This is a genomic window from Brevundimonas aurantiaca (genome assembly GCF_014199955.1).
Classification (GTDB): Bacteria; Pseudomonadota; Alphaproteobacteria; order Caulobacterales; family Caulobacteraceae; genus Brevundimonas; species Brevundimonas aurantiaca.
The window spans coordinates 54971-166095 of sequence record NZ_JACHOQ010000005.1 but is presented as its reverse complement, the minus strand read 5'-3'; the positions used below and the strand labels follow the sequence as shown (position 1 = coordinate 166095).

Annotated in this window: 113 protein-coding genes and 4 tRNA genes (2 of these 117 running past the window's edge); 29 read left to right on the top strand and 88 right to left on the bottom strand. The window is 66.6% G+C overall.

Annotation, left to right across the window (positions count from 1 at the left end; all coding sequences use genetic code 11):
• The 3 genes from plsX to GGQ93_RS11850 all read right to left on the bottom strand — a co-directional run.
• Positions 1–66 carry the 5' portion of a phosphate acyltransferase PlsX gene (plsX, locus tag GGQ93_RS11860; protein ID WP_221233684.1) on the bottom strand. The gene continues 1011 nt to the left of window position 1, outside the view, so the window shows 66 of its 1077 coding nt (coding positions 1–66); its start codon is at positions 64–66; its stop codon lies beyond the left edge, outside the window.
• A gap of 105 nt (positions 67–171) precedes the next feature.
• Positions 172–690 carry a YceD family protein gene (locus GGQ93_RS11855; protein WP_082382706.1) on the bottom strand — a complete coding sequence of 173 codons (519 nt, stop codon included), beginning with the start codon at positions 688–690 and terminating at the stop codon, positions 172–174.
• A gap of 4 nt (positions 691–694) precedes the next feature.
• Positions 695–1219: a ubiquinol-cytochrome C chaperone family protein gene (locus tag GGQ93_RS11850; RefSeq protein WP_182714724.1), complete on the bottom strand. Its 525-nt coding sequence runs from the start codon at positions 1217–1219 to the stop codon at positions 695–697.
• 91 nt (positions 1220–1310) lie between these two features.
• Here GGQ93_RS11850 and GGQ93_RS11845 point away from each other — a divergent pair, with 91 nt between their 5' ends.
• Positions 1311–1790 (top strand): outer membrane protein assembly factor BamE, encoded by a 480-nt coding sequence (locus GGQ93_RS11845; protein ID WP_182714725.1) that lies wholly within the window; start codon positions 1311–1313, stop codon positions 1788–1790.
• Positions 1791–1850: 60 nt separating this feature from the next.
• Here the strand turns inward: GGQ93_RS11845 and GGQ93_RS11840 are convergent, their stop codons facing one another.
• The 14 genes from GGQ93_RS11840 to GGQ93_RS11775 all read right to left on the bottom strand — a co-directional run bounded on the left by GGQ93_RS11840 (position 1851) and on the right by GGQ93_RS11775 (position 13588).
• Positions 1851–3998 carry a sodium-translocating pyrophosphatase gene (locus GGQ93_RS11840; RefSeq protein ID WP_183217197.1) on the bottom strand — a complete coding sequence of 716 codons (2148 nt, stop codon included), beginning with the start codon at positions 3996–3998 and terminating at the stop codon, positions 1851–1853.
• A 177-nt stretch (positions 3999–4175) separates the two neighbouring features.
• On the bottom strand, positions 4176–4607 hold the full coding sequence (locus GGQ93_RS11835; RefSeq protein ID WP_054765968.1) for a hypothetical protein: 432 nt from the start codon (positions 4605–4607) through the stop codon (positions 4176–4178).
• Positions 4608–4652: 45 nt separating this feature from the next.
• The gene (thiL, locus tag GGQ93_RS11830; protein ID WP_183217195.1) at positions 4653–5642 is read right to left on the bottom strand and encodes a thiamine-phosphate kinase; all 990 of its coding nucleotides are present in this window, start codon (positions 5640–5642) and stop codon (positions 4653–4655) included.
• Positions 5642–6166: a transcription antitermination factor NusB gene (gene nusB / locus GGQ93_RS11825; protein WP_152950520.1), complete on the bottom strand. Its 525-nt coding sequence runs from the start codon at positions 6164–6166 to the stop codon at positions 5642–5644. The genes thiL and nusB overlap by 1 nt, the downstream gene beginning before the upstream one ends.
• Positions 6163–6624 carry a 6,7-dimethyl-8-ribityllumazine synthase gene (ribH, locus tag GGQ93_RS11820; RefSeq protein ID WP_054765971.1) on the bottom strand — a complete coding sequence of 154 codons (462 nt, stop codon included), beginning with the start codon at positions 6622–6624 and terminating at the stop codon, positions 6163–6165. The genes nusB and ribH overlap by 4 nt, the downstream gene beginning before the upstream one ends.
• Positions 6621–7769 (bottom strand): 3,4-dihydroxy-2-butanone-4-phosphate synthase, encoded by a 1149-nt coding sequence (gene ribB, locus GGQ93_RS11815; protein WP_224764428.1) that lies wholly within the window; start codon positions 7767–7769, stop codon positions 6621–6623. The genes ribH and ribB overlap by 4 nt, the downstream gene beginning before the upstream one ends.
• Positions 7769–8359 (bottom strand): riboflavin synthase, encoded by a 591-nt coding sequence (locus tag GGQ93_RS11810; protein ID WP_183217193.1) that lies wholly within the window; start codon positions 8357–8359, stop codon positions 7769–7771. The genes ribB and GGQ93_RS11810 overlap by 1 nt, the downstream gene beginning before the upstream one ends.
• 121 nt (positions 8360–8480) lie before the next feature.
• A complete protein-coding gene (locus GGQ93_RS11805) occupies positions 8481–9101 on the bottom strand; it encodes a RibD family protein (protein WP_183217191.1) in 621 nt (206 codons plus the stop codon).
• Positions 9101–9571: a transcriptional regulator NrdR gene (nrdR, locus tag GGQ93_RS11800; protein WP_054765974.1), complete on the bottom strand. Its 471-nt coding sequence runs from the start codon at positions 9569–9571 to the stop codon at positions 9101–9103. Before nrdR ends, GGQ93_RS11805 begins: the two co-directional genes overlap by 1 nt.
• Positions 9572–9579: 8 nt before the next feature.
• Entirely contained in the window at positions 9580–10863 is a 1284-nt protein-coding gene (gene glyA, locus GGQ93_RS11795; RefSeq protein ID WP_311734602.1) for a serine hydroxymethyltransferase, read from the bottom strand.
• A gap of 33 nt (positions 10864–10896) precedes the next feature.
• A complete protein-coding gene (locus GGQ93_RS11790) occupies positions 10897–11460 on the bottom strand; it encodes a GNAT family N-acetyltransferase (RefSeq protein WP_054765976.1) in 564 nt (187 codons plus the stop codon).
• Between the two features lie 32 nt (positions 11461–11492).
• A complete protein-coding gene (locus GGQ93_RS11785) occupies positions 11493–11681 on the bottom strand; it encodes a DUF6898 family protein (RefSeq protein WP_054765977.1) in 189 nt (62 codons plus the stop codon).
• Positions 11678–12904 carry a 5-aminolevulinate synthase gene (gene hemA, locus GGQ93_RS11780; protein WP_054765978.1) on the bottom strand — a complete coding sequence of 409 codons (1227 nt, stop codon included), beginning with the start codon at positions 12902–12904 and terminating at the stop codon, positions 11678–11680. The genes GGQ93_RS11785 and hemA overlap by 4 nt, the downstream gene beginning before the upstream one ends.
• Positions 12905–13066: 162 nt before the next feature.
• Complete coding sequence (locus GGQ93_RS11775; RefSeq protein WP_197273304.1) at positions 13067–13588, bottom strand: DinB family protein; 522 nt, start codon at positions 13586–13588, stop codon at positions 13067–13069.
• Between the two features lie 29 nt (positions 13589–13617).
• Between GGQ93_RS11775 and GGQ93_RS11770 the strand changes: the two genes are divergently transcribed.
• Positions 13618–14298, top strand: a complete 681-nt coding sequence (locus GGQ93_RS11770; protein ID WP_224764429.1) for a TetR/AcrR family transcriptional regulator — start codon at positions 13618–13620, stop codon at positions 14296–14298.
• 258 nt (positions 14299–14556) lie between these two features.
• On the opposite strand, the gene tuf is transcribed toward GGQ93_RS11770, so the two are convergent.
• The 6 genes from tuf to GGQ93_RS11740 form a co-directional block, all read right to left on the bottom strand.
• Entirely contained in the window at positions 14557–15747 is a 1191-nt protein-coding gene (gene tuf, locus GGQ93_RS11765; protein WP_183217189.1) for an elongation factor Tu, read from the bottom strand.
• A 106-nt stretch (positions 15748–15853) separates the two neighbouring features.
• The gene (gene fusA, locus GGQ93_RS11760) at positions 15854–17932 is read right to left on the bottom strand and encodes an elongation factor G (protein WP_183217187.1); all 2079 of its coding nucleotides are present in this window, start codon (positions 17930–17932) and stop codon (positions 15854–15856) included.
• A 149-nt stretch (positions 17933–18081) separates the two neighbouring features.
• The gene (gene rpsG, locus GGQ93_RS11755; RefSeq protein ID WP_054765982.1) at positions 18082–18555 is read right to left on the bottom strand and encodes a 30S ribosomal protein S7; all 474 of its coding nucleotides are present in this window, start codon (positions 18553–18555) and stop codon (positions 18082–18084) included.
• An 81-nt stretch (positions 18556–18636) separates the two neighbouring features.
• On the bottom strand, positions 18637–19011 hold the full coding sequence (rpsL, locus tag GGQ93_RS11750; RefSeq protein WP_008260482.1) for a 30S ribosomal protein S12: 375 nt from the start codon (positions 19009–19011) through the stop codon (positions 18637–18639).
• 275 nt (positions 19012–19286) lie between these two features.
• The gene (locus tag GGQ93_RS11745) at positions 19287–19607 is read right to left on the bottom strand and encodes an energy transducer TonB (RefSeq protein WP_152950526.1); all 321 of its coding nucleotides are present in this window, start codon (positions 19605–19607) and stop codon (positions 19287–19289) included.
• Positions 19608–19637: 30 nt separating this feature from the next.
• Positions 19638–20228 carry a hypothetical protein gene (locus GGQ93_RS11740; protein ID WP_183217185.1) on the bottom strand — a complete coding sequence of 197 codons (591 nt, stop codon included), beginning with the start codon at positions 20226–20228 and terminating at the stop codon, positions 19638–19640.
• A gap of 116 nt (positions 20229–20344) precedes the next feature.
• On the opposite strand from GGQ93_RS11740, the gene GGQ93_RS11735 reads away from it, so the two are divergent.
• Positions 20345–21010: a hypothetical protein gene (locus GGQ93_RS11735; RefSeq protein ID WP_183217182.1), complete on the top strand. Its 666-nt coding sequence runs from the start codon at positions 20345–20347 to the stop codon at positions 21008–21010.
• The gene (locus tag GGQ93_RS11730) at positions 21007–21831 is read left to right on the top strand and encodes a hypothetical protein (RefSeq protein ID WP_183217180.1); all 825 of its coding nucleotides are present in this window, start codon (positions 21007–21009) and stop codon (positions 21829–21831) included. Before GGQ93_RS11735 ends, GGQ93_RS11730 begins: the two co-directional genes overlap by 4 nt.
• 69 nt (positions 21832–21900) lie before the next feature.
• Here the strand turns inward: GGQ93_RS11730 and rpoC are convergent, their stop codons facing one another.
• Both rpoC and rpoB read right to left on the bottom strand, forming a co-directional pair.
• Positions 21901–26097: a DNA-directed RNA polymerase subunit beta' gene (gene rpoC / locus GGQ93_RS11725; protein WP_183217178.1), complete on the bottom strand. Its 4197-nt coding sequence runs from the start codon at positions 26095–26097 to the stop codon at positions 21901–21903.
• 149 nt (positions 26098–26246) lie between these two features.
• Positions 26247–30362, bottom strand: a complete 4116-nt coding sequence (gene rpoB, locus GGQ93_RS11720) for a DNA-directed RNA polymerase subunit beta (RefSeq protein ID WP_183217176.1) — start codon at positions 30360–30362, stop codon at positions 26247–26249.
• Positions 30363–30734: 372 nt separating this feature from the next.
• On the opposite strand from rpoB, the gene GGQ93_RS11715 reads away from it, so the two are divergent.
• The gene (locus GGQ93_RS11715; protein WP_183217174.1) at positions 30735–31589 is read left to right on the top strand and encodes an alpha/beta hydrolase family protein; all 855 of its coding nucleotides are present in this window, start codon (positions 30735–30737) and stop codon (positions 31587–31589) included.
• Between the two features lie 14 nt (positions 31590–31603).
• Here GGQ93_RS11715 and GGQ93_RS11710 read toward each other — a convergent pair whose 3' ends face one another.
• Positions 31604–32284: a type 1 glutamine amidotransferase domain-containing protein gene (locus GGQ93_RS11710; RefSeq protein WP_183217172.1), complete on the bottom strand. Its 681-nt coding sequence runs from the start codon at positions 32282–32284 to the stop codon at positions 31604–31606.
• A gap of 124 nt (positions 32285–32408) precedes the next feature.
• Between GGQ93_RS11710 and GGQ93_RS11705 the strand changes: the two genes are divergently transcribed.
• On the top strand, positions 32409–33338 hold the full coding sequence (locus GGQ93_RS11705; protein WP_183217170.1) for a CE1 family esterase: 930 nt from the start codon (positions 32409–32411) through the stop codon (positions 33336–33338).
• A gap of 124 nt (positions 33339–33462) precedes the next feature.
• Here GGQ93_RS11705 and rplL read toward each other — a convergent pair whose 3' ends face one another.
• The 5 genes from rplL to GGQ93_RS11680 form a co-directional block, all read right to left on the bottom strand.
• Positions 33463–33849, bottom strand: coding sequence for a 50S ribosomal protein L7/L12 (rplL, locus tag GGQ93_RS11700; protein ID WP_152950534.1), 387 nt, complete (start codon positions 33847–33849; stop codon positions 33463–33465).
• Positions 33850–33911: 62 nt separating this feature from the next.
• Positions 33912–34427: a 50S ribosomal protein L10 gene (rplJ, locus tag GGQ93_RS11695; protein ID WP_183217168.1), complete on the bottom strand. Its 516-nt coding sequence runs from the start codon at positions 34425–34427 to the stop codon at positions 33912–33914.
• 303 nt (positions 34428–34730) lie between these two features.
• The gene (locus GGQ93_RS11690) at positions 34731–35192 is read right to left on the bottom strand and encodes an NUDIX hydrolase (protein ID WP_054765991.1); all 462 of its coding nucleotides are present in this window, start codon (positions 35190–35192) and stop codon (positions 34731–34733) included.
• A 161-nt stretch (positions 35193–35353) separates the two neighbouring features.
• Positions 35354–36439 carry an AI-2E family transporter gene (locus GGQ93_RS11685; protein ID WP_183217167.1) on the bottom strand — a complete coding sequence of 362 codons (1086 nt, stop codon included), beginning with the start codon at positions 36437–36439 and terminating at the stop codon, positions 35354–35356.
• An 89-nt stretch (positions 36440–36528) separates the two neighbouring features.
• Complete coding sequence (locus GGQ93_RS11680) at positions 36529–36939, bottom strand: winged helix-turn-helix transcriptional regulator (RefSeq protein WP_183217165.1); 411 nt, start codon at positions 36937–36939, stop codon at positions 36529–36531.
• A 52-nt stretch (positions 36940–36991) separates the two neighbouring features.
• On the opposite strand from GGQ93_RS11680, the gene GGQ93_RS11675 reads away from it, so the two are divergent.
• Positions 36992–37600 (top strand): NAD(P)-dependent oxidoreductase, encoded by a 609-nt coding sequence (locus tag GGQ93_RS11675; RefSeq protein ID WP_183217163.1) that lies wholly within the window; start codon positions 36992–36994, stop codon positions 37598–37600.
• A 78-nt stretch (positions 37601–37678) separates the two neighbouring features.
• On the opposite strand, the gene GGQ93_RS11670 is transcribed toward GGQ93_RS11675, so the two are convergent.
• From GGQ93_RS11670 to GGQ93_RS16305, 8 genes are all read right to left on the bottom strand, one after another.
• On the bottom strand, positions 37679–38206 hold the full coding sequence (locus GGQ93_RS11670) for a DUF2059 domain-containing protein (protein ID WP_183217161.1): 528 nt from the start codon (positions 38204–38206) through the stop codon (positions 37679–37681).
• Between the two features lie 251 nt (positions 38207–38457).
• Positions 38458–39147 carry a 50S ribosomal protein L1 gene (gene rplA / locus GGQ93_RS11665; RefSeq protein WP_054765995.1) on the bottom strand — a complete coding sequence of 230 codons (690 nt, stop codon included), beginning with the start codon at positions 39145–39147 and terminating at the stop codon, positions 38458–38460.
• A 4-nt stretch (positions 39148–39151) separates the two neighbouring features.
• Complete coding sequence (gene rplK / locus GGQ93_RS11660; protein ID WP_054765996.1) at positions 39152–39583, bottom strand: 50S ribosomal protein L11; 432 nt, start codon at positions 39581–39583, stop codon at positions 39152–39154.
• A 367-nt stretch (positions 39584–39950) separates the two neighbouring features.
• Entirely contained in the window at positions 39951–40526 is a 576-nt protein-coding gene (nusG, locus tag GGQ93_RS11655; RefSeq protein ID WP_054765997.1) for a transcription termination/antitermination protein NusG, read from the bottom strand.
• A 13-nt stretch (positions 40527–40539) separates the two neighbouring features.
• Complete coding sequence (secE, locus tag GGQ93_RS11650; RefSeq protein WP_182714526.1) at positions 40540–40839, bottom strand: preprotein translocase subunit SecE; 300 nt, start codon at positions 40837–40839, stop codon at positions 40540–40542.
• A 70-nt stretch (positions 40840–40909) separates the two neighbouring features.
• Positions 40910–40985, bottom strand: a tRNA-Trp gene (locus GGQ93_RS11645).
• 96 nt (positions 40986–41081) lie between these two features.
• Positions 41082–42416, bottom strand: coding sequence for a hemolysin family protein (locus tag GGQ93_RS11640; RefSeq protein ID WP_183217158.1), 1335 nt, complete (start codon positions 42414–42416; stop codon positions 41082–41084).
• A gap of 95 nt (positions 42417–42511) precedes the next feature.
• Positions 42512–42646, bottom strand: a complete 135-nt coding sequence (locus GGQ93_RS16305; RefSeq protein ID WP_260171207.1) for a hypothetical protein — start codon at positions 42644–42646, stop codon at positions 42512–42514.
• A gap of 134 nt (positions 42647–42780) precedes the next feature.
• Here GGQ93_RS16305 and GGQ93_RS11635 point away from each other — a divergent pair, with 134 nt between their 5' ends.
• Positions 42781–43419, top strand: a complete 639-nt coding sequence (locus GGQ93_RS11635; RefSeq protein ID WP_224764318.1) for a DUF938 domain-containing protein — start codon at positions 42781–42783, stop codon at positions 43417–43419.
• Here GGQ93_RS11635 and GGQ93_RS11630 read toward each other — a convergent pair whose 3' ends face one another.
• Positions 43420–43908, bottom strand: coding sequence for a hypothetical protein (locus tag GGQ93_RS11630; protein WP_224764317.1), 489 nt, complete (start codon positions 43906–43908; stop codon positions 43420–43422). It abuts the gene before it with no gap.
• A gap of 411 nt (positions 43909–44319) precedes the next feature.
• Here GGQ93_RS11630 and GGQ93_RS11625 point away from each other — a divergent pair, with 411 nt between their 5' ends.
• Entirely contained in the window at positions 44320–45090 is a 771-nt protein-coding gene (locus GGQ93_RS11625; protein WP_183217154.1) for a pseudouridine synthase, read from the top strand.
• Here GGQ93_RS11625 and GGQ93_RS11620 read toward each other — a convergent pair.
• From GGQ93_RS11620 to crcB, 5 genes are all read right to left on the bottom strand, one after another.
• Positions 45076–45384: a transcriptional regulator gene (locus tag GGQ93_RS11620; RefSeq protein WP_054766000.1), complete on the bottom strand. Its 309-nt coding sequence runs from the start codon at positions 45382–45384 to the stop codon at positions 45076–45078. The two genes, GGQ93_RS11625 and GGQ93_RS11620, sit on opposite strands and share 15 nt — an antisense overlap.
• Positions 45381–45830: a hypothetical protein gene (locus GGQ93_RS11615; RefSeq protein WP_183217150.1), complete on the bottom strand. Its 450-nt coding sequence runs from the start codon at positions 45828–45830 to the stop codon at positions 45381–45383. The genes GGQ93_RS11620 and GGQ93_RS11615 overlap by 4 nt, the downstream gene beginning before the upstream one ends.
• 81 nt (positions 45831–45911) lie before the next feature.
• The gene (locus tag GGQ93_RS11610; RefSeq protein ID WP_183217148.1) at positions 45912–46676 is read right to left on the bottom strand and encodes an ATP12 family chaperone protein; all 765 of its coding nucleotides are present in this window, start codon (positions 46674–46676) and stop codon (positions 45912–45914) included.
• Complete coding sequence (locus tag GGQ93_RS11605; protein WP_183217146.1) at positions 46673–47695, bottom strand: RluA family pseudouridine synthase; 1023 nt, start codon at positions 47693–47695, stop codon at positions 46673–46675. The genes GGQ93_RS11610 and GGQ93_RS11605 overlap by 4 nt, the downstream gene beginning before the upstream one ends.
• Positions 47692–48087, bottom strand: a complete 396-nt coding sequence (gene crcB, locus GGQ93_RS11600; RefSeq protein ID WP_183217144.1) for a fluoride efflux transporter CrcB — start codon at positions 48085–48087, stop codon at positions 47692–47694. The genes GGQ93_RS11605 and crcB overlap by 4 nt, the downstream gene beginning before the upstream one ends.
• 139 nt (positions 48088–48226) lie before the next feature.
• On the opposite strand from crcB, the gene GGQ93_RS11595 reads away from it, so the two are divergent.
• The gene (locus GGQ93_RS11595; RefSeq protein ID WP_183217142.1) at positions 48227–49420 is read left to right on the top strand and encodes a hypothetical protein; all 1194 of its coding nucleotides are present in this window, start codon (positions 48227–48229) and stop codon (positions 49418–49420) included.
• On the opposite strand, the gene GGQ93_RS11590 is transcribed toward GGQ93_RS11595, so the two are convergent.
• The 3 genes from GGQ93_RS11590 to GGQ93_RS11580 form a co-directional block, all read right to left on the bottom strand.
• A complete protein-coding gene (locus GGQ93_RS11590; RefSeq protein ID WP_183217140.1) occupies positions 49421–49909 on the bottom strand; it encodes a CC0125/CC1285 family lipoprotein in 489 nt (162 codons plus the stop codon).
• Between the two features lie 64 nt (positions 49910–49973).
• Positions 49974–50699, bottom strand: coding sequence for an RluA family pseudouridine synthase (locus GGQ93_RS11585; RefSeq protein ID WP_183217138.1), 726 nt, complete (start codon positions 50697–50699; stop codon positions 49974–49976).
• 16 nt (positions 50700–50715) lie between these two features.
• Positions 50716–52044, bottom strand: coding sequence for a replication-associated recombination protein A (locus GGQ93_RS11580; protein WP_183217137.1), 1329 nt, complete (start codon positions 52042–52044; stop codon positions 50716–50718).
• 70 nt (positions 52045–52114) lie between these two features.
• Between GGQ93_RS11580 and GGQ93_RS11575 the strand changes: the two genes are divergently transcribed.
• Positions 52115–52537, top strand: coding sequence for a VOC family protein (locus GGQ93_RS11575; protein ID WP_182714519.1), 423 nt, complete (start codon positions 52115–52117; stop codon positions 52535–52537).
• Positions 52538–52867: 330 nt separating this feature from the next.
• Here the strand turns inward: GGQ93_RS11575 and GGQ93_RS11570 are convergent, their stop codons facing one another.
• The 4 genes from GGQ93_RS11570 to GGQ93_RS11555 all read right to left on the bottom strand — a co-directional run bounded on the left by GGQ93_RS11570 (position 52868) and on the right by GGQ93_RS11555 (position 58394).
• Positions 52868–54268 carry a Do family serine endopeptidase gene (locus GGQ93_RS11570; RefSeq protein WP_082382801.1) on the bottom strand — a complete coding sequence of 467 codons (1401 nt, stop codon included), beginning with the start codon at positions 54266–54268 and terminating at the stop codon, positions 52868–52870.
• A 74-nt stretch (positions 54269–54342) separates the two neighbouring features.
• Entirely contained in the window at positions 54343–55242 is a 900-nt protein-coding gene (locus tag GGQ93_RS11565; protein WP_183217135.1) for an enoyl-CoA hydratase-related protein, read from the bottom strand.
• Positions 55243–55349: 107 nt separating this feature from the next.
• Positions 55350–56567, bottom strand: coding sequence for a hypothetical protein (locus tag GGQ93_RS11560; RefSeq protein ID WP_152950545.1), 1218 nt, complete (start codon positions 56565–56567; stop codon positions 55350–55352).
• A gap of 234 nt (positions 56568–56801) precedes the next feature.
• The gene (locus tag GGQ93_RS11555) at positions 56802–58394 is read right to left on the bottom strand and encodes a carboxyl transferase domain-containing protein (protein WP_183217133.1); all 1593 of its coding nucleotides are present in this window, start codon (positions 58392–58394) and stop codon (positions 56802–56804) included.
• Positions 58395–58679: 285 nt separating this feature from the next.
• Between GGQ93_RS11555 and rpsF the strand changes: the two genes are divergently transcribed.
• The 9 genes from rpsF (at position 58680) to purF (ending at position 69384) form a co-directional block, all read left to right on the top strand.
• A complete protein-coding gene (gene rpsF / locus GGQ93_RS11550; protein ID WP_054766976.1) occupies positions 58680–59069 on the top strand; it encodes a 30S ribosomal protein S6 in 390 nt (129 codons plus the stop codon).
• A 12-nt stretch (positions 59070–59081) separates the two neighbouring features.
• Positions 59082–59360, top strand: a complete 279-nt coding sequence (rpsR, locus tag GGQ93_RS11545; protein ID WP_054766014.1) for a 30S ribosomal protein S18 — start codon at positions 59082–59084, stop codon at positions 59358–59360.
• Position 59361: 1 nt separating this feature from the next.
• Positions 59362–59946: a 50S ribosomal protein L9 gene (rplI, locus tag GGQ93_RS11540; protein WP_183217132.1), complete on the top strand. Its 585-nt coding sequence runs from the start codon at positions 59362–59364 to the stop codon at positions 59944–59946.
• 592 nt (positions 59947–60538) lie between these two features.
• Positions 60539–62989: a TonB-dependent receptor plug domain-containing protein gene (locus GGQ93_RS11535; protein WP_183217130.1), complete on the top strand. Its 2451-nt coding sequence runs from the start codon at positions 60539–60541 to the stop codon at positions 62987–62989.
• A gap of 202 nt (positions 62990–63191) precedes the next feature.
• Positions 63192–64682, top strand: a complete 1491-nt coding sequence (locus tag GGQ93_RS11530) for a replicative DNA helicase (protein ID WP_054766017.1) — start codon at positions 63192–63194, stop codon at positions 64680–64682.
• Between the two features lie 39 nt (positions 64683–64721).
• Positions 64722–65753: an alanine racemase gene (gene alr, locus GGQ93_RS11525; protein WP_183217128.1), complete on the top strand. Its 1032-nt coding sequence runs from the start codon at positions 64722–64724 to the stop codon at positions 65751–65753.
• Positions 65754–65846: 93 nt separating this feature from the next.
• Positions 65847–67226, top strand: a complete 1380-nt coding sequence (radA, locus tag GGQ93_RS11520; RefSeq protein WP_152950549.1) for a DNA repair protein RadA — start codon at positions 65847–65849, stop codon at positions 67224–67226.
• A gap of 28 nt (positions 67227–67254) precedes the next feature.
• A complete protein-coding gene (locus tag GGQ93_RS11515; protein ID WP_183217126.1) occupies positions 67255–67851 on the top strand; it encodes a CvpA family protein in 597 nt (198 codons plus the stop codon).
• Between the two features lie 27 nt (positions 67852–67878).
• Positions 67879–69384, top strand: coding sequence for an amidophosphoribosyltransferase (gene purF / locus GGQ93_RS11510; RefSeq protein ID WP_183217124.1), 1506 nt, complete (start codon positions 67879–67881; stop codon positions 69382–69384).
• Positions 69385–69394: 10 nt separating this feature from the next.
• Here purF and GGQ93_RS11505 read toward each other — a convergent pair whose 3' ends face one another.
• Positions 69395–70600, bottom strand: coding sequence for an MFS transporter (locus tag GGQ93_RS11505; RefSeq protein WP_183217122.1), 1206 nt, complete (start codon positions 70598–70600; stop codon positions 69395–69397).
• 102 nt (positions 70601–70702) lie between these two features.
• On the opposite strand from GGQ93_RS11505, the gene GGQ93_RS11500 reads away from it, so the two are divergent.
• A complete protein-coding gene (locus tag GGQ93_RS11500) occupies positions 70703–71464 on the top strand; it encodes an SDR family NAD(P)-dependent oxidoreductase (RefSeq protein WP_183217120.1) in 762 nt (253 codons plus the stop codon).
• Positions 71465–71499: 35 nt separating this feature from the next.
• Here the strand turns inward: GGQ93_RS11500 and GGQ93_RS11495 are convergent, their stop codons facing one another.
• From GGQ93_RS11495 to GGQ93_RS11455, 9 genes are all read right to left on the bottom strand, one after another.
• A complete protein-coding gene (locus GGQ93_RS11495) occupies positions 71500–72126 on the bottom strand; it encodes a methyltransferase family protein (protein ID WP_183217118.1) in 627 nt (208 codons plus the stop codon).
• Between the two features lie 225 nt (positions 72127–72351).
• Positions 72352–72843, bottom strand: a complete 492-nt coding sequence (locus GGQ93_RS11490; RefSeq protein ID WP_183217116.1) for an NUDIX hydrolase — start codon at positions 72841–72843, stop codon at positions 72352–72354.
• Between the two features lie 4 nt (positions 72844–72847).
• Positions 72848–74467, bottom strand: a complete 1620-nt coding sequence (gene der / locus GGQ93_RS11485) for a ribosome biogenesis GTPase Der (protein ID WP_054766026.1) — start codon at positions 74465–74467, stop codon at positions 72848–72850.
• A gap of 31 nt (positions 74468–74498) precedes the next feature.
• Positions 74499–75878, bottom strand: a complete 1380-nt coding sequence (locus GGQ93_RS11480; protein ID WP_183217114.1) for a PQQ-binding-like beta-propeller repeat protein — start codon at positions 75876–75878, stop codon at positions 74499–74501.
• A gap of 23 nt (positions 75879–75901) precedes the next feature.
• Positions 75902–76636, bottom strand: coding sequence for a tetratricopeptide repeat protein (locus GGQ93_RS11475; protein WP_183217112.1), 735 nt, complete (start codon positions 76634–76636; stop codon positions 75902–75904).
• Positions 76637–76715: 79 nt separating this feature from the next.
• Entirely contained in the window at positions 76716–77552 is an 837-nt protein-coding gene (gene panB / locus GGQ93_RS11470) for a 3-methyl-2-oxobutanoate hydroxymethyltransferase (protein ID WP_183217110.1), read from the bottom strand.
• Positions 77553–77609: 57 nt separating this feature from the next.
• A complete protein-coding gene (locus GGQ93_RS11465; protein WP_054766030.1) occupies positions 77610–78011 on the bottom strand; it encodes a hypothetical protein in 402 nt (133 codons plus the stop codon).
• A complete protein-coding gene (locus tag GGQ93_RS11460) occupies positions 78001–78555 on the bottom strand; it encodes an RNA polymerase sigma factor (RefSeq protein WP_152950553.1) in 555 nt (184 codons plus the stop codon). The genes GGQ93_RS11465 and GGQ93_RS11460 overlap by 11 nt, the downstream gene beginning before the upstream one ends.
• A gap of 21 nt (positions 78556–78576) precedes the next feature.
• Positions 78577–78972: a DUF6249 domain-containing protein gene (locus GGQ93_RS11455; protein ID WP_054766032.1), complete on the bottom strand. Its 396-nt coding sequence runs from the start codon at positions 78970–78972 to the stop codon at positions 78577–78579.
• A gap of 185 nt (positions 78973–79157) precedes the next feature.
• Here GGQ93_RS11455 and GGQ93_RS11450 point away from each other — a divergent pair, with 185 nt between their 5' ends.
• Both GGQ93_RS11450 and GGQ93_RS11445 read left to right on the top strand, forming a co-directional pair.
• Complete coding sequence (locus GGQ93_RS11450) at positions 79158–79397, top strand: DUF2188 domain-containing protein (RefSeq protein ID WP_054766033.1); 240 nt, start codon at positions 79158–79160, stop codon at positions 79395–79397.
• 13 nt (positions 79398–79410) lie between these two features.
• The gene (locus GGQ93_RS11445; protein WP_183217102.1) at positions 79411–80238 is read left to right on the top strand and encodes an endonuclease/exonuclease/phosphatase family protein; all 828 of its coding nucleotides are present in this window, start codon (positions 79411–79413) and stop codon (positions 80236–80238) included.
• On the opposite strand, the gene GGQ93_RS11440 is transcribed toward GGQ93_RS11445, so the two are convergent.
• Both GGQ93_RS11440 and GGQ93_RS11435 read right to left on the bottom strand, forming a co-directional pair.
• Positions 80231–80578 (bottom strand): arsenate reductase, encoded by a 348-nt coding sequence (locus GGQ93_RS11440; protein WP_183217100.1) that lies wholly within the window; start codon positions 80576–80578, stop codon positions 80231–80233. The genes GGQ93_RS11445 and GGQ93_RS11440 overlap by 8 nt on opposite strands.
• A 66-nt stretch (positions 80579–80644) precedes the next feature.
• Complete coding sequence (locus GGQ93_RS11435; protein WP_183217098.1) at positions 80645–83260, bottom strand: TonB-dependent receptor domain-containing protein; 2616 nt, start codon at positions 83258–83260, stop codon at positions 80645–80647.
• A gap of 178 nt (positions 83261–83438) precedes the next feature.
• Here GGQ93_RS11435 and GGQ93_RS11430 point away from each other — a divergent pair, with 178 nt between their 5' ends.
• Positions 83439–84527: an ABC transporter ATP-binding protein gene (locus GGQ93_RS11430; RefSeq protein ID WP_182714988.1), complete on the top strand. Its 1089-nt coding sequence runs from the start codon at positions 83439–83441 to the stop codon at positions 84525–84527.
• A gap of 21 nt (positions 84528–84548) precedes the next feature.
• On the opposite strand, the gene GGQ93_RS11425 is transcribed toward GGQ93_RS11430, so the two are convergent.
• The gene (locus GGQ93_RS11425) at positions 84549–84905 is read right to left on the bottom strand and encodes a phage holin family protein (RefSeq protein ID WP_183217244.1); all 357 of its coding nucleotides are present in this window, start codon (positions 84903–84905) and stop codon (positions 84549–84551) included.
• Positions 84906–85015: 110 nt separating this feature from the next.
• Here GGQ93_RS11425 and GGQ93_RS11420 point away from each other — a divergent pair, with 110 nt between their 5' ends.
• The 3 genes from GGQ93_RS11420 to GGQ93_RS11410 all read left to right on the top strand — a co-directional run bounded on the left by GGQ93_RS11420 (position 85016) and on the right by GGQ93_RS11410 (position 86672).
• Positions 85016–85453 carry an HIT family protein gene (locus tag GGQ93_RS11420; protein ID WP_182714990.1) on the top strand — a complete coding sequence of 146 codons (438 nt, stop codon included), beginning with the start codon at positions 85016–85018 and terminating at the stop codon, positions 85451–85453.
• A gap of 71 nt (positions 85454–85524) precedes the next feature.
• A tRNA-Thr gene (locus GGQ93_RS11415) sits at positions 85525–85600 on the top strand.
• Positions 85601–85673: 73 nt separating this feature from the next.
• The gene (locus GGQ93_RS11410; protein ID WP_224764316.1) at positions 85674–86672 is read left to right on the top strand and encodes an SMP-30/gluconolactonase/LRE family protein; all 999 of its coding nucleotides are present in this window, start codon (positions 85674–85676) and stop codon (positions 86670–86672) included.
• Positions 86673–86698: 26 nt separating this feature from the next.
• Here GGQ93_RS11410 and GGQ93_RS11405 read toward each other — a convergent pair whose 3' ends face one another.
• The 15 genes from GGQ93_RS11405 to GGQ93_RS11335 form a co-directional block, all read right to left on the bottom strand.
• Complete coding sequence (locus GGQ93_RS11405) at positions 86699–87172, bottom strand: type II secretion system protein M (RefSeq protein ID WP_182714991.1); 474 nt, start codon at positions 87170–87172, stop codon at positions 86699–86701.
• Positions 87169–88278 (bottom strand): type II secretion system protein GspL, encoded by a 1110-nt coding sequence (gene gspL / locus GGQ93_RS11400; protein WP_183217096.1) that lies wholly within the window; start codon positions 88276–88278, stop codon positions 87169–87171. Before gspL ends, GGQ93_RS11405 begins: the two co-directional genes overlap by 4 nt.
• A complete protein-coding gene (gspK, locus tag GGQ93_RS11395; RefSeq protein WP_224764315.1) occupies positions 88275–89231 on the bottom strand; it encodes a type II secretion system minor pseudopilin GspK in 957 nt (318 codons plus the stop codon). Before gspK ends, gspL begins: the two co-directional genes overlap by 4 nt.
• Before the next feature lie 26 nt (positions 89232–89257).
• Positions 89258–89857, bottom strand: coding sequence for a type II secretion system minor pseudopilin GspJ (gene gspJ / locus GGQ93_RS11390; RefSeq protein WP_224764314.1), 600 nt, complete (start codon positions 89855–89857; stop codon positions 89258–89260).
• Positions 89858–89862: 5 nt separating this feature from the next.
• Positions 89863–90243, bottom strand: coding sequence for a type II secretion system minor pseudopilin GspI (gene gspI / locus GGQ93_RS11385; RefSeq protein ID WP_183217090.1), 381 nt, complete (start codon positions 90241–90243; stop codon positions 89863–89865).
• Positions 90236–90733 carry a GspH/FimT family pseudopilin gene (locus GGQ93_RS11380; protein WP_183217240.1) on the bottom strand — a complete coding sequence of 166 codons (498 nt, stop codon included), beginning with the start codon at positions 90731–90733 and terminating at the stop codon, positions 90236–90238. Before GGQ93_RS11380 ends, gspI begins: the two co-directional genes overlap by 8 nt.
• Positions 90705–91154 carry a type II secretion system major pseudopilin GspG gene (gene gspG / locus GGQ93_RS11375; RefSeq protein ID WP_182714995.1) on the bottom strand — a complete coding sequence of 150 codons (450 nt, stop codon included), beginning with the start codon at positions 91152–91154 and terminating at the stop codon, positions 90705–90707. The genes GGQ93_RS11380 and gspG overlap by 29 nt, the downstream gene beginning before the upstream one ends.
• Positions 91155–91167: 13 nt before the next feature.
• On the bottom strand, positions 91168–92385 hold the full coding sequence (gspF, locus tag GGQ93_RS11370; RefSeq protein WP_182714996.1) for a type II secretion system inner membrane protein GspF: 1218 nt from the start codon (positions 92383–92385) through the stop codon (positions 91168–91170).
• Positions 92385–93881 carry a type II secretion system ATPase GspE gene (gene gspE / locus GGQ93_RS11365; protein WP_183217088.1) on the bottom strand — a complete coding sequence of 499 codons (1497 nt, stop codon included), beginning with the start codon at positions 93879–93881 and terminating at the stop codon, positions 92385–92387. The genes gspF and gspE overlap by 1 nt, the downstream gene beginning before the upstream one ends.
• Before the next feature lie 4 nt (positions 93882–93885).
• Positions 93886–96039 (bottom strand): type II secretion system secretin GspD, encoded by a 2154-nt coding sequence (gspD, locus tag GGQ93_RS11360; RefSeq protein ID WP_183217087.1) that lies wholly within the window; start codon positions 96037–96039, stop codon positions 93886–93888.
• Entirely contained in the window at positions 96036–96887 is an 852-nt protein-coding gene (locus tag GGQ93_RS11355; RefSeq protein WP_311734600.1) for a type II secretion system protein N, read from the bottom strand. Before GGQ93_RS11355 ends, gspD begins: the two co-directional genes overlap by 4 nt.
• Before the next feature lie 189 nt (positions 96888–97076).
• Positions 97077–99719: a TonB-dependent receptor domain-containing protein gene (locus GGQ93_RS11350; RefSeq protein WP_183217086.1), complete on the bottom strand. Its 2643-nt coding sequence runs from the start codon at positions 99717–99719 to the stop codon at positions 97077–97079.
• Positions 99720–99795: 76 nt separating this feature from the next.
• Positions 99796–101313, bottom strand: coding sequence for a beta-helix domain-containing protein (locus GGQ93_RS11345; protein WP_224760958.1), 1518 nt, complete (start codon positions 101311–101313; stop codon positions 99796–99798).
• 475 nt (positions 101314–101788) lie between these two features.
• Entirely contained in the window at positions 101789–102304 is a 516-nt protein-coding gene (locus tag GGQ93_RS11340) for a hypothetical protein (RefSeq protein WP_054766050.1), read from the bottom strand.
• Entirely contained in the window at positions 102304–103272 is a 969-nt protein-coding gene (locus GGQ93_RS11335) for a M20/M25/M40 family metallo-hydrolase (protein ID WP_183217084.1), read from the bottom strand. The genes GGQ93_RS11340 and GGQ93_RS11335 overlap by 1 nt, the downstream gene beginning before the upstream one ends.
• Before the next feature lie 117 nt (positions 103273–103389).
• On the opposite strand from GGQ93_RS11335, the gene ligA reads away from it, so the two are divergent.
• Together ligA and GGQ93_RS11325 are read left to right on the top strand one after the other, a co-directional pair.
• Positions 103390–105723 (top strand): NAD-dependent DNA ligase LigA, encoded by a 2334-nt coding sequence (ligA, locus tag GGQ93_RS11330; protein WP_183217083.1) that lies wholly within the window; start codon positions 103390–103392, stop codon positions 105721–105723.
• Positions 105724–105898: 175 nt separating this feature from the next.
• Positions 105899–106321, top strand: a complete 423-nt coding sequence (locus GGQ93_RS11325) for a DUF2147 domain-containing protein (RefSeq protein ID WP_054766053.1) — start codon at positions 105899–105901, stop codon at positions 106319–106321.
• Positions 106322–106399: 78 nt separating this feature from the next.
• Here the strand turns inward: GGQ93_RS11325 and GGQ93_RS11320 are convergent, their stop codons facing one another.
• The 8 genes from GGQ93_RS11320 to GGQ93_RS11285 form a co-directional block, all read right to left on the bottom strand.
• Positions 106400–107386, bottom strand: a complete 987-nt coding sequence (locus GGQ93_RS11320) for an aldo/keto reductase (RefSeq protein ID WP_183217082.1) — start codon at positions 107384–107386, stop codon at positions 106400–106402.
• Positions 107387–107496: 110 nt separating this feature from the next.
• Positions 107497–107573: transfer RNA gene (locus tag GGQ93_RS11315), tRNA-His, on the bottom strand.
• A 139-nt stretch (positions 107574–107712) separates the two neighbouring features.
• Entirely contained in the window at positions 107713–108432 is a 720-nt protein-coding gene (locus tag GGQ93_RS16445) for an energy transducer TonB (protein ID WP_182715004.1), read from the bottom strand.
• A 14-nt stretch (positions 108433–108446) separates the two neighbouring features.
• On the bottom strand, positions 108447–108881 hold the full coding sequence (locus GGQ93_RS11305) for a biopolymer transporter ExbD (protein WP_054766056.1): 435 nt from the start codon (positions 108879–108881) through the stop codon (positions 108447–108449).
• A 5-nt stretch (positions 108882–108886) separates the two neighbouring features.
• Positions 108887–109774, bottom strand: coding sequence for a tonB-system energizer ExbB (exbB, locus tag GGQ93_RS11300; protein ID WP_054766057.1), 888 nt, complete (start codon positions 109772–109774; stop codon positions 108887–108889).
• A 536-nt stretch (positions 109775–110310) separates the two neighbouring features.
• Positions 110311–110386: transfer RNA gene (locus GGQ93_RS11295), tRNA-Phe, on the bottom strand.
• Positions 110387–110449: 63 nt separating this feature from the next.
• Positions 110450–110614 carry a DNA gyrase inhibitor YacG gene (locus tag GGQ93_RS11290; protein ID WP_183217081.1) on the bottom strand — a complete coding sequence of 55 codons (165 nt, stop codon included), beginning with the start codon at positions 110612–110614 and terminating at the stop codon, positions 110450–110452.
• A 3-nt stretch (positions 110615–110617) separates the two neighbouring features.
• Positions 110618–111125: the final stretch of a ribonuclease E/G gene (locus GGQ93_RS11285; RefSeq protein WP_183217080.1), read on the bottom strand. The gene runs 524 nt beyond the window's last position; only the last 508 of its 1032 coding nucleotides appear in the window; the start codon falls outside the window, past its right edge; its stop codon occupies positions 110618–110620.

Here is a 111125-nt window from a genome sequence, read left to right as displayed (position 1 = left end):
AACGACGACGGATGGGCCGTGATCGCCGCCCATGGCGTCAAGCGAGATCGTAACTGGGGCTTGCAAATGGACCTCGACTAACCGCGTCGTCTTGTCGCACGACACTGGATATAGGCGCCGGACGATAGCGCCGACGCCGGGGGATGCAACCGCACGGCCCCTGCGTCAACCTCAGCCTTGGTCGTCCTGCGGCTTCAGGGCCTTCAAAGCTGCAAAGGGCGAGATTTCGGCGGGCTCTTCCGGTTGCACGAACTGCGCCCCCGGCTTGCGCGGAAAGGGGTCCAGAGACAGGACCAGCTGCTCGACCGCATACTGCCCCAGGTCGATCTTGCCGTCCTCGATCAGGTCGGCGTCCTCCTCCTCCAGGGTGACTTCGATCTCGTCGGTCTGCTGCGGTTCGGCCTCGGCCAACTGAATCGAGAAGCGGCGGTCCACCTCGACCGGCAGGGGTTCCAAGGTCAGGCCGCAGGTCTGGATCGCATGGGCCGTGACGCGCCCCTTCATCGTCCACTCGCTGCTCGACGGGGTCGGCTTGACCTCGATCTCTACGGCGAAGGCGTCCAGGCCCTGCAGATCCAGGGCGCGCGCAATTCGCTGACGCGCCTCCGCGTCGGGCTCCAGGCGTCGGCTCAGCCCCGCGCCGATCTGATTGACCCGCACCGTCTCGCTGTAGGGGAGGCTTGCGCTCATGGTCTCAAACATCCGTCCAGGCCGGCTTCACCAGCACATCATTGAATTCCTGCGCCGCCAGGGCGGCTCGCGCGGCCAGGGCGTAGCGCGCCAAATCAGCCGCCTGTTCCGCCCGCGTCTCGCCATAGACATTGCGCGCCAGAGCTTCGGTCAGAGCCGCCGCATCGCCGTCGCGCAGCGGCGGCTCATAGGCGTTCATCCGGCCGTACAGGGCCTCGCCCAGCTTGCGCATCTTCTTGCCCACCGAAATGTCGCCGACGCCTTCTTCCCGCAACGCATGGTCCAGCGCCGAGACATAGACGTCGAACAGAGCCTGGGCCGCGTCTCGACCGCTCGGCGTGTTCTCATCGCGCAGCCGCAGCACCAGCAGCAGCACGTGCAGCGTATAAAGTTCGAACCGCGCGTCGATCCGGTCAGCCACGCCCAGTCGCGTATAAAGTCCCGGCCGGCGCGCCTGCTCCACCGAAAGGGCGTACAGGGCGTCGCCAATGCGGACGCCTTCGCGGGGTTTGAACAGGTTTTTCAGCATGGCTTTAAACGGCCCCTTTTCCGCCGCGCCGTTGAACTAGGACGCAGGTCCGTCTAGGTCAAAGATCTTGTTCTCTCGCAGGCGCCCGATCATGTCTCGTTTCGTCCCGCTTTTCGTCGCCGTTTCCCTGGGCGGCCTGTCCGCCGCCTGCGCGCCGATGGTCGGCTCCAACGGCTTTCAGGTGATCGACGCCAAGCCCCAGGACGTGGTCGCCGGAACCGACACCAAGGAGACGGTGCTGGCGCGGCTGGGCTCGCCCTCGACCACCTCGACCTTCGAACCGGACCAGGTCTGGTACTACATCAGCCAGACCACTGAGAAATACACCTACAACCTGCCGGTCGTCTCGAGCCGCACGGTGACCGAAATCACCTTCGAGCCGAACGGCGACAAGGTCGCCGCCGTGCGCACCCTGGGCCTGGCGGACGGCGAACAGATCGCCATGAACAGCCGTGAAACCCCGACGCGTGGCCGCGCCCTGACGGTTCTGGAGCAGCTGCTGGGCAACGTCGGCCGCGGCCAGCTGCCGCGCACCGAGGACGACACTCCCGGTCAACGCCGCCCGGACTGATCCCCGGCGCATCGCCCAAGGAAAAACGCCCCGGAGATCGCTCTCCGGGGCGTTTTCACGTCAGCCGACCGTCCCGCTGGCCAGCACCGCCAGCAGCAGCAGGGCCACGATATTGGTGATCTTGATCATCGGATTCACCGCCGGCCCCGAGGTGTCCTTATAGGGGTCGCCTACGGTGTCGCCGGTCACGGCCGCCTTGTGGGCCTCCGATCCCTTGCCGTGCACCACGCCGTTCTTGTCGGTGAAGCCCTCCTCGATCACCTTCTTGGCGTTGTCCCAAGCGCCGCCGCCCGAAGTCATCGACACGGCCACGAACAGGCCGGTGACGATCACCCCCATCAGCATGGCGCCCAAGGCCGCAAAGGCGTTGGCCTTGTCCGAGATGACCATGACGGCGGCGAACAGGACGATGGGCGACAGGACCGGCAGCAGCGACGGCGCGATCATCTCGCGAATCGCCGCCTTGGTCAGGATGTCGACCGCCCGTCCGTACTCGGGCTTGACCTGATAGGTCATGATGCCGGGGTTCTCGCGGAACTGGCGCCGCACCTCGGCCACGACAGACTCGGCGGCGCGCCCCACCGCCATCATCGACATGCCGCCGAACAGGAAGGGCAACAGCCCCCCGAACAGCAGGCCCACGACCACATAGGGGTTGGTCAGGTCGAAAGCGACCGTCCCCATGTCGGCGAAGAAGGGATAGTCCGACGGATTGGCTGAGAAGTATTGCAGGTCCGACGTATAGGCCGCGAACAGCACCAGCGCCCCCAGGCCCGCCGAGCCGATGGCGTAGCCTTTGGTCACGGCCTTGGTCGTGTTGCCCACGGCATCCAGCGCATCGGTCGAATGCCGCACCTCGCTGGGCAGGCCGGCCATTTCGGCGATCCCCCCGGCGTTGTCCGTCACCGGCCCGAAGGCGTCCAGGGCCACGATCATCCCCGCCACGCCCAGCATGGTGGTGGTGGCGATGGCGATGCCGAACAGACCCGCCAGCTGGAAGCTGGCCACGATGCCGACGATGATGGTCAGGGCCGGCAGCGCCGTGGCCTCCAGCGACACCGCCAGCCCTTGGATGACGTTGGTCCCGTGGCCCGACACCGAGGCGTTGGCCACCGACCGCACCGGCCGGAAGCCCGAACCGGTGTAGTATTCCGTCACCACCACAATGGCCGCCGTCACCGCCAGCCCGACCATGCCGGACCAGAACAGGGCCATGGGCTGGATGACCAGGCCGCCGGTCGTCGTCACCGGCCCGGTCACCATCTGGTCGATCACCCACCAGACCGCCCCGATGGACAGGACGCCGGTCACGATCAGCCCCTGATACAGGGCGCCCATGATGTTCTGGCTCTTGCCCAGCCGCACGAAGAAGCTGCCGATGATCGAGGTCACGATACAGACCGCGCAGATCGCCAGCGGCAGCACCATCAGCATGTCCACATAGGGCTGGCCGCGGAAGAAGATGGCCGCCAGCACCATGGTCGCCACGGTCGTCACCGCATAGGTTTCGAACAGGTCCGCCGCCATGCCGGCGCAGTCGCCGACATTGTCGCCTACGTTGTCGGCGATGGTGGCGGCGTTGCGGGGATCGTCCTCGGGAATCCCGGCCTCGACCTTGCCTACCATGTCGCCGCCCACGTCGGCGCCCTTGGTGAAGATGCCCCCGCCCAGTCGCGCGAAGATCGAGATCAGCGACGCGCCGAAGCCCAGGGCCACCAGGCCGTCGATGACCTCGCGGCCGACCGGGTTCAAACCGAGGTGGTGGGTCAGGACGATATAGTAGCCCGATACCCCGATCAGGGCGCCGCCCGCCACGAACATGCCGGTGATCGCGCCCGACCGGAAGGCCAGGTTCAGCCCCTTGGACAGGCTTTCGGAGGCCGCCTGGGCCGTGCGCACATTGGCCCGCACCGAGATCAGCATGCCGGCGTAACCGGCCGCGCCCGACAGGACCGCCCCGATCAGAAAGCCCACGGCCGCATAGGGGCCGATCAGCAGATAGGCGGCGATCAGGATCACAATCCCCACCAGGCCGATGGTCAGATATTGCCGCTTCAGATAGGCCGAGGCGCCTTCCTGAATAGCGGCGGCGATCTCTCGCATCTTGTCGTTGCCAGTGCTCGCCTTCATCAGGGCGGCGGTCTGAACGGCGCCGTAAAGCACCGCCAGAACACCGGCCGCGAAGACCAGCGTAAGATAGGTCGTCATTGGCGTTTCCATGCCCTTGCAAACAGGCGCGCAGGCCTGGCGCGGCGGGCGGGCCTTAGGGCCTCTGTCCGCCTTCCGGTCCCCCTGCACGCGGCGAGCGCGTCATTGCGCCCCTTGGGATTTTGCAGAGGGAGCGTGTCACGGGCGTCAAGTTGACGCAACCGTGATCGTTGACCGCTAGTGAGCGGTCGGCATGCCGGAGCGACGGCGGGGGCTCTGGGCGATGATCTCGACGCCGGTCACCGAACCCCGTCCGGAGATGGTGTTGGCGGCAGCGACCAGGGCGGCCGACATGCGACGCTCGTCCAGGCGCGTCCAGTCGCCGGGAACGGTGAAGGGGGTCCGGTGCGCGGCCTTCACCAGGGCGTCGCGGAAGAAGGCCTCCTTCAGCCGCATCTGATCGGCGGTCTTGCCCGCGCCGAGCATCAGGCGGAGCGAGACGAAGACATAGTTCCGCAGCCGACCGTCAGCGATGACGGGCAGGCCCACCCCCGCTATGCCGAAGGTCGGGGGCCCTTCGGCCGCCTTCTCGGAGGAGGCGGCGGCGGAACCGGCGGCGGTCCCGGCGAGGGCGACGGTTCCGGCGGCGATGAAGCTTCTGCGATCCATGCGACCAGCCTAACGGCGGTGGGTTAGGATTCCCTTGCGAAAGTCCTAGCCATGGGTCCAGCCGGCGCGCCCCGGCGTCAGGGGCCGGCCGCCGTAGGAGACCGTGACCCCGGCGCCGACCCGCACCTCGCCCAGCAGGGTCAGGCGAACCCGCCGCCGGTCGGCCTCTCGGCGCAGCGTCTCCACCAGCCGGGCGGGGGCGGTGAAGACGATCTGGTAGTCGTCGCCCCCGGTCGCCAGATCCTCCAGCGCCGCCTGAGGATCGACGCGGGCCTCGAACCAGGCCCTGGCGGCCGCCGACAGGGGCAGGCTGTCCAGCTTCAGGTCGATCGCGACGCCGCTGGCGTTGGCGATATGCGTCAGATCGGCGACCAGCCCGTCGGAGACGTCGGCCGCCGCAGTGGCGTGGGCGGCGATCACCTCGGCGAAATCCTGCTGAGGCGTCGGCTGGCGGTAATGGTCGATCAGAAAGGCCAGCCGCTCGGGATCGAGCGTCAACTGGCCCCGCGCCGCCTGAAGCCCCAGGAGGCCGTCGCCGATCGTGCCGGTCACGAAGACCAGATCCCCCGCCTCGGCTCCAGCGCGCGACACCGCCCCCCCGGCCGGAACCCAGCCCAGGGCGGTCAGGGAGAAGGCGGCCGGGCCCGGCGTCTTCACCGTGTCGCCGCCCATCAGAAAGACCCCGAACCGGGCCTGATCCTGGGCCAGGCCCGCGGCGAAGGCCTCGCGCTCCGGCCAGCCGCAACGTTCGGACCAGGCGCAGGCCAGCAGATAGCCGAAGGCTTCAGCCCCCTTGGCCGCCAGGTCCGACAGGTTCACACGCAGCAGCTTTCTGGCCACCGTATCCAGGGGGTCGTCGGGCAGGAAATGGACGCCTTCGACGATGGCGTCCTTGGTCAGGACCAGATCATAGCCGGGCCGGGACGGCAGGACCGCCACATCATCGACCAGCCCCCTGCCCCACTCCGGATGGGCCAGGGGCCGCAGCAGCGTCTCGATCGTCTCGAACTCGCCCGCGACGTCGAGCGCGGGCATCAGCGACGGACGTCTCTGGCGACGCCGTCCAGAGCAGCGTTGACGAACCGGGCCTCGGCGTCGTCGAAGAAGGCCTTGGCCAGTTCGACATATTCGTCGATCACCACTTCGCGCGGCGTCTCCGGATGTTTGATCAGCTCCCAGGCGCCCGAACGCAGCAGGGCGCGCAGGGTGGCGTCGATCCGCTCCAACCGCCAGTTGGACGCCAGCCGGGCCTTGATCGCCGCGTCGATCTCGCGCTGGCTTTCGATCACGCCGCGCACGATGTCGGCGAAATAGGCTTCATCCGCCTCGGCCAGGGCCTCGCCCTCGATGTCGGCGTCGAAGCGGAAGTTGGAGAATTCGGTGATCACCGTCTCCACCCCCTCGCCCGCCAGCTCCATCTGGTACAGGGCCTGGACGGCGGCGAGGCGCGACACGGTGCGCGCCCGGCGCTGTTTGGAGCTCAGATGGGGCTCGGCCCGCTGTTTCTCGGCTTCGGCCAGTTGTTCGAGGACGGCCTTGACGCTGTTCGGTTCAGTCATGCGCCGAGGCCTAGCCGCAACCGCTTCTTCAATGCAATGAGGTCCAGACAGGCTTTGGCCGCTCCACCGCCCTTATCCCCTTCGGAAAGCCGCGCCCGGGCCCAGGCCTGATGCTCGTCCTCGGTCGTCAGAATGCCGTTGCCGACGATCAGCCCCTTGACGCCCAGGGCCATCAGCCCGGCCGCCGACTGGTCCGAGACGATCTCGAAATGATAGGTCTCGCCGCGGATCACGCAGCCCAGGGCCACATAGCCGTCATAACGCGGCGCGGTCGGGAACCGCCCGGCCTCCTCGGCCATGGCGATCACCGCTGGAATCTCCAGGGCGCCCGGCACGGTGACGACGTCGAACAGGGCGCCGCGCGCCTTCAGCGTCTCCTTGGCCCCTTCCAGCAGGGCGTCGGCCAGTTGGTCGTAGAAGCGCGCCTCGACGATCAGAATACGGGGTGCGTCGGTCACGCCTTGTCTTCTCCATCCATGTCGCGCCAGCCGACGATGCGCAGGCCATAGCCTTCAAGCGCCGTCGGTTCAGGTCGCGTCGAACTCATCACGATCATATCCTTGACGCCCAGGTCCAGCAGGATCTGCGCGCCCACGCCATAGGCCCGCAGCGACCGATCGACCGCCGCCGGCTTGTCGACCCCCGCCAGCCGCTCGGCCAACGCGTTCAGCGCCGGATCGCGCAGGAAGACGACCACGCCCGCGCCGTCATGCTCGGTAATCTGGCGCAGAGCCTTCGGCACATAGTCCTGGCGCGTCTCGACATGGCCCAGGAGGTCGCAGGCGAAGTCCACCTGGTGCATCCGCACCAGGGTCGGTTTGGACGGGTCGATCCGACCATGGACAAGGGCGACGTGTTCCGCCCCCTCGATCGTGTTCTTGTACAGCATCAGCCGGAACGGCCCGCCGTGGACGCTCTCGAACGGCGTATCCATGATCCGTTCGACGAACCGCTCGGTGCGGCGGCGATAGGCGATCAGGTCGGCGATGGTGCCGATCTTCAGCCCGTGCAACTGGGCGAAGGCGACCAGATCCGGCATCCGCGCCATCTCGCCGTCGTCCTTGATGATCTCGCAGATCACCGCCGCCGGGGTCAGGCCGGCCATGCGGCTGATGTCGACGGAAGCCTCGGTATGGCCGGCGCGGACCAGCACCCCGCCGTCGCGCGCCACCAGGGGAAAGATGTGGCCGGGCGAGACGATGTCGTCCATGCCCTTCGAGGCGTCGGTCGCCACCTGGATGGTCCGCGACCGGTCGGCCGCCGAAATACCCGTCGTCACGCCTTCCTTGGCCTCGATCGAGACGGTGAAGGCGGTCTTCATGCTCTCGCGATTGTCGGCGGCCATCGGCGGCAGCCGCAGCTGCTGCGCCCGCTCGGCCGTAAGGGCCAGGCAGACCAGGCCGCGGGCCTGTTTGATCATGAAGTTGATCTGATCCGGGGTGGCGAACTGGGCGGGGATGATGATGTCCCCCTCGTTCTCGCGATCCTCGGCGTCCACCAGGATGTAGGGACGGCCGTTGCGGGCGTCCTCCAATATGTCCTCGATGGGACTGATCGGGCTGTCGTTCATGTTCGCGGCCAGCATCTGGCGTTCCTTCGGCATCAGGCCGTCTCCTGCCACCGCGCCAGGTAGCGCGCCAGCATGTCGATCTCGAGATTGACCGGATCGCCGACCTTCAGGCGGCCCAGGGTCGTCACTTCCCACGTATGCGGAATGATATTCAACGAAAACACCCGGTCTTGCACGGCGTTGACCGTCAGCGACACCCCATCCACCGTGATCGACCCCTTGGCGGCGATATAGCGGTGCAGCGGCGCCGGGGCCTCGACCTCGATCCGGTGCGAGCCCCCTTCGGGCGTGATGGAGACGACCCGGCCCAGGCCGTCGACGTGACCCGAGACGACGTGCCCCCCCATCTCGTCGCCCAGGCGCGCAGCCCGTTCCAGATTGACGCCGTCGCCGGCCTTCCAGCCGCCCAGCGTCGTCTTGGACAGGGTCTCGTTCGACACCTCGACGGCGAACCAGTCTGGGCCCTTCTCCGTCACGGTCAGGCAGCAGCCCGCATGGCTGATTGAGGCGCCCAGGTCGATGGAGGCCACGTCCCAGGCGGTCTCAATCTCATAGCGGCGGTCGCGCTCGGTCTCGCGGACGTCGCGGACGCGGCCGATGTCGGTGACGATGCCTGTGAACATGAGACGACCGGTCCCCCTTCGGACCCGAAAAAATACAGTCTAATGTGTCCAGATCGTCCGAAACAGTCCGATCCGGACACCGAAAAACAGTGTCCAAAGTGTCCGATCTGTCCGATCGCCGTCAGATGCGGGCGTAGCTTTCCCACAGGTCGTCCCCGGCGGGCCGGACATCCAGGCGTCGGAAGTTGGGGGCCTCGGCCAGCTTTGCAAGGGCCAGGGAAGCCACGCACGGCCGCCCCTCCCCGCCCAACAGGATCGGCGCCCGGAACCATTCCAGACGATCCACCGCCCTCGCGCGCAGAAAGGCGGCGGCCACCTGGCCTCCGCCCTCGATCAGGACCGAGGCGACGCCGACCGCCTTCAGCGCCTTGAGAACGGCCGGCACGGCGGGGCGTCCGTCCTGTGTCTCGACCTGCCGCACCTCCGCGCCTCCGACCGGGCGGGGCGCGACGGCGGTCAGGATCAGACTGTTCGGCCCCGCCAGTTTGGCCGTCGCCGGGGTTCTGAGCCGGCTGTCCAACACCACCCGCAGCGGCTGATCGACGCTGCGGCCCGGCAGACGGGTCGTCAGTTCGGGGTCGTCGTGGAGCACGGTCTCGACCCCCACCAGAATGGCGTCATGGGCGGCCCGCAGCCTGTGCCCTTCCAGCCGGGCCGCCTCGCCGGTGATCCAGCGGCTTTCGCCCGAGGCCGTGGCGATGCGGCCGTCCAGCGAGGTGGCCAGCTTCAGGGTGACGCGCATCAGCTCTTGCCGGACGGCTCGTCGAAGCCTTCATCGCCCAGGAATTTGGCGAAGTCGCCCGTGTGCCGAAAGTCCTTATAGACCGAGGCGTAGCGGACATAGGCCACCTCATCCACGCCCTTCAGCGCCTTCATGATGAAGTCGCCGACGACGCTGGAAGCGATTTCGGTCTCGCCCAGGCTTTCAAGCTGGCGGACGATCCGATTGACCATCTGTTCGACCTGTTCGGCCTGGACCGGGCGTTTGCGCAGGGCCACGCCCAGCGACCGCTCCAGCTTGTCCCGGTCGAACGGGGTGCGCCGACCGTTGCGTTTCAGAATCACCAGTTCGCGCAGCTGGACCCGCTCGAAGGTGGTGAAGCGCCCGTTGCAGTTCGGACAGGACCGCCGCCGTCGGATGGCCGAGCCGTCGTCCGACGGCCGGCTGTCCTTAACCTGGGTGTCCTGATGACCGCAGAAGGGGCACTTCATCGGTCAGATCATCCGTAGATGGGGAAGCGGTTCGTCAGTTCGCGCACCTGGGCCGCCACGCCCGCGACCACGGCCGGATCAGCCTCGTCCCCGCCGTTCATCGAGGAGACGACGTCGGCGATCCAGTGGCCGATCTGCTTGAACTCGTCCTCGCCGAAGCCCCGCGTCGTGCCGGCGGGCGTGCCCAGGCGAACGCCCGAGGTGACGGTGAAGGGGGCCGTGTCGAACGGCACGCCGTTCTTGTTGCAGGTCATCAGCGCCTTTTCGAGCTCGTGCTCGGTCGCCTTGCCGGTCACGCCCTTGGGCCGCAGATCGACCAGCATCAGATGGCTGTCGGTGCCGCCCGAGACGATGGCCAGGCCGCGCTCGACCAGGACGCCGGCCAGGGCCTGGGCGTTCTTGACCACCTGCTGGGCGTACAGCTTGAACTCGGGCTGCAGCGCCTCGCCGAAGGCCACGGCCTTGGCCGCGATCACATGCTCCAGCGGCCCGCCCTGGAGGCCCGGGAAGACGGCCGAGTTGATCTTCTTGCCCAGTTCGACATCGTTGGACAGGATCATGCCGCCGCGCGGCCCGCGCAGGGTCTTGTGCGTCGTCGTGGTCACGACATGGGCGTGCGGGATCGGATCGGGATAGGCGCCCCCGGCCACCAGGCCGGCGTAGTGGGCCATGTCCACCATCAGATAGGCGCCGACGCTGTCGGCGATCTCGCGGAACCGCTTGAAGTCGATGTGGCGGCTGTAGGCGGAGGCGCCGGCCAGGATCAGCTTGGGCTTCTCGCGCTCGGCCATTTCGGCCACATGGTCATAGTCGATCAGATGGGTGTCTTCGGTGACCTTGTAGGTCACCGGGCGGAACCACTTGCCCGACTGGTTCGCCGGCGACCCGTGGGTCAGGTGCCCGCCGCAGGCCAGGTCCATGCCCAAAAAGGCATCACCCGGCTGCAGCAGGGTGAAGAAGACCGCCTGGTTGGCCTGGGCGCCCGAGTGGGGTTGGACGTTGGCGAAGGCCGCGCCGAACAGCTTTTTCGCCCGTTCGCGCGCCAGATCCTCGGTCACGTCCACATATTCGCAGCCGCCGTAGTAGCGGCGCCCCGGATACCCCTCGGCGTATTTGTTCGTCAGAACCGAGCCTTGGGCGTCCAGCACCGCCTGGGAGACGATGTTCTCGGACGCGATCAGCTCGATCTGCTCCTTCTGCCGGCCCAACTCCCCTTGAATGCCCTTGAAGACGTCCGGATCGGCGTCGGCCAGGGTCTTGGTGAAATAGGCGTCATGGGTGAAGGCGGTCACGTCGGAATCCCCGCATCTGAGAAGGCCGCCTATCTAGTCCCCAGCGGAGCGAACCACAATATCTTGTGTCCCAGCCGCCCATTCACGCCGCAGCAGGCCGTAGACCAGCATGTCGCACAGGCCCTTGTGCGTGGTTTCATGCTCCCGCAACCGTCCTTCCAAGGAAAAGCCCAGGCGCTCGGCCAAGCCGGCGGACGGCCGGTTGTCCGCATCGATCTCCGCATAGATCCGACGGCACGACGGATCGGTGAAGAGATGGGACACCAGGGCCGTCATGCACTCCCGCGCCACGCCCTGCCCCTGGCGGTCGACGACGGTGACATAGCCGACCTCCAGAACGCCCTCGTCGCGTCCTGGAAAGGCGACGTAGCGTCCAGCGACCGCGCCGGTTTCGCGGTCCACCGCCGTCCAGCTTCGGCCCGGCCAGGTCGGATCGACCAGCCAATCGGCCAGATCGGCCTCGCTACGGAAGGCGGGTCGCGACATATACAGACACTGGTCGTCGCGCGAGAGGGTTGGAAACAGCGCCGCCGCGTCCTCGCGGACCAACGGCCGCATCAGGAAGCGGGGCGTATGAAGGGTGGGCGTCGGGCGCATGCCGCCGCTATAGGGTCAAGAGAGCGGCTGCGCTATCGCCCAGCCTCCAAAGCTCGCCTCAGCTTGGCGATCGCCACCCGCTCGACGGCCTTGGGTTCGTTCGCCGGCCCCATGGCGCTGACCTCGCGGCCGGTCGCGACGTGGATGGCCGAGCATTTGACATAGGGACCGTTGCGGACGAACTCGACGATGATCTCGCCGAGGTCGTCGCCGGTCGTCATGCGGCGACGGGCCGGCGCGCCACGTTGCAGTGGGAGAAGAGCTTGTCCATCGCCTGGACCAGATGATCCATCATCGCGTCCGTATGGTTGGGCGAGGGCGTGAAGCGCAGCCGCTCGGTGCCCTTGGGCACGGTCGGATAGTTGATCGGCTGCACATAGACGCCGAAGTCTTCCAGCAGCATGTCCGAGATCATCTTGCAGTGGACCGGGTCGCCGACATGGACCGGGACGATGTGGCTCTCGGACTCCATGACCGGAATGCCGACGGCGGCGAAACGGGCCTTCAGGGTCGCGGCGCGTTCCTGATGGCGTTCGCGCAGTTCGGGATGGGCCTTCAGATGGCGCACCGAGGCCAGGGCCCCCGCCGTCAAGGCCGGCGGCAGACTGGTGGTGAAGATGAAGCCCGAGGCCCAGCTGCGCACGGCGTCCACGATCACGGCGTCGGCCGCGATATAGCCGCCCATGACCCCGACGGCCTTGCCCAGGGTGCATTCGATGATGTCGATCTGGTCCAGGACCCCGTCCCGCTCTGCGACGCCGGCGCCGGTCGCGCCGTACAGGCCCACGGCGTGGACCTCGTCCAGATAGGTCAAGGCGCCGTACTGGCGCGCCAGGGCGATGGTGCCGGCCAGGTCGGCGATGTCGCCGTCCATCGAATAGACGCTCTCGAAGGCGATCAGCTTGGGCGCCTCGACCGGGGCGGCGGCCAGGAGCTGCTCCAGATGCGCCAGGTCGTTGTGGCGGAAGATGTGACGTTCACCGCCGCCGTGACGGATGCCCTCGATCATCGAGGCGTGGTTCAGAGCGTCGGAGAAGATGATCAGGCCCGGCAGGATCTTCTGCAGGGTCGACAGGGTCGCCTCATTGCCGACATAGCCGGAGGTGAACAGCAGGGCCGCCTCCTTCTGATGCCAGTCGGCCAGTTCGCTCTCCAGATCCACAGCCGAGCGGGTGGTGCCCGAGATGTTGCGCGTGCCGCCGGCGCCCGCGCCGGTCGCCGCGATCTCGTCCTGCATGGCCTTCAGCACGTCCGGATGCTGGCCCATGCCCAGATAGTCGTTCGAGCACCAGATCACGACGTCCTGTTCGGACCCGTCTTCCCGACGGCGCACCGCCTGGGGAAAGGCGCCGCTCACCCGCTTCAGATCGGCGAAGACGCGATACCGGCCTTCGCTGCGCACCTGCTCCACCGAGCTTTCAAAGGCGGCTTTATAGTCGAACACGATAGTCGTTCTTTCGCTTATGGCGTGTCTGACGGTTTATTTGCGCCCGACGGCCTGGCTTGTCCATGTCTTCCGTATGGACAAATCGCCCAAGCCCTTAATTGATAACGCTTCTCAGAACGAAGGCGTCAGCTCGTCTCCAGCTCGGTATGCTGCCCAGGATCAGCCTGCGCCGGACCCGTCTTGACTGAATCCCTTGTCTCGCCGCGCGGGCTCGTTCTGGTGAAGATACACCGCAAGCGTGTCCCAGGGCGGCGTGACGGATGCTTGAGTGAGAAGGCGGCCGATCTCGCCTCTGTGATAGCCGGCGTGCAGCGAGACATGAACCAGCATCTCCTCACGCGTCATCGAGCCGCGGTCGCCGTCAGTGAAGGTGAAGGCGACGGGCTCGATCCGAGCTTCGGCAGACAGAGCATCCACATAGTCGATGTACCACTGGTCGGTCGCTGCAACGGCCTCCCTCAACTGGCCGAGCGGCAACGCCGTTTCGAAATTTGTAGAGGTGAAGCCGTGCGTCTCTCCTTGCAGATGTCCTGCGAAAATCCGGCTCACAACGTGAAGGTGGCCGATGAGTCGCCGCGCGATCAGCAATTCCGCCTCCCATTGCACAGCATCAAGAGCGTCCAGTTTGTCAAACAGCTCCTGATTGGCCCAGGCAGAATAGCGAACCAACATCTGCAGCATATTTCCCATTGTCAGGCCTTACTTTGCTGGTGACGAATTCGAGCAATCCGCACACATTTTCAGAAGGAGCGGCGTTCCTGTCTATTCGCATTGAAAATCCGCAAGCGGCGACCCGCAAAACCCCGCGTCAGGCGCGCTCGCGCGCCACGGTCGATGCAATCATCGAAGCCGGTGCTCGCATTCTCAGCGATGACGGATGGGCGGGGTTCACGACGAACCGCGTCGCTGAGAGGGCCGGCGTCAGCATCGGCTCGCTTTACCAGTATTTTGAGGACAAGTTTTCACTGGTCGACGCCATCCGTCAGACCCATCTGGAAAACGGTATGCAAGCGATGCGAAGGGTTCGTGCCGTAGGATTGACGCCACATGAACTGGCGGTCCGGATCGTCGCAGCGAGGATCGAAGCCCATTCCATTCATCCTGGCCTTCATCCCGTCCTACTTCAAGAGATCCCGACAGCGAGGGCGCGCCGCAACCCGGCGAGCGACTATGAAGTCGCCTACCTGTCGTTATACGCGAAAATCGTGGCGGACTTCCGCAGCAGACAGGGTAGTCCCGCTGACGCGGTTGCGGGGCGTGTCCTCTCGGACGCCGTTGACGGCGTGATCCACAATGCGGCGAGTCGCAGCGCCCTCGACGACGAGCGGATGCGCGAGGAGTTGATCCGCTTGATCGCGCTCTATCTATCACCTGGAACTGATTTGCCGTGAAAGGCTGCCTTGTCCAGAGGCGCCTTCCTGGATTCAAGGCTGTCACCCTCACCCCATTGCTGTAGCCCCGCATCACGGACCTCAAGGCGGCGTGGGATCCGCCGCGCGTAAGACAGTCGCCCAAAGCAAAACGGCCCCCGGATTTCTCCGGGGGCCGTTCTTTTTGTAGCCTACGCTCGCCTCGCGGAGGCTCGCCGCTTGAGGTCGAAGCGCTCAAGAAGCGAGCGACCGCTCGCGCGCGTTAGCGCACCAAGAGGCTTACTCGACGATCTTGGCCACGACGCCGGCGCCGACGGTGCGGCCGCCTTCACGGATGGCGAAGCGCAGGCCCTGGTCCATGGCGATCGGGGTGATCAGTTCGACGTTCAGCTCGGCGTTGTCGCCGGGCATGATCATCTCGACGCCTTCCTTCAGCTTCACGATGCCGGTCACGTCGGTCGTGCGGAAGTAGAACTGCGGACGATAGTTGGTGAAGAACGGGGTGTGACGGCCGCCCTCTTCCTTGGTCAGGATGTAGGCCTCGGCCACGAACTTGGTGTGCGGGGTGATCGAACCCGGCTTGCACAGAACCTGACCGCGCTCGACGTCTTCACGCTTGGTGCCGCGCAGCAGAACGCCGACGTTGTCACCGGCTTGACCCTGGTCCAGCAGCTTGCGGAACATTTCGACGCCCGTGCAGGTCGTCTTCTGGACCGGACGGATGCCGACGATCTCGACTTCTTCACCGACCTTGATGATGCCCTTCTCGACGCGACCGGTCACCACGGTGCCGCGGCCCGAGATCGAGAAGACGTCTTCCACCGGCATCAGGAACGGCAGGTCCACCGGACGTTCCGGCTGCGGGATGTAGCTGTCGACGGTTTCCATCAGGGCCAGGATGCGCTGCTCGCCGATCTCCGGGTTCACGCCGTCGGTCGCGGCCTTGGCCGACCCCTTGGTGATCGGGATCTCGTCGCCCGGGAACTGGTACGAGCTCAAGAGCTCGCGCACTTCCATCTCGACCAGCTCCAGCAGCTCTTCGTCGTCGACCAGGTCGACCTTGTTCATGAAGACCACCAGGGCCGGCACGCCCACCTGACGGGCCAGCAGGATGTGCTCGCGCGTCTGCGGCATCGGGCCGTCAGCGGCCGAAACCACCAGGATCGCGCCGTCCATCTGCGCCGCGCCGGTGATCATGTTCTTCACATAGTCGGCGTGGCCGGGGCAGTCGACGTGCGCATAGTGACGGTTCGCCGTCTCATATTCCACGTGCGCCGTGTTGATCGTGATGCCGCGCGCCTTCTCTTCCGGCGCGGCGTCGATGTCGGCGTAGTTCATCGCCTTGGCGCCGCCGGCCTTCGCCAGCGTCATCGTGATCGCCGCCGTCAGCGTCGTCTTGCCGTGGTCAACGTGACCGATCGTGCCGATGTTGCAGTGCGGCTTCGTGCGTTCGAACTTTTCCTTGGCCATTCTCTAGCTCCTAGGTCCCCGAACCGGGGGTTCCTGCAGTCTGGGGGTTAAGGGCGCCCGGTGTGGGACCGGGCGCTTTTAGGTGCGCTTTTCCGAAAGGAAAAGCTTAGGCGTATTTCTTGATCACTTCGTCGGCGACGTGCTGCGGCACCGGCTCATAGTGGTCGTACTGCATGGTGAACTGGGCGCGGCCCTGCGACATGCCGCGCAGCGTGTTCACATAGCCGAACATGTTGGCCAGCGGCACGAAGGCGTTCACGACAGTGGCGTTGCCGCGCATGTCCTGACCCTGGATCATGCCGCGACGGCCGTTCAGGTCGCCGATGACCGAACCCAGATACTCTTCCGGGGTCACGACCTCGACGGCCATGATCGGCTCCAGCAGCTTGGGTCCGCCCTTCTCGCGCAGTTCCTTGAAGGCGGCGCGAGCGGCGATTTCGAACGCCAGGACCGAGGAGTCGACGTCGTGGAAGGCGCCGTCCACCAGGGTGGCCTTGACGTCGATGACCGGGAAGCCGGCCAGCAGGCCGTTGTCCTTGGCGGACTTCAGGCCCTTTTCGACGCCCGGGATATATTCCTTGGGCACCGCGCCGCCGACGATGGCGGATTCGAAGACGAAGTCCGTACCCGGCTCGCCCGGCTCGAACACCAGTTTGACGCGGGCGAACTGGCCCGTACCGCCGGTCTGCTTCTTGTGGGTGTAGTCGATCTCGGCCTTGCGGCTGATGGACTCGCGATAGGCCACCTGCGGCGCGCCGATGTTGGCCTCGACCTTATAGGTGCGCTTCAGGATGTCGATCTTGATGTCCAGGTGCAGCTCGCCCATGCCCTTCAGGATCGTCTGGCCCGACTCGTGGTCGGTCGAGACGGTGAAGGAGGGGTCTTCCGAGGCCAGCTTGGCCAGGGCGACGCCCAGCTTCTCCTGGTCGGCCTTGGACTTGGGCTCGACGGCGATCTCGATCACCGGGGCCGGGAATTCCATCCGCTCCAGGATGACCGGCGACTTGATCGGGTCGCACAGGGTGTCGCCGGTGCGGGTGTCCTTCAGGCCGGCCAGGGCGACGATGTCGCCGGCATAGGCTTCCTTGATGTCCTCGCGGTTGTTGGAGTGCATCAGCAGCATGCGGCCGACGCGTTCCTTCTTGTCGCGGGTCGAGTTCAACAGGCCCATGCCGGTTTCCATCTTGCCGGAATACAGGCGGCAGAAGGTCAGCGAACCGACGAAGGGGTCGTCCATGATCTTGAACGCCAGAACCGACAGGGGCTCGTCGTCGGACGCCTTGCGCTCGACCTCGGCCTCGGTCTTGTAGTCGATGCCCTTGGTCGGGGGGATGTCCACCGGCGACGGCAGATAGTCGACGACGGCGTCCAGCAGGGTCTGCACGCCCTTGTTCTTGAAGGCCGAGCCGCAGAGGATCGGGTAGAAGGCGCCGGTCAAAACGGCCTTACGGATGCACTTCTTGATGGTCTCTTCCGAAGGCTCGTTGCCTTCGAGGTAGGCTTCCATGGCCTCGTCGTCCAATTCGACGGCGTTGTCGATCAGGTACTGACGGGCCTCGACGGCCTTGTCCATCAGGTCGGCGGGGATCTCTTGATCTTCGTATGACGCGCCCAGCCCGTCATTGTCCCAGACAACCGCCTTCATGCGGACCAGGTCCACCAGGCCCTTCAGGGCCGACTCGGCGCCGATCGGGAACTGGATCGGCACGGCCTTGGCGCCCAGACGGTCGCGGATCGATTCGACCGACTTGTCGAAGTCGGCGCCGATCTTGTCCATCTTGTTGACGAAGACGATGCGCGGAACCTTGTACTTGTCGGCCTGACGCCAGACGGTTTCGGTCTGCGGTTCGACGCCGGCGTTGCCGTCCAGAACGGTCACGGCGCCGTCGAGGACGCGCAAGGAACGCTCGACCTCGATGGTGAAGTCCACGTGGCCGGGGGTGTCGATGATGTTGAGGCGCTTTTCTTTCCAGAAGGCGGTCGTCGCGGCCGACGTAATGGTGATGCCGCGTTCCTGCTCCTGGTCCATCCAGTCCATGGTGGCGGCGCCGTCGTGAACTTCGCCGATCTTATGCGACTTGCCCGTGTAGTACAGGATCCGCTCGGTCGTCGTCGTCTTGCCCGCGTCGATATGGGCCATGATGCCGAAGTTGCGGTAGTCTTCGATTTTATGCGTGCGGGGCATTAGAGCGTCCCTTGAGGGCTTCGGACGCAGATGCGCCCTTCGAAATGTCGGATATGACGGCGCGGGCGATTTAGCTGAAACCGCCCGCGCCGGATAGTCTTAGATAGGAACCGCCCCATACCTTCGAAAGGGAGACGGTTTTAAGACATTTACCAGCGGTAATGGCTGAAGGCGCGGTTCGCCTCGGCCATCTTGTGGGTGTCTTCGCGCTTCTTGACCGCAGTGCCGCGGTTGTTCGAGGCGTCCAGCAGCTCGGCGGCCAGCTTCTCGGTCATGGTGTTCTCGCCGCGCTTGCGGGCGGCGTTGACCAGCCAGCGGATGGCCAGGGCGCGACGACGGTCGGGACGAACCTCGACCGGCACCTGATAGGTGGCGCCGCCGACGCGACGCGAACGGACTTCGACCGCCGGGGCGACGTTGTCCAGGGCGGAGTGGAAGGTCTCGACCGCGGTCTGGTCCTTCTTCTTCTCGGCCAGGATGTCGAAGGCGCCGTAGACGATGTTCTCGGCGACGGCCTTCTTACCTTCGTACATGACGTAGTTCATGAACTTGGTGACGACCAGGTCGCCGAACTTGGGATCCGGCAGGACTTCACGTTTCTGGGCGCGGTGACGACGCGACATGGGTTATTCCTCTTGGGGCCCGGCCGACGCCGGGTAGATCTCGAAAAGGCCTCCGGGCGCGACGGCCCGGAAGCGAACGGCTTACTTCGGACGCTTGGCGCCGTAGTGCGAACGGCGCTGCTTGCGGTCCTTGACGCCTTGCGTGTCGAGCACGCCGCGCAGGATGTGGTAGCGAACGCCGGGCAAGTCCTTCACGCGGCCGCCGCGGATCAGAACCACCGAGTGTTCCTGCAGATTGTGGCCTTCGCCGGGGATGTAGCACACGGCCTCGTAGCCGTTCTTGGCCAGACGGACCTTGGCGACCTTACGCAGAGCCGAGTTCGGCTTCTTCGGGGTCGTGGTGTAGACGCGGGTGCAGACGCCGCGACGCTGGGGCGAACCCTCCAGAGCCGGCACCTTGTTGCGGGTGGGCTTGGGCTTGCGCGGCTTGCGGATCAGCTGGTTGATCGTGGGCATTGAGACAGGTCTCGACTTCTATGGGGGGCGTGTGTCTTTCGACCGAGGCGCCCCGCGCCTTCTTCTGTGAACGAGGGACCATTCCCCCGCCCGGGTGTCATCGAGACTGAGTGCGCGACGACCCAAACAGAAAAGCCGGAACGCGCGCTTTGGGCGTTCCGGCGGGCACAGCCCGTCCGTTCGATTGTCACGATCTCAGCGACCGGGGAACCGGCCACGCCTCGAAAGTGCGCGGCTTCTACGCGCGATGGGGGGAAAGGTCAAGGACAGGCCAACTACTGCAGTCTAAAGCGGGATGTGAACCGGACCTTCTGTCCCACCCGGCTCGGATCGGCCTGCACCCGCAGACCTCTTCTGGACATGGCGAGCGCCGCCTCGCCATAGCCCTGGTCGGACGGCTCCTCGGAGATCACCACGCAGTCCGTCAAAGCTCCGCCTTCGGCGAGAACGCATTCAAGCGTCACAGCCCCATCCTCTGAGCCGGGCGTGAAGCTGCGGCCGACGACAGGGGTTCCGTCCGGCAGGGACGCTACCGCCTCGGACGTCGCACAGGCGGCGAGAAGACCGCATATGACGACGACGATCGTATTCTTCATCCGTCCCTCCCCCGAATCCAGATTTCATTATCACCGGGCGGGGCCGGGCTCCACGGCACAGGCGGCGTCTGTCTGCGCCTCCATATAGGTCCGCTCGAAACAGCGGGACAGCCATGACAGGTTCCGGCCATTGTACCGGTCGCCTTCGTTGGGTGAGGTTCGCAACGTCTCAAGACGCGCGTCCAGCAGTCCCCGATCCTTGACCAGGAACCCATACAACCCCTCGACATAGGCGTTCCAGTCCAAGGCGATTTCGGCGGCCGTGCGCTGATCCGACCGCCGCGCTCCGCCCAGCGCCAGTGCGGCGCCCGCTTCGTCTCCGGCAAAGGCCAGATAGCGCGCCATGTGTAGGTGGGAGATGGCCGATTCCCGCACCCCCAACAGCGGCCCACGCGTCAGACACTCCCGACTGGCCTCGGCCGCTCGCCGGTAGCACCCCAGATCGGCGTACCACATCGGACTGCCGGGCTTGTCCGTCGAGAACTCAAAATCCTCCCAGTCGCGCTCGGCGTTGGCCTCATTGGGGACGGCCGGACAAGTCTCCAGGTCGTCGACAGGGGCCGGCCTGGCGACCTGCGAGCTTGCCTGAAGATACAAGACCAGGACCAACAGTATCGACATCAGCCGCCCCTCCCTCGGAGCCTCATCACACAGCCATGACGCGAACAAGTCAAACCAGCGCCTGAATCCAGCCATCCTTGCGGTCGAGCTTTGCGTTGAACGGTCAGGGGACGGGCATGGGGGCGACGGGCAGGATCGGCTGGGCGGGCGCGACCGCCGCCGCTCTCAGCGTCAACGTCCTGGTCATAGCCCTGCTGTCGATGGAGCACCGGCGAGAGCGGACGCCGCGCTCACGGGCTGCCGAACCGGTTTTGTATCTCGATATCGAGCCACGCGCCTCCTTGCCGAGGGATCGGTCCGTTCGGACGTCTCGCAGGCTCGGCCGTGCGCCCTCTCCTGTTGAACGTCCGGCCGCCGTTTCGCCCACGACCTCCAACCAGACGAAGGAGGCTGGGGTTTCCGTCGCGGCCGGCGCGTCCATCGATGAAGGCTGGCGCGTCACGACCGGCGTCGGGCGTACCAGCGACAGTTTCGCGTCCTGCGACGCGCCGCATCGTCTGTCCGTCGAAGGACGTCGTCGATGCGAGGACCGGTGGATGCGCCTGGGCCAGGAGGTCCGTTCCATAACCGGCTCGGGCGACGCCGAACGGGAGGCGGTCTTCGCGCGCCAGGGCGCCAGACGCCTGGCGGCATGGGAGGCGAAGCGCGCTGAGCCGTCGCGGGGCGACCCGCCTTGCGAAAGTCCCAATCCCGTGGCCGGTTGCGAAGGGGTCAACATCAGCGTTGAGCTATTCTCCACACGCGACGGCGTCCTGCCCAACCTCAGAAAGCGCCGCCAATGAGCGTGTCCGCCCAGCCTCGTCCACCGTTCCAGCGTCCCGACTGGCGCAAGGCGGGTCTGGCCGCTTTGGCCGCCGCCATCAACATCGCCCTGATCGCCGCCCTGTCCGTCACGGCGCTGGGGATCGACGGGGAAGACTTCGCCGCCGAGCCGCCGCCGATCTATCTGGACATCGAGCCTCGCCCCCTGCTGCCCGACGAACGCCCTCGCGCCCCCGCCAGAGCCGCGCCGGACGTCGAGCCCGCAGCGGCTCCGACAGCCTCGTCTTCCCCCTCGGTTCGCGCTCCCGCTGCTGAGGCCCAGGCCGTTCCCCGCCCTGCCCCCCTGCGTCCCCGCCTCGCCGCCCCGACGCCGCCGGGCGCGCCGCCGCCGGCCGACGTCTGGCGGGTCGATCCTTCAAACCGCAGCGGGGCCATGGCCCGCACCCTGCGCCAGGGCCTGCCCGGCTGCGCCTCGCCCGATCTGCTGAACGAGATGGAACGTCAGCATTGCCGCAATGAGTTCGCCCGAAGGGCCGAGAACGCGGCGCCCATCACCGGCTCGGGCAACCCCGAGCGCGACGCCCGCTTCGCCCGCGAGGGCGCGCGCCGTTTGGCGGAGTGGGAGGCGACGCGCCGTCCCCTGTCCGGCGGGGTCGGAGTCGTCGGTCCGGCGGACTGTGTCGGCTCGAACTTCGGCACGGGCTGTGCGGGCGCCCACCTGGACCCGTCCCTGGCGCCGGATTCCCGCCAGAACGTACAGACAGGCCGCGACGGCCACCGCGCCGCCGGCGCCCCTGTCACCCCCGGCGCCTCGGCCCCTAGGGAGCGCTGGAAGGACTGACGCATAAAAGAAGGGGCGGCCCCGTCGCCGGCGCCGCCCTCTTCAGTTCATCACATCCGTAACCGGAGATCAGCCTTCGCTGCTCTCCAGCTCCAGTTGCAGATCGGCCGGCAGCGGCTCGATCGCGTCTTCGCGGGCCTGGGTCAGTTCGGCGTCGCGCTCGTTGGCGATCTTCTGCAGCGACCGCAGATAGGCGCCCGTACCGGCCGGGATCAGACGGCCGACGATGACGTTCTCCTTCAGGCCTTCCAGCATGTCCTTCTTGCCGTGGACCGAAGCCTCGGTGAGGACGCGCGTAGTCTCCTGGAAAGAGGCCGCCGAGATGAAGCTGCGGGTCTGCAGCGACGCCTTGGTGATGCCCAGCAGAACCGGCTGGGTGATGGCCGGACGACCGCCGCGCTTCTCGACCTTGGCGTTCTCCAGAGCCGCCTCGGCCACCTCGACCGTGTCGCCGCGGATCAGGGTGGTTTCACCGGCGTCGATCACCTCGACCTTCTGCAGCATCTGACGCACGATGACTTCGATGTGCTTGTCGTTGATCGGCACGCCCTGCAGTCGGTAGACCTCCTGCACCTCGTTCACCAGATACTCGGCCAGCGCCTCGACGCCCTGGATGCGCAGCAGATCGTGCGGATCCGGGTTGCCGTCGATGATGTAGTCGCCCTTCTGGATCAGATCGCCGTCGTGGACGGAGATGTGCTTGCCCTTCGGGATCAGGAACTCGACGGGTTCGCCCTGAACGCCGTCGGCGTTGGGCTCCGGCGTGATCTTGATGCGGCGCTTGTTCTTGTAGTCGCGACCGAACTCCACGCGACCGTCCATCTCGGCGATGACGGCGCAGTCCTTCGGACGACGGGCTTCGAACAGTTCGGCGACGCGCGGCAGACCGCCGGTGATATCGCGGGTCTTGGCGCCTTCGGTCGGAACGCGGGCGATGATCTCGCCCGGCTTGACCTCGTCGCCGTTCGCCACGGACAGAACCGCGCCGACGGGCAGGAGATAGCGGGCGTCGGAGCCCGACGACAGCTTGGCGTAGGCGTCGCCGCTGGTGATCCCCATGGCCGGACGCAGGTCCGAGCCGCGCGGGCTGGCCCGCCAGTCGCTGACGACGCGCTGGGCGATGCCGGTGGCTTCGTCGGTCTCTTCCTTGACCGACAGGCCCTCGACCAGGTCCTCGAAGCGCACCACGCCGCCGACTTCCGTCAGGATCGGGGTGGTGTAGGGGTCCCACTCGGCCAAGCGTTGGCCCTTCTTGACCGGATCGCCATCCTTGACGCGGATGCGCGCGCCGTACGGAGCCTTGTGCGTCTCGCGGTCCTTGCCGTCCACGACCACGGTCACGATGACGTTGCGGCTCATGGCCACCAGGTCGCCGTGGGCCGCAACGACGGTCGGGCCGGTGACCTTGGCCGTACCGGCGTTGGTCGCCTCCATGAAGGAGGTTTCCGCCACCTGGGCCGTACCGCCGATGTGGAAGGTCCGCATGGTCAGCTGGGTGCCCGGCTCGCCGATCGACTGGGCGGCGATGACGCCGACCGCTTCGCCGATGTTGACGTTGGTGCCGCGCGCCAGGTCACGGCCGTAGCAGTGGGCGCAGATGCCGGCCTCGGCTTCGCAGGTCAGGGCCGAACGCACCTTCACCGACTGGACGCCGGCGGCTTCGATGGCCTCGACCACCTCTTCCACCAGATAGGTGTCGGCGGGGAACAGGACCGTGTCCGTACCCGGCTCCTTGATGTCCTCGGCCGCATAACGGCCCAGGATACGGGCGCCCAGAGAGACCAGGACGTCGCCGCCCTCCATCACCGCACGCAGGGTGATGCCGCGGGTCGAGCCGCAATCCTGTTCAGTGACGATCGAGTCCTGCGCCACGTCCACCAGACGGCGGGTCAGATAACCCGAGTTGGCGGTCTTCAGCGCGGTGTCGGCCAGACCCTTACGGGCGCCGTGGGTCGAGTTGAAGTATTCAAGGACGGTCAGGCCTTCCTTGAAGTTCGAGGTGATCGGCGTCTCGATGATCTCGCCGGAGGGCTTGGCCATCAGGCCGCGCATGCCGCCCAGCTGCTTCATCTGGGCCTGCGAACCCCGGGCGCCGGAGTTGGCCATCATATAGACCGAGTTGATGTCGGGGTTTTCGCCCTCGATCAGCACGCGCGGCTGCGCGATCTCGCCCATCATGGCGTCGGCGATCCGATCCGTGGCCTTGGCCCAAGCGTCGACGACCTTGTTGTACTTCTCGCCGCGCGTGATCAGGCCGTCGGCGTACTGTTGCTCGTACTCCTCGACCTGGGTGCGGGTTTCGGCGACCAGCTCGGCCTTCTTCGCCGGGATGACGATGTCGTCCTTGCCGAAGGAGATGCCCGCCTTGGCGGCCTCGCGGAAGCCCAGGCCCATCATCTGGTCGGCGAAGATGACCGTCGCCTTCTGACCGCAGTGGCGATAGACCACGTCGATCAGGTTCCCGATCTCCTTCTTGGTCAGGTTCTTCTCGAGCAGGCGATAGCCGACGTTCGGGTTGCGCGGCAGCAGGGCGGCCAGCTTCATCCGGCCCGGCGTGGTGTCGATGACCTTGGTCACCTCCTTGCCCTCGGCGTCCAGCTCGGTCCAGCGCGCCTTGATGCGGCTGTGCAGGGTCACGACCTTGGCGTCCAAAGCGGCGTCGATCTCGCCGATGTTGGCGAACAGCTTGCCCTCGCCCGGCTCGCCGTCCTTGACCAGCGACAGGTAGTACAGACCCAGGACGATGTCCTGCGACGGCACGATGATCGGCTTGCCGTTGGCGGGCGACAGGATGTTGTTGGTCGACATCATCAGGACGCGCGCTTCCAGCTGGGCCTCGAGGCTCAGCGGCACGTGAACGGCCATCTGGTCGCCGTCGAAGTCGGCGTTGAAGGCGGTGCAGACCAGGGGGTGCAGGCGGATGGCCTTGCCCTCGATCAGCTTGGGCTCGAACGCCTGAATGCCCAGACGGTGCAGGGTCGGGGCGCGGTTCAGCAGCACCGGGTGCTCGCGGATGACCTCGTCCAGGATGTCCCAGACGGCGGGCTGTTCGCGCTCCACCATGCGCTTGGACTGTTTGACGGTGCCCGACAGGCCCTTGGCGTCGAGGCGCGCGTAGATGAAGGGCTTGAACAGCTCCAGCGCCATCTTCTTGGGCAGGCCGCACTCGTGCAGCTTCAGCTCCGGACCCACGGTGATGACCGAACGGCCCGAATAGTCGACGCGCTTGCCCAGCAGGTTCTGACGGAAGCGACCCTGCTTGCCCTTCAGCATGTCGGCCAGCGACTTGAGGGGCCGCTTGTTGGCGCCCGTGATCACGCGGCCGCGACGGCCGTTGTCGAACAGGGCGTCGACGGACTCCTGCAGCATCCGCTTTTCGTTACGGATGATGATGTCCGGCGCCCGCAGCTCCATCAGGCGCTTCAGACGGTTGTTCCGGTTGATGACCCGGCGATACAGGTCGTTCAGGTCGGAGGTCGCGAAACGACCGCCGTCCAGCGGCACCAGCGGACGCAGTTCCGGCGGGATGACCGGCACGATGGTCAGGATCATCCACTCGGGCTTGTTGCCCGATTCCAGGAAGGCTTCGATCAGCTTCAGGCGCTTGGACGCCTTCTTGGCCTTCATTTCCGACGGATTGTCGGCCAGTTCGGCGCGGTGCTTCTCGGCCTCGGCGTTCAGGTCGATGCCCATCAGCAGATTGCGGACGGCCTCCGCGCCGATCTCGGCGGTGAAGCCGTCGTCGCCGTATTCTTCCTGGTAGCGATAGAACTCGTCTTCCGTCAGCAGCTGGTTCTGCTTCAGCGGCGTCAGGCCCGGCTCGGTGACGATGTAGTTCTCGAAATACAGGACGCGCTCGACGTCCTTCAGCGCCATGTCCAGCATCAGCGAGATGCGGCTGGGCAGCGACTTCAGGAACCAGATGTGGGCGACCGGCGCGGCGAGGTCGATGTGGCCCATCCGCTCGCGGCGAACGCGGGCCAGGGTGACCTCGACGCCGCACTTCTCGCAGATGATGCCCTTGTACTTCATGCGCTTGTACTTGCCGCACAGGCATTCGTAGTCCTTGGTCGGGCCAAAGATACGGGCGCAGAACAGGCCGTCACGCTCGGGCTTGAACGTGCGGTAGTTGATGGTTTCCGGCTTCTTGATCTCGCCGAACGACCACGAGCGGATCTTCTCCGGCGAGGCCAGGGCGATCTTGATCTGGTCGAAGGTCGGGGTGACCGGGACCGGGTTGAAGATGTTCAGGACTTCCTGGTTCATCTTGGGTTCCTTGCTGCGGTCGGAGACCGCGAAAAACTTAGTGGCGAGTGGCGAGTGGTGAGTGGCGAGGAAGAAGGGCAAGGGCGACGCTGAATTTCTTCACTCGCCACTCGCCACTCATTACTCGCCACTCTGAGGCGCTACGCGCCTCAGCTGTTCTCCAGCTCCACGTTCAGACCCAGCGAACGCATTTCCTTGATGAGCACGTTGAAGCTCTCGGGAATGCCGGCCTCGAAGCTGTCGTCGCCGCGGACGATGGCCTCGTAGACCTTGGTCCGGCCGGCCACGTCGTCGGACTTCACCGTCAGCATCTCCTGCAGGGTGTAGGCGGCGCCGTAGGCTTCCAGAGCCCAGACCTCCATTTCCCCGAAGCGCTGACCGCCGAACTGCGCCTTGCCGCCCAGCGGCTGCTGGGTGACCAGCGAGTACGGGCCGATCGAGCGGGCGTGGATCTTGTCGTCGACCAGGTGGTGCAGCTTCAGCATATAGATGTAGCCGACCGTGACCGGACGCTTGAACTGCTCGCCGGTCTGACCGTCGTACAGGATCGACTGGGCCGACTTGTGCAGGCCGGCCTCTTCCAGCAGACGCTCAATGTCGCCGATGTGCGCACCGTCGAAGACCGGGGTCGCGAAGGGCACGCCCTTGGACAGGTTCTTCGCCAGTTCGATCAGCTCTTCCTCGTCTTCCGGCAGCGGGGTTTCCGGGCCGTAGATTTCGGTCAGACGGTCGATCAGAGCCTGCTTCTGTCCACCCTGCTGCCAGGCTTCCAGCAGACCGGAGATCTGCTTGCCCAGGCCGGCGGCGGCCCAACCCAGGTGGGTTTCGAAGATCTGGCCGATGTTCATGCGCGACGGCACGCCCAGCGGGTTCAGAACCACGTCCACGTGGGTGCCGTCCTCCAGGTGCGGCATGTCCTCGATCGGCAGGATCTTGGAGATGACGCCCTTGTTGCCGTGACGGCCGGCCATCTTGTCGCCGGGCTGAAGCTTGCGCTTCACGGCCACGAAGACCTTGACCATCTTCATCACGCCGGGGGGCAGTTCGTCGCCGCGTTGCAGCTTCTCGACCTTGTCTTCGAAACGACGGTCCAGTTGCTTACGCGCGTCCTCGAACTGGCGCTTCATCGCCTCCAGCTCGCCCATGGCCTTTTCGTCGTCCAGGGCGATCTGCCACCACAGGCCGCGGCTGACCTCGGCCAGCTTCTCTTCGGTCAGCTCGCCGCGACCGATGCCCTTCGGACCCGACACGGCGGTCTTGCCCAGCAGCAGCGGCTTCAGACGGCCGTAGACGTTGCGCTCCAGGATCTTGAGCTCGTCGTCGCGGTCCTTGCCCAGGCGTTCGATCTCGGCGCGTTCGATGGCCAGGGCGCGTTCATCCTTGTCCACGCCGTGACGGTTGAAGACGCGGACGTCGACGATCGTGCCGGCGACGCCGGGCGGCAGGCGCAGGGAGGTGTCGCGCACGTCCGAAGCCTTCTCGCCGAAGATGGCGCGCAGCAGCTTCTCTTCCGGGGTCATGGGCGACTCACCCTTCGGCGTCACCTTGCCGACCAGGATGTCGCCGGGCTGGACCTCGGCGCCGATGGCCACGATGCCCGCCTCGTCGAGGTTGCGCAGGGCTTCCTCGCCGACGTTGGGGATGTCGCGGGTGATTTCCTCCGGCCCGAGCTTCGTATCCCGCGCCATCACCTCGAACTCCTCGAGGTGGATGGAGGTGAAGACGTCGTCGCGCACGATGCGCTCGGAGATCAGGATGGAGTCTTCGAAGTTGTAGCCGTTCCAGGGCATGAAGGCGACCAGGGCGTTGCGGCCCAGGGCCAGTTCGCCCAGGTCCGTCGACGGACCGTCGGCAATCACGTCGCCGGCCTTCACCGCATCGCCCACGCGCACGATCGGGCGCTGGTTGATGCAGGTCGACTGGTTCGAACGCTGGAACTTCGACAGGCGGTAGATGTCGACGCCCGAACGGGCGGCGTCCACCTCGCCGGTGGCGCGCACGACGATCCGGGTGCCGTCGATCTGTTCGACGACGCCGTCACGACGGGCCACCACCACGGCGCCGGAGTCCACGGCCACGACCGCTTCCATGCCGGTGCCGACCAGGGGCGCGTCCGACTGCACCAGCGGCACGGCCTGACGTTGCATGTTCGCGCCCATCAGTGCGCGGTTGGCGTCGTCGTTTTCGAGGAAGGGGATCAGGGCGGCGGCGACCGAAACGACCTGTTTCGGCGACACGTCCATCATGTCCACCGCGTCCTTGTTCAGGAGCTGGGATTCGCCGTTGATCCGGCCGGGGACCAGGTCCTCGACGATCACCCCGTCCTTCAGTTCGATGTTCGCCTGGGCGATCGTGTACTTCGACTCCTCCATGGCGGAGATGTAGACCACCTCGCCCTGGGCCTTGCCGTCCTTCACGCGGCGGTACGGGCTCTCGATGAAGCCGTACTTGTTGACGCGGGCGTGAGTGGCCAGGGAGTTGATCAGGCCGATGTTCGGGCCTTCCGGCGTTTCGATCGGGCAGATGCGGCCATAGTGGGTCGGGTGGACGTCGCGGACTTCGAAGCCCGCGCGCTCACGCGTCAGACCGCCCGGGCCAAGCGCCGACAAACGACGCTTGTGGGTGATTTCCGACAGCGGGTTCGTCTGGTCCATGAACTGCGACAGCTGCGACGAGCCGAAGAATTCGCGAACCGCCGCGGCGGCCGGCTTGGCGTTGATCAGGTCGTGCGGCATGACCGTGTCGATATCGACCGAGGACATGCGCTCCTTGATGGCGCGCTCCATCCGCAGCAGGCCGACGCGGTACTGGTTCTCCAGCAGTTCGCCGACCGAACGGACCCGGCGGTTGCCCAGGTTGTCGATATCGTCGATCTCGCCGCGGCCGTCCTTCAGCCCGACCAGGATCTGCAACACCTTCAGCACGTCCTCCTTGCGCAGGACGCGGATCTCGTCGGACACCTCGGGGGTCTCCAGACGCATGTTCATCTTGACCCGGCCCACGGCCGACAGGTCGTAGCGCTCGCTGTCGAAGAACAGCGAGTTGAACATGGCTTCGGCGGCTTCCGGGGTAGGCGGCTCGCCCGGACGCATCACGCGATAGACGTCGAACAGGGCGTCTTCGCGGTTGTCGTTCTTGTCGATGCGCAGGGTGTTGCGCATGTAGGCGCCGACCGTGACGTGGTCGATGTCCAGCACCTCGATGGTGGTGAAACCGTTCTCTTCCAGCACCGCGATGGTGGCGGCGTCCAGCTCGTCGCCGGCTTCGGCGAAGATTTCGCCGGTCTCGAAGTTGACGGCGTCGTTCGCCAGATACTTGGTCACCAGGGCGTCGGCGGCCAGCGACAGCGACTTGACCGTTTCACCCAGCTTCTTGGCGGCGCGGGCGCTGATTTTCTGGCCGGCCTGGGCGACCACTTCGCCGGTGTCGGCGTCGATCAGGTCGAACTCCGGCTTCACCCCGCGCCAGCGCTCGGCCTTGTACGGCGTGACCCAGCCCTCGCCGCGCTTCTCGTAGGGCACGGTCTCGTAGAAGGTCTTCAGGATTTCTTCGCCGTCCATGCCCAGACCCATCAGGAAGGTCGTGGCCGGCAGCTTGCGGCGGCGGTCGATGCGGACATAGACCACGTCCTTGGCGTCGAACTCGAAGTCCAGCCAGGAGCCGCGGTAGGGGATGACGCGCGCGGCGAACAGCAGCTTGCCCGAGCTGTGCGTCTTGCCCTTGTCGTGGTCGAAGAAGACGCCCGGCGAACGGTGCATCTGCGAGACGATCACGCGCTCGGTGCCGTTGACGATGAAGGTGCCCTTGTCCGTCATGAGCGGGATGTCGCCCATGTAGACGTCCTGCTCCTTGATGTCCTTGACCGAACGGGCTCCCGTTTCCTCGTCGGTCTCAAAGACGATCAGGCGCAGCTTGACCTTCAGCGGCGCGGCATAGGTCATGTCGCGCTGAATGCACTCCTCGACGTCGTACTTCGGATCTTCGAACTCGTAGGAGACGTATTCCAGGATGGCGCGTTCGTTGAAGTCCTTGATCGGGAACACCGACTTGAAGACCGCCTCGATGCCCTGCTCCTTGCGCTGGCCCGGACGGACTTCGCGTTGCAGGAACTGTTCGTAGGAGGCGCGTTGAACCTCGATCAGGTTCGGCATCTGGACGGCTTCGGGAATACGCCCGAAGGACTTGCGGATGCGCTTCTTGCCGGTGAACGAGGTGGCGGAGGCGATCTGACCGTTGATGGCGAGATCGTGGGCGACGTCAGTCATTCAGTGTTTCCCATGGCGCGCGACCCGGGGAAGCCGCGCGTGAAATGCAGCAGCCGCGGCGCGCGTTTTCAGCGTCCGCAGCCAGGTTTTCGACGCCCACCCTCGGCCCGCTGCCGGACCAGGACGCCTGAAATGTACCGGCTCCCTGGGGGAGGAGCCGCGCCTTCGCTCCGGTCGGAGGGCGACGGACCGGGCCTCGGCGCTTGCGCGCAGACTCTTTAGGAGTGTTGCGGAACGCGGACATATACTCGCTTCCGCGGCGAAATAAAGGCCCCTGCCCCATATTTTCGCGCCCCTTTGCCAAGGCGTCTAAGGCGGATTGACGGACCGGCGAGTCGCGCCGAAGAGATGGCGTCAGGGGGAACCGCTCAGATGCAGAACCACGCCCGTCAATGCGCTGTCGCCTCGGCCTTGTGCGTCCTGCTGCTGGGCGGCTGCCTGTCGCTGGACGTGCCGGAGGACGCCTTCTTCTATCCAGACGCGCGCGTGGCGGCCGAAAAGATCGACCTGCCGACCGACGCCCCCATGGTCTTCCCCGCCGAAGTCGTTCGACTGAGGTATGCGGGCGGCGACATTGGGACCACGCGGATCAGGACCGGCCGCCGCGACGCGCCCCTGATCCTGTACTGCGGCGGCAACCTGTTTCGGCGCAGCAGCGGCGCCGGGACGGTCGCCAATGAGCTGGCGCCGTTCGGCGACGTGTTGATGTTCGACTATCCGGGCTATGGCGATACGGCGGGCCAGGCGGACTACGCCAATTTTCTCGCCGCCGGCGTCGCAGTCGCGGACGCGGCGCGCGCCCAGGCCGAGGCCGAAGGCCGCAAGCTGATCGCCTGGGGCCATTCCCTGGGCGGCCCCGTCTGCGCCCAGGCCGCCGCCTATATGAAAGCCGACGCCCTCGTTCTGGAAGCCACCACCCCCAGCACGCGTGCGGCGGTGGACACGATGGTTGGCTGGGCCCGCCCCTTCGTCCGGGTGAACATCGCCCCGAACCTGGATGCTATCGACGTGCCGGCGGCGCTCAAAACCTATTCCGGCAAGGTGGTGGTGCTGGAGGCCGGACGCGACAAGACCCTGCCCCCGGCGCTCAGCCGCCGTCTGGCGCGCGAACTGAGGACCGAGGGTCTCAGGGTCGAACATCTGCTCTTCCCTCAGGCTGACCATGGCGACGTGCCGCAACAGGCCGATTTCAAGCCGCGCATGGCCGCTGCCCTGGACGGGCTCTGACGGGCCCCTAAGTCTCAGGACTTCAGCAGTTGCAGCAGGGCCTCCGCCGCGTCGCGCGAGGAGGCGGGGTTCTGACCGGTAACCAGCTTGCCGTCCACGACGACATGGGAGCCCCAGTCGGGGCCGCGCGAATAGTCGCCGCCGTTGGCGCTCAGCACGTTCTCGACCAGGAAGGGCACCACGGCCGTCAGGCCGACAGCCTCCTCCTCGGTATTGGTGAAGCCTGTCACCTTGCGGCCGTTGACCAGCGGCTGTCCGTCCGGCCCGTTGACCGACTTCAGAACGCCGGGCGCGTGACAGACCAGGCCCGTCGGCTTGCCCGCCTTGGCGAAGGCTTCGATCAGGGCGATCGAGGCGGGATCGTTGGCGAGATCCCAAAGAGGGCCGTGACCGCCCGGATAGAAGACGGCGTCGAAGTCCTCGGCCTTGACCGAGGACAGTTCGACGGTCGAGGCCAGGGCGGCCTGGGCCTCGGCATCGGCCTTGAAGCGGCGCGTGTCCTCGGTCTGGGCGTCGGGATCGTCGCTCTTGGGGTCCAGCGGCGGCTGACCGCCCTTGGGCGAGGCCAGGACGATCTCGGCCCCGGCGTCCTTGAGCGCATAATAGGGGGCGGCCAGTTCCTCCAGCCAGAAACCGGTCTTCTTGCCGGTGTCGCCGAGCTGGTCGTGCGAGGTCAGCACCATCAGGATCTTCATTTCGGGGGCTCCTTTTCAGGCGTAACAGATGGGAAGCCGAACCGATCCGCCAAGGCCGCGCTTGCGAGGCCTGCCCGGCTGGGGCAAGCCTGCCGCCTCCCCCACCCCAACGGAGACGGACGGCATGAAAGCTTGGATCGCGGCCCTGGTCGTGCCCCTGCTGACGGGCGTTCTGGCGTTCGGCTCAGCCGCCAGGGCCGATTGCGCCTTGGGGCCGGCGGGCGCGACTCAAACCCGGACGATGGGCCAAACGCTGGGCCAGACTGGGCGCACGGTGCAGATTCACACGCCGCGCGGTTTCGATCCGCAGCGCCCCGCCCCCCTGGTCTTTCTGCTGCACGGCAGCGGCGGCACGGGCGCCGAAATTCTGGCGTCGTCGCGGCTGGCCGAGACGGCGGATCGGCACGGCTTCATCGTCATTGCGCCCGACGGCGGCATTCCGGTGGAGCGCGGCTTCGTCTGGAACGTGCCGGGCGTGCCCACCATAGCCGGAAAGATTCCCGGCCCGAACGACGCCGACGACGTGGCCTTCATGACCGAGACCATCGACGCCCTGGCCGATCAGGGCTGTGTCGATCGGTCGAGGGTCTATGCGACCGGCCTGTCGGGCGGCGGCCGGATGACCTCCTGGCTGGGCTGCGCGGCCGCGGACCGGTTCGCCGCCATCGCTCCCGTGGTCGGGCTGCGCGCCGGACGGCCCGATCGGCGTGATCCTCAGCGCCCTGATCCCGCCACCTGCCGGCCGTCGCGCCCCATGCCGGTGATGGCCTTCGCCGGCGACGCCGACACCACCAATCCGATCCAGGGCGGCGGCGCCCCATATTGGAGCTACACCATGCATGCGGCCGAACAGCGCTGGGCCCAGTTGAACGGCTGCGCGGCCCCGCGTCCCACCGTCTGGGTCACGGCCCAGGTCTATGAAGAAGGCTATGCCGCCTGCCGAGACGGCGCCGACGTCGTCGGCCGCATCACCGCCGGCGGGGGCCACAGCTGGGTCGCCGACAACGACGCCATGTGGGCCTTCTTCGCCGCGCGGACACGCCCGCAGAACTGATACGGACTAGGCCCCAGCCATAGCGCTAACGGGCCTCAAGCAGCGCGAAGCGCGGTAGGCCAACAAAAAAGCCCGGCGGTTTCCCGCCGGGCCTTTCCGATCTTCAGCGGAGCTGAGACCCAGATTACTTGATCTGGACCTTGGCGCCGGCTTCCGTCAGCTTCTTGGCGATCTCGTCGGCTTGTTGCTTGGAGACGTTCTCGACGACGTTCTGCGGAGCGCCTTCGACCAGGTCCTTGGCTTCCTTCAGACCCAGGTCCGAACGGACGCCGCGGACTTCCTTGATGACGTTGATCTTCTTGTCGCCGCCGTCGACCAGGACGACGGTGAACTCGGTTTGCTCTTCAGCGGCTTCAGCCGGAGCAGCGGCGCCGCCGCCGGCCGGCATGGCCATGGCGACCGGAGCGGCGGCGGAAACGCCCCACTTTTCTTCCAGCAGCTTGGAGAGTTCAGCGGCTTCCAGAACGGTAAGCGCGGACAGGTCTTCGACGATCTTGGCGAGGTCGGCCATTGTCAGTTTTCCTTCGGAGGATTGGTTTCAGAGAATGATGCAGAGATGAAAGGGTCCGCCGCTTACGCGGCTTCCTTGGTGGCGTAGGCGTTGAACACGCGAGCCAGCTGACCGGCGGGCGCTTGCAGCACGCCGGCGACCTTGGTCGCGGGCGCATTGAGCAGGCCGATGAGCTGAGCGCGGACTTCGTCGAGCGTCGGGAGTTTCGCGAGAGCCTCGACACCCTTCTGATCGACGACGGTTTCGCCCATGAAGCCGCCGATGATCTTGAAGCGATCATTGGCCTTGGCGAACTCGGTGGCGACCTTGGCGGCCGTGCCCGGGTTCTCAGCATAGGCGATGCCCACGGGGCCCTTGAACAGGCCGTGGTAGCCGCTGCCTTCTTCGGCTTCGAGCGCCTTCAGCGCCAGGCGGTTCTTGACCACCTTGAACGCGCCGCCTTCTTTGCGAAGACGGCCGCGCAGATCTTCCATTTCCGCAACGGTCAGACCCAGGTTGTGGGTCACGACCACGGAGCCGGCGTCGGCGAACACGCCCTTGAGCGTCTCGATCGACTCGGCCTTTTGTGCGCGGTCCATTGCGGTCTCCAGTCTTGGTATTCGCCGCCGGGCTTATTCCCGACGGCGGATTGGCCGAGGCGCCGCGCATCGCTGCGAAGCGTTCAGGCCGGTCTTATTGTCCGAAGGATGCGTCTGACGGCGTCCGTCCCGGAATGCGGGCTGACATCGGCAAGGTCGCGTCCCCATCTCCCCACGGCGCCAGAGGGCTCTCTGACAGTTACGGCCTGGGTGACCCCCACGCCCCGAAGTTCTCGGACAGGACCGTCAAAGGCGTGAACCTGTGACGGGAAAGCGCGCTCATACAGGCGCGGCCCGGCGAAATCAAGCCGGCTGTTCGTCCGTCGGCAGGGTTGCGGCGAATTCGAGGATCAAGGCGGCCAGATCCGGTTCGTTGACCGCCGCCGCCGCGGCTTGCGGCGTCATCCATCGCCGCTGGCGCTGATGGTCCTCAGGCCAGGCTCCGAGCTGGATCAGCACCTGCAGCGGATAGACGGAGACCACGCATTTGCGCTGCCCCCCGTCCTTCAGGGTCTTGGCGTAGCGAAAGACGCCGATGGGCGCGTCTTCGACCGCCCCCTTGACGCCCGCCTCCTCCAGAGCCTCCTGCACCGCCGCCTGGGCGTCGGTCTTGCCGGCCATACGGCCGCCCTTGGGTATGACCCAGCGTCCGGTCTGGCGCGACGTGATCATGAGGATTCGGCGCTCGCCCTCCTCCACCCGCCAGGGCAGGGCCGCCACCTGACGCATTTCCGAGCGCGCCGTGCGCTTGGCTCCGCTGGCCATACGTCAGATCCCTTCCACCGCAGAAGGCCGAAAGACCGGCCGAGACCCCTTGCCTCGTCCCCGGCTCGCCCGACCATCCGTACCAAGACGGTCGATCGACCACATCTTCCCAAACGTCATCCAGCAAGCGGCGTCAAGACACTGGTAAGCCCGATAAGGAATCAGGTTTGGCCAGGCGCCGTCGCCTCCTCGTCGCCCAGAATGTCCTGTCGGTAAATCATGGTGATGACGGTGTGCAGAACGAGGGCCAGGGGCGTTGCGAACAGGACCCCCAGCGGCCCGAAAAGCGTTCCTATGCCCACGACGGCGAAGATGCCCAGGACCACCGGCAGATTGGCGACGTTCTTCTGCACCATGGGGGTGATGAAGTTGCTCTCCAGCTGGGAAACGGCGACGTAAAGCCCCAGGGTCATCAAGGCGGTCTCCCAGCCCTGGGTCGCGCCCACCAGGACCGCCGGGATGGTGGAGACGATGGGGCCGACGATCGGCACGAACTGCGCCACGCCCGTCAGCAGCCCCAGACCCACCGCCGAGGGCACGCCGATCAGCGCCAGTCCCGTACCCGTCAAGACCCCGACCAGCACCATGGAGAACAGCTGCGCCTTCAACCAGCCCTTCAAGGCGCGGCCGCAGCTGTTCAGCACCTCGCGCAAGCGAGGCCGGTGAGTCTTGGGAGCCAGGGACAGAAGACCCTCGCGGGATTTGGCGGGCTCGATGGCCAGGAAAACCCCGGCCACCATCACCAGAACCAAGGTGGTGGCCCCGGAGGCGAAGCCCATTGCGAACTTCTGCGCCACTTGCAGCGCCTGCCCCGTCTGTCCGCCCAGACTCTTCAGCTGGTCCAGCAGTTGGGCGGCGTAGGGCTGGGCCTGGATCCAGGACTGCACCCGATCCCAGCCCTGAGGCAGCACCGCCACAAGGGCCGCGATCTGTTCGGCGATCTGGGCGCCAAAGAGGGTCAGAACCCCCGCCAGGATCGAAATGACGATCAACAGGGACAGCAGAACCGCAGCCGGATCGGGCAGCTTGAACCACCGGACGATGGGGTCGGCTAGGGCCCTCAGAACGACCGCGGCCAGAATTGCACCGAAAATCAACAACCATAGGGTGTGTAGCGTGACAATCAGCTGGCCGGCGAAATAGACGCCCACCAGCATCACGGCGCCGAAGGCCAGCCTTCCCCTCCAGGGATCGCGTCCGCCCTCATTCGCCGACGCGCCGTGCGCCGCTCTTCCCAAACCGAACATTCGCTTCCCTTGTTTCGCCTGCCTACAACGCCGCCGGAGCGGCGCCGTTCGAAGCGATGACGAAAAGAGTTCGACCAGGTCCGCGGAACTCAGGGACGGTCGCGCCCGTCATAGGCGGCCTGGGCCGCCTCCACCTCGTCCATATGGGTCTCCGCCCAGTCTATCATCGACTGCAGAGCCGCCAGAAGCGATCGGCCCAGGGGCGTCATGGCGTAGGTTACGGAGACCGGCACGGTCGGCGCGACTGATCGGGAGACCAGCCCGTCGCGCTCCAGGGCCTTCAGGGTCTGGCTCAACATCTTTTGGGACACGCCGTCGATCCTATGCCTCAGCGCATTGAAACGCATCGGCCCGTCGCCCAGGACGATCAGGATCAGGGTGCTCCATTTGTCGGCGATCCGATCCAGGAGCTGGCGCGTCGGACAGGCGGCGCAAAAGACGTCGCCGCGCAGTCGGGTTTCCAGTGGGTGACCAGGTGAGAGAAAGGTGCCGTCTTGCATAGCCGATTTCCATAACGCACCTGGTCTCCATTGGAAACCTATGGAGACTTTCATGAAGATCGCAGTCTTGGGCGCCAGCGGTCGCGCCGGATCGGAAATCACCAAGGAGCTGGCCTCTCGCGGCCATTCAGTCGTGGCGATCGCCCGCAAGCCGGAAGCCATTCCCGTAGCGCCCGGCGTGACGGCGCTTGGGGGCGACGCCTCGGACGCTGCGGCCTTGGCGAACCTCATCAAGGGATGCGACGCCGTGATCAGCGCCCTGCACCACGACATCAAGGCCGAGACCCTGCTTCAGGCGCTGAAGACTGCGGGCGTGCCTCGCCTTCTGGTCACCGGCGGCGCGGGCAGCCTGGAGGTCGCGCCGGGTCTTCGCCTGATCGACACTCCCGATTTTCCGGAAGAATTCAAACCCTACGCCCTGCCCGGCGTCGCCTTCCTGGAGGATCTGCGGGGCGAGACCGAAATCGACTGGACCTTCTTCTCCCCTGCGGCCTTCATCGAGGAAGGACCGCGCCTGGGCGTCTTCCGCACGGGAACCGATCAGTTGATCGTCGACGCCAAGGGACAGAGCCGCATCAGCTTCGCCGACTACGCCATCGCCATGGTGGATGAGTTGGAGCAGCACAACCACTCGCGATCGCGTTTCACCGCGGCCTATTGAGGGCTGGGCGGCGGGTCTTGATCCGCCGCCGTCTTCCAGGTCACAGGTGAAACAGTCCCCGTGATCGTCGCCTGAAAATCACCGCCCCACGGCTTGAGACATCGCCGCCTTCAATTCACGGCGCTGTTCGGCTGTGCATTCGAACTCGTCGCAGAGCACATTGCCCATCTCGGCCATGATTTCCGGCATGATCGCCTGGACCGCCTCCGCCAAACGCGGCGCGGCTTGATAGCTCTTGGTCACCATGGAGCGGCCGACGTCGCTCTGATAGAAGTCGACCAGGGCCTGGAGTTCTTCCAGAGTGAAGATGTCTGCGTAGATCGGCGCCATGGCCTCGAACATGCGCGGCATCATGCGCGCCGTCACCTCCCCCATGACCGCACGGAACTTGGCGGCCTCATCTTCGGACATGCCTTCGAGCTCGGCGGGCATCATCATCGACGTCATCTGACCCAGGGCGGCGCCCAGTTCCTCTCCTTGCATCAAGGAGACGAACTTGTTTGCGAGCGCCAGCCGCGCCGCGCCGTCATCGCGCGTCTCGGCCAGGGCGGCCGGCGCGCAGAACAGTGTCAGGGCCAACATCAGCCCGCCGAAAACGTGTCTCATCCTAAACCCCCGGTTAGACGCCCACCCTGCCGGGCCGTCCGGTTCGAGACAAGAAAAAAGCGGCGGGGATCGCTCCCCGCCGCTCTTCGTACCGATCGTCTTTCGACGCAGACGGCTTAGAGCATGATCGTTTCGGACGGAACCGCTTCGCGGTTCCGACAGAAGCGTGAATCATGCTCTCGCTTCAATCTGGAGCCTGATTCACCGTTTCAGCGGAACCGCGAAGCGGTTCCTCATCAACGGATCAGGCTCTAGGCGCCCAGCGAGGCCGGATCGACCTTGAAGCCCGGGCCCATCGTCGACGACAGGCTGATGCGCTTCACATAGGTGCCCTTGGCGCCCGACGGCTTGGCGCGGACCAGGGCGTCCACGATGGCCTTTACGTTGGCCTCCAGAGCTTCCTGGGTGAAGGAGACTTTGCCGACGCCGGCGTGGACGATGCCCGCCTTCTCGACGCGGAACTCGACCGCGCCGCCCTTGGCGTCCTTGACGGCCTGGGCGACGTTCGGGGTCACGGTGCCGACCTTGGGGTTCGGCATCAGGCCGCGCGGGCCCAGCACCTTACCCAGACGGCCGACCAGGGCCATCATGTCCGGCGAGGCGATCACGCGGTCGAACTCCATGAAGCCGCCGGCGATCTTCTCGTACAGGTCTTCGGCGCCGACGTGCTCGGCGCCGGCCGCGACGGCTTCAGCGGCCTTGGCGTCCTTGGCGAAGACGGCGACGCGGACGTCACGGCCGGTGCCGGACGGCAGGTTGACCACACCGCGGACCTGCTGGTCGGCGTGACGCGGATCGACGCCCAGGTTGACGGCGATTTCCAGGGACTCGTCGAACTTGGCCTTGGCGTTTTCCTTGGCCAGCTTGATGGCGTCGGAGAAAGGCAGCAGGTCTTGGGTGACGCCGGTGCGGGCCTTCTGGGCCTTGGTTTGCTTGGCCATGTGCTTAGCCCTCCACCACTTCGAGGCCCATCGCGCGGGCGGAGCCTTCGATGATCTTGGTCGCCGCGTCCAGGTCGTTGGCGTTCAGATCCTTCATCTTCTTCTCGGCGATCTCGCGCAGCTGGGCCACGGTGATCTTGCCGGCCACTTCACGACCGACCAGCTTGGAGCCCGACTTCAGGCCGGTGGCCTGTTTCAGGTACCAGGTCGCCGGCGGCGTCTTGGTGACGAAGGTGAACGACTTGTCCTGATAGACGGTGATGACGGTCGGAAGCGGGGTGCCCTTGGCTTCCTTCTCGGTGCGCGCATTGAACTCCTTGCAGAAGCCCATGATGTTCACGCCGCGCTGACCCAGAGCCGGGCCGATCGGGGGCGAAGGCGTGGCCGAACCGGCCGGCACTTGCAGCTTGATATAGCCGAGAATCTTCTTGGCCATTGGTCTCTCCTATGAATGACCCGACGAACGAACGACGAGCCGGTGAGCCGTGGTGCGGCATGGCGGCCTCCCACGGATTTGACGCTCCACGAGCCGAGGCCCGCCGAGCGAAGGCGCGCGTGTAACAGAGCGGGACTGGAAAGGCAAACGCGACTGGCGCTCCCATCCCCCGCTTCGTCATCCTCGGGCTTCACCCGAAGTCCGGACGCGGATCGGGCTGTGCGTCGTCCGAGGCGCAATGCGAGGCGACTGACGATCCGATCCTCGGATCAAGCCCGAGGATGACGGCGGGAAACGATCCACACGCCACAACGAAAAAAGCCGCGCCCAGTCGGACGCGGCTTCAAATCTCGGCAGGGGCGCGGCTTCAGCCCGCGACCTTCTCCACCTGGCCGTATTCCAGCTCGACCGGCGTGGCGCGGCCGAAGATGGAGACGGCGACGCGAAGGCGGGCCTGTTCTTCGTCGACGCTCTCGACCGAGCCGTCGAAGCTGGCGAACGGGCCGTCGATGACCTTGACCTTCTCGCCGATGTCGAAGCGGATGGTGGGCTTGGGACGTTCGACGCCCTCTTCCACCTGGCCGATGATGTTCTGAACCTCACGTTCCGAGACCGGCAGGGGTTTGGTGCCGCCGGCGGCGCCCAGGAAGCCGGTGACCTTCGGCGTGTTCTTGACCAGGTGATAGGCCTGGTCGGTCATTTCCATCTTCACCAGCACATAGCCGGGGAAGAACTTGCGTTCCGAGTTCACCTTGCGGCCGCGACGGATCTCGACGACGTCCTCGGTCGGCACTAGGATTTCGGAGAAGGCGTCTTCCAGCCCCTGTTGCTTGGCCTGCTCGCGCAGTTGCTCCGCCACCTTCTTCTCGAAGTTCGAGTAGGCGTTGACGATATACCACTTGTGGCGCGGGTTGGCGGGCTTTGCGGGCGCTGCATCGGTCATGGGCGCGTCTTTCTCAGGATCCGAGAGCGATGATGTAGCGGAAGGCGAAACCAAGGCCGGTGTCCACGACCCAGAAGAAGATCGAGGCGATCACCACCATGATGAAGACCATCACCGAGGTGATCCAGGTCTCCTTGCGGGTCGGCCACACGATCTTGCGGCCCTCGGCGCGAACCTGGCTGAAGAACTGCGCCGGGCTGGTGCGGGGCTTCTTGGGCTCGATCGGATCGACGACGACGGTGGCGCCGGCCGCGACGGCCTGGGGCTTGGAGCCGGCCTGGGGCCGCTTGCCGGGTGATTTGGCCTTGGCCATCAGTTGCTCTTCACACAATTGTTCCTGTCGCCCCAGATGGGTAGTCCCATCCGGAAGCGACAGGGGGGATTGGCAGGAGTTGGGGGACTCGAACCCACGACCCCCGGTTTTGGAGACCGGTGCTCTACCAGCTGAGCTAAACTCCTAGACAATCGCGCGAACCGTCCGGCCCGCGCGTTCGCCAGAGGGGGGCGTATGCCCCACGCCGCCGGTCATTTCAAGGGCGATGTCGCAGTTCCGCTTCAGTCTTCCAGATGGGCGGCGATGGCTTCCCGCTCGGCCTCGGCCTTCACCAGTTCCTTGAAGATCAGCTTGTCGATGCGGCGGTCGTCCATATCGACCACCTCGACCTCGAATCGGCCGACCTGCAAAATCTCGCCCTCGTCCGGGACGCGCGAAATCTGATGCAGAATCAGGCCCGCGACGGTGTGGAAACCCTCGTGCTCGCCGAAGTCCTCGCCCAGGGTGTCGGCGAGATCGTCGAGATCGGTCTGTCCGTCCACCAGCCAGCTGCCGTCGGGGCGCTGATGAATCCAGGCGTCGTCTTCATCGTGGCCCTCGTTGAAGTCGCCCGCGATCATTTCCAGAATGTCGGTGGCGGTGACGACGCCTTCGAAGGCGCCGAACTCATCGACGATGAAGGCCATATGGACCTTGGAGCCCTTCAGGATCTCCAGGGCCTTCAGGACCGAGGTCGATTGCGGAATGAAGGCCGGCTCGGCCACCAGGGGTTCGACGTCGAACTCGCCGTCCGTCAGCAGGGCGTCCAGCAGATCCTTCTTGTGCACCACCCCCAGGGGATTATCGACGTCGCTCTCGCGCGCCACCACGATGCGGGAATAGGGGCAGGTGCGGATCTCTTCGCGCAGCACCGGCTCGGGATCGTCCAGGGCGATCCAGAAGACTTCATGGCGCGGCGTCATGGCCACCCGCACGGGCCGGTCGCCCAGGCGCAGGATTTCCTCGATCATCACCTGTTCTTCGGGCTCGATCAGACCCGCGGAAGTGCCTTCGGCCAGGATCGTCGCCACCTCTTCCTGGGTGACGTCCGAACCGTCGCGATCCTTGACGCCCAGAATCTTCAGAATGCCCGAGGTCGAGGCCGTCAGCAGCAGAACAAAGGGTTTCAGGGCGACGGCCAGGGTCGAGATCGGCCCGGCCATCTTCGCCGCAATGGTTTCAGGAAAGATCAGGGCCAGCCGCTTGGGCACCAGTTCGCCGACGATCAGCGAGACATAGGTGATGCAGACCACGACGAGAGCCGTGGAGAAGATCTCCGTATAGGCCGACAGGGCCGGGAAGCTGACCTCCAGAATATGGTCCAGTTCGGCGGCGATGGTGGCCTGACCATAGGCGCCCGCCAGAATGCCGATCAGGGTGATGCCCACCTGGACCGCCGACAGGAACTGCGTCGGCTCCTCCGACAGTTTCAGCGCCTTGCGCGCCCCGCGATCTCCCTTTTCCGCTCGGCTTTGAAGGCGGGATTTCCGCGAGGAGACCACGGCCAACTCGGTCATGGCGAACAGGCCGTTGAGCACCACAAGGAGCAGAACGACGGCAATAGCGATGAGTAACATCTAGGGGTTTTTGGAGACCGACGCGGCGCGACATTCGGCGTCCGCGCGCTTATGCTATGACAGATTGGCGCGCGACGCCACGCTTTCCTTGAGGTTCAGCCTGACCGGCCGACCTCTATCGCCCCATAGGCGCCGGAGGTCGGAGCGTGACCGGCGTCATAGGCGCCGGCGCAGGCGCTCATGCCCAGAAGCGTGCCGATGAACAGACCGGTGCGAAGCGCACGTCGCATAGGGTTACCAATCGCTTAATTCCGACGATCAGCATAAACGATGGATTAAGATTTGGTTCAAGGCGGCGCCCGCCAAAGGCGAAAAACACGCGCCGACAGAGCCGATACGCGACCACGGGATCGAGATGCAGACGATGGATTCCCTCGCCGCCGTAGGCGGCGACGCCCTTGCGCCCGGCGCGATGTCCTCACCGGCGGCGCGACGCAACGCAGAGCCGATTCTCGGCGTGCTGAAGGCCCACATGCCCAAGGAAGGCCGCGTGCTGGAGGTCGCCGCCGGTTCGGGCGAGCACGCCCTGATCTTCGCCTGCGCCCTTCCCGGCCTGACCTGGACGCCCAGTGATCCGAGCTCGGAGGCGCGCGACAGTATCGAAGCCTGGCGGCGGGACGGGCCGCCAAACCTTCGGCCGGCCTTTTTGCTGGACGCCGCCGACCCGACGACATGGCCCGATACGGCGCAGGATGCGGTCTATTGTGCGAACATGACGCACATCAGCCCCTGGTCGGCGACCGAGGGGCTGATGGTTCTGGCTGGACGGTTGCTGCGCCGACCGGGCGGCCTTTTGGCTCTGTACGGCCCCTACCGCGAGGCCGACGTCCCTCTGTCCCCATCCAACGCCGCCTTCGACGAGAGCCTGAAGGCGCGAAACCCGGACTGGGGCTTGAGAGATCGCGAAGCCGTGGACGATCTGGCCCGGTCGCAGGGGTTGGTCGCGACGCGCCGGGTCCAGATGCCGGCGAACAATCTGATGCTGCTGTTCAGACGCGCCTGATCACAGGCCGGCGACAACGGCGGCCAAGTCCGGCCGGGCGTTCACGAGCTTCACCTGATCTTCCTTGAAAACGGCGCCGGCGGCCTCGGCGGCGTGTCCGAAACGTTCGGCCGCCAGTTCCACCCCGTCTGCAAAGGCGATCACGGGCAGTCGATTGGCCCGAGCCAGATCGACAAGCGCCTGCACGGCCGCCAGGTCCGTAGCGTCCCGCGCGCCGCCCGGCACGATCAGTCCCTTCAAGCGCCCCTCGGCGATATCGGCCGCCGTCGCGGTGGCCAGGACCGTGACGCCCCCCGTGATCAGGCTGGCGTCGCCGGTCGAAATCGGGGCCAGACCCACGCCTTCCGCCCGCAGCACGCCCTCGACATCGCCCATTTCGCCGAAGTCCATATCCCGGCGCATCACCAGCCCCATGCGCAGGCGGGTGGGAACGGGGCGATTATAGCCTGAGCGACGAGGACCGGCGGACGATTTGCGTTCAGCGTACAAGAGATCTCCTATTCGATTTCAATATTGTCATAGCTCTGGCGGCGAAATCGCGCCGCCCGTCTAGATAAACGTCCAGAAAAGCAAAAATGGTCGGGCCCGACATTCGTCGCCCCGCATTCTGGATCGCTTGTGGAATGACGGCTGATATAGTCGAAAAGCGGACAAGATCAACCTTTTCCGACCGGGAACGGATGAATCGTAATCCTGCCTAGAGCATGATCGTTTCGGACGGAACCGCTTCGCGGTTCCGGCAGAAGCGTCAATCATGCTCTCGCTTTGATCTGGAGCCTGATTCACCGTTTCAGCGGAACCGCGTAGCGGTTCCTCCTCAACGGATCAGGCTCTAAGGGATCAGACTTGCTCGCTCGGCAGTCGCACCTTACACAGCGGCTTCCCTGACGACGGACTGCGATGGCCTTTTCCCGCACCTATGACGGCGACGAACCCGTTCGCGTGAACAAGTGGCTGGGCCAGACCGGCGTCTGTTCGCGGCGCGAGGCCGAGACCCTGATCGCAGACGGACTGGTGACCATCGACGGCGAGGTGGTGCGCGACGCCGGCCGCAAGATCGAGCCGGGCCAGACCCTGACCCTGAACGACACGGCCCAGTCGGCCCTGGCGGCGGGCATGACCATACTGCTGCACAAGCCGGTCGGCTATGTCTCGGGCCAGCCCGATCCCGGCAAGATACCGGCCGTGCGCCTGTTGAAGGCCCCCAACCGCGTCGGCGAGGGCGAGGTCCCGGCGCGCGACGCCTCCCTGCCCCCCATCGGCCGGCTGGACGAGGATTCGCGCGGCCTCTTGCTGCTGTCGTCGGACGGGGTGGTGGCCAAGGCGGTCATCGGGCCCCAGTCCGAACTGGACAAGGAATATCTGGTGGTCGTCGACGGCCAGATCACCGAGGCCAAGCTGGGCAAGCTGCGCCACGGGCTGGAGCTGAACGGCAAGCCGCTGAAGCCCGCCCGCGTCACCCAGATCGAACCCCAGCGGCTGCGCTTCATCCTGACCGAGGGCAAATACCGCCAGATCCGCCGGATGTGCGAACTGGTCGGGCTGGAGGTCACGGACCTGTACCGCATCCGCGTGGGGCCGCTGCTGCTGGGCGACCTGCCCGAGGGCGGATGGCGTCACCTGACCCCGGACGAGCGCGACGCCCTGATCCGACAGTCAGCCGGGAACTGACACCCCGGCCAGCCCCGCCAGACGGGTCAACTCCGCCACATGGCCGGCGAAGGCCTTGCGTCCCGTCGGCGTCAGCACCAGCCAGGTGCGCTGGCGCCCGGCGAAGGCCGCCTTGCGCAGCTTCACATAGCCGGCTTCCTCAAGCTGTTTGACGTGTTTGGACATGACCGAGTCCGACACGCCGACGCCGTCACGCACCACGCCGAACTCCACCTCGTCGGCGGCGGACAGCATGGCGCAGATCTGCAGGCGGCCCGGCGCGTGTATCAGGGCGTCGAAGACGGGCGCGCTCACTCCCCCGCCTCCGTTTCGGCTCGGTAGACGCGCAGCCACAGGCGCGAGCAGCCGAGCGCGGCGACGAAGGCGATCACCCCGAGCGGCAAGGCCCAGAGCGGCTCCCCCCATCGGCCCACATAGAAGGCGGCCAGCATCAGCACGGCGAAGAGAGCGCCGAGCGCCATGGCCACCCAACGCGCCCGTTTCGGCGAGAGACCGGTCACGCTGACGCCGGTCTTGTCCGCCCAGCCCCGCCACAGGAGGCCAAACGCCAGGGCGCCGCCACCGGAGGCCAGCACGTTGAAGGGCGCCGGCGCAGCCTGCCCCGCCACGATCACGGCCGCGATGGAGGAATAGACGATGTCGTAGCGCCAGGACCCTGCGGCGACCCGGTCGCGCACGAAGTGCTTCGACGCTCGAATCTGCGCCAGCTGCGCCTCGTAGTTCTCAGGTTCATCGGACATGGCGACCTCTCTTCACTTTCCAAACTGGAAAATGACAGTGACTTTCCACATCGTCAACTTAAAACTTTCCGCATTGGAAAGTCAGATCAGCGCCGAGAACCAACGCTCCAACAGTTCAGCCTCGGCGCGGCGGGCGGCCGTGCGTTCGGCGGCTTCGGCGTCCACGCCCCACTGCTCCTCCTGAAACAGCTCGTCGATCCGCGACAGGTCGAAGGCGGCGCCGCCCTCCAGAGCGCCCTGCTCCAGCGCCAGGGCCAGGACCGCCGAACCGAACAGGGGCACGGCGGTCGCCAGGCCGGTCAGGCGGAAGTCGTCCAGCGACAGGGCGTGGGCCTTCACCCGGGCGACGGCCTCGGGCGACTGGGGCTGGTGGACGATGCCGGAGACGGGCGCCAGGACCACCCCCATCTCGCGCGCCGCCCAATCGCGCCACGGTCCCCACGCGTGCTGCTGGCGTTCGACCAGGGGCGTCGGGTGTTCAGCCAGATAGCAGACCACGTCCGATCCGGCGTAGGCGGCGATCTCGTCCGCCACCGCCTCGCGCGCCTGGCCGATCCGGTCGATGGCGGTCGAGGCCAGACGGGTGGCGGGCATGGTCGATGGTTCGACGATCTCGCCCTGTGCGGCCCACTCGTCGGCCACGAGTCGGGCGGCGGCCTCGGTCGGCAGCACCAGGGGCGCCTTGGCGGGGGTCTTGGGCGTGCGCCCGTCCAGCAGCACGGCCCAGCCGCCGTCGGAATGGCTCCCGACGGTCACATCGCTCCAGAAGCGGCGCACCGTCTCCTGAACTTCGCGAAAGCCCTTGCGGGCGGCGACAATGGGGTCGAGCGGGGGAATATGGCTCATCGAATTCGCTTCACGCCCAGGAAGGGATCGTCTTCCGCCTCGTCCTCGGAGAAGCCGAAGTGGGCGAAGCCGGCCTTCATTTCGGGACTGAGCGGCGCGGTGACCTTCAGCAGGCCGCCGCGCGGGTGGTCCAGTTCGATGCTGCGGGCGTGGAGTTGCAGCTTCAGCGGACCGGACAGTTCGCGGGACTTGTCGTCGCCGTATTTGGGATCGCCCAGGATCGGGTGGCCTATGCCCGCCATATGGGCGCGCAGCTGGTGGGTGCGGCCGGTGAAGGGGCGCAGGGCCATCCAGGCGGCGCGATCGGAGGCGCGGGAGATGGTGCTGAAGGCCGTCTCGGCCGGCTCCGCCTTGGGATCTTTGCGGTCGGCCGGGCGCATCATCTCGAAGTCGTTGATGCCCGTCTTCTTCAGCGGCATGTCGATCTGGCCCGAATAGGGTTTGGGATTGCCGATGACGATGGCCCAATAGGTCTTCTTGGCCTGACGGCGGGCGAAGGCCCCGGCCAGACGCTTGGCCGCCTCAGACCCCTTGCCCAGCAGGAGGACGCCGGAGGTGTCGCGGTCCAGGCGGTGGACCAGCCGCGGCCGCTCCATCCCCTCGCCCCAGGCGCCGAGCAGACGATCGACGTGACGGCTGGTCTTGGTGCCGCCCTGGACGGCCAGGCCGTGCGGCTTGTTCAGGGCGATGACCATGTCGTCCTCATAGAGGACCAGAGACTTGGCGAAGGCGATGTCGCGTTCGGTCAGGGTGTGGGGGTCGCCGGCCTGGCGCGAGGTGTCGTCGGGAATCGGCGGCACGCGCACGGCGGCGCCGGCGGTCAGACGGCCCTCGGGCTTGATCCGGGCGCCGTCGACGCGGATCTGGCCGCTGCGGGCCATCTTCTGGACCTGGATGTTGGACAGGTGGGGCCAACGCCTGCGGAACCAGCGGTCCAGCCGGATGCCGTCCTCGTCTTCCGCCACATAGAGGGTCAGGACTTCGCGCTTGGGCGCGTCTGCGGGCGGTTGGTCGGTCAAAGGGCGGCTCCGAAAGCGCGGCGGGCGACCATCAGGCCGATAAAGAGAGCGACGACGGCCAGCACCACCGAACCGACCACATAGGCGGCGGCCAGGGCGTAATCTCGGCGTTCAATCATCATCACCGCCTCCAGCGAATAGGAGGAGAAGGTGGTGAAACCGCCCAGCACGCCGACGGCGGCGAACAGGCGGATCGTCTCCTGATGCGCTCCGCCCTTGAAGGCCAGCCAGCCGACCAGCAGGCCCATGGCCAGGCCGCCCAGGATATTGGCCGCGAAGGTGCCCATCGGCCAGGCCGTATTGGGCGCCAGCCGCGCGGCGAGGAGACCCAGGCCGAAGCGCGCCATGGACCCCAGGGCGCCGCCGGCGGCGACAAGAAGAAACCGTGTCATGACCCGGGCCTATATACGCCGCCGCCGCCGAAAGCGAAGTCTCCCTGCCCTCGCCGCCCGTCTGACCGAAACTTCACTTGCCCTCGGACGTGGTTAACGGCGATATCCGAAACAGCCTAGTTCAGGTCGGGGATGTTTCATGTCGCAGGAAGACAGCCAGAGCCCGGCGATCGCGCCGACGATGACCCCGCCGCCGCCCGTCGTCGAACCCGAAGCGCCGGCGGCCGAACAGCCGCACGATCTGGCCGAAGCCCCGGCGGAGGCCCCGCGCACGGCCCCGCCGACGCCGACCCCCAGCGACACCCCCGCCATATCGGACGAAGGGGTTCTGCGCCCGATCCAGGAAAGCGACTATTTCACCCTGGACGACGCGGCGATCGCGCGCATCTCCGGCAACATCGACCTGTACTTCAACCAGCCGCTGGAGATCTTCCCCTTCTGGGAGAACGAGAAGAAGCCGGACCGCTTCCACGTCCTGTTCTCGCGCCAGATCGAGGAGCGGTTTCCGGCGGACCGCGACATCCGTGGCCGGGTTCACGCCTATGGGCGGCGCATCTTCCGCGCCCTTTGCGTCCATGTGGGAATCAAGCGGCTGACCCAGGCCCTGGCCCTGATCGCCTTCGCCGTCCTGGCCGAGATGGGGCCGACCCTGTTCGCCGAATGGGCGGGCGGCCAACCGGCCGGTCTGGGTCTGGGGGTGCTGGCCATGCTGGTGACGGGCGGGATTTTCTTCGGCGTCTCGACCATCCTGTTCATCCAGTACCGGTTCCGGCTGGAGAACGACTCCTATGAGCTGTCGCGCGAGATCGTGCAGCGGACGCGGGAGCTGCAAAACCTGTTCACCAACGCCCGCGCCCTGTCCGACCAGGCCGAGACCACCTATCAGATGGACGGCAAGGCCTGGGGCCAGCGCGCCCTCTATCTGACGCGTCTCGTCATGTGGATCGGGGCGCGGATGGAGTATCTGGAGAAGTTCATCCAGATGGAGCTGTGGCGTGTGCGGCGCGAACGCTACTGGATGCGCTGGTTCGGGCGGATCACCACCCCGGCGGTTCTGTTGATCTGGCTCATCGCCTTCGCCCTTTTCCCGGCGCCCCAGGCGAACGAGGTCGGGTTCCGCGTCCTTCAACTGGTCGCCGTTGTTCTGGCGTTCGGCGTGTCCTGGCTGTCCTACTTCCGCTGGCAGACCCCGGCAAACGCCATTCAGGACAAGCTGGGCGCTGACGGCTGGGTCCGCTACGCCTCGCTGGACGTGGACAACACGGTCGGCGACCAAGTGCGGCGCGACAAGGAACGGCTTGTCGAATACCGCGCCCTGACCAGGGGGCGCTGATCAGCGTGGGATGGAGGCCTGGACCGAGCGGGCGTCATAGGCGTTCGGACGATCGGGCTTTCGCCCCCGGCCCATGACGATCTCCAGAGAAGTCGAGGTCGGGCTGGGGCCGCTGAAATTCACGCCCAGGCCGACGCCGACGCCCGAGGCGGAATAGCCGCCGTACCGGCTGGAGCCGCCGCCGATCGAGACGCTGGGCCGCACCCCGCCGGCGCCGCCGGGGCGGCCGTCGGTCCAGCTCTGGGTCACCTCGAACCAGTCATAGCCCTGTTCGGTCGTCAGGTCGGCGGCCCGCAACAGGGCGAAGTCGGCTACGGCGCCGGGGGCGCCCACGCCGTTGTAGGTCACCCGATAGCGGTTCGATTCGATCCTCTGGTCGGAATAGCCCTGACCGCCCGGCCCCCGCTGGGCGCCGTAGGGCGCCAGACTGGCGCAGGCCGCAAGCGCCAAGGTCGAGGCGGCGAGGCTGAGAACGGCGAGGCGCTTCATGGCGGAGTCTCCTTTGGCTGAGATAGCGTTGCGTGAGCCGGAGCGTTCCGTCTAGAGGCCCCGACTACAGGCCAAGCGCCGCGCGCAAACCCGCAAAGTCCGCGGGCGGCGGCGCCTCGACCGTGGTGGTCCCGCCTTCGGGATGAGGAAAACTCAGCTTGGCGGCGTGCAGCATCAGGCGCGGCGCCGGCCCGACCTCTGTCGTCAACGCCCCGCCATAGCGGACGTCCCCGATCAGCGGACGGCCCAGATGGGCCATATGGACCCGCAACTGGTGCATCCGCCCCGTCAGCGGCTCCAGCTCGACCACAGCGCCCTGGTCGTTGGCGGCCAGGGTCCGATAGCGGCTCTGCGCCCCTTGCGCGCCGGGCGCATCGAAGGCGACGACCCGCATATAGGATTCGCGCCCGATTTCCTCGCGCCGCAGCGGGGCGTCGATACTGCCAGACCTTGGCTCCGGCGCGGCGGACAGCAGGGCCAGATAGGTTTTGCGGAACCGCCGCATCTGCAGGGCCTTGCCCAGAAACCCCGCCGCCGGCTTGGTCTTGGCCGCCAGGATCACGCCCGAGGTGTCCCGATCCAGCCGATGCACCAGCTCCGGCCGTTTGCCGTTGGACCGTGCGAAGGCCCACAGCAGATCGTCCAGCGTATGGGCCTTGATCCGCCCGCCCTGGCTGGACAGGCCCGACGGCTTGGAAAAGGCGATGACGTGGGCGTCCTCGTGGATCACCCACGACCGGACGGCGGCGATCTCATCCTCGGACAGGGCGACGGGTGTGCGGGCGGTCATCGGGGGCTTCTAGAGGTCAGTCCCCCGCCCCGTCCACCGCCGCCTCTTTGGCCATTCGCGCCCGCATCTCGGCCCAGCGCTCCAGCCGCGCCTTGACCTTCTCCTCATGCCCCTCGCCCTTGGGTCTGTAGAAGATGCGGCGCTCCATCTCGTCGGGGAAGAAGTCGGCGCCGGAAAAGCCTTCGGGCGTGTCCGGATCGTACTGGTAGCCCTTGCCGTAGCCGAGCTGTTTCATCAGCTTCGTCGGGGCGTTGCGGATATGGGCGGGCGGCATCAGGGAGCCGGTCTCATAGGCCGCCTTCTTCGCCGCCTTGAAGGCTTCGTACACCCCCACCGACTTGGGCGCTGTGGCCAGGTGGACCACGGCCTGGGCCAGGGCCAGTTCGCCCTCCGGGCTGCCCAGGAAATCATACGCATCCTTGGCGGCGTTGGCGACCAGGATCGACAGGGGGTCCGCCTCGCCGATGTCCTCGACCGCCATCCGCACGATGCGCCGCGCCAGATACAGCGGATCTTCGCCCCCATTCAGCATTCGCGCCAGCCAGTAGAGGGCCGCGTCCGGGTCCGACCCCCGCACCGATTTATGCAGGGCGGATATGAGGTTGTAGTGTTCTTCTCGCGACTTGTCGTAAGCGGGCGCGCGGCGTTGCAGCACCCCCGCCAGCCCTTGCACATCCAGGGTCTCGCCCTTGGGCAGGTCGAACAACACCTCTGACATGGTCAGCAGATAGCGGCCGTCGCCGTCGGCCAGGGCCAGCATGGCCTGACGCGCCTCGGGCGACAGAGGCAGGGCGCGCTCCATATGGGCTTCGGCCCGCGCCAACAACTGATCCAGCGCCGCGTCGTCCAACCGCTTCAGCACATAGACCTGGGACCGCGACAGCAGCGCCCCGTTCAGTTCGAAACTGGGGTTCTCGGTCGTGGCCCCCACCAGGGTCACGATCCCCGCCTCGACGAAGGGCAGGAATCCGTCCTGCTGGGCGCGGTTGAAGCGGTGGATCTCGTCGACGAACAACAGGGTGCTCTGCCCCGCCGCCCGCCGCATCCGCGCCGCCTCGAACGCCTTCTTCAGATCGGCGACCCCGGAAAAGACGGCGCTGATCGACTGGTATTCATAGCCCGCAGCCTGGGCCAGCAGCCGGGCGATGGTGGTCTTGCCGGTGCCGGGCGGCCCCCACAGGATCATGGAGCCCAGCCGCCCCGCCTCGATCATCCGCCGGATGGGACCGCCCGGTCCCAACAGATGATCCTGGCCCACCACCTCCTCCAACGTGCGCGGTCGCAGCCGGTCCGCCAGGGGCGCATCGGGGGGCAGGATGCCGGAGGCTTCGAAAAGATCGCTCATTGCGACCTATGTAGTCGTGCCTAAAGCGGTTTTCACCCGTTAGTATGGGTCAGCGCCATAGAGAGCCCTCATGACCGACGCCCATCCGAACCAAGGTCCGACTGGCGGCCTAACCCCGCACCTGACCATTCCGTCGCGGGGCGCCGCCGCCGCCGTCGATTTCTACACCATCGCCTTCGGCGCGGAAGTGCTGGATCGGCGGCTGGCGGACGACGGGGAACGGTTGATGCACGCCCATCTGAGGATCAACGGCGCCAGCCTGATGCTGAACGACGAGTTCCCGGAATATACGGGCAGCCAGGACGTCCGCCCCGCCGGCGTGACCCTGCACCTTCAGGTCGAAGATCCGGACGCCTGGTGGACCCGCGCCCTGACGGTCGGGGGTGCAGAACCGGTTCTCGACATGGCGGACCAGTTCTGGGGCGACCGCTACGGCGTCCTGCGCGACCCCTTCGGCCACACCTGGTCGATCGGCGGGCCGATGAAGGGTTGAGACGATCAGGCTCTCGCCCCGTCCGGTCAGCGAGAGCCCTCGCAGCGCTCGATCCCCAGCCCTCCGCCTGCCGGCCATCCCTGGGTTTCTCGTCCAATGTCGCGAAAACCCGCTCCTTGTTTCAACGGCTTGCGGCTTCGCCCGTCGAACTACCCGGCGCCCCTCCCGAGGGCCCTATAATGACGCCCGGTCTTTGACATCGCAGAAGGAGCAGAGCGCGGCGGCAGCCGGACAGTCCGAGCAGCGTCCGGCCATTTCTCGTTAGAAAACAAAACCTGTCGGACAGATCGGACACATCGGACACCTTTTTTTGTCCAATGGCGGAGCGGCCTAGCGCAGAACGCCTCGGATTTGCCGACCGCCGCGATTGATGACCACCTCCCAAGGGCCGCGCCCAGCGCTGGCGGCCTGAGCGTCAGCGGCTGTGGAAATTTGACGGCCGTTGATCGCGATCAGCAAATCGTTCTGGCGGAAGACGCTGGCCGCATAGCCTCGACCGGAGACGCCGAGCACGACCACTCCGGTGGCGAAGGGATCGCCGCCAAGCCGATCCGCCAGGGCCGGCGTGAGTTGCGCCACCATGGCCCCTTGCAACGGCCCTTGCTGGATAACGAGGCCCTTGTCGGGATCAGCCTCGCCCGGCAGGGTTTGCACCCGCGCCGTCAGCGTCTGGACCCGCCCGTCGCGCAGGATGGCCACCTGCACCTGATCATTGGGCGCGCGGGAGCCGATGCGGTAGTTCAGCCCGCCCTGGTCGTTGATCTCCTGGCCGTCGATCGCCGTGATCACGTCGCCCTGACGCACCCCCGCGCGGGCGGCCGGGCTGTTCGGATAGACGTCGGTGACCACCAGCCCCTGCGGGCGGGAAAGGCCCAGGCTGCCGGCGATGTCGCCGGTGACCGTGTCGCCCTTCACCCCCAGCCAGGGCCGCACCACCGTCTTGGCGCCGCCCAGGGCGCTGTCGACCACCCGCTTGACCATGGCGGCCGGCACGGCGAACCCGACCCCGGCCGACGAGCCCGAGCGCGAGAAGATGGCGGTGTTGATGCCGATCAGGTCGCCGTCCATGTCCACCAGCGCCCCGCCCGAATTGCCCGGGTTGATGGCCGCATCGGTCTGGATGAAGGAGCCTGAGTCGGAAATGCCCGTCTCGGTCCGGTTCAGGGCCGAGATGATGCCGTTGGTCACGGTCTGGCCCACGCCGAAGGGATTGCCGATGGCCAGGACCAGATCGCCGACCTGCTGTTCTTCCTGATCGTCGATGGCCAGGACCGGCAGGCGGTCGCTGACGTTCTCCAGCCGCAGCACGGCGATGTCGCTGCGCTCGTCAGCCAGGATGACGGTGGCGGGAAACTCGCGCCGATCGTTCAGCACCACCTTGATCTGCTGGGCGCCGTCGATGACGTGGTTGTTGGTCACCACGATCCCGTCCGACCGGACGATGACCCCCGACCCCACGGATTCGGCCACCCGCGCCTGGGGGATGCCGCCGCCGAAAAACTGGAAGAAGGGATCGACCTGAACCCGCTGCACGCTGCGCGCCGAAATATTGACCACAGCCGGAGCGGCCGAGCGCACCACAGGGGCGAAGCTGGACTTCATCCCCGCCGCATCGCTGGGGGCGGTGCGCGTGGGCTGGGCGAACTCGCCCTCCTGCGCCTTGGTCGAGGTGGGATTGCCGCAGGCCGAAAGGGCCAGGGCGGCGACGAGCACGATCGGTCGGGTCTTCATCGTCATCCAAGGAATGGAGGCTTCAAGCCGGGCTATACCGCACGGCTTTTCTGGCGGCATCAAGGCGATGGCGGTCAGACCGTCCAGCTCGGCTTGCGCTTGTCCAGAAAGGCGCGAACCCCCTCCTGCCCCTCGGCCGAGACCCGCGCCCGGGCGATCCGTCTGGCCGTATCGTCCATCAGGCCGTGATCGATCCTGTGGCCGGCGATGTCGTTGACCAGCCGCTTGGCCTCGCCCATGGCGCCGGGCGCATTGCCGCCCAGGCTGTCGGTCAACATGGTGATGAACTCATCGACCGAACCCTGGGGCAGGACCAGGTCGATCAGTCCCGCATGGGCGGCGTAGTCGGCGTCGAAACTGTTGGCGGTCAGAAACAGTTGGCGGGCGCGGCGGGCCCCGACGGCCTCGATCACATAGGGGGCGATGGTGGCCGGGATCAGGCCCAGCTTGACCTCGGAAAAGGCGAAACGCGCGCCCTCGACCGCCACGGCCATGTCGCAGGCGGCGACGATTCCGGCCCCGCCGCCCATGGCCGCGCCCTCAACGACGGCGCAGGTCAGGGCGGGGACGTCGTGCAGGGCCTTCAGCATCCGTGCCAGCCCCAGGGCGTCGTCGCGATTGTCGGCCTCGGACCAGTCCGCCGCGTCACGCATCCAGTTCAGATCGGCCCCGGCGCTGAAGGTTCCGCCCGCCCCGCGAATGAAGACCGCGCGCACATGGTCGGCGCCGTGCAGGGTCTCGAACGCCTCATGCAGGGCGGCGATGGTGGCGGCGTCGAAGGCGTTCTTCTTTTCCGGCCGGTTGAGGGTGACGAAGACGACGCCGTCGGTGGTGGCGTCGATCCGAACCAGATTGTGATTGGCGTCCGGCGCGGCGTCCGCGACCAGGGGATGGGCGATGCTGTTGATCTCCGCCGCCTCCGCGTCGGTGACGTCCAGAGCGTTGATGTCGGCGTCGTTCGGTTGCTCGGCCATGTCTTGATCTCGGATATTCGATACACGAGAGCCTAACGCGCTCCACGTCAAACGGAAACGCAACCCTCCTCGATTCGATCGCCAACTCGCTCAGCCTTCACGGGAAACTAACCCGTGGAGTTGCCGCAATAGAAGGAGCTGGACCGACACGGCACGCCTGGCTGGGTGTTGAGGCCCATGGCGATGACTTCCAAGGTCAGACTGAAGTACATATCGGGGCCGGTTATATTATAGGTGAACTGCGTGCCGGACACTGTTGTTGTCAGAATGCAGGCGTCGTTCCTATACAGGTTGAGCACATATGATGTGGCTTGTGGCACAGCCGCCCACGAGGCCGTAATCGGCGTGCGTGGATAGACGTAAGTCCCTGGCGAGAGACTCCAGTTCACGCCGGTGGTGGGAGGCAGTTGCGGAGCTTGATTGTCCCTCCACTGCACGATCGGCGACTGGCCGTCTTTCGTTTCGGAGGTCCAATACCAGTGGAATGCCGGCCCCTGCGGCCCGTTCTTGAGATAGTTTTGAATGAAGCCGGACACGGTGATGTTGGCGCCCCACAAGCCGTTGTAGAAAACCCATGCTGGGCCATCATCGGAAATGAAGGTGAGGTTCGGCGCCGTGTCCCAGACTGGCCCCACATCGTCTGTATAATCGTTCGCCGTAAAGCCGGTCTCCGTCCTCATATGGACGCCGGCGGTCGTGTAAAGCTCATGGCTGTGCCAAGCCGCATAGCCGTTCAGACGAGGCACTTGGTCAAGCGTCAGGTCTGAAAAATTCGAAGATGTGACAATGTTGGGATCGCCATGGGCTTCATAATCGACATAGAGCAACGACACCTTGTCCTGATTGATCTTCACCTTGGCGGTGAGACGAATCCAGTCCCCTATGTGAGCGCCGAATCCGGAGCCCGAACCCAGCGGCCGTGAGGCGTAAGACGTCTGCGGACCCAGCCCCCCATTATATGCAAAGAAGCCGAAGTAAGAAATAAGATAGTAGTCGTCCCGCATTGCGATGCGGACGTACATCGGCGCGGTGATCGTTCTATTTGTAGGTCCATGCTGACCTAAGAACGTTTCGAGCTGATAGTTATAGAAATGAGGGTCGGATACGGGGATCACCGACGGAGACGAGGGGAGAAGCTCGCCTATATCGCTGAAATAACCTTGCCAAAGCGACACCCAGCTCCAATCAGCGACCGGTGCTGAGCCCGGCGCAGCCGGAAGAGGAAACAATGAAATATTGTCGATCTCTCCACCGCCGAAGGCAGTGCTGGAGGATCCCGCTTTCAACTTATCCGGAGTCATCGGCCCGGCGTCGAGAACGGACATGCCTGAGGGTAAGTCAGCGCCCCCGGATGAAAGTTCTCCGCTACCGCTGACCAACTGGCAGCGGCTGAGAAATGTCTCGACAGCTATCGGCCGATGCGGATCCTGAGAATGCAAGCGAAGGATTGGAGCCAGCTTGGCTGCAACTTGGGCAGGCGTAACCGTCGGCATAAAAGATCCCCAAATCTGATAGACCGACGATATGAGGCGCCCTGCGAGAAGTACAGCTGTCTTATGCTACATCCTAAACAGGCCGAAGGTCGTCTCCGGGATCGGGGCGTTCAGGCTCGCCGATATAGCCAGCCCGAGCACGTCGCGCGTCTGGGCCGGGTCGATCACGCCGTCGTCCCACAGGCGGGCGGTGGCGTAATAGGGATTGCCTTCGTCCTCGTACTTCTGGCGGATCGGCGCCTTGAAGGCTTCGGCCTCCTCGGGCGACCAGGTCTCGGCGTCGCGATGGACGGTGGCCAGGACGCTGGCCGCCTGTTCGCCGCCCATGACGCCGATCCGGCTGTTGGGCCAGGTGAAGAGGAAGCGCGGCGAATAGGCGCGGCCGCACATACCGTAGTTTCCGGCCCCGAAGCTGCCGCCGATCAGGACGGTGAACTTCGGAACCTCGGCCGAGGCGACGGCCGTCACCAGCTTGGCGCCGTCCTTGGCGATGCCGCCCGCCTCATACTTGCCGCCGACCATGAAGCCCGAGATGTTTTGCAGGAACAGCAGCGGAATCTTGCGCTTGCAGGCCAGTTCGATGAAGTGGGCGCCCTTCTGGGCGCTCTCGGAGAAGATGACGCCGTTGTTGGCCAGGATGGCGACCGGATAGCCCCAGATGCGGGCGAAGCCGCACACCAGGGTGGAGCCGTAAAGGGCCTTGAACTCGTCGAACTCCGACCCGTCGACCAGACGGGCGATCACCTCGCGCACGTCATAGGGCGCGCGGACGTCCTCCGGGATCAGCCCATACAGTTCGGCCGGATCGAAGGCCGGCGCGCGGGGTTCGCGCACATCCAGCTCCACGGCCTTGGTCGTGTTCAGATTGGCGACGATCGACCGCACGATCTCCAGCGCGTGTTCGTCGTTCTCGGCGACATGATCGACCACGCCCGAGCGGCGGCCGTGCGTTTCGGCCCCGCCCAGTTCCTCGGCCGAGATGACCTCGCCGGTGGCGGCCTTCACCAGCGGCGGGCCGGCCAGGAAGATGGCGCCCTGGTTGCGCACGATCACGGTCTCGTCCGACATGGCCGGCACATAGGCGCCGCCGGCGGTGGACAGGCCCATGACGCAGGCGATCTGGGCGACGCCCTTGGCGCTCATCCGCGCCTGGTTGAAGAATATGCGGCCGAAATGGTCGCAGTCGGGAAACACCTCGGCCTGGTGCGGCAGGTTGGCCCCGCCGCTGTCGACCAGATAGACGCACGGCAGACGGTTCTGCTCGGCGATCTCCTGGGCGCGCAGGTGCTTCTTGACCGTCATCGGGAAGTAGGCGCCGCCCTTCACCGTCGGGTCGTTGGCGACGATCATGACCTCGCGCCCTGAGACCCGCCCGATCCCGGCGATGACGCCGGCGCCCGGCGCTTCGCCGTCATACATGCCGTGGGCGGCCAGCTGCCCGATCTCGAGGAAAGGCGAACCGGGATCCAACAACCGCTCGACCCGATCCCGCGGCAGCAACTTGCCGCGGGCGACGTGACGCTCGCGCGCCTTGTCGGAGCCGCCGCGCGCGGCCTTGGCCACATGGTCGCGAAGTTCGGCGACCAGGGCGCTGTTATGCGCGTGCAGGGACTTGTACTTGGGGCTTTGCGGATCGACCGCTGACGTCAGCTTCGGCATGGGGGTGGTTTAGGGGCGGTTGGCGAAAAGCGCTAGTGAGTGAGACGTGCGCTGAGGCGCGCGCTGAAGGCTCACCTCCTGCTCACAGGCGCTTTTCACCCCAACGCCCCGCCGTTCTTGCCAGTTCCCGCCTTTTCCCCTATACGCCCCCGCTTTCCAGGGCTTCGGTCCTGACGCGGAACGCCAAAGGGTTGGACAACCGGTCCCGCCGCCGCGCCAGGAGCCATCGTGGAGATCGACTTACCCGGTCGTTTCCGCGCCGACGCCTACAAGGGAGACTACCGCATGGCTCTTTACGAGCACACGGTCATGACGCGCCAGGACATCTCGGCGCAACAGGCCGAAGCGCTGAACGACACCATCAAGGACCTGATCGTGCAAGGCGGCGGCTCCGTCGCCAAGATCGAGTACTGGGGTCTGCGCAACCTGACCTACCGCGTGAAGAAGAACCGCAAGGCTCACTATTCGCTGCTGGCCGTCGACGCCCCTCCCGCCGCCATGGCCGAGGTCGAGCGTCAGCTGTCGATCAACGAAGACGTGCTGCGCTGGCTGACCGTCCGCGTCGAGGAACTGGACCTGGAACTGTCGCCGCTTCTGGCCCGCCGCGAGCGCGAACGCGAGCGTGAACGCGAGCGCACCCCGCGTGACGACGCCGACGCCGCAGACGCCGAATAAGGAAACCGGATCATGACCGACACGACTGCCCCCACCCCGGGCGCCCCGGCCGGCTCCGGCTCCGCCGGCCGCCGCCCCTTCTATCGTCGCCGCAAGGTCTGCCCGTTCTCGGGCGCCAATGCGCCGAAGATCGACTACAAGGACGTCAAGCTGCTGCAGCGCTACGTCTCCGAACGCGGCAAGATCGTGCCTTCGCGCATCACCGCCGTCTCCCAGAAGAAGCAGCGCGAACTGGCCAAGGCCATCAAGCGCGCCCGCTATCTGGCCCTCCTGCCGTATGTGGTGAAGTAAGATGAAGGTCGTTCTGCTGGAACGCGTCGATAACCTCGGCGCCATCGGCGACGTCGTCACTGTCAAGGACGGCTTCGCCCGCAACTTCCTTCTGCCGCGCGACAAGGCCCGCCGGGCCACCGCCGCCAATCTGAAGGCTTTCGAACTCGACCGCGCCGCCATCGAGCAGCGCAACGAGAAGAACAAGGCCGAGGCTCAGAAGATCGCCGACAAGATCGACGGCCAGACCTACATCATGATCCGTCAGGCCGGTGAAACCGGCCAGCTGTACGGTTCGGTCGCCGGTCGCGACGTCGCCGAGGCCATCCAGGCCGAAGGCGGCAAGGTCGAACGTTCGCAGGTGGTCCTGAACACGGCGATCAAGACCCTGGGCGTCCACGAAGTGCCGGTCCGCCTGCACGCCGAGGTCCGCGCTACGGTCAAGATCAACATCGCCCGCTCCATGGACGAGGCCGAGCGCCAAGCCAAGGGCGAGGACGTGATCCGCAGCCAGTTCGACGATGAGCGCCAGGCCGCCGAGCAATCGGCCCAGGAGCTGATCGAAGGCGGCGCCGGTCAACAGGAAGGCTTCGGCGACGAAGCCTGATCGCCTCCTGGTCTTCGGACCGGACCGGTCGAACTTCAAGGGCGCGTTCCGCAAGGGACGCGCCCTTTCTGCTGCGCGCCCCGCTGCGGCGCGACTTCATGACAAGTTTACAACACATTGAAGGCAAGCGAGCGCCTGAGGGATAGTTGCGCATAAAACGACCTTGACGTCGCGCGCGAACGACCAACACGGTTGCCGCTCGTCGTTTTTCGCATTCCCAGAGCAAGTATTTTGCGCCGATCGGAAGGCGCGCTTATCGGTTTCAGCCCCGGGAGATCGTCATGCTGCGAAGTCCCACCTTCGCCCGACCTTCGGCTCGCGCAGAGGCAACTTTATAGATTTTCTAGCCCTTCAGCTCAGCAAACATGGTCAGGGCCGATGGTTGACCCGCCACGGGACCGCCCTGATATCGCCACAAGGGCTGAACGCCGCCATCGGCCGATGAGGGGACTTAAGATGCATCTGTTTTCCGAGCGTGCAGCCTGGCTGCAACCCAGGCAGCGATGTCGCCGATAGCGTCCCTTTTAAAGAACGCCGCTCAAGACGGCGACGCCGCGCCGCCCGTGCGCCCTCTCCAGAACAGGATCTCTCCATGCGCCGCTCCGCTTTCCGACCCACCGCCTCCACCCTGCTGATCACCTCATCGGCCTTCGCCTTGCTGACCGCCGCGCCGGCCCTTGCTCAGCAACAACCTCAGGCCGACGCGGTTGACGACATCGTCGTCACCGGCACCCGCGTCCAGAATCGCTCGCGCCTCGATTCTGTCGCGCCCGTCGACGTCGTTACGGCCGAAACCCTGCAACAGCGCGGCTCGACCGAGCTGGCCACCCAGCTAGCCGCCACCGTCCCTGCCCTGAACTTCCCCCGCCCCTCGGCCACCGACGGCACTGACTCGATCCGCCCCGCAACCTTGCGCGGACAAGGGCCGGACCAGACCCTGGTGCTGGTGAATGGCGTGCGCCGTCACGCCACCGCCCTGGTGAACACCAACGGCTCGGTCGGTCGCGGGTCGGCTGCTGTCGATCTGAACGCCATTCCCTCCACCGCGATCGAACGTATCGAGGTGTTGCGCGACGGCGCTGCGGCGCAATACGGGTCTGACGCCATCGCCGGCGTATTGAACCTGCGCCTGCGCAAGGCTTCCAGCGGCGGCGGCGCCAGCGTCACCTACGGCGGCTATCGCACCGACTACACCGGCTTCTACGGCGGCGGCCAGGATTTGAAGGACGGCGAGGCCCTGACGGTGGCCGGCTGGCAGGGGTTCGGCCTGGGCTCGGACGGCTTTCTGACGGCTTCAGTAGAATATCGGGACCGGGAGCGCACCAACCGAAGCGACCTCGATCCCCGCTTCAACCCGTCCCAGGTTCGCGGGGCACAGGGGGATCCTGAGTCTGAGGATCTCGCCGTCTATCTGAACGCCGGCAAGCCCCTGGCTGCGGGCTGGGAAGCCTATGGCTGGGTCGGCTATCAGACCCGCGACGCCTCGGCCGCCGCCTTCTATCGCACGCCGACCGACAACGCCCAGAACCCGGCCTACGCCTCTGGCCGCGTCTATCCTGACGGCTACCTGCCCTACATTCTGACCGACACGACCGACTGGACCACCGCCGCCGGGCTGAAGGGCCAGGCCGGGGGTTTCGACATCGACATCAACCTGGGCTACGGCAAGAACGAGATCGACTTCAGCGTTGAAAACACGCTGAACCCCTCTTTGGGGCCGACCTCCCCAACCAAGTTCTACGCCGGTTCCCTTGCCTATGATCAGCTGGTGCTGGGTATTGACGCCAGCCGCGCCTATGACGTCGGCCTTTACGCTCCCTTGAACGTCGCCTTTGGCCTGGAGGCCCGGCGGGAGTCCTATCAGATCGGCGCGGGCGAACCCAACTCCTATCAGCGCGGGACCTTCCTGAACGTCGGCGGCGTGGATCTCAGCTGGGGCTCGCGCGGTTTCACCGGCTTCACCCCCGCCAATGAGGTCGACGAAGACCGCAACAACATCGGCGCCTATGTCGATCTGGAAGGCGAGCTGTTCGAACGCTTCACCGCCTCGGCGGCTGTGCGGTACGAAAACTACTCGGACTTCGGCGACAATGTTTCGGGCAAGCTGGCGGCGCGGTACGACTTCACCCCGTCGTTCGCTCTTCGCGGCGCCTTATCGACCGGCTTCCGCGCGCCGAGCCTGCAACAGCAGTATTTCACCCAGACGGCGATCCTCTACATAAACAACGTTCCCTATGAGACCGGCACCTTCCCCTCGGTCAGCCCGGTCGGCGTCGCGCTTGGCGGCACGCCTCTGAAGGCCGAGACATCAACCAACTATTCGCTGGGCTTGGTCTACCGTCGCGGTCCCTTTGAACTGACGGCCGACGCCTATCGCATCGACATCGAGGATCGGATCATCCTGTCAGAGACGTTGACCGGCAGCGCCACTGCGGCGCCTGGAACCAACGCCCGCGCCATCTTCGATCTGCTTCAGCCTTATGGCGCCACAGCGGCCCGCTTCTTCATCAATGGCGTGGACACCGAGACGACCGGCCTGGATGTGGTTGCGCGCTACCGGGTTCTGGCCGACGTCGGCTCGCTCGACTTCACCCTGGCGGCGAACGTCAATGATTTCGACGTGACCAAGACGCCCCAGACCCGCTCGGGCATCCTGCCGACCCCGGTCTCGCTGTTCGCGCGCCAGGCGACACTGCGGTTCGAAGAGGGCACGCCGCCGTGGAAGACAGTCTTCCAGACGGATTGGACCCGCGCCCGGCTCGGCGGCACCTTCCGCGTGACCGGCTATGGCGACGTCCTGGCTCCTGGCGCGACCGAGGCGACCGATCTGGAGCTTGGCGTCGGCGTGGTCGTCGATGTGGAGGCGCGCTACGCCCTCAATGATCGTCTGACCTTGGCGGTCGGAGCGGACAATGTGCTGGACGAATATCCCCGCCAAGCTCAGCGCGCCAACAACACATCGGGCGCCTTCCCCTTCTCCAACTTCTCGCCCTACGGCTTCAACGGCCGGTTCGTGTACGGCCGTATCGCCTTGAACTGGTGAGCCGGCCCCACCCTGAGATCAGGGACGCTCTTCGGAGCGTCCCTTTTTGTTTCGCGCACGGACCATGGGCGGCGGGACGTCGGCCGCCGCCTGGGTTCCGCCTGAACAATTCCCGTTCACCCACAGGGCGGACGATCTGTCCACCGTCGCGGCGGCGTCCGCGACTGACGCAGGCGCGTGTGAGGGATAGAGCGTTAAGACAATGAACGCCTTCGCCCCCCTGCCCTTCTCGTCCTCGCCGTTGGACTCCAACGGCGTCGCCTCCATGCCTCATAACCTGGAGGCCGAACAGGCTCTGCTCGGCGCCTTGATGTTCGACAACGGGGTGTTCGAGCGTCTCAGCGACCGTCTGCGCGGCTCCCACTTCTACGAGCCCTTCCACCAGCGGCTGTTCGACGCCATCGAGGATCACATCCGTCAGGGCATGCTGGCCGAGCCGACCATCCTGATGGAGCGGTTCAAACAGGACCCCGCCTTTCAGGAGTTCGGCGGCCTGCGCTATTTCGCCGATCTGGTGGACCGGGCTCCGCCGGCGGCCAACGCCCCGGACTACGCCCGCGTCGTCTATGACACGGCCCTGCGCCGCGACCTGATCCGCATCGGCGGCGAGATCATCAAGGAGGCGCCCAATCCGGACGTCCCCGCTGACGAACAGATCGAACAGGCCGAACAGACCCTTTATTCGCTGGCCGAGACGGGCAAGCCCTCGTCCGGTTTCGTCAGCTTCTCCCACGCCTTGTCCGGCGCCGTACAGATGGCGGCAGAAGCCTATCAGCGCGAGGGCAAGCTGGCCGGTCTGGCCACCGGCCTGCACGATCTGGACCGGAAACTGGGCGGGCTGCACCCGTCCGACCTGCTGATCCTCGCCGGACGCCCGTCGATGGGTAAGACGGCTTTGGCGACCAACATGGCCTTCAACGTGGCCCGCGCCTATCAATGGGAGCCGACGCCGGAGGGCCGCAAGACGGTCAATGGCGGGGTGGTCGCCTTCTATTCGCTGGAAATGAGCGCCGAACAGCTGGCCATGCGGATCCTGGCCGATGCGTCCGGCGTCTCATCCGACAAGCTGCGCAAGGGCGAGATCGACGCTTCGGATTTCGGCAAGTTGCGCGATGCGGCGGTCGAAATCGGCGAGGCGCCCCTCTACATCGACGCCACCGGCGGCATCTCCATCTCCAAGCTGGCCGCCCGGGCGCGGCGGCTGAAGCGGATGGAACATGGGCTGGACCTGATCATCGTCGACTATCTGCAGCTGGTGACCACCGGCGAGGGCGGCGGGCAAAAGAACCGCGTTCAGGAAGTGTCCGAGATCACCGGCGGCCTCAAGGCCCTGGCCAAGGAGCTGAACGTCCCGATCATCGCCCTGTCGCAGCTGTCGCGTCAGGTCGAACAGCGCGACGACAAGCGGCCCCAACTGTCGGACCTGCGGGAATCCGGCTCGATCGAACAGGACGCCGACTGCGTGATGTTCGTCTATCGCGAGAGCTACTATCTGGGGCGGGCCGAGCCGCGCGAAGGCACTGAGGAACACCTGCAATGGCAGCAGGACATGGACCGGCTGCAAGGCCAGGCCGAGGTCGTCATCGGCAAACAGCGTCACGGCCCGATCGGCATCGTCAAACTGGCCTTCGACGCCGACACGGTCCGCTTCGGCAACCTGGCGCACGGCTATGAGGAAGTCAGCTACGAATAGGGCTCTTCCCTGACCGCCGACTTACGCCATAAGGCCGCCATGCCCTCCCCCGCCCTGCTGTCCGTCGATCTGAACGCCCTGGCCCGCAACTTCCACACGCTGGAAGCCGTGACCGGCGCGCCGGTTCATCCGGTGGTCAAGGCCGACGCCTATGGGCTGGGCGCCGAGGCCTGTGCGACCCGGCTGATGACCGAGGGGGCGCGGACCTTCTTCGTCGCCCGCGCCGATGAAGGCCTGGCCTTGCGGGCGGCGCTGGGCGATGCGCCGGTCATCTATGTGCTGGACGGCTGCCACGACGGGGCGGCCGGCGTGCTGAAGGCGGCGAACCTGCGTCCAGTGCTGAACCAGCCCCGACAGATGCAGGCTTGGAGCCAGGTCGGCGGCGGCGCCTGCGGCATCCAGATCGACACCGGCCTGAACCGGCTGGGGTTCCGCCCCGAAGACGCGCCGGAGCCGTTCGAGGGCCTCGATCTGATCATGAGCCACCTGGCCTGTGCCGACGAACCGAACCAGCCGATGAACCGGCGCCAGCGCGACGCCTTTGAAATCGCAGCGGCCCGCTATCCCGGCGCCACGCGATCCCTGGCCAACTCGGGCGGTTGCTTTCTGGGGCGGGACTACAGCTTCGACGCCGTGCGCCCCGGCGTCTGTCTCTATGGCGGCGGGCCGCAGGGTCGGCCAGATGTCAGGATCGCCGCCGTCGCCACCCTGACCGCCGAGGTCTTGCAGGTTCGAGACGTCAGGGCGGAGGAAAGCATCGGCTATTCCAGAGGCTTCGTCGCCGACCGTCCCGTGCGAGCGGCCGTGGTGGCTGCGGGCTATGCCGACGGTGTCATGCGGGCCTATGGACAAGGCGGCGCCGCCTGGGTGTCGGGCGAGATCCGCCCTCTGCTGGGCCGGGTGTCGATGGACGTCTGCACCCTGGACGTCACCGGCCTGGACGTCGCGGTCGGCGATCGGGTCGAGCTTTTCGGCGCGAACCGTCATCTGGATGAGGCGGCGGCCGCGGCCGGGACCATCAGCTATGAACTATTGACTGCAATCAGCGACCGGGTGCCCCGCGCCTATTGAGACGAATGCGACCGCGACTGACGTAGAAGAGGACGATGAAGGCGCAATGCTCGGCCCGTCACCCGACGTCGGCTGTCTCTGCTAAGGAAGTCCATGGCTCGCGATTCCGCTCTCTACGTCTGTCAGTCCTGCGGCTCGGTCCACGGCAAGTGGTCGGGTCAGTGTTCATCGTGCGGCCAGTGGAACACCCTGACCGAAGAGAGCCGTTCCGCGCCGCCGGGCGCGATCAAGCCTTCGGCGGCCGCTTCGGCGCGCGGACGCGGCCTGCAGTTTGAAACCCTTCAATCCGACACCCCCGAACCGCCCCGCATCACGACGGGCGTGGCCGAGTTCGACAGGGTCTGCGGCGGCGGGGTGGTGCCGGGTTCGGCCATCCTGCTGAGCGGCGATCCGGGCGTGGGCAAGTCCACCCTGCTGCTCGAGGTCGCGGCCAAGGCGGCGCTTCGCGGCGGGCGTATCGCCTATATCTCGGGCGAAGAGGCCGTCGAGCAGATCCGAGCGCGGGCCAAGCGGATGGGGCTGGACCAGGCGCCGGTCAATCTGGCGGCGGCGACGGCGCTGCGCGACATCCTGGGCACGCTGAAGCGCGAACAATTCGACATCGTCATCGTCGATTCGATCCAGACCCTGTGGTCCGACGTTCATGAGAGCGGGCCCGGCTCCATCACCCAGGTCCGGGCCTGCGCCGGCGAAATGGTCCGACTGGCCAAGACGCAAGGGATCGCCGTCGTCCTGGTCGGCCACGTCACCAAGGACGGCCAGGTGGCCGGGCCGCGCGTGGTCGAACACCTGGTCGACGCCGTCATGACCTTCGAGGGCGAGCGCGGCTATCCGTTCCGCATCCTGCGCGCCGGCAAGAACCGGTTCGGCGCCACCGACGAAATCGGGGTGTTCGAAATGGGCGACAGCGGCCTGCGCGAAGTCGCCAATCCCTCCGCCCTCTTCCTGGGCGAGGGCAAGGACCGGGCGCCCGGCGCCGCCGTCTTCGCCGGGATCGAAGGCTCGCGGCCCGTTCTGGTCGAGATTCAGGCCCTGGTGGCGCCCTCGGCCTATGGCACGCCGCGGCGGGCTGTGGTCGGTTGGGACTCCGGTCGCCTGGCCATGTTGCTGGCGGTGCTGGAGGCCCGGTGCGGCCTGGGCTTCGGCGACAAAGATGTCTATCTGAACGTCGCCGGGGGGCTGCGGATCAACGAGCCGGCGGCGGACCTGGCGGCGGCGGCGGCCTTGATCAGCTCGGCCCTGGACATGCCCCTGCCCCAGGGCTGCGTCGTCTTCGGCGAGATCGGGCTGTCGGGCGAGGTCCGCAGCGTGGGCCGAGCCGAGGCGCGGCTGCGCGAGGCTCAGAAGCTGGGCTTCGACCATCTGCTGTGCCCGCCCCTGCCCCAGAGCGCGGGGAAGACAAACGGGGTCAAGGTGACGTCGGCGACGCGGTTGACGGATGTGGTCGAACGAATCTCGCAAAACCGCTATTAGACGGGCGCAACAGTTTCTGGACCTCTGAGTGACCGGTTACGACGTCTTCGCCATAGTGGTGATCCTGTTCTCCGCCGCCGCCGGCTGGGTGCGCGGCGGGGTGCGCGAGATCATCACCCTGCTCAGCGCCCTGCTGGCGGCGCTGATCGCCCTGGTGACCCTGCCCTGGACGGCCATGCTGGGGCGGGCCCTGGTCAATCCCGACTGGGCCGGGACGATCCTGGCGGCGATCGTGACCTTCATGGTCGTCTATTTCGGCATCCGCATCTTCGGCTCCATCCTGTCCAAACAGGCCCAGGCCCATCCGCAGTTGGGAGGAATCGACCGGTTCATCGGAGTGTTCGTCGGCGCAGGCCGGGCCTTGGTCCTGTTGGGCGCCGTCCATCTGGTCATCGTGGCCGCCATGCCGGGCGAACGGACGCCGAAATGGCTGACCCAGGCGGCGCTCTATAAGGTCAGCGCCGTCGGCGCCCGCGCCATTCAGATCGTCCTGCCCGGCATCGGGCGCGGCGCCGATGCGATCACGCCTGTGGTGGATTCATCCGTGCGCAAAGGGTTTTCGAACGACGAAGCCTTGCCTCGGACGCAATCCGAGACTAACTCGCCGCGCGAAGCCGCCCCGTAAGTTTCCCCCGGTCATCGGAGCCCCACGATGCGCCACCATATCGCCGATCCCGTCGTTCACCGCGAGCACTGGCGCGAGCCGGAGGATGATCAGCTCCGTCTGGAGTGCGGCGTCTGCGGCGTCTGGGGCGCGGACGAGGACGAGGGCTCCGCTGTCGTCGCCCTGGGCCTGCATGCGCTTCAGCATCGCGGTCAGGAAGCCTGCGGCATCGCCAGCATAAAGGACGAACGCTTTTACACCGAACGCCATCAGGGGCTGGTGGGCGAGGCCTTCGGCGGCGCCGACCTGATGACGCGCATGCCCGGTCGCGCGGCTGTCGGCCACACCCGCTACTCCACCGCCGGCGGCAGCTTCCTGCGCAACATCCAGCCCATGTTCGCCGACCTGGACCAGGGCGGCATCGCCATCGCCCACAACGGCAACCTGACCAACTTCAAATTCCTGCACAGCCAGCTGGTCAGCGAAGGCGCCATCTTTCAATCGACCTCGGACTCCGAAGTCATCCTTCACCTGATCGCCCGCAGCCGTAAGGCCAAGATCGTCGACCGCTTCATCGACGCTCTGGCGCGGATCGAGGGCGGCTACGCCCTGGTGGCCCAGACCCGTCACAAGATGATCGGCGCCCGCGACCCTCTGGGCATCCGCCCCCTGGTGCTGGGCCAGATGGGCGAGGCCTGGGTCCTGGCCTCCGAAACCTGCGCCCTGGACATGATGGGCGCCGCCTTCGTGCGCGACGTCGAACACGGCGAGGTCGTGGTCATCGACGAGAACGGCGTCGAATCGATCAAACCCTTCCCCGCGCGCGCCGCTCGCCCCTGCCTGTTCGAATACGTCTATTTCTCGCGTCCCGACTCGGTCGTGAACGGCCGTTCGGTCTATGAGGTCCGCAAGGAAATGGGCCGGGGTCTGGCCCGCGAATGGGGCGTGGACGCCGATATCGTCGTGCCGGTGCCCGATTCCGGCGTGCCCGCCGCCCTGGGCTATGCCCAGGAGAGCGGCATCCCCTACGAGATGGGCATCATCCGCAGCCACTATCTGGGCCGCACCTTCATCCAGCCCAGCCAGGGCGCCCGGCAGAAGGGCGTGCGGATGAAGCACAGCCCCAACAAGTCTGCCCTGGCCGGCAAGCGGGTCGTGCTGATCGACGACTCCATCGTGCGGGGCACCACCTCGGTCAAACTGGTCCGCGCCGTCCGGGCGGCCGGGGCCAAGGAGGTTCATCTGCGTTCGGCTTCCCCGCAGATCCTTTTCCCCGACTTCTACGGCATCGACATGCCCGAGCGGGCGCAACTGCTGGCGGCCAACAAGACGCTGGAGGAGATGCGCGAAATGCTGGAGGTCGATTCCCTCGGCTTCCTGTCCATCGATGGCCTGTATCAGGCGATGGGCGAGCCCGGCCGCAACAATGACGCGCCCCAGTTCACCGACCACTATTTCACCGGCGACTACCCCACCCGCCTGTTGGACCGGGAGATCGAGGAAGGCGGCCGGGAGTTTTCCGCACGACAACTTTCGCTGCTGGTCAGCGCATGATTATCAGGGGTTAGGCTTCCGGAGTTATAGGGGCCACAGACCCGGGTGTTTCGACGCCCGGTAGGCCGATAAACAGTCCCAGAACCACCGCCGCCGCGCACAGGCCCGTGATCACCAGGAAGGGCAGAACGGGCGACCTCTCATACAGAATGGTGCTGCCCAAGGGGGCGATGATGGCCGCAACCCCCTGCATCAAGGCGGCCAGACCAGCGGCGGCGCCCTGACGATCTTCAGCCGCCCCCAAGGAAATCCCTGACATATAGCCGGGCATGGCCAGGCCGGCTCCGACGCCGAACAGAGCATAGGCGATCGCATAGGTCGGTTCGGAAGCCGTGGCCAACAGCAGCAGCAGGGAAACGATCAGAAACGGCGTCCCTGCGCGAACCAGCCTGCGCGGCGCCCATTTCAGCAGCCGCATCTGCAGGGTCTGGGTCACCACCAGAAAGACGCCCACCAGCGTCAGGCACAGGGCGACGAAGCGGGCCGTCGCGACATTGTCCAACCCCAACCGATCCTGAAAATAGAAGCCGCCGCTGACCTGAAGGGTGACGATGGTCAACATGATCAACAGACCAATGGCCAGCCAACCCCGCACCTGCGGCGCGAAAGGACTCAGCCGACGTGTCGTGGCCCTTTCCCTGGGCGCGGTTCGCGGCACGACGATCAGCACCATTATGAAGGCGGCGACCGGAAGGAGGGTCGCCAGAACCATCGGCCATATCAGCCCCTTCAGGGCCAGGACGCCGCCGATCGCCGGACCGACGATCATGCCCAGACCACTGGCGGCCCCGATCAGAGCCATGCCCGCGCTGCGGGTCTCGCTGGTGGTGACATCGGCCATATAGGCCTGGGCTGAAGCAGGCACGGCCGCCAGAAACGCCCCGACCAGCGCCCGTCCGGCGAAAAGGGCCGCCAGCAGAGGAAGCCCCGTCAACAGCCCCTTCAGCCCCTGGTCGATCGCCATCGTATAGAGGACATAGGCGACGAACAGACCGGCGAAGCCCGTCAGTATGACCGTCTTTCGCCCCCAGTGATCGCTCTTGGCGCCCCACCAGGCGCCTGTCGCCGCCATCACCACCGACGCTATGGAGACCATCCAGCCGGTCTGGCTTTCGGTCAGGCCCAGCTCCCGTGTCAAAGGCCCCAGGATGGGCATGATGATCATCATGCCCAGGGTTGAGGCGAAGACCGAAAAGAAGATCGCCACCCGATCCATGACTAAGCCCTTCCTGCATTTGATACTCATTATCGTTTCACAAGTCCGCTCCCTTGTCCAGACCGGCTTGGCCTTTGCGGCGTCACAGCCTATCAGTCCCTCATGTCAGACGTCGCCCGGCCCCCGCTCTCAGACCGTATCGCCCTCGTCGTCGGGGCCTCGCGCGGCATCGGCTATGAGAGCGCCCTCGCCCTGGCCAAGGCTGGCGCGCACGTGGTGGCTACAGCCCGGACACAAGGCGGGCTTGAGGAACTGGACGACGCCGTCTTCGCCGCGACGGGCAAACACGCGACCCTCGTCCCGTTCGACCTGGTCGACGGGGGCGGGATCGACCGGCTGGGCGGCGCGATCTTCGAACGGTTCAAGAAACTGGACATCTGGGTCCAGGCGGCGGCGACCATGGGGCCGTCGGGCCTGACGCCGGTGGCCCACGCCGATCCGCGCGAGTTCGCCAAGGTCGAAAAGGTCAACTTCACGGCCGTCTACCGGCTGATCCGCTCGCTGGAGCCGCTGCTGCGCGCCTCGGACGCCGGGCGGGCCATCCATTTCACGACCAGCGTCGCGACCACGCCTCGGGCTTTCTGGGGCATGTACGCCGCCACCAAGGCGGGCGCCGAGGCTTTAATGAAGGCCTGGGCGGACGAGGTGGAGAGCACCCCGATCCGTGTCAGCATCGTCGATCCCGGTCGGATGCGCACCGCCATGCGCGCCCAGGCCTTCCCCGGAGAAGACCCGCAGACCCTGCCCCATCCGTCGGAAATCGGCCCCCTGGTCGTTGAACTGGCGCGGGGCGACCTGACGCCGCCGCCGACGATCCGCTTCCGCGACTGGAGGGCCGGGCCGACGACGGAAGCCTTGGTCTGACGGCGAGTGAAGCCAGGGGTCTGTGCCCCCGCCAATCAGGGCAGGCGCACCACAGCAGCCAGCCATCCCTGGGCCTGGGCCAGGTCCACGGCCTCAAACAGCGGTATGGCGAGCAGGAAGACCAGCCCGTCTCTAATCGTGGTCAGAAAGAAGCTCGGCCGCACCGACAGCTCTGGCTCGTCATGCCAGCGGGTGAAGTCAGGCAGGAAGCGAGGCGTCCGCGCCTTGTAATCGGCATAGGCGGCGCCGAAGGTCGCGCCCAGCCAGGCCTCTTCGCGGCGAACAGTCAGATAGAAAACGGCCACGGACGCGAGGGTGAACAGCACCGCCAGCGTCAGGCTGCCGCTCTGGGCGCCGATGCCGAAGGCGCCGAAGAAGCTGAAGATATAGAGGGGATTGCGGCTGATCGAATAGGGGCCGCGCGAGACGATCTCGGCCTTCTTGCGCCCTCCGATATAGAGGGAACACCAGGCCCGGCCGACGATGGCGAAGACGATGGCGGCCAGACCCACGGCCTCGACGCCTTCGTGAAGCGGACTGTCCAGGCCCGTGGCGGACTGGGACACCATCGTCAGGCCCACCAGACCCAGCAGGGCGACGAGCACGGCGCCCTTACGCACCTTTTGCACCGCTTGAAGATCGAAGATCGGGGATGTCGTCATGGTGTTCTCCTATCCTCGAGGGATCAAGCGCCGCAGTGGGCCTTGCTGCAAGCATTATGATTGCAAACGAATATCCCTATCGAAAAAGGACGCCATCGGAGGGAACTTCAGACAACCGAAACTCCCGTGCTTGCTCCGCACTCAGCCTATCCGATCCACAGGCTGGCTCAGCAGGACGGCGACGATCAGGGCGGGCATGGCGAAGGTTCGAGGCGGACCAAGACCCTAGCCTTGATCAACACCCCTCGCCATCGGCGTCAGCCGCTCCAGAATGTCCGCCAATTCCTGGGGCCAGATCGTCTCTGTCGAGGCGCGGATCTGGTCGAGGCTCCACCAGCGGTGCTCGGCCAGGACGCGCCGCTCCGCCTCGGTCCAACCGTTGGAGGACAGGTCGAAGCCGTCCCTGCGGAGCAGGAAGAAGCGCTGATCGACGTCGGCCATGCAGCCGTCGGGCAGGCGGAAGCTGACGCGGACGCGGGCGACCTGGGGGCCCGGATCAGCGACGATCAGGCCCGTCTCCTCGAACAGTTCGCGGCGTGCGGCGTCCTCGTAGGTCTCGCCCGGATCGCAGCCGCCGCCCGGCGTGGCCCAGAATTCGGATCCCGCAAGGGGGCCGTCGGCGAAGGCGAAACGGAACAGCAGCACCCGCCCCTGCCCGTCCAGGATCAGCCAGCGCGAGGTCGGCCGGTCGGGAAGGACGGACGCGACCTCGCTCATGAGGTCACTTCTTGGCGCCGCCCTTCTGGCCGGTGCGGATGCGGCCTGAGCGCGACACTTGACGGGCGCCGCCGCGCGCGCCCTTCTGGATCGCAACAGACGATCCGGCCTTCTTGGACGCGCTGGCCTTCAGGCCGCCCAGCACCTTGGGCTGGGCCTTGCGGGTCTTCTTCTGCTCCAGCGCCTTGCCGGGCAGCTTGGACAAGGCCTCTTCCTTCTCGGCCTTCTTGACGCGGCGCGGCGCGGTCTTGGCGTCGCCCTTGTAGCGTTCCGGGCCGGACTTGGCGCCGCCCTCGGCATAGGGATTGGCGCCGCTGGACTTGACGTTCAGGCGGATCGGCGTGCCCGGCAGGTCGAAACTCTCCCGGATCGAATTGACCAGATAGCGCTTGTAGTGATCCGGCATGGCCTCGGCGCGATTGGCCATCAGCACGAAGGTGGGCGGACGGGCCTTGGTCTGGGCGATGTATTTCGGCTTGATCCGCTTGCCGTCCACGGCGGGAGGCGGGTGGCGCTGAGTCGCCATGGACAGCCAAGTGTTCAGGTCCTTGGTCTTCACCTTGACCGACCAGGTGTCATAGGCCTGAAGCACCGCCGGCATCAGTCGATCGACGCCCCGCCCCGAGTGGGAAGACAGGGCCACAAAGGGCGAACCCTTCAACTGAGGCAGTTTGTCTTCCGCCAGGGTCTTCAGCTTGGCCAGCCGCGACTGGGGTTCGTCTTCCAGGTCCCATTTCGACGCGACATAGACCAGGGCCCGCCCTTCCCGCTCGACCAGATCGGCCAGCTGCAGATCCTGGGTGTCGAAGGCGTCGTCCTTGTCCATGACCAGGATCACCACCTCGGCGAAGGTGATGGCGCGGATGGTGTCGGCGACCGACAGCTTCTCCAGCTTCTCCTGAACACGGGCCTTGCGCCGCATCCCGGCCGTGTCGATCAGGCGGATGTTCTTGCCCTCGAACGTCCAGTCCACCGAGATGGAGTCGCGGGTGATCCCGGCTTCCGGCCCCGTCAGCAGCCGGTCGTCGCCGATCAGACGGTTGATCAGGGTGGACTTGCCGGCGTTGGGCCGGCCGATCACGGCGATACGGATCGGCTTGTCCGGCTCGTCGATCTCCTCGACGAAGATGTCCTCCGAACCGGCGCGGAGGGCGGCGTAGAGGTCGGCCATGCCCTCGCCGTGCTCTGCGGAGATAGCGACGGGCTCGCCGAAACCCAGGGCGTGCGCCTCGCCCACGCCGCCGCCGCTCTCCCGGCTCTCGGACTTGTTGGCCAGCAGGATAATCGGCTTGTGCACCTTGCGCAGGCGTTCGGCGAAGATCCGGTCCAGCGAAGTCACGCCTTCGCGGGCGTCCATCATGAACAGGATCAGTTCGGCGTCGTCGATAGCCGCCTCGGTCTGTTCGCGCATCCGCGCCTCGAGGCTTTCGTCGGTGACGTCCTCATAGCCGGCCGTGTCGATCAGCGTCAGGTCCATGTCGCCGATGTTGCCGTCGGCATAGCGCCGGTCGCGGGTCACGCCGGGCCGGTCATCGACCAGCGCGAGGCGTTTGCCGACGAGACGATTGAACAGTGTCGATTTGCCCACATTGGGGCGGCCGACGATGGCGACCTTCAGAGCCATGTCGGCCTTCTAACGTAATTCTGGCTGAAAATCAGCGGATACAGATCAACTGACCGGTGTCGGTCAGCACATAGAGGGCGCCGTTATAGGCCGCAGGCGCGATATAGGCGGGCGCGCCCAGCTTCAACGTCGTCTGAGCGACGCCTGTCTTCGGATCGAAGGCGACCGCTTCGCCGTAGGAGTTGACCATCACCAGACGGTTCGAGGCCAATAGCGGGCCGGACCACTGCGGCGTGATGGTGCGACGGCCGAAGCGCAAGAAGCCGCCGACCTTGCGGGCGCGGCCTTCATTCAGCTCGCGAGTCCAGTAGATCTGGCCGGTGTCGCGATTGGCGGTGATCAGCTCGCCGGACTTGGACACGACGAAGACCACGTCGCCGACCGGCAGGGGCGCGTTCACGCCCGTGACCGGCAGTTGCCATTTGGGTTGACCCGAGCGCAGGTCCAGAGCCGACAGCACGCCTGAATGGCTGACGCCATAGACCATGCCGCGGCTGATCACGGGGCGACCGGCCACGTCGCGAACCTCGGACAGGGCGCTGGTGCGGCTGGTGCGCGACAGGGTCTGTTCCCACAGGGACTGGCCGTTCAGGGCGCTCAGCGCCACCAGCTGACCCGAGGCGAAGGGGGCGATGACGGTGTTTCCGGTCACGGCCGGGCTGGAGGCGCGCATCACGCGAGCCGGCTCGGCGATGCCGCGATAGGTCCAGTCCTGGGCGCCCGTGTTGACGTCGAAGGCGAACAGCTGGCTATCCACGTCCACGACGAAGACGTGCGAACCGACCACCGTCGGCGCCCCGTGAATGGGCGCGTCCACCGGCTGAGTCCAGGCGACGGTCCCGGTATTGGCGTCCAGCGCCGTCATGGAGCGATAGCCGGAGGAAACGAAGACCTTGCCGCCGGCCACGGCGACGCCGCCGCCGAAGCCGCCGTTGCGGTCGCGCTCGCCGTTCTTCACGTCGGTCTTCCACAGAACCGCGCCCGTGTCTGCGGAAACGGCCGACACGGTCGATTCGCCGTCCAGAACGAAGATCTTGCCGTCGGCGGCGACGATGGGCGCCATGACGTTGCCGACGCGGGCCGACCCGCGGCCGATGTCGCGCTTCCAGGCGATCTTGAAGTCCGGCGCGGCGATGACGTGCTCGACCAGGTTTTCCGCCGTGCCGCCCGGCTGGGTCCAGGCCGTCGCGGCCTGCGGACCCGGCAGGAAATAAGTCCGACCGGACAAGGCCGCCGAGGGCGCCAGTTGCTGTTCGAACTCCAGCACCGAGATGCGCTGGCCTTCGGACGCCGTCGCTTTGGGATCGCCCTTCTTGCCCAGACCGAAGGGCAGGTTGCGACTGACGGCGCCGCAGGAGGCCATGGTGGCGGCGACGCCGCAGATCAGCGCGACTTTCAGAACTCGGTTCATCGGGGGCGTCCTGTCGGGGGTCGTCACTGTTGAGCGGGGGCGGTGGACGGAGCGGGGGCGGCCGGCGGAGGCGCCGACTTGGCCGCATCGACGATGGCCTTGAGGGCGCCGGCCGTACCGGCGTCGATCGTGGCCACGGCGATATTGGCGCGCTGGCGGACGTCGTCGGGCACGTCCTGGCCCAGTTGCAGCAGAACGAAGGCTTCACGCGCCTCCTTGGTCTTGCCGTGTTGCAGGCGCGCCAGGGCCAGGGCTTCCTGGGCGAAGGCGTGCAGCGGGCGATCGTCCTCGGCCAGGGGCGTCAACCGCGCCTCCAGATCGGCCAGGGGCGCCGTATCCATCACCAGGAAGGCGGCCTTGAGGGCAGGCGGGTCCGAAAGGATTGGATCGCCCGATGCCTTGGCCGCCTCGTCAAACAGGCGAACCGCGTCCGGAATCTTGTTGGCGCTGACCGCCAGCCCCGCCTGTTGTTGCAGGGCCATGACCTTATAGGCGCCGTTGCCTTCCTTGGCCGCTTCTTCGAAGGCGGCGCGCGCATCGACGGGCTTGTCGGCCCGCAGGGCCTCCATGCCGCGATCATAGGCCTCGGCAGCCTTGGCGGCCTTGCTCGAGTTCAGGCTGTCCCAGCCCCACCAGCCAAGGGCGGCGACCAGGGCGACCACCAGAACGGCGCCCACGACGGGCAGCCAGGTGCGGGCCAGGCGCTTGTACCGGTCGGAGCGAAGCTCCTCCTCGACCTGTTCGAAGACATCAACCACGGAAACGTCGCCCCAAAATCGCAAAAAGCAAACCGGCGCGGACCCTAGAAGGTCGGCCCCTCGCCCGCAACGTCGTCCGTTACGGCGAAGCCGGCTTTTTCGAGAAGTAGGTCTCGACTTCGGCAGGAAAACGGCGGGTTTTCACATCATTGGCGAAAGCGGCGGCCGCGCGGTCGATCTCGGTGCGCAGATCGGCGTATTTCCGCACGAACTTCGGCGCCCAGTCGAACAGGCCCAGCATGTCGTTGACCACCAGCACCTGGCCGTCGCAGGCGGCCGAGGCGCCGATGCCGATGGTGGGAACGTCCAGGGCCTCGGTGATCTCGCGCGCCAGCGATTCGGCGACGCCCTCGATGACGATGCAGAAGGCGCCGGCCTCGGCCGTGGCCCTGGCTTCCTCCAGGACCCGATCCCGCTCGACGTCTGTACGGCCCTTGGCTCGGAAACCGCCCTCGGCCAGCACCGCCTGAGGGCGCAGGCCGACATGCCCCATGACCGGAATGCCCCGCCTCACCAGAAAGGCTACGATTTCGGCCAGTTCGACGCTGGTCTCCAGCTTGACCGCCTGGGCGCCGGTTTCCTTCATCACCCGCACGCAGTTGGCGTAGGCCGCTTCGTTGCCCCCCTCATAGGAGCCGAAGGGCATGTCGACCACGACCAAGGCCCGGCGCGATCCACGCACCACCGCCTGACCGTGCAGGATCATCATGTCAAGGGTGACGCCGACGGTGTTGGGCAGGCCGTGCACCGCCATCCCCACGCTGTCGCCGACCAGAAGAACGTCGCAATGGGGGTCGAGCAGCCCCGCCATCGGAGCGTCATAGGCGGTCAGGCAGACGATCGGCTCGCCGCCCTTTCGTCCCGCGATATCGGGGACCGAAATCCGTTTGACGGTCTCTTGAACATGAACGGACATTGGGCGCCTCCTGACCTGAGGGGCGTCAGATAGGCGCGCCGAAGACGCAAGTCACCCTCAGACGTCCTGCGACAGCTTCACAGCTCCCGCCGCCAGCAGGGCCGCCACCGCGCCCGCCGCGATCCAGAAGGCCAGCATGCCTGAGCCGCCCATCAGGTCGATCGACCCAAGTCCCAGGCTGTCCAAGCCGGTCTGGGCCGCGCCCTGGGCCGCGGCTGCGGCGGTCCGCACCCCCTGCGTCAGGGTCGTGTCGGGGTCGCCGCTGAAGTTGAAGTTCACGCCCTCCCGCACGGCCAGGACGCCGCCGACCAAGCCGGCCGCCGTCAGAGCCAGACCGCGCCAGCGCGACCGCTTCTCCAGCCGGGCCTGCAAGGTGGCCACGAACAGCGCCTCATCCGCCAGAGTCGGAGTGCGCGAAAAAAGGCGCTCGATCATCGGATCGAATTCGTCAGCCGACATGGAGCGACCTCCCGTCCGCCGCCACGGGCTGCAACCGCGCGCGGAGTTTATCCAGACCACGTTTGACATGTGACTTCACCGTGCCGAGTGGCAAATTCATGGCTGCCGCAATCTCCGGGTGAGACATCCCCGCGCCGTGGCACAGGGACACGCAGACCCTTTCCGTTTCGCTGAGGGTCCTCAGCGCCTCGTCCAGATCCATGGAGCCGGCCTGATCCTGAGCCGGCGCCGCCTCATCGGCCTCAGCCTCGGCTACATAGCGGGCTTCGCGGGCGACGCGCTTCAGATAGAGGCGGGCGGCGATCTTCTTGATCCAGCCCGCAAAGGTCCCCTGCCCCCGAAATTCCGAACAGCGCTGAAAACCTTGCAGAAAGGCGTCCTGGGCGACGTCGTCGGCCAGGGACGGCGCCGCGCCCATGCGGCGCAGCAGCCCCCGAACCGCCGAACCGTGCCGCCGGACCAGTTCGCCATATTCCCGCCGTCCGCCGGCCGCCGCCTGGGCGGCCAGCTCCACGTCGTGCAGATCGCGTAAGGACTTGCTCATGACGTCCCCCTCCGGTCGACGTCAGGCCTTGTTCGGGTTGAAGAAGCCCAGGATGATGAAGGCGATCCCGATCGCGGCGGGGATGCAGGACAGACCGAGCAAGACTTCTTGGCCGTTTGAGCCAAAGTCGCGGTGCGCCGAACCGATTATCAGCGCGAAACCGGCCAAGCCTGCTCCGGCCGCCAGGCTCAGAACGCCCTTGCGAATGTCCTTGGTCCGCGACGGCAGGCTTTTCTGCACGTCCTTGGTCATGGCGTCGATCAGTTCGGGCGGCAGCGTCTGGCCCTTGTCCACAGCATGGCGGACGGTCAGCTGCATCTCGGTGCGCTCGCGGCTTTTCAGATAGGAGGGGCCCACGATCACGGCGACGATGGAGCCGAAGACGATGAAGACGATGAAGATGGGTGTCAGTTCCATGACAGACTCTCTTTGATCCGTTGTGACAGCCTGATGCGGCGGCCTTCTGATCACAAGAGGCGTCAGCCCGCGCAAACGGATGCGGAAACCCAGATGAAATATCGGTAAGCTGTCTCATGAAGGCGGCTGACGCATCCGGCCGAGGCCGCTAGGGTCGTCTTCATTGTCATTCTAAGGAGCGCCCCATGGCCCATGTCGTCTACCGGATCGTCGAACACGACGGGGGCTGGGCCTATAGGGTCGGCGACACCTATTCCGAAACCTATCCCACGCATGAGGCGGCCAAGGCCGCGGCCGTCCAGGCCTCGCGGGAACAGAAGGTTCCGGACGAGAACGCCGCCATCGAATATGAAACGGCCGACGGTCGCTGGGTGACTGAAACGGCGGACGGCCACGACCGGCCGGTCACCGATGTCGAAGATTGAGGCGAAGACGGTCTTGATCTCACGTCGCGCCCTTCTCGCCGCCTCCGCCGCCCTGCCGCTGGCGGCGTGCGCCAACGACGGCTTGGCCGGCGGGCCCGCTGACCGGGAGCCGATCCCCTCCCTGACCTTGGCGACCTTCAACATCTGGCACGACATGGGCGATTGGCCCGCGCGGCGGCCGCTTCTGATCGCGGCGCTCCGAGCTCAGAACGCCGATGTCATCGCCTTGCAGGAGGTGCTGGAGGACGCGGACAAGGGACTGGAGAATCAGGCGGAAATCCTGGCGCGCGAACTGGGCGGCTATCAGGTCGCCTTCGTCTCCACCGATCCCCAAGGCGCGCGGCGCCGCTACGGCAGCGCCCTTCTGACCCGTCTGCCCGTACTGGCGCGCGACTCGGTGCGGCTGGAGCCCCTGGACGACTACCGCACGGCGCTGCGTCTGCGCCTGTCCGTCGGCGGCCGGCCCGTCGACGTCGCGGTCACCCACCTGGCCTGGCAGCAGGACGCCGGAGCCGTGCGCGCCCGCCAGATCGGCCATCTGCTGTCCTGGCTGCCTCAGGACGGGACGCCGCTGATCGTCATGGGCGATTTCAACGCCGCCCAGGACGATTCGGGATTGGCGGCTCTGACCGGCCCGCGCTTCATCAGCGCCCTGCCCGCCGGCGCGGCCGAGACGACCCTCAATCCGGCCAAGGGGCATCCGAACCGGGTCATCGACCACATCTTCGTGGAGCGGGCCTTCTTCACTCCCGCCGCCGCCCATCTGTTCGGGGATCAGCCCACCGGCGGGGAATATCCGTCAGATCATTTCGGGGTCGCCGCGACCGTCGCCTTCAACTGAAGGCCTGGGCGTAGAGGTCGGGCTTGAATCCGACCAGCCGCCGATTCCCCAAGTCCAGGATCGGCCGTTTGATCATCGAAGGCTGGGCGATCATCAGGGCGACGGCCTTGTCTCGGTTCAGGCCCGCCTTGTCGGAATCCGGCAGCTTCTTGAAGGTCGTCCCGGCGCGGTTCAGCACCGCCTCCCAGCCGTGTTCATCGACCCAGCCGCCCAGGCGCACGGGATCGATCCCCGCCTTCTTATAGTCGTGGAAAACATAATCGACGCCATGCTGTTCCAGCCAGACGCGCACCTTTCTGACAGTGTCGCAGTTGGGTATGCCGTAAAGCGTCGGGGTCATGGCGAGTTCCTTCGCCCCCCGCCTTAGCCGAGGAAAGAAGGCCGCGCCAGATGGGGTCGGAAGCAGTCAGAAGCGCTTGGTAAAGCCCAGACTGATCACCCGACCACGTGGGTCGGCCACGACGGGGTCGTATCCGAAGGCGAACTGGGCCAGCGGCGGGGCCTTGTCGGCGATATTGACCGCGCCCAACGTCAGGTCGATGTCGGTCCCGAGGGAGCGGGTGTAAAGCAGGTCGATGGTCGTTTGGCTGGCGATCGAGGCGTCGGTGATCCCGCTGCGGTCGTTGGCGTAGCCCGCCGTATAATGAACAAGGCCGGTCAAAGCCTGCCTTCCGTCGCGCCAGTCCAGAACCAACTCTCCCCGATTGCGCGGCAAGGATCGACCGATGTTGTTCAGATTGGTGGACCCCACGCCGGACACGGCGTCGGCGCTCGCATTCAGGCGGATGTCGTAGCGATCGACATAGGTCCAGTCCGCCGCCGCCGACGCCCGTCCGCCCCAAAGATCGCGGCCGTAGCGGGCCGACAGATCCACCCCCTGGGTTTCGATCGACGAGGCGTTGATGAAATAGAGCTGAACGAAGGTCAGGGCCCCGCTCGCGGACCGGGTCAGACGCGACTGGGCGTCCGTACCCGTCCGTCCCGCCAAATCATCGGCCGCCGCCTGGTTGATCACAGCCTGGGCCGATTCCTTGACCACCTGATCTCTATAGTCGAACCGCCAGGCGTCGAGGGACAGCTCCAGCCCGTCCAGCGGACGCCACTGCGCGCCAAAGGTCAGGCTTTCCGACTTTTCGGGCTTCAGCTCCGGATCGCCGGATGTCAGGGTGTTGACGAAGACGAAGGCGCCGCGATCCAGCACCGAAGGCTGCGCCGCCTGAGCGCCGGACTGGGCGTAGACCGAGGGCGCCCGATAGCCCTGGCCCCAGGACGCCCTCAGGGCGAGGGCGTCCACCACCTCCCAGCGAACGGCCGCCTTGGGATTGAACCGGCCTTCCCCGTCATAGGCTTCATAGCGGCCGGCCAGTTGGGCCTCGATCCGGTCTCCCAGATGCAGACGCGCCTCGGCATAGGCGGCCAAAGCCTGCTGGTCGCCGTCGAAGTCCGGCGAATAGCCGGCCGTCAGCAGGTCGCCGCGGTTGACGAGATCGTTCCAGTCGTGGCGGAAAGCGCTGCGGCGAAACTGAAGCCCCATGGCGAGATCGACAGAGCCGCCGTCCCAGCCCAGGGCCTGACCCGAGGTCGAGGCGTCGGCGGTCGTCAGGCTGGCGGCGCCACGCAGACCCGCAGAGCCGATCAGACTGTCGATCAGGGCGGCGCTGTTGGGCGCGCCGGTCCCCAGATAGGCGCTTCCGAACGGGTTGAAATATCGGCAGGCGCCGACGCCGGGCGTCCCAGTCGCCGGGTCGCACCCCGGACCGCCCAGGCCGTTCAGGGCGTTTTGCAGGGCGCTGCCGATCACGTCCGGCTTGTCATAGGCGACGTGCTGGCGGCTGGCCGTGGCGGCCAGACTCCAGCGCCAGCCGCCGGAGAAATCGCCGTCCAGCCCTGCGGCGACCCGCCAGGTGCGATAGTCGAACTGAGCCTTCGACGCCCCGGCCTCGGCGCCGAGAAGCCGACCGCGAAACAGGACGTCTTCTCCGAACGGATTGTCGGGATGGGACGCGGGGACGCTCAGGGACCGCGCCAGAATGGGCAGGGACGGCGTCTGGCGCGCCGTGGTCGAACTGGCCGAGCCCGCCGCCTGCAAGGACAGGCGCATGTCCCCCACGGGGCGTCGATAATCGGCGAAAACCTGGGTCCGCGTCTCTTCCGGCGCCAGGTCGAAGAAGTCCGAATAGTCCAGTCGGCAGAAGGCGTCGGTCGCTGAGTTGAGATAGGCGGATTGGAAGGCGGGGTCGCCGCAGCTCGGATCGGGCGAATAGGCGCGGCGGCTGGGCCGGTAATAGGAGCCGGGCTGGCCGTAGCTGGTCACGGCGGTCCAGGGGGCCCGGCCATAGGTCTGCGCCTGGGCGAAATCCCTTTCATCCGTGCTCAGGGCCGAACGGTGGAAGCGGGACGCCGCGACCGTCAGATCGCCGCCCAGCAGCGTCCAGCCCCCGAGCCCCTGGACCAGGGTTTCGTCCGATCCGTCGGCGAAGGCGTAACGGGCGCTTAATTCCGGATGATCGACCGCGGTGCGGGTGATGAAGTTGACGACCCCGGCGACCGCGTCCGATCCATAGACGGCCGAGGCGCCGTCCTTGACCACTTCGATCCGCTCCAGGGCGATCAGGGGGACGAGGGCGTTGATGTCCACGAAGGCCGCGCCGTCGGTGGCCACCACGGCGCTGGAGGTCCAACGCTGGCCGTCCACCAGGACCAAGGTCGAGCCCAGGCCCAGGTTTCGCAGATTGAACTGCGCCGTGCCCGAGCTTTGCGGCTGATTCAGCTGATCGACCTGCGCCTCAGAGCCCGAATTGGCCGTCACGAGCCGGGTCAGCTGGCCCGCATCGCCTACTCCGGCGGCGGCGAGCACCGTGCGGTTCACGGTTTCCACCGGCGCAACCCGATCTCCCCCGGCCAGACGCGACCCCGTCACCACGACCTCTTCCACCTGAGCGGGCTGCTGCGCCTGGGCCGCGCCCGCGACGGCGACGGCCCAGCCGGCGGCGGTCGCCATCCAGAGTCTGCGCTTCGTCATATCGGTCTTCCCCCGTGGTCCAAGCCGGGGCTTTTACCGACACTTCGCTACTTGTGAAGACTCAATTTTGCAATTTTGCAGATTTGCCCCACTGCGTTGGCCGAACCAAACCTCGCCCATTGATCCCGCCATGTAACCGGTTACGGTGGGCCAAAACGCAGCGACCTAGGGAAGAAGCATGGCGGACGTCCGTCTGATCGACGTGAAGAAGGCGTTCGGCGCCGTAGAGGTGCTGAAGGGCGTCGATCTGGAGATCGCGGACGGCGAATTCGTCGTCTTCGTCGGCCCGTCCGGATGCGGCAAATCCACCCTGCTTCGGACCATCGCCGGGCTGGAAGAGGCGACGACGGGAGACGTCTGGATCGGCGGCCGCCGCGTCAACGCCCTGTCGCCCTCGGATCGCGGCGTGGCCATGGTCTTTCAGTCCTACGCCCTTTATCCGCACATGACGGCCTATGAAAACATGGCCTTCGGACTGAAACTGGCCAAGACCGACAAGGGCGAGATTGATCGGCGCGTGCGCGCGGCGGCCGAGGCCCTGAGCATCACCGACTATCTGGACCGCAAACCCAAGGCCATGTCCGGCGGCCAGCGGCAGCGCGTCGCCATCGGCCGCGCCATCGTGCGCGAGCCCCAAGTGTTTCTGTTCGACGAGCCTCTGTCCAACCTGGACGCCGCCCTGCGGGTGCGGATGCGCTACGAGTTCGCGCGGCTGCACGGCGAGCTTAAGACGACCATGATCTACGTCACCCATGATCAGGTCGAGGCCATGACCCTGGCGGACCGCATCGTGGTCTTGAACGGGGGACGGATCGAACAGGTCGGGGCGCCGATGGCGCTTTATCAGCATCCGGCCAATCTGTTCGTCGCCGGATTCATCGGCAGCCCGAAGATGAACCTTCTGAAGGCCGAGATCGTCGAGGCTTCGAAAGAAGGCGCAGTCGTCAAGACGGCTGGAGGCGAAAGGGTGCGGGCGGCGGTGGACGCCTCGACCGCCCAGCCGGGCGCCGCCGTCACCCTGGGGATACGGCCCGAACATATCGCCTTGAACGACGGTCGCGACAGCCTGTCGGCCCAGGTCCTGTTCGTCGAAACCCTGGGCGCAGTCACCATGGCCCATCTGAAACATCCCGCCTCCGACGAGACCCTGACGGTCCAGACGCCCGGCGAGCGCCGTCTGACGGTCGGCGAAACCGTCAGCCTGTCGGCGGCGCCCGCAGACGTCCATCTGTTCGACGCAGAGGGTTGCGCCTTCCCCCGCCTGTGACTGAGGCTGGACCGCGCGGCTTCAGCCGCGCTTTTCCTCGTCGCCGATGAAGGCGCCGGCGATCCAGCTGACCACGCCCGTCACGATGGCGGCGCCGATCCCCGCCCACAGGCCGTTCACGGTGAAACCGCCCAGGAACATGGCGGTCAGGCCGATCATGGCGGCGTTCACCACCAGCAGAAACAGGCCCAGGGTCACGACGGTGATGGGGAAGGTGATGATCACCATGAAGGGCCGCACCACCGCATTGACCAGACCCAGAATCAGGGCGGCCGCAATCAAAGAGCCGTTGTTGGTGAAGGCGACGCCGGGCACCACCTGGGCCGACAGCCAAAGGCCGATCATGGTGACGACGGCCTGAATGATGAAGCGGATCATGATGTCCTCAGGGCTGGAAGCGTCACCATAACGCGCCATCGGGGCAAAAGGCTCCCCTCGATCCGTCGCGCCTGCTAGATTCGCGGAACGATCCGACACGGAGACTGCAGATGAGCCTTCACGGCGCCTATGATCCCGACAATGTCTTCGCCAAAATCCTTCGCGGCGAACTGCCCTCGGTGAAGGTCTGGGAGGACGACCACGTCCTGGCCTTCATGGACGTCTTTCCTCAGTCGGAGGGCCACGTCCTGATCATCGCCAAACAATCCAAGGCGCGGAACCTGCTAGAGGTCGAGCCCGACGTTTTGGCCCATATGACGGCGGCGCTTCAACGGACCGCGCGCGCGGTGGAAAAGGCGCTGTCGCCAGACGGCCTGTCGATCATGCAGTTCAACGGCGACGCCGGCGGCCAGACAGTCTTCCATCTGCATTTCCACATCATCCCGCGCTGGGCGGACCGACCGATGAAGGGGCACGGTCACGCCCCCATGGCCGATGCGGCGACGCTTCAGCCTCTCGCGGACAGGATCGCCGCCGCCCTGGACTGAGGCCGCGCGAGGCGTCTTGCGTCCGGCGCGATCCGTCCGCATAAGGCGCGCAGTTCCGTCATACGGACGCGGCCGGTTTAGCTCAGTTGGTAGAGCGCCAGTTTTGTAAACTGGATGTCGCGGGTTCGATTCCTGCAACCGGCACCATCCTCCTTCTTTGAAGACGGATGGCCTTGGACCTGAGGATCGCTACAGTGTCCGCTCTTTTCAGGAGTGCGTCTTGCCTGCTTCTCGTCGTCTGGTGCTCGTCGGCGGTCTCGCCGCTGCGGGCTGCTCCTCCCTCGCCGTGACGGCGGGCGGCGTCCGCCGTATGGACCCGGCCTTAGACGGGGTGGTCACTCCGGATGCACGGCTCGAGCGTCTGGCGTCGGGCTTCACCTGGTCTGAAGGCCCGGTCTGGATCGCCGAGGGGGCGTATCTGCTCTTCAGCGACGTGCCGGAGAACCGCATCCATCGCTGGTCACGAGCGGGCGGCCTGTCGGTCTTCATGGCGCCGTCCGGCTATGACGGACCCGACCCGTCTGTCTTCCGCGAGCCGGGGTCGAACGGCCTGATCGCCGGTCCGGCGGGGACGATCCTGATGGCGGATCACGGCAATCGGGCGATCGCCCGCGTGGATTTGGCGACCCAGGTCAAGACCTTGCTGGCGACCCATTACCGCGGCGCGCGGTTCAACTCCCCCAATGATCTGGTCCAGGCGTCGAACGGTGCGATCTTCTTCACCGACCCGCCCTATGGTCTCAAGGACATGGACCGTTCGCCGCTGAAGGAGATGGCGGAGAACGGCGTTTACCGGCTCGATCCCGACGGCGGCGTGCATCGTCTGGTCGATGATCTGACCTTCCCCAACGGCGTCGCCCTGTCCCCGGATCAGCGCACCCTCTATGTCTCGGTCTCCGATCCGGCGCGCCCGGTCCTGATGGCCTATGAGCTGGACGGCGCGGGCGGGATCAGGGGCGGCCGGGTGTTCAAGGATTTCGCCGCCCTGGCCGGCCCTTCGGCGCCGGGCCTGCCGGACGGGATGGCGGTCGATCGGGACGGACGCCTGTTCGCCACCGGTCCGGGCGGCGTCCATGTGCTGACGCCGGACGGCCGCAGCCTGGGTCTGATCGACACGGCGGGCGCGGCGGCCAACTGCACCTTCGGAGAAGACGGCCGCACCCTGTTCATCACCGCCGGCGACCGACTGCTGCGGCTTGAGACCCTGACGCGGGGCTGACGAGGCGGGTTCACGGCGCGGCGGGTTCACCGCGCGGCGGTCAGCGTCCCTTCCAGGCTGATCGTGGCGTCGGCGTTCTCGACCACATTCAGGGTCGTCGCCTCGACCTTCCGGTCATGCAGGGCCGCCAGCCAGCCGAAGGCGGCGGTGGTCGACACATTGGTCAGGCTGAACCCCAGCCCCCCCTCGGCCGACATCCCCATCTGGGGCGTCAATCCGGTCGCCGCCTCGACCTCGGCGACGGCGGCGGAGACGTCGACCTCTCCTGCCTTCGCCTCGCCGACGGCCAGGCTCCCCGTCCCGCGCTCGATGGCCGTCAGTTCGGCCTCGGCCGTCGCGCGCGTCCGCGCGGCCTCATCGCGCCAACTCGCCAGCGGCCGAACGATCAGCAACCAGGCCAGGACGGCGGCGATCGCCACGCCCATCACGGTCAGCATGCGCCGTTCGCGCAAGGTGCGGCCGTCCCACCAGGCGGCGGCTTGAGCGATCAGGCCGTTCATTGCATCCCTCCAATGATCACTTCGCTGACCACCCGACCGCCGTCCTCGACCGTGGACTGGTCCGTCATCGAAAGCCCGGAGGCGGTCAGGGTCGCGCGGATCGCGTCCAGATCCGAAAAGGCGGGATAGCTGAGCGTCGCCCGCACCCCCTTGCCGGGCCCGGCGCTGAGACTGTCCAGTTCGGCTCCCTCTACCTGTTCGACCGCCGCGAACAAGGCCGCCGAGACCGCCGCCAGCCCGCCCGGCGGCGGCGCGACGTCGATCAACCGACGCGCCTCCTGAACGGGATCGGGGGCGCCGGCCGCCTCCGGCAGCCGGGCCTCGATCAAGGCCAGGGTCTGGCGTTCGGCGTCCCGCGCTGCGGCCTGATCGCGCAAGCCGCCCGCTGCGGTCAGGATCAGGGGCGAGACCAGCAGGGCCGCCGCCAAGGCCGCCGCCAGACGCCAGTCGCCCCGGCCCGGTTCGCGCTTGCGTTCCTGGCCCGACAGCAGATCGACGGCCGGCGCGACGGCGGCGGCGGCCAGCCAGCGCTCCAGGGTCTCGGCGTCCTCGATCCGCACCAGGCGGCGATCGCCGGCGATCAGGTCCACCAGATCGGACTGCACTGTGGCCGCAAAGCCTTCGCCCCGCAGGGCCGTATCCCCGCCGAAGACGGCGGCGACCAGTTCATCGCCCGACGGCGGCGGCGCAAGAAGACAGTCGGGCGTGACCGCGACCGGCCGAACCCCAAGGGCGGCCAGATAGTCGATCCAGGCTTCCAATAGACCCGCGCTGACGGCGGCGACCAGTCGTGGGGCGGTCTCTTCGCCGCGCGCCGCCGGCGCCACGGCCACGACCGTTCTTTCGGGATCGCCGGCCAGTTCGTCCTTCAAGGCCCAGCGCGCAGCGGCCCGCACCTGGGCCGCGCCGCCGACCGGCAGATCCAGCCAGCGCACCAGAACATCGGCGCCCGGCGCCACGGCGACGGTGCGGACATCGGGCGTCGTCAGGGGGTCTTCGAGCAACAGCGACCCGCGCTGCAACACCCGCCCGCCATCGTCGAAGGTCAGGAAGGGCGCGGGCATGGAGGCGGCCGGCGGGATGATGACGATACGGGTCTGGCTCATTCTTCAGGGGTCCAGCGGCGAATGACGGTGCGCACCGCGCCGTCGGGCGCGGCGTGGATCAAGGCGGTTCGGACGGCGCGACCGCCGGCATAGTCGACGTCGACCGTCAGATCGAAATAGCGCGTGACCAGCGTCACCTGCTCACGGGTCTGATCATCGGGTGAATAGGTCTGCAGGGCCGGCTGCCCCCAGAAGGCGTCCGTAGAGGCCCAGCCCTGGCGCGGTCGGGCGGCGATGGCGGCCCGCGCGCCCTGAACCCCGACCGCCCCCGCGGTCAGCATGGTCAGAAGCGGCGCCTGATCGGGCGTCAAGGTGTTGACGTTCAACTTGGCCGGTTGGGCCGTCGGCAGGGCGCAGACATAGGGTCGAAGCCGATCATAGAGACCGGCGTCGATGTGGGCGACCGCCCGCATCTCGCTGACGTCGGCCAGCACGACCCCGCCAGTCCTGTAGGGCGTGGCGAGCCCGGCGTAACGCGCGTCCTCGGCCCCGCCCGGCGCGGCCTCCGCATCGGCGTCCATCCAGTCGGTCAGGGCGGCGGCGGCGGCGGCCATCCGGGCGCGTGACACGCCCAGGGCGGCCCCCAGGGCGATGAACTGGGCCGCGCCCTCGGGCCGGGCGAACAGATCTTCCCTCTGGCCATAGACCAGCGAGTTCAGGTTGAAACAGGCCTGACCGTCCGTGACGACGGCGCGGATCGCGCCCTCTTCGATCGGGAAGTTCAGCAACCGGCCGTTCCAGCGCGGCTCCAGAGGGGTGCGGAGCGGATCGGCCTTGATCAGGTCGGCGATTTGGCGACGGGCCAGGCTCTCGGCCCCGGCGGCGTACCACTGTGCCTGGGCCTGGACGTCGGCGTTGGTGGTGCGGCGCACGGAAAAGCGCACGTCGTCCAGCAGAACGACCGCCACGGCGGCCATGACGGCCACCAGCAGCAGGACGGTCAACAGGGCCATCCCTTCGCGCGACGTCCGCCCCCGCCTCATGCCGATGCGACCAGAAAAAGCTGTTCCAGCCGTCCCACCCCGTCCAGGGTCATGACGATACGAACCGCATCGGGCAGCGGGCGGTCGCTGGAGGTGATGAAGGCCTGGGCTTCCGACCCGTCCTGAATGAAGGTCACGGCCGCGTCCTTGACCCCGCGACAGAGGACTTGAGGCGGTCCCGGGCGCGCGCCGTCCAGATAGGGGAAGACCCGCCGCTCCAGACGCCCCTCCACCACCCGATATTCGACCCTCTGCAACGACGCCCGCGGGGCCTGGCCGGGATTGGACCAGCCGTTCCGAACCAGGGTCAGGATCGGATCGCCGGGCTGCTCCTGCCCCATCAGGGCGCGCGGCAGAGGCCGCCCGGTCGGGGCGCGAACGCGGCGCGGCGCAGCCTGGGCCAGGTCGGCCTTCAACAGGGCGTGCATGCGCTGAAGATCGCCGATCCGGTCGGTCTCGGCGCGCAGAGCGAACCGGGTGTCGATCGTCTGGCTCAGCACCAGGGCGCCCGCACCGGCCAGGAGGGCGAAGATCGCCAAGGCGACCAGCACCTCCACCAGGGTGAAGCCGCCGCGCCTCCCAAGCCTGTGGCCCACGCGCCTCATGCCGCGGCCGCGCGGAACAGGACCCGGTCGGCGACCTGGCCTTCGTCGGTGAAGACGCGAACGTCGATCCGGCCCAGGCCAGGAACCTCAGTTCCCGTCACCACCCGCCGCCAACGCCAGACGCGGCCCGCCAGCTCGACCTGGCCCGAGGTTTCACCGGTCGGCAGGCTGGACGCCAGCATGGCCTCTGCCGCCACGTTTTCAGCGACGACCCCGCCCAGGGTCCGGGCTTCCAGCCGGACCGCCGAGCGTGTCGCCTCTCCCGACAGATTCAACAGGGCCATCGCCGCAAGAGCGAAGACCGCCAACGCCACCAGCATCTCGATCAGGGTGAAGCCGGCGCGGCCCGCCGCTGACGATCGGACGGCCTCAACCATTGATCGACACCTCGCCCGCGCCGTCGATCGAGATGGTGCGGACCTGTTCGTCACGGCTCAGCCGAACCTGCGCCGGATCGGCGATTCCCGTGGGATCGAAGACGATGCGAACAGGGCCGGCGGGCGCCGCGACGCCCTCCGCCCAGGTTCGAGGCGTGAAGACGCCGTTCAGCGGCGTCCAGGCCGTCCCGTCGAACTGCGCGAACCGATAGCCGGATGCGTCCGCCTCGACCGCCACCGGACGGTTGGTCATGATGGCCTCCTCTCGGGCGCGCGCCAGCCGAGCGGCGAACTGCTCGGCCTCCACCCCGACGGCCGGTCGAGGATCGGGCATGGAGAGCACCACCGCCCCAGCCGCCAGCCCGATCACCGCGATCGTGACCATCAGCTCGACCAGGGTGAAACCGGCTTTTCTTTTGGCGCTATCGCTCACCGCGCGGCGGCGCGCGGCTTGAGCGCGGTCAGCCCTGCCAGTTGCCGAGGTCCGCATCATTGCCCTCGCCCCCTTCCTTCCCGTCCGCCCCCAGGGAGAAGACGTCGAACGGCTGGCCGTGCGTGCTTTGGCGGCGGTAGCGGTAGGGATTGCCCCAAGGATCTTCGGGCAGACGACGCACATAGCCGCCCTCGCGATACCGCTCCGGCTGGGTCAGACCGGCGGGCGCCGACACCAGGGCCTGCAGCCCCTGCTGATCGGTGGGGAAGTTCAGATTGTCGAGGCGATAGGTCTCGATCGCCTGTTCCAGAACCGCGATGTCCGCCTTGGCCTTGGCCACCATGGCCCGGTCCTGGCTGGGCAGGACATTGATGGCCACGACCGTCGCCAACAGGCCGATGATGACGATGACCACCATCAGTTCGACCAGGGTGAAACCTTGCCGTTTCCGTCTCTTGTTCTGATTTTCTGAAGTCATCACTAAACGCTCCTCACCCCATCGCCAGGGTGTTGATCTGAAGAATGGGCAGCAGGATCGACAGGACGATCAGGGCCACTACCCCGCCCATGACGACGATGATGGCCGGCTCCAGCAGGCTCAGCATCACGGCGGTGAAGGTGGCGAACTCTCGCTCCAGATAGTCGGCGGCGCGCTCCAGCATAGGCTCCAGCCGGCCGCTGCTCTCGCCCGAAGCGGTCATATAGACCAGCAGCGGCGGGAAGACGCCGGCGCGGCGCATAGCGGCCGACAGGCCCCCGCCCTCGCGAACGGCCTCGGCCATGGTCTCTGTCGCGCGTCTCAGGGCCCGGTTCGACACCGTTCGGGCGGTGATCGTCAGCCCCTCCAGCACGGGCAGGCCGGCCTGAATCATGGTTGACAGGGTCCGCGCCATGCGCGCGCCGTGCAGGTCGCGCGTCAGCCGGCCGACGACCGGCAATCTCAACATCGCCTCATCCATGCGCAGACGGGTTGCAGGATGGCGCCGCGCGGCCACGCCCCCGCCGATCAGGGCCGCCAGGATCAGGATCAGCAGCCAGCCCCAGTGCCGCATCAGCGTCGACAGGCCGATCACCATCCGGGTCAACAGCGGCAGGGTCTGGTTCATGCTTTCGAACTGATCGACCACCTTGGGCACGACAAAGGTCATCAGCACCGCGATGACGCCCAACGCTACCACCGCCAAGACGGCGGGATAGACGATCGCCGTGATCACCTTGCCCCGCACCTGCTGGTCCCGCTCCAGCCCGTCGGCCAACCGTTCCAGAATGGGTTGCAGCGCGCCGGACTGTTCGCCGGCCGAGACCATGGCCCGGTAGAGCGGCGGAAAGGCGCGGCCCTGCACCGACATGGCGTCGGACAACCGCCGCCCCTCCATCACCCCGGCATGAACGCCTTCCAGCACGCGACGCACGGCCGGCCGATCCGCCTGGAGGGCCAACGTCCGAAGCGCCTCCTCGACCGGAGAGACGGAAATCAGCGTCGCCAGCTGCCGGGTCGTCAGGGCCAAGGTCTTCGCCCCCAGACGGACGCCGGCGCCGCCCTGTAGGGGCCGTTCGCCCCGCGACCCGACACGAGCCGGCGTGAGTTCCAACGCCATCAGGCCGCGACGGCTCAACTGTCCCCTCGCCGCCGTCTCGTCCGCCGCAGTCAGGGCGCCGGACACGGTTCGGCCGACCGCATCGACGGCGACATAGTCGAAGCCCGCCATCAGGCCGCCTCCGCCGGGTCGGCCGCCGTTTCCTGGCGAGCCACGCGCACCGCCTCCTCGACCGAGGTGACACCCTCAAGCACCAGGGCCCGCGCCCGATGCCCCAGGGTTCCTGCCCCATCGAAGGCGGCGGCGACCAGAGCGTCCTCGTCCGCCTCAGCGGCGATCAGGCGACGCAGGCGGTTGCCGACCTTCATCACCTCATAAAGGCCGATCCGACCGATATAGCCGGAGCCGCCGCAGTGGCTGCACCCCTGCGGGCGCCAAACCGTGACCCCGGCCTTGGCGCCGATCAGCTTGGCGGTCTTCTTGTCGGCGACCTCGGGGATGCGACAGTGTTCGCACAGACGGCGCACCAGCCGCTGGGCCACGATCAGCCGCAGGGTCGAGGCCAGGAGGAAGGGCTCCACCCCCATGTCGCGCAGACGCGTCACCGCCCCCGCCGCGTCGTTGGTGTGGACGGTGGACAGGACCAGATGGCCGGTCAGGGCGGCCTGGACAGCGATGGCGGCGGTTTCGACGTCGCGGATTTCGCCCACCATGACCACGTCCGGGTCCTGGCGCAGAATGGCCCGCAGGCCCGCAGCGAAGGTCATGCCGACCTTGGTGTTGACCTGGGTCTGGCCGACACCGTCGATGGCGTATTCGACCGGGTCTTCGACCGTCAGTATGTTGCGCGTCTGGTCGTTCAACAGGGCCAGGCCCGCATACAGGCTGGTGGTCTTGCCCGAACCCGTCGGCCCGGTGACCAGGATGATTCCGTTCGGCTCGGCCAGGGCCGCGCGGAAGGCGGCCAGGGCGTCGGGCGCCATGCCCAGGCGGTCCAGGGTAAGACCCGCCTGATCCTTGTCCAGGATCCGCATAACCACCCGCTCGCCGCCGCGCGACGGCAGGGTCGAGACCCGCACGTCCAACGTCTTGCCGCCCAGAGCCAGGGGGATGCGCCCGTCCTGGGGCACCCGCTTCTCGGCGATGTCCAGGCGGGCCATGACCTTGATCCGCGACACCAGAAGCGGCGCGATGCGCGGGTTCAGGCTCAGGGCCTCGCGCAGCACACCGTCGATCCGCATCCGCACCAGAAGCGCGCTCTCATAGGTCTCCAGGTGGATGTCCGAGGCGCCGGTCCGCACCGCCTCGGCGATGATCCCGTTGATCAGCCGGATCACCGGGGCGTCGTCGGCCGTATCCAGCAGGTCGGCCGCCGCCGGGATGTCGTCGATCAGACTGTCCAGCCCGGCCGGCATGTCCAGATCCTCGCCGTCCGCCGCCGCCAGATGATCGCCCGCATAGATCTCGGACAGCTGCCGGTCGAAGGCGGCCTGGCTGAGGGGCTCCACCGCCAGCGGCCGACCCAGCACCCGCCGCGCCTCGATCAGCCCCCTGGGGTCGGCGCCCTCGCGCAGGCCCACCCGCGCCACATCGCCGGCGTCCAGCAGCAGGACGCCGTGCCGTTTGGCGAAGCCGTAGGGCAGGCTTGGGCCGACCAAGGTGATCATGGCGTCAATGTCCCGCCGACGGCAGGGGCGCGGCCTCGACCGGGGCCACCGGGGCGGTCACGCCCGTCGGCGCGATCACCATCGGCTCGCCCGTCGCCGGGGCGGCCGGGGCCTGGGTCCGCATATAGTCTCGCACCAGGGCGTCCAGGCTGGGCTCGCGATCCGGCTGCACCGCCTGCTGCTGGTCGCGGATATAGCCCCAGCGGTCCGCAGCCAGACCTTGAGCCTCTTCACGGGTGCGGATGATGGTGGGGCGCAGGAAGACCATCAGATTGGTCCGCCCGCGCTGACGGCTGTTCGAGCGGAACAGGGCGCCGACGCCGGGCAGGTCGCCCAGGCCGGGGATCTTGTCCGCCTGAATGATGTCGTTCTGGTCCAGCAGCCCCCCGGCCACCGCAATGTCGCCGTCGTCGACGACAAGGGTCGTCTGCAGCTCGCGCTTGTCGAAAACCAGATCCGTCGTGCTGCTGGTCAGACCGCCGTTGATGGCCGACACCTCCTGACGCAGCGTCAGGGTGATGGAGCCCCCGGCGTTGATCTGGGGCCGCACCGTCAGCCGCACCCCGATGTCCTTGCGGTCGGTGGTGGTGAAGGGGTTGGAGTTTCCGTCCAGCAGGGTCTGGCCCGTGGTGATCGGCACCTCCTGCCCGACCAGGAAGGTGGCTTCTTCGTTGTCCAGCGTCATGATCGACGGCGTCTGGAGCAGGTTGGAGCCCTTATCGGTCTTGGCCGCATTGATGATGAAGCCGAACAGGCCGTCTTCGACCTCGAACCCGCCGCCGCCGACGAAGCCGTTGGCGCCCACCAGACTGTTCAGGGCCAGGGTCTGCAGCTGTTCGCGCAGAGGATCGTCCTCGTCCAGCTGCCCCGCATAGGCGCCGCCGGCCATTTTCACCAACGGGGTGGCGTTGTCAGTATAGTTGGTCAGGCCGACGCCGTTCTCCCCGCCGTACAGCCACTGGACGCCCAGTTCGCGCACGGCGTTGTCGCTCAGCTCGACCACAATGGCCTCGATCAGCACCTGCTGGCGGCGCACGTCCAGGCGACGGATGACGTCGGCCAAGGTGCGCTGCATGTCGGCCGGCCCGGAAATCACCAGGGCGTTGGCGCCGGGGAAGCGGGCGATGGTGGCGCGATGGCCGGTGGCGGTGACGGAGGACGAGCCGATGGCGCCGCCCTCGGCGTCTCCGCTCCCCAAGCTGGCGGCGGCGCGCGACAGGCCGCTGGAGGCGCTGGTCGTCGATCCGGTCGCGGCGGTGCGCAAGCCCTGGCTCGTGCTGTTGGAGGCCGTCACGGGCTGGCCCACCACCTGTTGCAACACCGGCAGAAGCTGCTCGGCATTGGCGTGTTCCAGGAAAACGACGTTCACATCCTGGTTCGCCCTCGACCGGCCGTCCAGGTCATGGATCAGGCCGCACACCCGCGCCAGGGCCTGGCCGTCGCCGCGCAGGACGATGGAGTTGGAGCTTTCGACCGGCGTGACCGTCACCATGCCCTGCCCGCCCCCGGGCGCGGCCATCACCTGTTGCAGCACCCCGGCGATCTCGCGCGCGGAGGCGTTCTCTAGGGCGACCACCTCATAGCTGGACCGATCCACGTCGATCCGGCCGATCAGCGAGCGGATGCGCGCCAGATTGTCCGAGAAATCGGCCACCACCACGCTGTTGGCGCCCGGATTGGCCAGAACCTGGCCCTGAGCCCCGACCAGGGGCCGAATAGTCTCCGCAGCCGAGGCCGCGTCGATGTTGCGCAGTTGGAAGACCTCGGTCGAGAACCGCTCGGCCCCGACGGTGGACGGTCCCTGGGCCGCGCCCTGGGCGGGACTGATCCGATAGGCGCCCGACTGGGTCGGCGTCACCACCAGGCCGTTGGCCCGCAGGGTGGACAAAAAGACTTCAAACAGTTGGGCCCGACCCAGCGGGCGCTCACTGGTCACCGTCACCGTACCGGTCACGGCCGGGTCGACGATGAAGGTGCGGCCGGTGGTGCGGGCCACGTCCTGGATGAAGGCGCGAATGTCGGCACCCTGGACGTTCAGGGTCTGGCGCGCCTCCTGGGCCAGGACCGGCGAGGCCGCGACCGGCGCCTGAAAAGCCAGAACCAGGGCCAGCGCCCCGACGCCGGAGCGCATCAGCCGGTGGCGCAGAGAGACGGTCATGGTCGCGTCCTTATGGTGGTGGTGCGGGTCTGACCCCCGCGCTCATACTGGATTTCGGCAGAGGAAGCGTCGGCCAGCTGACTTCTCAGGGCGCCGACCGCTTGAGGGCTGTTCAGGGCCACGCCGTTGACCGACAGAATGACGTCGCCCGCCTGAAGACCCGCGCTGCGAAGCTCCGACCCGTCTCCGGCGGACGAGACGGTCAGGCCTTTGACGCCCAGCCCCTGCAGCCTTGGGCGCAAAGCGGCCTGAGCGATCAGGCGTTGGGGATTGACGACTGCGGCTGCGGCCGCGTTCGAGGCGGGGGAAGCGGCGGGCGGGGTCACGATCTGGGGGGTCGAGGGCGGCGGCGGGGGCGACGCGGCCCCGGCAGGCGCATCCGTAAACTCCAACCGGGTCAGGGACTGGCCCCGCGCCAGGGTCACGAAGTCGGGAGCGACAGACTGCAACACCAGTCCGGGCTCGACCTCCTCTCCGACGCCGACGGAAATCTGACGCCCGTCAGCCAGGCCTATGATGGCCGAGCCGCCGCCCACGCCGCCCGCGCGGACGCCGAACAGACGCATCTGACTGGCCTCCGCGCCCGAGGCGCCGGCCAGGGCCCCCTGCCCTCCGGTGCGGAAGAAGGCGTCAAACCGCGACAGTATGCTGACGTCGACAGGCCTAGCCACAGCGGCGGCGGCCGGCGCCTCAGCCTGGGGCCTGGGCGCGGCGAACAGCCAGATCAGACGGCCGGCCTGCACCAGCAGCAGGGCGATCAGAAGGAGTTCCACGAGGCGGCGCAGCGGCAGACGACGCCCCCTGTCCAGGGCGGCGGAGAGGCTGAGGTTGCGGATGTCAGCAATCACGACGCCAAGCCCGTGCCGGCCCCCGACGGCCGCGAATGGCGTGTAGAACAATCGTCCGTATGCGGGCCTCACCGAAGTGTGAAGACGTGGATAACTTCTCGTGACAGTTCAACTGTGTACGGACATTTAAATCGAAACGGCCGGGAGGCGTTCGCCTCCCGGCCGTCGATGGTTTGCGGTTCTGACGGCTCAGAAGCGCGCGGTCAGGCTCACCGAGGCGCTCTGACCCAGGTCATAGTTGTTGACCCGGATCTTGGCGCCCCGCTCCTGGTATTCGTCGAAGTCGGTTCCCAGCAGGTTCCGCAGTTCCAGGGCGAAGCCCATGTCGCGGTCCATGACGGTGAAGTCCTTGCGATAGACGAAGTCCAGGAAGACGCCCGGATCTTGAATGAAATCCGGTTCGCGGCTGGTGCTGATGCCGGCGCCGCGGGCGGTGATGCGATCGCTGACATAGTTGACGATGATCGTCGCCTGAGACCGGGCCGTGTCGTCTTCCCACCCCAGTTGCAGGTTGGCGACGTGATCCGACTGGCCTTGCAGACGGCTGCCGTCCTGAATGAAGAAGGAAGCCTGTTCCGGCGTACCGGCGCCGCCCAGGGTCAGCACCGTATCGCCCGAGCTCACCTTCACCTCAGAGTCGGAGTAGGTGTAGTTGGCCTGGACCAACCAACGCTTGTTGGCGATGAAGGCCATGGGCTGGTCGGGGAACTCGAAATACTTCTTCACCTCGACCTCGGCGCCCATGATGGTCGCCTTGGGCGCGTTCAGGAAGGACTGCTGGCGCTGGTTGCCGACATCGACGATGACGGATTCAACCGGCTTGTCCATGTCCTTGTAGAAGACGCCGGCGGTGATGAACTGCTGGCGGGCGAAGTACCATTCGTATCGCGCGTCCAGGTTCAGCAGTTCGGTGTCCACCAGGTAGGGGTTGCCGATGAAGATGCGGTCGCTTTCCGGATCGGTATAGGCCTGGGGGGCCAGTTCGCGGAACTGCGGGCGACCGATCGTCTTGGACGCGCCGAACCGCAGTTGCTGATCCTCAGCGAAGTTCCAGGTCGCCGTCAGCGAAGGCAGCCAATACTGTTCCTCGATTTCGGTGGCCTTATAGGTCGAGGCGCCGCCGAAAACGTCGCGCGGGGTGACGCTCTGTTGGCCGTCCTCGAAGCGGACGCCCACCGTCGTGCGAACCAGCGGGATGATCTCCGCATCGATCATCGCATAGGCCGCATTGACCTGAAGCTCGGCGTCATAGGCGCTGGCGCCGTTGCTGCCGGCGATTTCGCGCAGCTGCAGAGTGTTCGGATTGATGTTGTAGTCTGAGAACAGATAATCGACCCGCGCGTGACGCTGGCTGTCGGTCAGGCCGTTTACGGCTTCGAACTGCAGATCGTGACGGGTGGCTTCGCGATTGTTGTCGAACGAGGCCACGCCGGCGCTGATGATCGCCTCGCGGATCGAGGACAACGGCAGGGTGTAAGCCACATCCACGCCGCCCGAGACGATGTCGTCGTCCAGTTCGCTGAACGAGATCAGATTGCCCTGAACGTTGTGGATGTAGTCGCCGGCGGCGTCCACGCCGTATTGGAAGCGGGACTCATAGGGCGCGTCCCGCGACGTCTTGGCGTAGGCGGCCCGCCAGTCGATCTCCAGGGCGCCGTCCATGAACTGGTGTTCGCCAGCCAGCTGGCTCGTGAACAGCTGGCGCACGAACCATTCCGTATAGTCGTTGCGGATGACGCTTCCGCCCGCGTCGAAGTCCGGGCCGGCGGCCGAACGCGCTTCCTTGGTGGTGTTGCGGACGTACAGGTTGGTCCACTTCAGCTCATGATCGACCGTCTTCAGCGACAGGCCGCCGAGCATGTTCAACCGGATGTCGTTCTGGTTCGATTCGACGTCATAGGAAGAGGAGACCTCCAGGGCGTCGCCCTGGAACTGGCCCTCTTGCTGAACGCCGCGACGGGCGCGCCAGCTGTTGTCATAGCCGGCGACCGCGATAAGGCCCAGCGTCCCCAGGCCGGTGTCCTGCGAGAACCCGCCGGCCAGCTCGACGCCGCCGTCGATCGGGGTCTTCTCGCGTTGCAACAGCCGAAGCGGGGCGTTCTCCAACGACTGCCCCATGGCCTGAAGCTGGGCGGCCGAGAAGTTGGCGGTGTTGATCTGCTTGCCCTGGTCGAAGGCGATGCGGATGGCGCCAGGCACGTCGCGGGTGTCGTCGTCGAAGCCGGTGAAGTCGGTGCGCGACCCGTAGTAGATCAGGCTTTCCTTGCCCGTCGATTCCGTGTTGCCGCCCAGCGACAGCTTCATGTTGAAGAAGGGTTCGTTCGGGGCGTCGATCGTGTGCAGATCGATCACGCCGCCGCCGAATTCGCCGGGAAAGTTGGGCGAATAGGTCTTCTGAACCGTCACGCCGTCCAGGATGCTGGAGGGAAACAGGTCCAGGGGCACGACCCGTTGCAGAGGCTCGGGGCTGGGCAGTGGCGAACCGTTCAGCAGGGCCGACGAATAGCGCTCGCCCAGGCCGCGGACGTAGATGAACCGGCCCTCGACGATCGACAGGCCGGTGACGCGGGTCAGGGCGGCGGCGGCGTTGCTGTCGCCGGTGCGCTCCAGGTCTTCCGAGGTCAGGAAGGCGGCGACTTCAGAGCTTTCGCGGTTTGGCTCGGGGATATAGCGCCCCAGGACGACGATCTCGCCGACGTCGGTCGCCTGTTCCTCGACCTGCTCGGCCGGGGTCTGCGTAGTCGGGGCCGTCTGGGCGAACGCCAGGCCGGGCGCAATCAGCGCGCTGGTGGCGAGAAGGACCCCGCTCAGGGTCAGAGTAAGTCTATTCATGGTCTGCGCCTTGAAGGGGTCAGGAAACGCGAAGAACCGGCGGCGACCCTGAAGGCCGCCGCCGGCGCTGTCGTCATCAGCAGGGAGAGCCGGCCGTCAGGCCGCAGGTCCAACCCTGCCACCAGGTGTCCTGGGCGTTCCGCACAGCGCCGATGTAGTTGACGCTGTCGAAGAAGCTGTAGACCGTCTTCGGATCGATCGCCGTCACGGCGTTCTCATTGGCGCCGTTGATGAAGGCCAGGTTCTGGTTGGCGATGGTCGTGCCGGAAGCCGGGGCCGTCAGGGTCGAAGTTCCCGCCGCCGTCACATTGGTGTTGCGGGCGTTGGTGAACACCGCCGTCGAACGGGCGACGTTGGCCGGACGGTAGGAGACCGAGCAGGACATGTAGATCGAACGCAGCGAAGGCGTCGTGCCCCCGTCGAAGCTCGTCTGGGTGTCGGCGTCAGCGATGTCGAAGCAGCCGGCGACCGAGCCCGTCGTCGAGGTGGCGACGATGTTGATCAGGGTCGGGTTGGTGCCGGTGTCGAAGTGCATGACCGTGTGGGCGTCGGTTGGGGCGTTGCGGCCGACCAGGGTCCAGTTGGCGATCTTCGGCTGCGACAGATAGCGCGAAGCATAAGGCGTCGAAGACGGAGCCGACGAGAACTCGAAGCCGGCCGACCGGCTGGTCGAGTTCGGGGCCCGCTGGGTCACGATGCCGAACTGGGCGCCGCCGCGCCAGCCGGTGTCGGTGTCCAGACCGTCGTCGTCGGCGCCGTTGATGACGATGTGCTTGAGGTTGGCGTTGCCGCCGAAGATCTCGATGCCGTCGTCGGAGCTGTTGTAAGACTGGATGTACTCCAGAACCGTGCCGGAGCCGACGCCGGCCAGGGTCAGGGCCTGCAGCTCATTTCCGGTCGAGATTTCAAAGCCGGAATATTTGATCTGGACGTAGCGCAGACGGCCCGAGTTGTCGGTCGCCGTATTGCCGCCGTAGAAGGCGTTGGTGCCCTCGACCTGGCCGGTGCAGGTGACCGGCGCCGTCAGCTGGCAGTTGGCCTGGGGCGCGCGGCCGGCCAGGACGATCCCGCCCCACTGACCTTGCGAGGTCGCCGTGGCCGTGCCCTCGACGTCCTGGCGGCTGGTGAAGATGATCGGCTTGGTGGAGGTGCCCTCGGCGTAGATTTGCGAGCCGCGGTTGACCAGCAGATAGTCACCGCCGCTGGAGGCGAAGATCTTCACACCCGGTTCGATGGTCAGGATGCCCTGCGTGCCCGTGGTCGAGGCGGGATCGATGCCGCGGTCGGTGCCCACCTCGGTGCGGCCGCTGATCGAATAGATGGTGCCGGCGCGGACGGCCAGGCTGAGGTTGCCCAGAATCTGCTGCGGCAGTTGGCAAACGCGCAGCGAGCCGTTGGCGATGGTGCCGACATTGGCCAGGCCGGTCGGGCAATCCGCAGCGGGCGTGCCGGGGGCCGGCGTGTTGCCGCCACCGTTGTTGCCGCCGTTGTTGCCGCCGTTGCCGAAGTTGCCTTCGCCGGGCGAAGCCACTTCCGCCGAGCCGCAGGCGGCGAGCGCGAGGGCGCTGGCCGCCGTCACGAGCAGGGTTTTCATCTGAAGGCCGGTCATCGTCAGTCCACCGTGTCTGGTCAAAGAGCTATGACAGGGGGCGCCCGAGCCCATGCCCGGCCGCAAAGACGTGATCGCCCCTCCTGCCCGAGTGGAGTCATTAGGGATGATGTGTGAAGGCGCATGCGCTGTTGCGTGAAGCTTCAGCGGAGCTTTTGCTGCGGATTGCGATCCATTTTACGACAAACGATCTGCCTTCGGATCACTGGCTCTCGTCCAAGGCCCTGCGGCGGCGCGCCTTCTTCGGTCTGGCCTTGACCCAATCTGGAAATCTATCTTAGGTTGCAACGTGTCGCGCGATCCCGAAATAAAATCCGGACCTCCACGTCCCGCGCAAGACCGGCGCGCCGCCGACCCAGGGCGGCGACGCGGGTCGATCATCTTGGCTGGCGCCGTCGGCGCCTTCATCTGGCTGACGATCGCCGGCGCGGCCTGGCTGGCGGCGCGGGCCCTCGGTTGATCAGTCGCCGTTCCACCACGTCAGGCTGACGGGGAACCGGCGATCGCCCACCTGAACGGCCCCGCTCATAACCGGCGTCTGGTCGCCCAGATTGCGTCTGGCGGTCGCCAGGGCGCCCTGGTCGATCCGCAGATCCAGACGCACCGCCTCTCCGCGCGCAGCGGTTCCCGTCATCCGCAGCCTATCGTCCGTGATCTCATAGGCCTGCAGCGACACCGGCGGCGAGCCGTCCGAGCCGGCGAGGGTCAGGATCAAAGGCGCGCCCGCCCGCGATCCCCGCTCCCACGCTTCAAAAGCCGCGATCTGGCCGACGAACAGCCCGGCCAACTCCCCCGGTGCAGCCCCGCCCCCAACCGGCCGATACTGGCCCGAGACGTCGCCGCTCAGATGGTGACGGAAGGCCGCCTCAACCGGCGCCCGCTCTGCGGTCTCCGTCCCCCGACGCACTCCGCCCTCCCGGCCTTCGCACGCCGCCAGGGCTGCAATACAGAGAAGAATCCCGCCCAGGCGCCGCATCAGCGATCCAACGACCGGTCCAGAGCCCGGAATCCGGCGATGGCCAGTTCGGTCGAGGCGGCGAAGACCTCCGGCTTGATCCGCTCGAAGTCGTCGCTGGGGCGATGATAGTCGGGGTGATAATCGACGCCCATATAGAGGAAGGGAACCCCGGCCTCATGGAAGGGGGCGTGATCGGAGGCGTCCACCCAATTGTCCTCTCCCTCGTCCTGCGGCGTGTCCTTGCCGAAGGCGAGGCGGACCGGCCCTACCGGGGCGATCGGCTCCAGGATCGGGCGTAGACTCGGATTCTGATAGGTCCCCGTGACCCATAGCCGCCCATCGGTCTCGGCCCGCGCCGTCATGTCGAAGTTCAGGTTCAGGGCGACGGCGGACAGGGGCATGGGCGGGGCCTTGACGAACTCTTTCGCCCCCAGAAGCCCGCGCTCTTCCCCGTCGAAGAAGACGAGCAGAACGCTGTGCTCCGGCGCCTCGGCCTTCAGCCGCTTGGCCAGCTCCAGGGCGGTCGCGACGCCGGAGGCGTTGTCGTCGGCGCCGTTGTAGATCCGACCGCCGTGGACGCCGACGTGATCATAGTGGGCCGACACGACGATATAGCGGTCGCTGACCCGGCGGCCGGGGATCAGCCCCAGAATATTGACGCCGCGATAGGTCGTCGGCCCGTTGGGCGAATCGCCCATGGCTTCGAAGGGCTGCAGCCGCCCGAACGGCGCCGGCGCCACGTCCAGGGCCTCCAGCCGCGACACGAGATAGGCCCTGGCCCGCTCTCCGCCAGTCGAGCCGGTGTCGCGCCCCTCCATCTCGTCCGACGACAGGATCCGCACGTCCGCCAACAGCTGATCATAGACGGAGGCGAGCGGGGCGACCGGCTGGCCGGCCGGCGTCGCGGTCGGCGTGACACAGCCGGCCGCCCCAAGCGCGAGGCCCGCCGTCATGAGGGCGCTGACGAAAGAACGGACGGTCGGCATGGGCGGCTCCACGGGGTCGATACGGCAACTTAGCGCGGCGCTGCGGCGCCGTCAGCCGCGTTGACGGGATGAACCTGACGCTGCGCATGCTTTGAAACAGATGATAGGGAGTTCGACATGTCCAGCGCGATTCCCGCCTTTCCGCCCGTCGAAGACCTGACCGCCGAGACGGCGGCTGAGGAGTTGGCCTGGCTGGCCGCCGAAATGGCTCGCCACGACGCCCTCTATAATGAAGCGACGCCCGAGATTTCCGACGCGGACTACGACGCCCTGCGCGCCCGGAATCTGGCGGTCGAGGCCGCCTTTCCCGATCTGGTCCGCCCCGACTCTCCGTCGAACAAGGTCGGCGCCGCCGCCTCCAGCCAGTTCGCCGAGGTGCGCCACGGCGTCCCCATGCTGTCGCTGGACAACGCCTTCGACGAGGGGGAGGTGCGCGACTTCGTCGCCCGCATCGCCCGCTTCCTGAAACTGCCGGCCGACGAACCCATCGCCTTCGTCGCCGAGCCCAAGATCGACGGCCTGTCCGCCAACCTCCTCTATGTCGACGGCCGCCTGACCCTCGGCGCCACACGCGGCGACGGCCGCACCGGCGAGGACGTGACCGCCAATCTGAACACCATCGCCGATGTGAAACAGGCCCTGGCCGGCGACGACTGGCCCGACCGGATCGAGATCCGGGGCGAGGTTTACGCCCCCAATGACGCCTTCGCCGCCTTCAACGCCGCCGCCGAGGCCGAGGGCCGCCGCACCTACGCCAACCCCCGCAACTTCGCTGCGGGCTCCCTTCGCCAGAAGGACGCCCGGATCACGGGCAAAAGGCCGCTGAACTTCTTCGCCTACGCCTGGGGCGAACACTCCAGCGATTTCGCCGAGACCCAGTGGGAGGCCCTGCAAAAGCTCAAGGCCTGGGGCTTTCCCGTCAACGCCCGCTCGCGCCGGGTCGAGGGCGCCGAGGGCCTGATCGCCGTCTATCGCGAACTGGAACGCGACCGCGCGACCCTGGGCTATGACATCGACGGCGTGGTCTACAAGGTCGACCGCATCGACTGGCAACGTCGCCTGGGCTTCGTCGCCAGAAGCCCCCGCTGGGCCATCGCCCACAAGTTCCCGGCGCAACAGGCGACCACGGTGCTGGAGGGGATCGACATCCAGGTCGGCCGCACCGGCTCCCTGACCCCCGTGGCCCGGCTCCACCCCGTCACCGTCGGCGGGGTCGTGGTCAGGAACGCCACCCTGCACAATGAAGACGAGATCGAACGTCTGGATGTCCGCGTCGGCGACACCGTCCGCCTGCAACGCGCCGGCGACGTCATCCCCCAGATTCTGGGCGTGGTCCCGGAGCTGCGCCCCGCCGACGCCGTCCCCTATGTCTTCCCCGACAAATGCCCGGTCTGCGGCTCCGAGGCGGTGCGCGAAGGCGAGGAGGTCAAGCGCCGCTGCACCGGCGGCCTGATCTGCGACGCCCAGATCGTCGAGCGGCTGAAGCATTTCGTCAGCCGCCGCGCCTTCGACATCGAAGGCCTGGGCGAGAAACAGCTGGTCGCCTTCCACGCCCGCGGCTGGATCAAGGAGCCCGCCGACATCTTCCGCCTGGCGCGCGATGCGGACCGGCTGAAGGAATTGGAGCGCGAAGATGGCTATGGCGAGACCAGCATCCGCAACCTGGTCGCCGGCATCGACGCCCGGCGCGTCATTGCGCTGGACCGGTTCCTGTTCGGCCTGGGCATACGCGACATCGGCGAACAGACCTCCATCGTCCTGGCTCGGGCCTTCGAAAGCTGGTCCGCGCTGAAGGCCGCCTGCGTCCAGGCCGCCTCGGGTGTGCCGTCCGACGCCTGGACCACGCTCGCCTCCGCCCACGCCATATCGCCCCGCGTCCTGACCCTGATGGCCGAGGCGACGCCCCCCGCCGTCGATCCCTGGCCCGAGGCGACGATGGACATGAAGATCAGTCAGGCCTTCCCCGGCATGGCCGCCCCGGCCCGCCGCTCGCTGGCGACGATGGTTCAGGACTGGTCCGGCCTGGTCGAACTGGCCCGCGTGGCGCGTGAGGAAGCCCCGTCCGAAATCCTGAACCAGATCGCCGGCGTCACCGGCGTCGGCCCCGTCGCCGCCCTGGCCCTGGCCCACTTCTTCCACGAGCCGCACAATCTGAAGGTCGTCGCCGCGCTCGAGGCCGAGCTGACCGAAATCCTCGACGCCGAACGGCCCAAGTCCGACACCCCGGTCGCGGGCAAGACCGTCGTCTTCACCGGCGCCCTGGAACGCTTCACCCGCGACGAGGCCAAGGCCCGCGCCGAAAGCCTGGGCGCCAAGGTGTCGGGTTCCGTCTCCAAAAAGACCGACTATCTCGTCGCCGGTCCCGGCGCCGGCTCAAAGCTCAAGGACGCCGAAAAGCACGGGGTTCGGGTGCTGACCGAGGACGAGTGGCTGGCCCTGATCGGGGGATAGGTCGGGGCTCAGCCGGTCCGCGCGCGGAACGCCCGCAGCTCCAGCTGCGAAAAGCTTCCCTAAGGTCCGGTTTTTGTTGGCGATAAGGTGATCGGCAGAGCCTTGTTTTGATCCAAAACCGGGATCACCTTGCGCTCAACGGGCGGCGTCGCCGACCCGAACAGAGGAAACGACGATGAAGACCAAGATCATGCTGGCCGCCGCCGCCCTGGCGACCGCCCTCGCCTCCCCCGCCCTGGCCGGCGATCCGACTGGCCTGTGGCAGACACCGACCAACGGCGGCCAGGTGCGGATCAGCCGCTGTGGCCAGGCCCTGTGCGGAACCCTGGTGACGTCGAACCACATCCGCGCCGACCCCAATGTTCGCGACGAGCACAATCGTGACGCCAGCCTGCGGGGCCGGACCCTGCGCAATCTGCCCATGCTGTCGGGCTTTACCGGCGGCCCCACGGAATGGCGCAACGGCTCGGTCTATAATCCTGCTGACGGCCGCACCTATCGCGGCACCATCACCATGAACGGGGACAACAGCCTGAATCTGCGCGGCTGCGTCGTCGCCCCCCTGTGCAAAACCCAGACCTGGACCCGCATCCAGTAATCCTCTTCGGCGCAGAACAGCAAAGGCCCGGCCGGATCGCTCCGGCCGGGCCTTTTCATGGCGTTCAGAGCCGGGACCTCAGCGGTTCAGGGCCGCCCGCGCCGCCTCGGCATAGCGATGGCCGACCGCCGCCCCCTTGGGGAAGACGGCGTCGATTCGCGCCAGATCCTGGGGCGTCAGGACCAGGTCCATGGCAGCGACGTTCTGCTCCAGGGTCGCGACCCGGCGGGTGCCGGGAATGGGGATCAGATCGTCCCCCTGAGCCAGGACCCAGGCCAGGGCCAGCTGGGCGGCCGTGACGCCCTTGTCGGCCGCGATCGCCTTCACCGCCTCGACCAGATCCAGGTTCTTCTGGAAATTCTCGCCCATGAAGCGCGGGTTGGTGCGGCGGAAGTCGTCGGGGGCCAGGTCGTCCACCGACCTGATCTCGCCGGACAAGAAGCCCCGGCCCAGCGGGCTGTAGGGCACGAAACCGATCCCCAGTTCGCGCGTGACGGCGAAAAGCGCGTCTTCGGGCTCGCGGCTCCACAACGAATACTCCGTCTGGAGCGCGGTGATCGGATGGGTGGCGTGGGCCTTGCGCAGGGTCTCAGGCGACGCCTCTGACAGCCCCAGGAAGCGGACCTTGCCCTCGGTCACCAGCTCCGCCATCGCCCCGACCGTCTCCTCGATCGGCGTGTCGGGATCGACCCGGTGGAGATAGTAGAGATCGACGTGATCGACGCCCAGCCGCTGGAGACTGCCTTCAATGGCCCGGCGGACGTTGGCGGGGCTGCCGTCCACCATCAGCTTCGACCGGTCGGCGTTGTAGTTTATGCCGAACTTGGTGGCGATGAAGGCCCGGTCGCGCCGATCCTTCAGCGCCTTGCCGAGGAGGACCTCGTTCGTATGGGGCCCGTACATCTCGGCCGTGTCGAACAGGGTCACGCCCAGGTCCAGGGCCCGGTGGATGACGGCGGTGGACTGGGCCTCGTCGGCGCCGCCATAGAAGGCGCTCATGCCCATACAGCCCAGGCCGATGGCCGAGACTTCGGGTCCGCTGGGACCCAGTTTGCGCGTCTTCATCTGCGCTCTCCTGTCGATGTGGGGGATCGGCCCAAAAACGGAAAATGGAGGCCGACGATCAGGAGATGGGAGCTACAGGCCGGGGCATCAAGCCCGCCCGGCCTCTGCGATGGTACCGCCTCTCAGGCTTGAACTGAGGACCTCCGGTTCCACAAACCGGCGCTCTAACCAACTGAGCTAAGGCGGCCCGCGCATCGCGAGGCGCGTTCTCTACCGGTCCTGCGACAGGGGATCAAGCGGCTTGATGCGATTTCGTGACGACGCGGCACAAAAGAAAACGCCCCGGAGATGGCTCTCCGGGGCGTCTGTCCTTTGAAGGCTGCGCCTCACCCGAGGGTGAAGGGCACCCGGACGCGGAAGGTGGCGTCCTGGGCGGCGCCGTCGACGGTCCGCGGGGACAGCTGTCCACGCTGAACCACCCGAATGGCGGCGCGACCGAAGCCCATGCCGGCCGGCTCTTCCGAGACCACCCGACAGTTGGCCGGGGAGCCGTTGGCGCGAGCCGTGCACTCGACCGTGGCCGAGCCGCTGATTTCCCGTTCCAGAGCGCGGGCGGGGAAGTCGTCGGCGGTCGGACGCGGCTGGCGGGCCCACTGCACGTTCGTGATCACGGACGGCTTGGGCGGCGCCGGCGGAGCCGGAGGCGGCGGCGGGCCGGGGACGACGACGGGCGGACCGGTGTACTCGACCCGATCTTCCTTCTTCGTCGGCGTGATGTTGACCGGCGGAGGCGGAACGATGTTCGGGACGGGCGCAGGCACGCGAACCTGAAGCTTCGGCGGCGGAGGCGTATCCGTCGGCGGGGGCGGCGGGGGCGGCGGGGGCGGAGGCGGAGGAACCGGCTCGACCAACTCGACCTCGACGGACTCGTCGACGTAGTTGAACTCCTTGAGCTTAAACTTCGACTGCTGAAGGAAGAAGATCAGCAGGGCGAACAGAAGGGTGACGATCAGCAGGCACACGATCAGCACGGGGTAGGAAACCCCCATGAAGCCCTTGGCCTTGGGTACGTCGTAACGACTGCGATGATAAGTGACGTCTGTCATACTATCTCCGCCATCTAGCTCGTCGCCTGGTCTTCGCCGACCAGTGCAACGCTGTAGAAGCCGTTATCCTGCAAAGCGTTCATGACCTGCATGAAGTCGCCGTAGCGGGTGTTTTGGTCAGCCCGAATGAAGATCCGCTCATCGGCCGGGTTCCGGGAGCCGATCTGTTTGGTCAGATCTTCTCCCAGAGTTCCGATGCTGGTCTGGAAGTCGCCCACAAAGACGTCGCCGTCGTTCTGGATCGAAATATAGACCGGCTTGGGCGGGTTCGGGGCCGCCTTGGCGACGGCGATCGGCAACTCTACCGGCACCGACACGGATGCGAGCGGAGCCGCAACCATGAAGATGATGAGCAGGACGAGCATGATATCAACGAAAGGCGTGACGTTGATATCGCTGTTGGCCTCGACCTGGCTGCCGCCGCCGCCTGATTTAATCTTGGCGGCCATCCGTCTTACGCCCCCTTGTCGAGTTGACGCGAGATGCCGTTCAGCAGCTCAGCGGCGAAACCGTCGGCGCGGGTGCCGTAGGCGGCGATGCGGGTGTTGAAGTAGTTATAGAAGACCACGGCCGGGATAGCGGCGAACAGGCCGATACCGGTGGCCAGCAGGGCCTCGGCGATACCCGGAGCAACGACGGCCAGATTGGTCGTGTTGGATTCCGCGATGCCGATGAAGGAGTTCATGATGCCGTAAACGGTGCCGAACAGACCGACGAACGGACCGGTCGAACCGACCGAGGCCAGGAACTGTTGACCGCCCGACAGGCGCTTGGCCAGGCCCGACTGAACGGCGGCGACCGCGGCGGTGGCGCGGCCCATGGCGTTGTCCAGGTGGTCGCCGGTGACCGAAAGGCCGGCTTGACGCGACATTTCGATTTCGTCGGTGGCGGCGGCGGCCATGTCGGCCAGCGGGTTGCCGTCATATTCTTCCTGGGTGGCGACGGCGCGCATGTCCGCGATGGTGCGGGCGCCGCGGAAGTTTTCCAGGAAGTTGTCGGTCTTGCGGTTCAGGGCGCCGAACTCGAACAGCTTGATGAGCAGCAGGGTCCACGACAGGATCGAGGCCAGCAGCAGGCCGATCATCACGACCTTAACGATGATCGTGGCTTCCATGAACATGGAGATCGGGGTGATGCCGCCCGAATGACCGCCGCCGACGGATTCGCCGACGGTTGAGGGGTTGGCCGCATCGGCGGCCGGAGCCATGGCCGTCGGGGCTTCGGCGGGCGCGGCGGCCGGGGTCGGCTCGGCCGGGGCCTGGGCCAGAACCGGCGAGCTCGCCATCAGGACGGCCGCGCCGGCCGCGGCGAGAAGGATGTTCGTCTTTTTGCTGTTCAGCATAGTTCGCCAGTTCCTGCTTGGTCTGACTCGTGGAACCAAAGGTGCGGCCGTGTCAAAGGGCCGCCCCCCAACCTGAAATGTTTCCTTCAGAGGCCATGTCCCTGCGGGATCGCCGGCCGCTGAATTCTTGGATGGAGACATATGCGGTCGCCCGTACTGCCTCCGATGTTCGAACCGCGGGAGAACACGCCTCCTAGAATCCGTTTGACGCCTTAATGGGAGGGCGTCCCAACCCCTTTGACGAACCCTTACCGGAGCGTCAAGGGACAACAGCCGGATTTCGCCCTTGGGGAGAAGGTTCATGAGAATCTCGCCCTTTTGTCGCGCCCAGAATGGCGCAGCACGACGTTTTTGTGATGCTAATCTGTAGATTAGGGGAAGCTTGTTCGAAAACGCGCCTCGGCGCAGTTTTTAACTCTTTCAGCAGCGTTCCGTAGGTCATCCGCCCCGCGAGTCGCCGATTGCACGCGACGATCGCACGCATGAAGGCGCTTGCCGGGAAAAGATATGAGATCTGGGAAGCCCCGAAGGGAAAATGGTGCCTGGAGGCGGATTCGAACCACCGACACGCGGATTTTCAATCCGCTGCTCTACCAACTGAGCTATCCAGGCGCCGACGCGGCGTCGCGAGAGGCGGGTCTATAGGCGACACTTTTCGCACTGTCCAGCGCCGTTTCAGTCCTTTTCGTCATCCTCCTTCAGCCCCTCTCTCAAGGGAACCGGAATGACGTAAGCCCCACTGAACCAGCGTTGCAGATCCACCTCTGAACAGCGGCGCGAGCAGAAGGGCCGATATTTGGGATCGGCCTCGGCCTTTCGGCAAATGGGACAGGCGCTCATGGTTCAGCCTTCTTCTATATGGCCCCGGCCGGGCGGCAGGGCGTCGTCGGACCGCAGGCCGGCCCTCGGCCCCAGCCGGGCGATCAGGGGCGCGGCCAAGGCGGCCTCCTCGGGCGCGCAGCGGACGCTCAGCCTCGGCGTCGTCGTTTCGCTCAGCAGCCGCCGACGCAGCGCCCGAACCAAGGCCAGGGCGCGCGTGGCGACCGACGGTCCGCCGCCGTCGAACAGTCGTTCCTCGACCGGCGTCATGCGCCAGGGCAGCGACATCTGCAGCAGGCCGAACCGGCTGATCGGGCCGAAGACGGCCTGCGGTTCATGGGAAAAGGCGGCGCGGGCGATGCGGGCTTGAGCCTCCGCGTCCTGCCCGTCCCCGACCAGGTCGATGACCACCAGCCCGCCCCACTGTCTGAGACCGATCAGCCGCGCGGCCTGATGGAGCCCCTCTCGGTTGGCGGCCGCCCGCCCCTGCCGCGCGTCTCGACCGGGACTGGGCGCATAGTCGATGTCGACG

Bases quoted from the DNA above. Each gene is read 5' to 3' on its own strand.
- GGQ93_RS11855 (WP_082382706.1), bottom strand. From the start codon at position 690: ATGAGCGCAAGCCTCCCCTACAGCGAGACGGTGCGGGTCAATCAGATC.
- GGQ93_RS11850 (WP_182714724.1), bottom strand. From the start codon at position 1,219: ATGCTGAAAAACCTGTTCAAACCCCGCGAAGGCGTCCGCATTGGCGAC.
- GGQ93_RS11845 (WP_182714725.1), top strand. From the start codon at position 1,311: ATGTCTCGTTTCGTCCCGCTTTTCGTCGCCGTTTCCCTGGGCGGCCTG.
- GGQ93_RS11840 (WP_183217197.1), bottom strand. From the start codon at position 3,998: ATGACGACCTATCTTACGCTGGTCTTCGCGGCCGGTGTTCTGGCGGTG.
- GGQ93_RS11835 (WP_054765968.1), bottom strand. From the start codon at position 4,607: ATGGATCGCAGAAGCTTCATCGCCGCCGGAACCGTCGCCCTCGCCGGG.
- thiL (WP_183217195.1), bottom strand. From the start codon at position 5,642: ATGCCCGCGCTCGACGTCGCGGGCGAGTTCGAGACGATCGAGACGCTG.
- nusB (WP_152950520.1), bottom strand. From the start codon at position 6,166: ATGACTGAACCGAACAGCGTCAAGGCCGTCCTCGAACAACTGGCCGAA.
- ribB (WP_224764428.1), bottom strand. From the start codon at position 7,769: ATGCCGAAGGAACGCCAGATGCTGGCCGCGAACATGAACGACAGCCCG.
- GGQ93_RS11810 (WP_183217193.1), bottom strand. From the start codon at position 8,359: ATGTTCACAGGCATCGTCACCGACATCGGCCGCGTCCGCGACGTCCGC.
- GGQ93_RS11805 (WP_183217191.1), bottom strand. From the start codon at position 9,101: ATGCGCGTCACCCTGAAGCTGGCCACCTCGCTGGACGGCCGCATCGCC.
- nrdR (WP_054765974.1), bottom strand. From the start codon at position 9,571: ATGAAGTGCCCCTTCTGCGGTCATCAGGACACCCAGGTTAAGGACAGC.
- GGQ93_RS11790 (WP_054765976.1), bottom strand. From the start codon at position 11,460: ATGCGCCCGACGCCCACCCTTCATACGCCCCGCTTCCTGATGCGGCCG.
- GGQ93_RS11785 (WP_054765977.1), bottom strand. From the start codon at position 11,681: ATGACGACCGGCGACGACCTCGGCGAGATCATCGTCGAGTTCGTCCGC.
- GGQ93_RS11775 (WP_197273304.1), bottom strand. From the start codon at position 13,588: ATGCTGCAGATGTTGGTTCGCTATTCTGCCTGGGCCAATCAGGAGCTG.
- tuf (WP_183217189.1), bottom strand. From the start codon at position 15,747: ATGGCCAAGGAAAAGTTCGAACGCACGAAGCCGCACTGCAACATCGGC.
- fusA (WP_183217187.1), bottom strand. From the start codon at position 17,932: ATGCCCCGCACGCATAAAATCGAAGACTACCGCAACTTCGGCATCATG.
- rpsG (WP_054765982.1), bottom strand. From the start codon at position 18,555: ATGTCGCGTCGTCACCGCGCCCAGAAACGTGAAGTCCTGCCGGATCCC.
- rpsL (WP_008260482.1), bottom strand. From the start codon at position 19,011: ATGCCCACGATCAACCAGCTGATCCGCAAGCCGCGCAAGCCCAAGCCC.
- GGQ93_RS11745 (WP_152950526.1), bottom strand. From the start codon at position 19,607: ATGAAGAATACGATCGTCGTCGTCATATGCGGTCTTCTCGCCGCCTGT.
- GGQ93_RS11740 (WP_183217185.1), bottom strand. From the start codon at position 20,228: ATGTCGATACTGTTGGTCCTGGTCTTGTATCTTCAGGCAAGCTCGCAG.
- GGQ93_RS11735 (WP_183217182.1), top strand. From the start codon at position 20,345: ATGGGGGCGACGGGCAGGATCGGCTGGGCGGGCGCGACCGCCGCCGCT.
- GGQ93_RS11730 (WP_183217180.1), top strand. From the start codon at position 21,007: ATGAGCGTGTCCGCCCAGCCTCGTCCACCGTTCCAGCGTCCCGACTGG.
- rpoC (WP_183217178.1), bottom strand. From the start codon at position 26,097: ATGAACCAGGAAGTCCTGAACATCTTCAACCCGGTCCCGGTCACCCCG.
- rpoB (WP_183217176.1), bottom strand. From the start codon at position 30,362: ATGACTGACGTCGCCCACGATCTCGCCATCAACGGTCAGATCGCCTCC.
- GGQ93_RS11715 (WP_183217174.1), top strand. From the start codon at position 30,735: ATGCAGAACCACGCCCGTCAATGCGCTGTCGCCTCGGCCTTGTGCGTC.
- GGQ93_RS11710 (WP_183217172.1), bottom strand. From the start codon at position 32,284: ATGAAGATCCTGATGGTGCTGACCTCGCACGACCAGCTCGGCGACACC.
- GGQ93_RS11705 (WP_183217170.1), top strand. From the start codon at position 32,409: ATGAAAGCTTGGATCGCGGCCCTGGTCGTGCCCCTGCTGACGGGCGTT.
- rplL (WP_152950534.1), bottom strand. From the start codon at position 33,849: ATGGCCGACCTCGCCAAGATCGTCGAAGACCTGTCCGCGCTTACCGTT.
- rplJ (WP_183217168.1), bottom strand. From the start codon at position 34,427: ATGGACCGCGCACAAAAGGCCGAGTCGATCGAGACGCTCAAGGGCGTG.
- GGQ93_RS11690 (WP_054765991.1), bottom strand. From the start codon at position 35,192: ATGGCCAGCGGAGCCAAGCGCACGGCGCGCTCGGAAATGCGTCAGGTG.
- GGQ93_RS11685 (WP_183217167.1), bottom strand. From the start codon at position 36,439: ATGTTCGGTTTGGGAAGAGCGGCGCACGGCGCGTCGGCGAATGAGGGC.
- GGQ93_RS11680 (WP_183217165.1), bottom strand. From the start codon at position 36,939: ATGCAAGACGGCACCTTTCTCTCACCTGGTCACCCACTGGAAACCCGA.
- GGQ93_RS11675 (WP_183217163.1), top strand. From the start codon at position 36,992: ATGAAGATCGCAGTCTTGGGCGCCAGCGGTCGCGCCGGATCGGAAATC.
- GGQ93_RS11670 (WP_183217161.1), bottom strand. From the start codon at position 38,206: ATGAGACACGTTTTCGGCGGGCTGATGTTGGCCCTGACACTGTTCTGC.
- rplA (WP_054765995.1), bottom strand. From the start codon at position 39,147: ATGGCCAAGCAAACCAAGGCCCAGAAGGCCCGCACCGGCGTCACCCAA.
- rplK (WP_054765996.1), bottom strand. From the start codon at position 39,583: ATGGCCAAGAAGATTCTCGGCTATATCAAGCTGCAAGTGCCGGCCGGT.
- nusG (WP_054765997.1), bottom strand. From the start codon at position 40,526: ATGACCGATGCAGCGCCCGCAAAGCCCGCCAACCCGCGCCACAAGTGG.
- secE (WP_182714526.1), bottom strand. From the start codon at position 40,839: ATGGCCAAGGCCAAATCACCCGGCAAGCGGCCCCAGGCCGGCTCCAAG.
- GGQ93_RS11640 (WP_183217158.1), bottom strand. From the start codon at position 42,416: ATGTTACTCATCGCTATTGCCGTCGTTCTGCTCCTTGTGGTGCTCAAC.
- GGQ93_RS16305 (WP_260171207.1), bottom strand. From the start codon at position 42,646: ATGCGACGTGCGCTTCGCACCGGTCTGTTCATCGGCACGCTTCTGGGC.
- GGQ93_RS11635 (WP_224764318.1), top strand. From the start codon at position 42,781: ATGGATTCCCTCGCCGCCGTAGGCGGCGACGCCCTTGCGCCCGGCGCG.
- GGQ93_RS11625 (WP_183217154.1), top strand. From the start codon at position 44,320: ATGGCCTTTTCCCGCACCTATGACGGCGACGAACCCGTTCGCGTGAAC.
- GGQ93_RS11615 (WP_183217150.1), bottom strand. From the start codon at position 45,830: ATGTCCGATGAACCTGAGAACTACGAGGCGCAGCTGGCGCAGATTCGA.
- GGQ93_RS11610 (WP_183217148.1), bottom strand. From the start codon at position 46,676: ATGAGCCATATTCCCCCGCTCGACCCCATTGTCGCCGCCCGCAAGGGC.
- crcB (WP_183217144.1), bottom strand. From the start codon at position 48,087: ATGACACGGTTTCTTCTTGTCGCCGCCGGCGGCGCCCTGGGGTCCATG.
- GGQ93_RS11595 (WP_183217142.1), top strand. From the start codon at position 48,227: ATGTCGCAGGAAGACAGCCAGAGCCCGGCGATCGCGCCGACGATGACC.
- GGQ93_RS11590 (WP_183217140.1), bottom strand. From the start codon at position 49,909: ATGAAGCGCCTCGCCGTTCTCAGCCTCGCCGCCTCGACCTTGGCGCTT.
- GGQ93_RS11585 (WP_183217138.1), bottom strand. From the start codon at position 50,699: ATGACCGCCCGCACACCCGTCGCCCTGTCCGAGGATGAGATCGCCGCC.
- GGQ93_RS11580 (WP_183217137.1), bottom strand. From the start codon at position 52,044: ATGAGCGATCTTTTCGAAGCCTCCGGCATCCTGCCCCCCGATGCGCCC.
- GGQ93_RS11575 (WP_182714519.1), top strand. From the start codon at position 52,115: ATGACCGACGCCCATCCGAACCAAGGTCCGACTGGCGGCCTAACCCCG.
- GGQ93_RS11570 (WP_082382801.1), bottom strand. From the start codon at position 54,268: ATGAAGACCCGACCGATCGTGCTCGTCGCCGCCCTGGCCCTTTCGGCC.
- GGQ93_RS11565 (WP_183217135.1), bottom strand. From the start codon at position 55,242: ATGGCCGAGCAACCGAACGACGCCGACATCAACGCTCTGGACGTCACC.
- GGQ93_RS11560 (WP_152950545.1), bottom strand. From the start codon at position 56,567: ATGTCCGTTCTCGACGCCGGGCCGATGACTCCGGATAAGTTGAAAGCG.
- GGQ93_RS11555 (WP_183217133.1), bottom strand. From the start codon at position 58,394: ATGCCGAAGCTGACGTCAGCGGTCGATCCGCAAAGCCCCAAGTACAAG.
- rpsF (WP_054766976.1), top strand. From the start codon at position 58,680: ATGGCTCTTTACGAGCACACGGTCATGACGCGCCAGGACATCTCGGCG.
- rpsR (WP_054766014.1), top strand. From the start codon at position 59,082: ATGACCGACACGACTGCCCCCACCCCGGGCGCCCCGGCCGGCTCCGGC.
- rplI (WP_183217132.1), top strand. From the start codon at position 59,362: ATGAAGGTCGTTCTGCTGGAACGCGTCGATAACCTCGGCGCCATCGGC.
- GGQ93_RS11535 (WP_183217130.1), top strand. From the start codon at position 60,539: ATGCGCCGCTCCGCTTTCCGACCCACCGCCTCCACCCTGCTGATCACC.
- GGQ93_RS11530 (WP_054766017.1), top strand. From the start codon at position 63,192: ATGAACGCCTTCGCCCCCCTGCCCTTCTCGTCCTCGCCGTTGGACTCC.
- alr (WP_183217128.1), top strand. From the start codon at position 64,722: ATGCCCTCCCCCGCCCTGCTGTCCGTCGATCTGAACGCCCTGGCCCGC.
- radA (WP_152950549.1), top strand. From the start codon at position 65,847: ATGGCTCGCGATTCCGCTCTCTACGTCTGTCAGTCCTGCGGCTCGGTC.
- purF (WP_183217124.1), top strand. From the start codon at position 67,879: ATGCGCCACCATATCGCCGATCCCGTCGTTCACCGCGAGCACTGGCGC.
- GGQ93_RS11505 (WP_183217122.1), bottom strand. From the start codon at position 70,600: ATGGATCGGGTGGCGATCTTCTTTTCGGTCTTCGCCTCAACCCTGGGC.
- GGQ93_RS11500 (WP_183217120.1), top strand. From the start codon at position 70,703: ATGTCAGACGTCGCCCGGCCCCCGCTCTCAGACCGTATCGCCCTCGTC.
- GGQ93_RS11495 (WP_183217118.1), bottom strand. From the start codon at position 72,126: ATGACGACATCCCCGATCTTCGATCTTCAAGCGGTGCAAAAGGTGCGT.
- GGQ93_RS11490 (WP_183217116.1), bottom strand. From the start codon at position 72,843: ATGAGCGAGGTCGCGTCCGTCCTTCCCGACCGGCCGACCTCGCGCTGG.
- der (WP_054766026.1), bottom strand. From the start codon at position 74,467: ATGGCTCTGAAGGTCGCCATCGTCGGCCGCCCCAATGTGGGCAAATCG.
- GGQ93_RS11480 (WP_183217114.1), bottom strand. From the start codon at position 75,878: ATGAACCGAGTTCTGAAAGTCGCGCTGATCTGCGGCGTCGCCGCCACC.
- panB (WP_183217110.1), bottom strand. From the start codon at position 77,552: ATGTCCGTTCATGTTCAAGAGACCGTCAAACGGATTTCGGTCCCCGAT.
- GGQ93_RS11465 (WP_054766030.1), bottom strand. From the start codon at position 78,011: ATGTCGGCTGACGAATTCGATCCGATGATCGAGCGCCTTTTTTCGCGC.
- GGQ93_RS11460 (WP_152950553.1), bottom strand. From the start codon at position 78,555: ATGAGCAAGTCCTTACGCGATCTGCACGACGTGGAGCTGGCCGCCCAG.
- GGQ93_RS11455 (WP_054766032.1), bottom strand. From the start codon at position 78,972: ATGGAACTGACACCCATCTTCATCGTCTTCATCGTCTTCGGCTCCATC.
- GGQ93_RS11450 (WP_054766033.1), top strand. From the start codon at position 79,158: ATGGCCCATGTCGTCTACCGGATCGTCGAACACGACGGGGGCTGGGCC.
- GGQ93_RS11440 (WP_183217100.1), bottom strand. From the start codon at position 80,578: ATGACCCCGACGCTTTACGGCATACCCAACTGCGACACTGTCAGAAAG.
- GGQ93_RS11435 (WP_183217098.1), bottom strand. From the start codon at position 83,260: ATGACGAAGCGCAGACTCTGGATGGCGACCGCCGCCGGCTGGGCCGTC.
- GGQ93_RS11430 (WP_182714988.1), top strand. From the start codon at position 83,439: ATGGCGGACGTCCGTCTGATCGACGTGAAGAAGGCGTTCGGCGCCGTA.
- GGQ93_RS11425 (WP_183217244.1), bottom strand. From the start codon at position 84,905: ATGATCCGCTTCATCATTCAGGCCGTCGTCACCATGATCGGCCTTTGG.
- GGQ93_RS11420 (WP_182714990.1), top strand. From the start codon at position 85,016: ATGAGCCTTCACGGCGCCTATGATCCCGACAATGTCTTCGCCAAAATC.
- GGQ93_RS11405 (WP_182714991.1), bottom strand. From the start codon at position 87,172: ATGAACGGCCTGATCGCTCAAGCCGCCGCCTGGTGGGACGGCCGCACC.
- gspL (WP_183217096.1), bottom strand. From the start codon at position 88,278: ATGAGCCAGACCCGTATCGTCATCATCCCGCCGGCCGCCTCCATGCCC.
- gspK (WP_224764315.1), bottom strand. From the start codon at position 89,231: ATGGCCCTGTTGACCGTCCTGCTGCTGGTGGCCGTCATGGCCGCCGTG.
- gspI (WP_183217090.1), bottom strand. From the start codon at position 90,243: ATGGTTGAGGCCGTCCGATCGTCAGCGGCGGGCCGCGCCGGCTTCACC.
- GGQ93_RS11380 (WP_183217240.1), bottom strand. From the start codon at position 90,733: ATGCGGACCTCGGCAACTGGCAGGGCTGACCGCGCTCAAGCCGCGCGC.
- gspG (WP_182714995.1), bottom strand. From the start codon at position 91,154: ATGACTTCAGAAAATCAGAACAAGAGACGGAAACGGCAAGGTTTCACC.
- gspF (WP_182714996.1), bottom strand. From the start codon at position 92,385: ATGGCGGGCTTCGACTATGTCGCCGTCGATGCGGTCGGCCGAACCGTG.
- gspE (WP_183217088.1), bottom strand. From the start codon at position 93,881: ATGATCACCTTGGTCGGCCCAAGCCTGCCCTACGGCTTCGCCAAACGG.
- gspD (WP_183217087.1), bottom strand. From the start codon at position 96,039: ATGACCGTCTCTCTGCGCCACCGGCTGATGCGCTCCGGCGTCGGGGCG.
- GGQ93_RS11350 (WP_183217086.1), bottom strand. From the start codon at position 99,719: ATGAATAGACTTACTCTGACCCTGAGCGGGGTCCTTCTCGCCACCAGC.
- GGQ93_RS11345 (WP_224760958.1), bottom strand. From the start codon at position 101,313: ATGAAAACCCTGCTCGTGACGGCGGCCAGCGCCCTCGCGCTCGCCGCC.
- GGQ93_RS11340 (WP_054766050.1), bottom strand. From the start codon at position 102,304: ATGCGGCGCCTGGGCGGGATTCTTCTCTGTATTGCAGCCCTGGCGGCG.
- GGQ93_RS11335 (WP_183217084.1), bottom strand. From the start codon at position 103,272: ATGCCGACCGTCCGTTCTTTCGTCAGCGCCCTCATGACGGCGGGCCTC.
- ligA (WP_183217083.1), top strand. From the start codon at position 103,390: ATGTCCAGCGCGATTCCCGCCTTTCCGCCCGTCGAAGACCTGACCGCC.
- GGQ93_RS11325 (WP_054766053.1), top strand. From the start codon at position 105,899: ATGAAGACCAAGATCATGCTGGCCGCCGCCGCCCTGGCGACCGCCCTC.
- GGQ93_RS11320 (WP_183217082.1), bottom strand. From the start codon at position 107,386: ATGAAGACGCGCAAACTGGGTCCCAGCGGACCCGAAGTCTCGGCCATC.
- GGQ93_RS16445 (WP_182715004.1), bottom strand. From the start codon at position 108,432: ATGACAGACGTCACTTATCATCGCAGTCGTTACGACGTACCCAAGGCC.
- GGQ93_RS11305 (WP_054766056.1), bottom strand. From the start codon at position 108,881: ATGGCCGCCAAGATTAAATCAGGCGGCGGCGGCAGCCAGGTCGAGGCC.
- exbB (WP_054766057.1), bottom strand. From the start codon at position 109,774: ATGCTGAACAGCAAAAAGACGAACATCCTTCTCGCCGCGGCCGGCGCG.
- GGQ93_RS11290 (WP_183217081.1), bottom strand. From the start codon at position 110,614: ATGAGCGCCTGTCCCATTTGCCGAAAGGCCGAGGCCGATCCCAAATAT.